The 115343-nt window shown below is 44.4% G+C and carries 106 protein-coding genes, 1 tRNA gene and 1 pseudogene (2 of these 108 cut by a window edge); 73 read left to right on the top strand and 35 right to left on the bottom strand.

All coding sequences use genetic code 11. From position 1 onward, the window contains the following. The 6 genes from ABWW58_RS15030 to ABWW58_RS15005 form a co-directional block, all read left to right on the top strand. Positions 1-552, top strand: partial view of a zinc-binding dehydrogenase gene (locus ABWW58_RS15030; protein WP_353869884.1) — the 3' portion only. 711 nt of this gene lie to the left of the window's left edge; 552 of the gene's 1263 nt are visible here — the last part of the coding sequence; the start codon falls outside the window, past its left edge; its stop codon occupies positions 550-552. Positions 553-792: 240 nt separating this feature from the next. After that, a complete protein-coding gene (rpe, locus tag ABWW58_RS15025; RefSeq protein WP_353869883.1) occupies positions 793-1446 on the top strand; it encodes a ribulose-phosphate 3-epimerase in 654 nt (217 codons plus the stop codon). A gap of 103 nt (positions 1447-1549) precedes the next feature. Continuing rightward, on the top strand, positions 1550-2476 hold the full coding sequence (locus tag ABWW58_RS15020; protein WP_353869882.1) for a DUF1861 family protein: 927 nt from the start codon (positions 1550-1552) through the stop codon (positions 2474-2476). A gap of 673 nt (positions 2477-3149) precedes the next feature. Then, complete coding sequence (locus tag ABWW58_RS15015; RefSeq protein ID WP_353869881.1) at positions 3150-4343, top strand: MalY/PatB family protein; 1194 nt, start codon at positions 3150-3152, stop codon at positions 4341-4343. Positions 4344-4400: 57 nt separating this feature from the next. After that, entirely contained in the window at positions 4401-5075 is a 675-nt protein-coding gene (locus ABWW58_RS15010) for a helix-turn-helix transcriptional regulator (RefSeq protein ID WP_353870018.1), read from the top strand. An 89-nt stretch (positions 5076-5164) separates the two neighbouring features. Then, positions 5165-5905 (top strand): gamma-glutamyl-gamma-aminobutyrate hydrolase family protein, encoded by a 741-nt coding sequence (locus ABWW58_RS15005; protein ID WP_353869880.1) that lies wholly within the window; start codon positions 5165-5167, stop codon positions 5903-5905. Positions 5906-6165: 260 nt separating this feature from the next. On the opposite strand, the gene ABWW58_RS15000 is transcribed toward ABWW58_RS15005, so the two are convergent. Next, on the bottom strand, positions 6166-7347 hold the full coding sequence (locus tag ABWW58_RS15000) for a M20 metallopeptidase family protein (RefSeq protein WP_353869879.1): 1182 nt from the start codon (positions 7345-7347) through the stop codon (positions 6166-6168). Positions 7348-7352: 5 nt separating this feature from the next. Then, entirely contained in the window at positions 7353-8489 is a 1137-nt protein-coding gene (locus ABWW58_RS14995; RefSeq protein WP_353869878.1) for a M20 peptidase aminoacylase family protein, read from the bottom strand. Positions 8490-8801: 312 nt separating this feature from the next. On the opposite strand from ABWW58_RS14995, the gene ABWW58_RS14990 reads away from it, so the two are divergent. The 4 genes from ABWW58_RS14990 (at position 8802) to ABWW58_RS14975 (ending at position 15552) form a co-directional block, all read left to right on the top strand. Further along, complete coding sequence (locus tag ABWW58_RS14990) at positions 8802-9779, top strand: phosphoglycerate dehydrogenase (RefSeq protein WP_353869877.1); 978 nt, start codon at positions 8802-8804, stop codon at positions 9777-9779. A 526-nt stretch (positions 9780-10305) separates the two neighbouring features. After that, complete coding sequence (locus ABWW58_RS14985) at positions 10306-11190, top strand: RpnC/YadD family protein (RefSeq protein WP_353869876.1); 885 nt, start codon at positions 10306-10308, stop codon at positions 11188-11190. Positions 11191-11967: 777 nt separating this feature from the next. Further along, positions 11968-13893, top strand: coding sequence for an N-acetylmuramoyl-L-alanine amidase (locus ABWW58_RS14980; protein WP_353869875.1), 1926 nt, complete (start codon positions 11968-11970; stop codon positions 13891-13893). 189 nt (positions 13894-14082) lie between these two features. Continuing rightward, positions 14083-15552, top strand: a complete 1470-nt coding sequence (locus tag ABWW58_RS14975) for an NAD-dependent succinate-semialdehyde dehydrogenase (protein ID WP_353870017.1) — start codon at positions 14083-14085, stop codon at positions 15550-15552. A gap of 750 nt (positions 15553-16302) precedes the next feature. Here ABWW58_RS14975 and ABWW58_RS14970 read toward each other — a convergent pair. Next, positions 16303-17487, bottom strand: coding sequence for a glycosyltransferase family 4 protein (locus ABWW58_RS14970; RefSeq protein WP_353869874.1), 1185 nt, complete (start codon positions 17485-17487; stop codon positions 16303-16305). Continuing rightward, complete coding sequence (locus tag ABWW58_RS14965; protein WP_353869873.1) at positions 17484-18902, bottom strand: lipopolysaccharide biosynthesis protein; 1419 nt, start codon at positions 18900-18902, stop codon at positions 17484-17486. Before ABWW58_RS14965 ends, ABWW58_RS14970 begins: the two co-directional genes overlap by 4 nt. 255 nt (positions 18903-19157) lie before the next feature. Between ABWW58_RS14965 and ABWW58_RS14960 the strand changes: the two genes are divergently transcribed. The 20 genes from ABWW58_RS14960 to nspC all read left to right on the top strand — a co-directional run bounded on the left by ABWW58_RS14960 (position 19158) and on the right by nspC (position 40212). Next, positions 19158-19379 carry a hypothetical protein gene (locus ABWW58_RS14960; protein WP_353869872.1) on the top strand — a complete coding sequence of 74 codons (222 nt, stop codon included), beginning with the start codon at positions 19158-19160 and terminating at the stop codon, positions 19377-19379. Between the two features lie 161 nt (positions 19380-19540). Then, on the top strand, positions 19541-20161 hold the full coding sequence (locus ABWW58_RS14955; RefSeq protein ID WP_353869871.1) for an MptD family putative ECF transporter S component: 621 nt from the start codon (positions 19541-19543) through the stop codon (positions 20159-20161). Then, on the top strand, positions 20154-20840 hold the full coding sequence (locus tag ABWW58_RS14950; protein WP_353869870.1) for an energy-coupling factor transporter transmembrane component T: 687 nt from the start codon (positions 20154-20156) through the stop codon (positions 20838-20840). Before ABWW58_RS14955 ends, ABWW58_RS14950 begins: the two co-directional genes overlap by 8 nt. Positions 20841-20873: 33 nt before the next feature. Then, positions 20874-22346 (top strand): ABC transporter ATP-binding protein, encoded by a 1473-nt coding sequence (locus tag ABWW58_RS14945; protein WP_353869869.1) that lies wholly within the window; start codon positions 20874-20876, stop codon positions 22344-22346. Positions 22347-22406: 60 nt separating this feature from the next. Further along, positions 22407-22679 carry a hypothetical protein gene (locus tag ABWW58_RS14940; protein WP_353869868.1) on the top strand — a complete coding sequence of 91 codons (273 nt, stop codon included), beginning with the start codon at positions 22407-22409 and terminating at the stop codon, positions 22677-22679. 261 nt (positions 22680-22940) lie between these two features. After that, positions 22941-24260, top strand: coding sequence for a UDP-glucose dehydrogenase family protein (locus tag ABWW58_RS14935; protein WP_353869867.1), 1320 nt, complete (start codon positions 22941-22943; stop codon positions 24258-24260). A 39-nt stretch (positions 24261-24299) separates the two neighbouring features. Continuing rightward, the gene (locus tag ABWW58_RS14930) at positions 24300-25535 is read left to right on the top strand and encodes a glycosyltransferase (RefSeq protein ID WP_353869866.1); all 1236 of its coding nucleotides are present in this window, start codon (positions 24300-24302) and stop codon (positions 25533-25535) included. Then, positions 25532-26959, top strand: coding sequence for a lipopolysaccharide biosynthesis protein (locus ABWW58_RS14925; protein WP_353869865.1), 1428 nt, complete (start codon positions 25532-25534; stop codon positions 26957-26959). The genes ABWW58_RS14930 and ABWW58_RS14925 overlap by 4 nt, the downstream gene beginning before the upstream one ends. A gap of 198 nt (positions 26960-27157) precedes the next feature. After that, positions 27158-27775 (top strand): sugar transferase, encoded by a 618-nt coding sequence (locus ABWW58_RS14920; protein WP_445783446.1) that lies wholly within the window; start codon positions 27158-27160, stop codon positions 27773-27775. A gap of 37 nt (positions 27776-27812) precedes the next feature. Further along, on the top strand, positions 27813-28748 hold the full coding sequence (locus ABWW58_RS14915; RefSeq protein WP_353869863.1) for an NAD-dependent epimerase/dehydratase family protein: 936 nt from the start codon (positions 27813-27815) through the stop codon (positions 28746-28748). Positions 28749-28771: 23 nt separating this feature from the next. After that, entirely contained in the window at positions 28772-30253 is a 1482-nt protein-coding gene (gene tuaE / locus ABWW58_RS14910) for a teichuronic acid biosynthesis protein TuaE (RefSeq protein WP_353869862.1), read from the top strand. 3 nt (positions 30254-30256) lie between these two features. Next, the gene (locus tag ABWW58_RS14905) at positions 30257-30934 is read left to right on the top strand and encodes a YveK family protein (protein WP_353869861.1); all 678 of its coding nucleotides are present in this window, start codon (positions 30257-30259) and stop codon (positions 30932-30934) included. 19 nt (positions 30935-30953) lie between these two features. Beyond that, positions 30954-31724, top strand: a complete 771-nt coding sequence (tuaG, locus tag ABWW58_RS14900; protein ID WP_353869860.1) for a teichuronic acid biosynthesis protein TuaG — start codon at positions 30954-30956, stop codon at positions 31722-31724. A 21-nt stretch (positions 31725-31745) separates the two neighbouring features. Next, complete coding sequence (gene tuaH / locus ABWW58_RS14895) at positions 31746-32903, top strand: teichuronic acid biosynthesis protein TuaH (protein ID WP_353869859.1); 1158 nt, start codon at positions 31746-31748, stop codon at positions 32901-32903. Between the two features lie 305 nt (positions 32904-33208). Beyond that, positions 33209-34003 (top strand): adenosylmethionine decarboxylase, encoded by a 795-nt coding sequence (gene speD / locus ABWW58_RS14890; RefSeq protein ID WP_218143241.1) that lies wholly within the window; start codon positions 33209-33211, stop codon positions 34001-34003. 13 nt (positions 34004-34016) lie between these two features. Next, complete coding sequence (locus ABWW58_RS14885) at positions 34017-35465, top strand: aminotransferase class I/II-fold pyridoxal phosphate-dependent enzyme (protein WP_353869858.1); 1449 nt, start codon at positions 34017-34019, stop codon at positions 35463-35465. A gap of 5 nt (positions 35466-35470) precedes the next feature. Next, complete coding sequence (speE, locus tag ABWW58_RS14880; RefSeq protein ID WP_353869857.1) at positions 35471-36322, top strand: polyamine aminopropyltransferase; 852 nt, start codon at positions 35471-35473, stop codon at positions 36320-36322. Positions 36323-36537: 215 nt separating this feature from the next. After that, positions 36538-37722, top strand: a complete 1185-nt coding sequence (locus tag ABWW58_RS14875; RefSeq protein WP_353869856.1) for an RNA-guided endonuclease InsQ/TnpB family protein — start codon at positions 36538-36540, stop codon at positions 37720-37722. A gap of 142 nt (positions 37723-37864) precedes the next feature. After that, positions 37865-39064 carry a saccharopine dehydrogenase family protein gene (locus ABWW58_RS14870; RefSeq protein ID WP_353869855.1) on the top strand — a complete coding sequence of 400 codons (1200 nt, stop codon included), beginning with the start codon at positions 37865-37867 and terminating at the stop codon, positions 39062-39064. 11 nt (positions 39065-39075) lie between these two features. Then, entirely contained in the window at positions 39076-40212 is a 1137-nt protein-coding gene (nspC, locus tag ABWW58_RS14865) for a carboxynorspermidine decarboxylase (protein WP_353869854.1), read from the top strand. A 120-nt stretch (positions 40213-40332) separates the two neighbouring features. Here the strand turns inward: nspC and ABWW58_RS14860 are convergent, their stop codons facing one another. Further along, entirely contained in the window at positions 40333-42564 is a 2232-nt protein-coding gene (locus tag ABWW58_RS14860) for a glycosyltransferase-like membrane protein (protein WP_353869853.1), read from the bottom strand. A 30-nt stretch (positions 42565-42594) separates the two neighbouring features. Further along, complete coding sequence (locus ABWW58_RS14855; protein WP_353869852.1) at positions 42595-43581, bottom strand: glycosyltransferase family 2 protein; 987 nt, start codon at positions 43579-43581, stop codon at positions 42595-42597. Between the two features lie 244 nt (positions 43582-43825). Here ABWW58_RS14855 and ABWW58_RS14850 point away from each other — a divergent pair, with 244 nt between their 5' ends. Further along, positions 43826-44521, top strand: a complete 696-nt coding sequence (locus ABWW58_RS14850; RefSeq protein WP_353869851.1) for a response regulator transcription factor — start codon at positions 43826-43828, stop codon at positions 44519-44521. Continuing rightward, positions 44518-45921 (top strand): sensor histidine kinase, encoded by a 1404-nt coding sequence (locus ABWW58_RS14845; RefSeq protein WP_353869850.1) that lies wholly within the window; start codon positions 44518-44520, stop codon positions 45919-45921. The genes ABWW58_RS14850 and ABWW58_RS14845 overlap by 4 nt, the downstream gene beginning before the upstream one ends. A gap of 646 nt (positions 45922-46567) precedes the next feature. Here ABWW58_RS14845 and ABWW58_RS14840 read toward each other — a convergent pair. Continuing rightward, entirely contained in the window at positions 46568-47455 is an 888-nt protein-coding gene (locus ABWW58_RS14840) for an IS3 family transposase (RefSeq protein ID WP_353869485.1), read from the bottom strand. After that, on the bottom strand, positions 47452-47733 hold the full coding sequence (locus tag ABWW58_RS14835) for a transposase (protein WP_353869484.1): 282 nt from the start codon (positions 47731-47733) through the stop codon (positions 47452-47454). Before ABWW58_RS14835 ends, ABWW58_RS14840 begins: the two co-directional genes overlap by 4 nt. 909 nt (positions 47734-48642) lie before the next feature. Here ABWW58_RS14835 and ABWW58_RS14830 point away from each other — a divergent pair. From ABWW58_RS14830 to ABWW58_RS14820, 3 genes are all read left to right on the top strand, one after another. Continuing rightward, positions 48643-49794: a M20 family metallopeptidase gene (locus tag ABWW58_RS14830; RefSeq protein ID WP_353869849.1), complete on the top strand. Its 1152-nt coding sequence runs from the start codon at positions 48643-48645 to the stop codon at positions 49792-49794. 76 nt (positions 49795-49870) lie between these two features. Further along, positions 49871-50791 carry an EamA family transporter RarD gene (gene rarD / locus ABWW58_RS14825; protein WP_353869848.1) on the top strand — a complete coding sequence of 307 codons (921 nt, stop codon included), beginning with the start codon at positions 49871-49873 and terminating at the stop codon, positions 50789-50791. Positions 50792-50925: 134 nt separating this feature from the next. Continuing rightward, positions 50926-51573, top strand: a complete 648-nt coding sequence (locus ABWW58_RS14820; RefSeq protein ID WP_353869847.1) for a helix-turn-helix transcriptional regulator — start codon at positions 50926-50928, stop codon at positions 51571-51573. Positions 51574-52085: 512 nt separating this feature from the next. On the opposite strand, the gene ABWW58_RS14815 is transcribed toward ABWW58_RS14820, so the two are convergent. Further along, entirely contained in the window at positions 52086-53243 is a 1158-nt protein-coding gene (locus ABWW58_RS14815; protein ID WP_353869846.1) for an amidohydrolase, read from the bottom strand. A 79-nt stretch (positions 53244-53322) separates the two neighbouring features. Further along, a complete protein-coding gene (locus tag ABWW58_RS14810; RefSeq protein WP_353869845.1) occupies positions 53323-54555 on the bottom strand; it encodes a M20/M25/M40 family metallo-hydrolase in 1233 nt (410 codons plus the stop codon). Positions 54556-54984: 429 nt separating this feature from the next. Here ABWW58_RS14810 and ABWW58_RS14805 point away from each other — a divergent pair, with 429 nt between their 5' ends. The 11 genes from ABWW58_RS14805 (at position 54985) to ABWW58_RS14755 (ending at position 67376) form a co-directional block, all read left to right on the top strand. Continuing rightward, positions 54985-56208, top strand: a complete 1224-nt coding sequence (locus ABWW58_RS14805; RefSeq protein WP_353869844.1) for a M20 family metallopeptidase — start codon at positions 54985-54987, stop codon at positions 56206-56208. A gap of 14 nt (positions 56209-56222) precedes the next feature. Next, entirely contained in the window at positions 56223-57245 is a 1023-nt protein-coding gene (locus ABWW58_RS14800; RefSeq protein ID WP_353869843.1) for an ABC transporter ATP-binding protein, read from the top strand. Positions 57246-57247: 2 nt separating this feature from the next. Beyond that, on the top strand, positions 57248-58237 hold the full coding sequence (locus ABWW58_RS14795; RefSeq protein WP_353870016.1) for an ABC transporter ATP-binding protein: 990 nt from the start codon (positions 57248-57250) through the stop codon (positions 58235-58237). Positions 58238-58251: 14 nt separating this feature from the next. Then, positions 58252-59202, top strand: coding sequence for an ABC transporter permease (locus ABWW58_RS14790; RefSeq protein WP_353869842.1), 951 nt, complete (start codon positions 58252-58254; stop codon positions 59200-59202). 15 nt (positions 59203-59217) lie between these two features. Next, positions 59218-60150, top strand: coding sequence for an oligopeptide ABC transporter permease (gene opp4C, locus ABWW58_RS14785; RefSeq protein ID WP_353869841.1), 933 nt, complete (start codon positions 59218-59220; stop codon positions 60148-60150). A 28-nt stretch (positions 60151-60178) separates the two neighbouring features. Beyond that, a complete protein-coding gene (locus tag ABWW58_RS14780) occupies positions 60179-61816 on the top strand; it encodes an ABC transporter substrate-binding protein (RefSeq protein WP_353869840.1) in 1638 nt (545 codons plus the stop codon). A gap of 120 nt (positions 61817-61936) precedes the next feature. After that, on the top strand, positions 61937-63313 hold the full coding sequence (locus ABWW58_RS14775; RefSeq protein ID WP_353869839.1) for a M20/M25/M40 family metallo-hydrolase: 1377 nt from the start codon (positions 61937-61939) through the stop codon (positions 63311-63313). Positions 63314-63340: 27 nt separating this feature from the next. Then, positions 63341-64762, top strand: a complete 1422-nt coding sequence (locus ABWW58_RS14770) for a M20 family metallopeptidase (RefSeq protein ID WP_353869838.1) — start codon at positions 63341-63343, stop codon at positions 64760-64762. Between the two features lie 215 nt (positions 64763-64977). Further along, positions 64978-66096, top strand: coding sequence for a metallophosphoesterase (locus ABWW58_RS14765; RefSeq protein ID WP_353869837.1), 1119 nt, complete (start codon positions 64978-64980; stop codon positions 66094-66096). A 188-nt stretch (positions 66097-66284) separates the two neighbouring features. Next, positions 66285-66425 (top strand): FbpB family small basic protein, encoded by a 141-nt coding sequence (locus ABWW58_RS14760; RefSeq protein WP_353869836.1) that lies wholly within the window; start codon positions 66285-66287, stop codon positions 66423-66425. Positions 66426-66752: 327 nt separating this feature from the next. After that, positions 66753-67376, top strand: coding sequence for a PdaC/RsiV family protein (locus tag ABWW58_RS14755; protein WP_353870015.1), 624 nt, complete (start codon positions 66753-66755; stop codon positions 67374-67376). A 24-nt stretch (positions 67377-67400) separates the two neighbouring features. Here ABWW58_RS14755 and ABWW58_RS14750 read toward each other — a convergent pair whose 3' ends face one another. Together ABWW58_RS14750 and ABWW58_RS14745 are read right to left on the bottom strand one after the other, a co-directional pair. Beyond that, positions 67401-68003 (bottom strand): pentapeptide repeat-containing protein, encoded by a 603-nt coding sequence (locus tag ABWW58_RS14750; RefSeq protein ID WP_353869835.1) that lies wholly within the window; start codon positions 68001-68003, stop codon positions 67401-67403. 105 nt (positions 68004-68108) lie between these two features. Beyond that, a tRNA-Ala gene (locus ABWW58_RS14745) sits at positions 68109-68181 on the bottom strand. A 434-nt stretch (positions 68182-68615) separates the two neighbouring features. Between ABWW58_RS14745 and ABWW58_RS14740 the strand changes: the two genes are divergently transcribed. From ABWW58_RS14740 to ABWW58_RS14710, 7 genes are all read left to right on the top strand, one after another. Beyond that, on the top strand, positions 68616-68819 hold the full coding sequence (locus ABWW58_RS14740) for a hypothetical protein (RefSeq protein WP_353869834.1): 204 nt from the start codon (positions 68616-68618) through the stop codon (positions 68817-68819). A 200-nt stretch (positions 68820-69019) separates the two neighbouring features. Then, positions 69020-71674: a sigma 54-interacting transcriptional regulator gene (locus ABWW58_RS14735; RefSeq protein ID WP_353869833.1), complete on the top strand. Its 2655-nt coding sequence runs from the start codon at positions 69020-69022 to the stop codon at positions 71672-71674. Between the two features lie 311 nt (positions 71675-71985). Beyond that, positions 71986-72408 carry a PTS sugar transporter subunit IIA gene (locus tag ABWW58_RS14730; protein ID WP_353869832.1) on the top strand — a complete coding sequence of 141 codons (423 nt, stop codon included), beginning with the start codon at positions 71986-71988 and terminating at the stop codon, positions 72406-72408. 25 nt (positions 72409-72433) lie between these two features. Further along, a complete protein-coding gene (locus ABWW58_RS14725; RefSeq protein WP_353869831.1) occupies positions 72434-72925 on the top strand; it encodes a PTS sugar transporter subunit IIB in 492 nt (163 codons plus the stop codon). 21 nt (positions 72926-72946) lie between these two features. Continuing rightward, entirely contained in the window at positions 72947-73777 is an 831-nt protein-coding gene (locus ABWW58_RS14720) for a PTS mannose/fructose/sorbose/N-acetylgalactosamine transporter subunit IIC (RefSeq protein ID WP_353869830.1), read from the top strand. After that, a complete protein-coding gene (locus ABWW58_RS14715) occupies positions 73770-74591 on the top strand; it encodes a PTS system mannose/fructose/sorbose family transporter subunit IID (protein ID WP_353869829.1) in 822 nt (273 codons plus the stop codon). The genes ABWW58_RS14720 and ABWW58_RS14715 overlap by 8 nt, the downstream gene beginning before the upstream one ends. A gap of 36 nt (positions 74592-74627) precedes the next feature. Next, the gene (locus ABWW58_RS14710) at positions 74628-76307 is read left to right on the top strand and encodes a glycoside hydrolase family 13 protein (protein ID WP_353869828.1); all 1680 of its coding nucleotides are present in this window, start codon (positions 74628-74630) and stop codon (positions 76305-76307) included. Between the two features lie 169 nt (positions 76308-76476). On the opposite strand, the gene ABWW58_RS14705 is transcribed toward ABWW58_RS14710, so the two are convergent. The 3 genes from ABWW58_RS14705 to ABWW58_RS14695 form a co-directional block, all read right to left on the bottom strand. Further along, positions 76477-76806, bottom strand: a complete 330-nt coding sequence (locus ABWW58_RS14705; protein WP_353869827.1) for a DUF3888 domain-containing protein — start codon at positions 76804-76806, stop codon at positions 76477-76479. Positions 76807-77077: 271 nt separating this feature from the next. Further along, positions 77078-77401, bottom strand: a complete 324-nt coding sequence (locus ABWW58_RS14700) for a hypothetical protein (RefSeq protein ID WP_353869826.1) — start codon at positions 77399-77401, stop codon at positions 77078-77080. Further along, positions 77402-77740, bottom strand: coding sequence for a type II toxin-antitoxin system Phd/YefM family antitoxin (locus ABWW58_RS14695; protein ID WP_353869825.1), 339 nt, complete (start codon positions 77738-77740; stop codon positions 77402-77404). 140 nt (positions 77741-77880) lie between these two features. Here ABWW58_RS14695 and ABWW58_RS14690 point away from each other — a divergent pair, with 140 nt between their 5' ends. From ABWW58_RS14690 to ABWW58_RS14675, 4 genes are read left to right on the top strand one after another with little or no spacing between them, the layout of a single operon-like run. Further along, complete coding sequence (locus ABWW58_RS14690; RefSeq protein ID WP_353869824.1) at positions 77881-78378, top strand: YcxB family protein; 498 nt, start codon at positions 77881-77883, stop codon at positions 78376-78378. A 39-nt stretch (positions 78379-78417) separates the two neighbouring features. Beyond that, a complete protein-coding gene (locus ABWW58_RS14685) occupies positions 78418-78708 on the top strand; it encodes a DUF5316 domain-containing protein (protein ID WP_353869823.1) in 291 nt (96 codons plus the stop codon). Between the two features lie 20 nt (positions 78709-78728). Next, the gene (locus ABWW58_RS14680) at positions 78729-79208 is read left to right on the top strand and encodes a GNAT family N-acetyltransferase (protein ID WP_353869822.1); all 480 of its coding nucleotides are present in this window, start codon (positions 78729-78731) and stop codon (positions 79206-79208) included. A 15-nt stretch (positions 79209-79223) separates the two neighbouring features. Next, the gene (locus ABWW58_RS14675) at positions 79224-79682 is read left to right on the top strand and encodes an NUDIX domain-containing protein (RefSeq protein ID WP_353869821.1); all 459 of its coding nucleotides are present in this window, start codon (positions 79224-79226) and stop codon (positions 79680-79682) included. Here the strand turns inward: ABWW58_RS14675 and ABWW58_RS14670 are convergent. Together ABWW58_RS14670 and ABWW58_RS14665 are read right to left on the bottom strand one after the other, a co-directional pair. Then, a complete protein-coding gene (locus tag ABWW58_RS14670) occupies positions 79655-80563 on the bottom strand; it encodes a LysR family transcriptional regulator (RefSeq protein WP_353869820.1) in 909 nt (302 codons plus the stop codon). The genes ABWW58_RS14675 and ABWW58_RS14670 overlap by 28 nt on opposite strands. Before the next feature lie 105 nt (positions 80564-80668). Further along, positions 80669-82099, bottom strand: coding sequence for a transposase (locus ABWW58_RS14665; RefSeq protein ID WP_353867738.1), 1431 nt, complete (start codon positions 82097-82099; stop codon positions 80669-80671). Between the two features lie 201 nt (positions 82100-82300). On the opposite strand from ABWW58_RS14665, the gene ABWW58_RS14660 reads away from it, so the two are divergent. Next, entirely contained in the window at positions 82301-83542 is a 1242-nt protein-coding gene (locus tag ABWW58_RS14660) for an APC family permease (protein WP_353869819.1), read from the top strand. An 87-nt stretch (positions 83543-83629) separates the two neighbouring features. Here the strand turns inward: ABWW58_RS14660 and ABWW58_RS14655 are convergent, their stop codons facing one another. Genes ABWW58_RS14655 through ABWW58_RS14640 form a run of 4 tightly spaced genes read right to left on the bottom strand, consistent with a single transcriptional unit; the run spans position 83630 to position 86277 of the window. Next, positions 83630-84433, bottom strand: coding sequence for an arsenite methyltransferase (locus ABWW58_RS14655; RefSeq protein WP_353869818.1), 804 nt, complete (start codon positions 84431-84433; stop codon positions 83630-83632). A gap of 17 nt (positions 84434-84450) precedes the next feature. Further along, on the bottom strand, positions 84451-84879 hold the full coding sequence (gene arsC, locus ABWW58_RS14650; protein WP_353869817.1) for an arsenate reductase (thioredoxin): 429 nt from the start codon (positions 84877-84879) through the stop codon (positions 84451-84453). 16 nt (positions 84880-84895) lie between these two features. Beyond that, positions 84896-85936 carry an ACR3 family arsenite efflux transporter gene (arsB, locus tag ABWW58_RS14645; protein ID WP_353869816.1) on the bottom strand — a complete coding sequence of 347 codons (1041 nt, stop codon included), beginning with the start codon at positions 85934-85936 and terminating at the stop codon, positions 84896-84898. Beyond that, a complete protein-coding gene (locus tag ABWW58_RS14640) occupies positions 85933-86277 on the bottom strand; it encodes an ArsR/SmtB family transcription factor (RefSeq protein WP_353869815.1) in 345 nt (114 codons plus the stop codon). The genes arsB and ABWW58_RS14640 overlap by 4 nt, the downstream gene beginning before the upstream one ends. Positions 86278-87382: 1105 nt before the next feature. On the opposite strand from ABWW58_RS14640, the gene tnpA reads away from it, so the two are divergent. After that, positions 87383-87814, top strand: coding sequence for an IS200/IS605 family transposase (gene tnpA, locus ABWW58_RS14635; protein ID WP_353869814.1), 432 nt, complete (start codon positions 87383-87385; stop codon positions 87812-87814). 39 nt (positions 87815-87853) lie between these two features. Here tnpA and ABWW58_RS14630 read toward each other — a convergent pair whose 3' ends face one another. The 5 genes and pseudogenes from ABWW58_RS14630 to ABWW58_RS14610 form a co-directional block, all read right to left on the bottom strand. Beyond that, positions 87854-88255 carry an HAD family hydrolase gene (locus ABWW58_RS14630; RefSeq protein WP_353869813.1) on the bottom strand — a complete coding sequence of 134 codons (402 nt, stop codon included), beginning with the start codon at positions 88253-88255 and terminating at the stop codon, positions 87854-87856. Between the two features lie 1160 nt (positions 88256-89415). Then, positions 89416-90270: an MFS transporter gene (locus ABWW58_RS14625; RefSeq protein ID WP_353869812.1), complete on the bottom strand. Its 855-nt coding sequence runs from the start codon at positions 90268-90270 to the stop codon at positions 89416-89418. A gap of 33 nt (positions 90271-90303) precedes the next feature. Then, positions 90304-90723, bottom strand: a complete 420-nt coding sequence (locus tag ABWW58_RS14620; protein ID WP_353869811.1) for an MFS transporter — start codon at positions 90721-90723, stop codon at positions 90304-90306. A gap of 308 nt (positions 90724-91031) precedes the next feature. Beyond that, complete coding sequence (locus ABWW58_RS14615) at positions 91032-92363, bottom strand: MATE family efflux transporter (protein ID WP_353869810.1); 1332 nt, start codon at positions 92361-92363, stop codon at positions 91032-91034. A 216-nt stretch (positions 92364-92579) separates the two neighbouring features. Beyond that, positions 92580-92810: pseudogene (locus ABWW58_RS14610) on the bottom strand (class I SAM-dependent methyltransferase); the annotation flags it as partial. A 299-nt stretch (positions 92811-93109) separates the two neighbouring features. Between ABWW58_RS14610 and ABWW58_RS14605 the strand changes: the two are divergent. From ABWW58_RS14605 to ABWW58_RS14595, 3 genes are read left to right on the top strand one after another with little or no spacing between them, the layout of a single operon-like run. Next, a complete protein-coding gene (locus tag ABWW58_RS14605) occupies positions 93110-93730 on the top strand; it encodes a cation efflux transmembrane domain-containing protein (RefSeq protein ID WP_445783444.1) in 621 nt (206 codons plus the stop codon). Between the two features lie 2 nt (positions 93731-93732). Next, positions 93733-94134 carry an NUDIX hydrolase gene (locus ABWW58_RS14600; RefSeq protein WP_353869808.1) on the top strand — a complete coding sequence of 134 codons (402 nt, stop codon included), beginning with the start codon at positions 93733-93735 and terminating at the stop codon, positions 94132-94134. A 6-nt stretch (positions 94135-94140) separates the two neighbouring features. Then, positions 94141-95013 carry a phosphotransferase enzyme family protein gene (locus ABWW58_RS14595; RefSeq protein ID WP_353869807.1) on the top strand — a complete coding sequence of 291 codons (873 nt, stop codon included), beginning with the start codon at positions 94141-94143 and terminating at the stop codon, positions 95011-95013. A gap of 76 nt (positions 95014-95089) precedes the next feature. Here the strand turns inward: ABWW58_RS14595 and ABWW58_RS14590 are convergent, their stop codons facing one another. Then, positions 95090-95524 (bottom strand): putative toxin-antitoxin system toxin component, PIN family, encoded by a 435-nt coding sequence (locus ABWW58_RS14590; protein ID WP_353869806.1) that lies wholly within the window; start codon positions 95522-95524, stop codon positions 95090-95092. After that, positions 95521-95682 carry a hypothetical protein gene (locus tag ABWW58_RS14585; RefSeq protein ID WP_353869805.1) on the bottom strand — a complete coding sequence of 54 codons (162 nt, stop codon included), beginning with the start codon at positions 95680-95682 and terminating at the stop codon, positions 95521-95523. The genes ABWW58_RS14590 and ABWW58_RS14585 overlap by 4 nt, the downstream gene beginning before the upstream one ends. A gap of 520 nt (positions 95683-96202) precedes the next feature. Here ABWW58_RS14585 and ABWW58_RS14580 point away from each other — a divergent pair. The 3 genes from ABWW58_RS14580 to metG all read left to right on the top strand — a co-directional run bounded on the left by ABWW58_RS14580 (position 96203) and on the right by metG (position 98827). Then, positions 96203-96484, top strand: coding sequence for an AbrB/MazE/SpoVT family DNA-binding domain-containing protein (locus ABWW58_RS14580; protein WP_353869804.1), 282 nt, complete (start codon positions 96203-96205; stop codon positions 96482-96484). Beyond that, entirely contained in the window at positions 96484-96822 is a 339-nt protein-coding gene (mazF, locus tag ABWW58_RS14575; protein ID WP_353870014.1) for an endoribonuclease MazF, read from the top strand. The genes ABWW58_RS14580 and mazF overlap by 1 nt, the downstream gene beginning before the upstream one ends. 367 nt (positions 96823-97189) lie before the next feature. Next, a complete protein-coding gene (gene metG / locus ABWW58_RS14570; protein ID WP_353869803.1) occupies positions 97190-98827 on the top strand; it encodes a methionine--tRNA ligase in 1638 nt (545 codons plus the stop codon). 605 nt (positions 98828-99432) lie between these two features. On the opposite strand, the gene ABWW58_RS14565 is transcribed toward metG, so the two are convergent. The 3 genes from ABWW58_RS14565 to ABWW58_RS14555 form a co-directional block, all read right to left on the bottom strand. Further along, a complete protein-coding gene (locus ABWW58_RS14565) occupies positions 99433-100278 on the bottom strand; it encodes a MurR/RpiR family transcriptional regulator (RefSeq protein ID WP_093671495.1) in 846 nt (281 codons plus the stop codon). Positions 100279-100292: 14 nt separating this feature from the next. Next, entirely contained in the window at positions 100293-101285 is a 993-nt protein-coding gene (locus ABWW58_RS14560) for a Gfo/Idh/MocA family protein (RefSeq protein WP_353869802.1), read from the bottom strand. An 896-nt stretch (positions 101286-102181) separates the two neighbouring features. Further along, entirely contained in the window at positions 102182-102640 is a 459-nt protein-coding gene (locus ABWW58_RS14555) for a hypothetical protein (RefSeq protein WP_353869801.1), read from the bottom strand. 110 nt (positions 102641-102750) lie between these two features. Between ABWW58_RS14555 and ABWW58_RS14550 the strand changes: the two genes are divergently transcribed. Next, positions 102751-103260 carry a GNAT family N-acetyltransferase gene (locus ABWW58_RS14550; RefSeq protein WP_353869800.1) on the top strand — a complete coding sequence of 170 codons (510 nt, stop codon included), beginning with the start codon at positions 102751-102753 and terminating at the stop codon, positions 103258-103260. Between the two features lie 14 nt (positions 103261-103274). Continuing rightward, positions 103275-103481: a hypothetical protein gene (locus ABWW58_RS14545; protein WP_353869799.1), complete on the top strand. Its 207-nt coding sequence runs from the start codon at positions 103275-103277 to the stop codon at positions 103479-103481. 271 nt (positions 103482-103752) lie between these two features. On the opposite strand, the gene ABWW58_RS14540 is transcribed toward ABWW58_RS14545, so the two are convergent. Further along, positions 103753-105096: a glycoside-pentoside-hexuronide (GPH):cation symporter gene (locus ABWW58_RS14540; protein ID WP_353869798.1), complete on the bottom strand. Its 1344-nt coding sequence runs from the start codon at positions 105094-105096 to the stop codon at positions 103753-103755. Between the two features lie 310 nt (positions 105097-105406). Between ABWW58_RS14540 and ABWW58_RS14535 the strand changes: the two genes are divergently transcribed. Both ABWW58_RS14535 and ABWW58_RS14530 read left to right on the top strand, forming a co-directional pair. Then, the gene (locus ABWW58_RS14535) at positions 105407-106420 is read left to right on the top strand and encodes a LacI family DNA-binding transcriptional regulator (protein WP_353869797.1); all 1014 of its coding nucleotides are present in this window, start codon (positions 105407-105409) and stop codon (positions 106418-106420) included. A 144-nt stretch (positions 106421-106564) separates the two neighbouring features. Then, positions 106565-108250, top strand: a complete 1686-nt coding sequence (locus ABWW58_RS14530; RefSeq protein WP_353869796.1) for a glycoside hydrolase family 13 protein — start codon at positions 106565-106567, stop codon at positions 108248-108250. A gap of 98 nt (positions 108251-108348) precedes the next feature. Here the strand turns inward: ABWW58_RS14530 and ABWW58_RS14525 are convergent, their stop codons facing one another. Further along, positions 108349-109026, bottom strand: a complete 678-nt coding sequence (locus ABWW58_RS14525) for an alpha/beta hydrolase (RefSeq protein ID WP_353869795.1) — start codon at positions 109024-109026, stop codon at positions 108349-108351. 129 nt (positions 109027-109155) lie between these two features. On the opposite strand from ABWW58_RS14525, the gene ABWW58_RS14520 reads away from it, so the two are divergent. Beyond that, a complete protein-coding gene (locus ABWW58_RS14520; RefSeq protein ID WP_353869794.1) occupies positions 109156-109932 on the top strand; it encodes an alpha/beta fold hydrolase in 777 nt (258 codons plus the stop codon). 103 nt (positions 109933-110035) lie between these two features. Here ABWW58_RS14520 and splB read toward each other — a convergent pair whose 3' ends face one another. Further along, positions 110036-111064 carry a spore photoproduct lyase gene (gene splB, locus ABWW58_RS14515; protein WP_093671466.1) on the bottom strand — a complete coding sequence of 343 codons (1029 nt, stop codon included), beginning with the start codon at positions 111062-111064 and terminating at the stop codon, positions 110036-110038. Positions 111065-111081: 17 nt separating this feature from the next. After that, a complete protein-coding gene (locus ABWW58_RS14510) occupies positions 111082-111315 on the bottom strand; it encodes a transcriptional regulator SplA domain-containing protein (RefSeq protein WP_093671464.1) in 234 nt (77 codons plus the stop codon). A gap of 459 nt (positions 111316-111774) precedes the next feature. Between ABWW58_RS14510 and ABWW58_RS14505 the strand changes: the two genes are divergently transcribed. The 3 genes in view from ABWW58_RS14505 to ABWW58_RS14495 are tightly spaced (at most 17 nt apart) and all read left to right on the top strand, a layout consistent with a single transcriptional unit that may run on beyond the window. Further along, a complete protein-coding gene (locus ABWW58_RS14505) occupies positions 111775-112524 on the top strand; it encodes a hypothetical protein (RefSeq protein WP_353869793.1) in 750 nt (249 codons plus the stop codon). After that, the gene (locus ABWW58_RS14500; protein ID WP_353869792.1) at positions 112521-114203 is read left to right on the top strand and encodes a VWA domain-containing protein; all 1683 of its coding nucleotides are present in this window, start codon (positions 112521-112523) and stop codon (positions 114201-114203) included. The genes ABWW58_RS14505 and ABWW58_RS14500 overlap by 4 nt, the downstream gene beginning before the upstream one ends. Before the next feature lie 17 nt (positions 114204-114220). Next, positions 114221-115343: the 5' portion of a toxic anion resistance protein gene (locus ABWW58_RS14495; protein ID WP_353869791.1), read on the top strand. The gene runs 26 nt beyond the window's last position; only the first 1123 of its 1149 coding nucleotides appear in the window; its start codon is at positions 114221-114223; its stop codon lies off the right edge, out of view.

The following is a 115343-nucleotide window of genomic DNA, read 5'->3' as shown; positions in this document are numbered from 1 at the left end:
GTAAATATCAGCAACTATGAGGATCAGGAAGCTTATCTCCAGTCGCTTGTGAATCATGAATCTTATGATGATATTTTCGCGCTTGTCCCAGTAAAACCAGTGATTACACAAGCATCATCTCTACTTGCCAAGGATGGCTGTCTGAACTTCTTTGCCGGACCTCGTGACAAGCACTTCTCGGCTGAAATCAATTTGTATGATGTGCACTATAATTTCACGCACTATGTAGGTACTTCTGGAGGGAATACCGATGATATGCGCGCAGCAATCAAGCTTGTGGAAGAACGAAAAGTCACTGTTGAGAAAGTAGTTTCTCATCTGCTTGGTCTGAATGACGTGGCGGATACAACATTGAATTTACCATCAATTCCAGGTGGGAAAAAGTTGATTTATACGCACAAGCATATGCCGCGCAAATCGTTGGAAGAGATTGTCGCAGAAGATCATTCAGATCCATTTTATGCAGGCCTAAAAGAAGTTCTCGTTCAGAATAATGGCCTTTGGTCAAAGGCCGCAGAGCAGTATGTTTTGGCGCATGCTGAAACTATTTAAACGAAGAACCATTTTATAATGAGGAACCGTTGCGTGCTATTATGCTCTAGCGCTCAGCGGTTTTTTAATTCTGAATGAATGGTGCCTGCTCGTTTAAATCCTTATGTACTAGTCATCCTTGAAGGAGCTTCCTTGGTGAAGGGCGAATGTTTAGGGGAGTTATCTTTGACTTTTTCAGAGATTCGTCATAACATATCCGTCAAGGAAACGTTTACATATAATGAAAGGAGAAATGGGTCAATGAAAATTTTACCATCAATCCTATCTGCTGATTTCGCGCATCTCGCAGACGAGGTTCGGGATGTGGAAAAGGATGTCGAGTTCATTCATGTCGATGTGATGGATGGACAGTTTGTTCCCAATATTACAATGGGGGCCAATGTTGTTAAGGCTTTGAAAAAGGAAACTAAAGTCGCTCAGGATGTGCATCTCATGGTGACGGAGCCGATTCATTTACTGCCATCGTTCATCGAGGCGGGAGCAGATATGATCTCGGTCCATAGTGAGGCGTGTACACACCTGCACCGCGCAATTCAGATCATCAAGGATGGAGGTGTAAAAGCCGGAGTTGTATTAAATCCGTCAACACCTGCCTCTGCATTGCAAGCGATCATACGCGATGTTGACTACGTCCTGATCATGACGGTTGACCCTGGGTTTGGCGGTCAACGCTTCCTGCCCACAATGATTGATAAAATAAAAGCTGTCCGTGTGTTGATTGATTCGTTAAATCTTCCCGTTCAAATTGAGGTAGACGGAGGGATCGATGCAGAAACGCTGCCGCTCTGCTTTAATGCCGGAGCGTCACTATTTGTTGCAGGATCAGCCATTTTTCCTTTCGATGACCGGCATGCCGCGATCGAGAAGCTGAGTCAGAGCGTCTTGAAAAAATAAATTGTGCGAATTAACGGTGCCAATACATGAATTCGCGCGTATAGAAGACTATAGTAGAAATGATGACGCATTGGTGCGGCATCATTTCGGGAGGCACGGATTCATGGAGCATGTTACGGAATGTTTGGATTTACTGGAGCAGTACATGGCTGGTCACCAAGTCGTGCATGATGTTGAAAAACTAAATTTTCAGGGGGCTGGTGCAAATGATGTCTATAATTGCACAGCTCCTTTTTACGATGATGGGAAATGGGTGATTGCCGCACGTGTCGAAGCGCGGGACAGCGAACGTTCGCATATCGGTTTCTTTGAAGAAGTGAACAATGGATGGAGACTGATGAACGATATGCCTATTTTTTCTTTACAGGATCCGTTTGTGACACGAATTGACGGTTCGCTACTGTTTGGCGGTGTTTGGGTTGAGCATAGCGCCGACGGACGTGCGACGTGGCGGACGCTATTTTATCGGGGCGAGACTATTCGATCATTGCAGCCTTTTTTTGAGGGACCAATCGGTATGAAGGATTTGAGGATCGCTCAGTTGACGAACGGATTGATTCTTGTGTTGACGCGGCCTCAAGGGCAAAAAGGCGGACGCGGGAAGATCGGTTATGTACTCTTGGCGTCACTTGATGAACTTGATCTAGCGAAGATTGAGTGTGCGCCGCTGCTTGAGGGGCACTTTGCTGATGATGAGTGGGGCGGTGCCAATGAAATTCATCCATTCAGGAACGGTGACGCGGGGGTGCTTGGGCATATCGCTTATTTTGATCATCGGGGGAATCGTCATTACTATTCGATGATTTTTACGCTTGATCCATTTACAGGACGCCATTCGCCTGTAAAGATTATTGCGACGCGGCAGGATTTTTTAGAGGGACCGGCGAAACGATCGGATCTCCGTGATGTCGTATTTACCGGTGGAGCGATCCGTAGTAATGGACGGATGACGGTGTATGTGGGAACAAGCGATGCGGAGGCTCAGCGTATTGTGATCGATGACCCGTTTGAAAAATGGGACCATCTCTGATGTGTGGGCGTATAAATAGAAATGAAGAGGGTGTCTCAGAGTCCGTTTTGGACTTTGAGATGCCCTTTTTATAGTGAAGAAGCTTAGAGAAAAATACAGAGATATAATGATGCATCAAGCACGCAGGTACGAATTTCTGCGAGTTTCTTTTGGTAAGTCAAGAAAGTATAGCGTTTTGCCTTGCCGGTACGACGATAAGGTAAGCGCCAATCGGGAAATAAACGGAAAAATTCCGCTTAATTAGAAAATGAATGAAAAAATTGCTTAAATAGACGGAGAAATTCCGCTTATCGAATCGAAAAACGTGAGAATGGAGGATTTTTCTGTGTTTAACCGGAAAAATTACCCTTATTTACCTGCAAAACAAGCTTCGGAGTGTAAATAACCGGAAAACCTCCGCTTATTTTATTCCGACCGCGTTACTGAATTAAGGGTCAAATTGATTTGTGAACTAGAAATGTCTGTTCAAGACAAGGTTGATGATTAAGACCGTTACTATGAAAAAGGTGTTGACTTATTTTTACAAAAGAAAGAAAATATAAATAATAAATAAATTATTATTATGATAACAATTTATCTCATGAACAACGGGATGGTTTTCTGTTCAAGGTAAATGGACTTTGAAAAAAATTGTTAAGAGTCGTGAACGTTTACTAGGAAGATGGTGAGTCTTATGTCTGATTGTATTTTTGATCGGATTGTTGCGAGGGAGAACACAAATTGTGTGAAGTGGGATGGGGCAGAACGTCTTTACGGGAAGCCTCACTTGCTCCCGATGTGGATTGCAGACATGGATTTTTCCGCGCCGGATTGTGTCATCAATGCATTGAAGGAATGTCTGGAACAGGAAATATTCGGCTACACCTTATGTCCGGAATCGCTGAAACAAGTTGTTCAGACATGGCTGAACGATCACTATGCATGGAAAGTTCCAAGCGAGGCGATTGTCTTCAACCATAATGTTGTGTCGAGTATCGCTTTGGCATTGCGCGTTTTAACGAAGAATGGAGACAAGGTTCTCATACATAATCCTGTTTATAATCCGTTCTTTGAGCAAATTAATCAGCTTGGACGTGTTCCGGTTGTTTCTGAACTGGAGCTTCATGATCATCGCTATTATATGAACGTGAGAGATATGGAACGGAAGATTAATGAAGAAAATGTGTCGTGTATCCTTATTTGCTCTCCGCATAATCCGGGCGGGCGCATTTGGAATGCGGAAGAACTGCGGGAAGTGGTTGCCTTGGCAGCGAACTATAACCTTCCGATTATCGCTGATGAAATTCATTCGGATCTGGTGCTTCCAGGAAAGAAGCATCAGCCGATCGCATTGCTGGCCGGCGACCAATGCGCGAACATAGTTACGCTGATGGCACCGACGAAAACATTTAATTTGGCAGGCATTGGTCCTTCGTATATTTTAACCTTTAATCCTGAGATTGCAGCGGCAATCAAGCATGAGCAGAAGCTCATGGTCTATCCGGAAATCAATCCGTTTCAAATCGCAGCGATGACGGCAGCCTATGGAAAAGGCGAACAATGGATGAAGGATTTGATTGTCTATGTGAAGGGGAATAGTGATTATGTTCGCGCAAAGCTCTCTGAGATTGACGGGCTGCACTGTATGGATAGCGACGCAACCTATCTGATGTGGATCAGCTATGCGGATCTCGGCTTTTCTGAAGAGGAGGTTAATAAAGCGCTCGTTGAATGCGGAGTGGCCCTGCAAATGGGCAGTACGTATGGTAAAGCGGGATGCGGATTTGTCCGCATGAATGTTGCGGCTCCGCGTACGCTTGTTGAACAGGGAACGGAAAAAGTAGTGCGGGCTTTTAAAAGTCTGCTCGCGATGCATACCAATAGATAAGCTATACTAATGAAATTTCTTACGTGTTTCTCTTAATCATGTAAGGGGGGGACAAACATCACAAGTAAACTGCAACGATATAAGAATTTTGTCTCCTTTCTCGGCAATGTGATGGGTGATGATGTAGAAATCATTCTTCATGATGTACAAGACTTGAAGAATTCGGTGATTGCGACCAGCAGCACCAAACGAAGCGGGAGCAAAATTGGATCGCTGTTGACTGATCTGATCCCGGAGATGCTTAAAGAAGGAAGAGAGTCACATAAATCATTTATCACGAATTACGAGGGGAAATCCAACGACGGAACCGTCCTAAGGTCGTCAACATATTTTATTCGTGACGAGAATGATGAAGTCATTGGTCTGTTGTGCATCAACGTTAATTTCGAACGTATGGAGGAGACGATTCGGTACTTAGGCGATTTTGTCGGCATCGATCGTATTGAAGGTAAAAAACGACAAGAACGTGTGGCACATTTGAGCCCCTCAATCGAAGATATTGCGATCAGCAGTGTTAAAGAAATTGTCTCGAGCATGGACGTTCCCTCAGAACGTATGTCGCAGAAAGAAAAACTGGAAGTGGTCCATATGCTGAACACTAACGGCATTTTCCTGCTCAAGGGGATTGTTAGTATCGTTGCCGAGGAGCTCAAGACATCGGAAGCAACGATCTATCGGTATTTAAGCAAAATGAAGAAAAACGAATTAACTATTGATCTTGACACGCCATAAGTTCATCGTTGACGTGAATGATACATTGGTATATAAAATCATTATATTAAGCTGTAAAAATATCAGTGGGCAAAGAGAGGAGCAAGGCGGTGTCAAAACCTATTATTGGAATCACCAGTGCGTTTGTAAAACTGAGTAATTTTTCAGAAGGTGATTATGCACATAAGGATTATATTACAGCCTTGATTAAGGCAGGCGCCATCCCTTTGATCTTGCCGATTGCTCCTGGTTCATGTGCCGATCAGTACATGGAACTATGCGATGGTCTTTTACTTAGCGGTGGATGCGATGTCAATCCTAAATTTTTTGATCAAGATCCGACGCCTGGCTGCGGCCTATTCGATACGGAACGTGATCAAATGGAATTTCAATTGGTTCGTCAGTCGATTAAGAAGGGAAAACCTGTTTTCGGTATTTGCCGGGGTCTTCAGGTGATGAATGTCGCGCTTGGCGGCACTCTGATTCAAGATATTTCAAGCGAATTAGACCATCCGATTCAGCATGTTCAGAAGGTGTCACGCAAAGAGGCAAGTCATCGTGTACGCCTTGAGAAAGATACGCATTTGTTTCAGATCCTCGGTGAACAGGAGACGGTGATGGTGAACAGCCTCCATCATCAATCCATTGATCGGCTTGGGGATGGATTGCGGGCAGCCGCCTTTTCGGCTGACGGCATTATCGAAGCCGTTGATGTGAAGGAAAACGGCTTGATCGGTATTCAGTGGCATCCGGAATCGATGACAGCCGGAGGAAGTGACATGATGCTGGGTCTGTTTAAGTATTTTGTCACACGCTGCAAAGAAATGAAGCAAGCGAACTCGGAAGTGTAATGTGTAATTCAATGGATGTGAATTTCACTTTAGAAAACTTGGCTTTGCCAAGCCTATGATGAAGGCAAAGCCGCCGTCACACGTACAGTGTAAAAAAGAGAATCTTCCAATTGAGGAGGATTCTCTTTTTGCGCTCGGTGAAATTGATGTGCTTATAATATTCCAGTTCATGAATGGTATGGGGAAGAATAGCATTTTCCGTAAACGTGCAAAAAAAAGCCAACAACTGTGGGGTAGTGTCGAAGGCGTTGACATTTCATTTAATCTTTTTCGAGATAATTCAGGGCAACCGCGGCAAGCATGGCGGATCCGTAGGGCAGTGCGCGCTCATCAATGGTGAATTTGGGATGATGGTTCGGGTATCTTGGAATCGCGTCACTGCCTGCGCCGAGTACAAAGAAAACGGACGGGAGATGTTCAGTGTAGAAAGAGAAGTCTTCTCCGCCGAGGCTAGGTTTGCTTTGCAAGCGATGACCACTACCAAGAAGATCGTCAGCGGTTTGTTGCGCGATCGCGGTCATTCGTTCATCGTTGAGGATGGACGGCGCGCTGAATGTATAGTCAAGTTTATAATCCGCGCCGAACGCCAAGGTGACACCTTTGACAATTTTCTCAATTCGTGTCGGTGCGGATTGGCGTAGTTCGGGATTCAGCGTGCGTACGGTTCCGGTCATTGTGACCTTTGGCGCGATGACGTTGTTCGCACTGCCGCCTTGGATCGTTGCTATCGTCAGAACAACGGGGTCTGCCGGATCCACTTGGCGGCTGGCAAAATGCTGAAGCGCGGTGATGACTTGTCCGGTAACCGCGACAGAATCAATCGTCAGATCGGGATGCGCCGCGTGTCCGCCTTTTCCAATGATATCCAGTGAAAAGAAGTCAGTGGATCCGCAACCGACTTTTCCTGAGAAGGCGATTCTTCCAAGGTCGACTCCGGCGTTAATGTGAAGTCCGGCCATTGCATCGATCCCTTTTAAGGCGCCGGTATTAATCATTGCGCTTGCCCCTTTGCTGACTTCTTCGGCAGGCTGAAAGAGAAACGCGATGTCGCCGCGCTCCGGGCGATGTTTTTTCAAGAGCTTTATCGCTCCCATCAGCATGGCGGTATGCGCATCATGGCCGCAGGCGTGGCTTATGCCATCATTAACGGAGCGAAACCCAAATGTATTTTGCTCTTGGATCGGCAATGCATCCATATCAGCTCTAAGGCCGATTGTTTTGCCAGGCTGGCTTCCTCTGAGCCGTGCAACGATCCCTGTCCCTGCAAAAAGTCCGGTTAGTTCAAGATCCGATTCTTGGAGAAAACGGGCAACCTTTTCGGAGGTGCGATGCTCTTCGAATGCGAGCTCGGGATGTTGGTGGAAGTCACGCCGCCATTCGGTTAATTGCGGCTGCAGGAGCTGAGCCTCTCGCAGCAATTGTCTGGATTGATCAGCGTCCAATGGGCTCACACCTCATCTGCTGCGCGTTCAAACGTTTTAAGCACAGCGGTTGTGAGAATCCGTACACCGTCGTACATGGCGTCGTGGTTAAAGGTCATATAGGGATGGTGCAGGCCGGGTTTAAGATCACAGCCAAGCCCGAGCATTGTCGATTTCAACTTAGGGGTGCGAATGGCATATTGGTGGAAATCATCGCCGCCGCTGGATAAACCGGCCGGGTCGTAGTGATCATCGCCGAGAACCTCTTTAATCGAATCCCCCATTATAGCGATCGCTTCCGGTGCGGAAACAGCGGCGGGACTGCCATGGGAATCGTCTAGACTAACGTTTACGCCATAGCTTGTCGCAACGCCTTGAACGATCTGTTTGATTTTCTGCTTGAATTCGTTCATCGCTTCGTTTGTCTGCGCGCGTACATCTAAGCTGAACTCGGCATGGCCGGGAATGATATTGGTCGCGGAACCCGCATGCAGTTTGGTCATTTTGACCGAGCTTGGAATCATGGGATTAACATGAAGATGTCCGAGTGCATTAACGATAGACGCAGCAACTTCAATGGCATTCGTGCCAAGATGCGGCCTAGCGCCATGAGCGTCTTCACCGTCGATTACGCCGCTAATGGTACCGCAGGCGCCGTGGAGAATAGCCGGCCGCGCGCGTCCGGCTTTTGTTTCTTCAATTGGCCGAAGGTGCACACCATAGAAATAGTCGGCATCGTCCAAAACACCGCGCTTACTCAATTCCAGTGCGCCTCTGCCAATTTCTTCTGCCGGCTGAAATACAAGACGAACCGTGCCGTGGAATGAATCAAGTCTCTCTTTTAAAACCATTGCAGCTCCGAGTACCATTGACATATGGGCATCGTGGCCACACGAGTGGTTCGCCTGAAGTTTGCCGTCGACCTCTTGCCAGAGTGCGTCCATGTCGGCACGTAAAGCGACAATCGGTCTCCCGTTGCCGATTTCGCCAATCACGCCGGGACAGTCGTCAAAGGTGCGCGTTCGATAGCCGAGCGCGTCTAATTTCTCTTTAATAAAAGCCGTCGTTTGCACTTCGTTCATACTGATTTCCGCATGAGTATGTAGGTAGTTAAATAGTGACATTACGTTTTCTTTGATTGTTTCTGTAAGTTCTTGTTGCATGTAATCGTTCCTACTTTCTTAATTTTCTTATTCTATGCATTGTTCTTAACTTAGCATGTTAATCACGGATTTTCAACCAATTGAAAGGTGAGTCGCCAGCCATATTGCTGTGTTATTTTCCTTGTACGGGAGAGATGAGAATCTTTACTTGGGAACCCGTGTTTATTTTTGGTATATTAATAGCTGAATGCAAAAACGGATGATGAGAAAATGTTACGAAACTTGACTTCATTAAGCCTATGGTGAAGGTAAAGATTTATACTTTCTCACTAGTGCAAAATAGAGCAACGAATAATTGGGAGGGCGTAAACGATGCAGATTCTTTTTTGTGTGGGAAAGTCGTATGTACCGATTCACCAACAGATGGTCGATCAGCTTGAAGCAATTGGTGCAAATGTCCGTTGTCTGATGTTTGAACAGACCTTGGATAAAGAATTGATTAAGAAATCTATCCATGATGTTCAGGTGTGCATCACGGCGATCGCTCCTTGTGATCGTGAAATCATTGACGCTGCCCCAAATCTTAAGTATGTTCTGAAGACGGGGACAGGCTTGGACAACGTGGCGGTGGATTATGCGACAGAAAAGGGGATTCTTGTTAGCAACGCGCCCGGGGAAAATGCGACCTCGGTTGCTGAACTGGCATTTGGGCAGATGATCAGCCTGTCACGTTTGATTCCGATGCTGGACCGCGGAACCAAAAAAGGCGAGTGGCCAAGCGGGGAAGCTTATGAGCTTGACGGAAAAACAGTTGGCATTATTGGCTTTGGTTCCATCGGTCAAAAGGTTGCACGTTATGCCGGGGGCTTTAACATGCGTGTGATCGCTTTTGGAAACCACCAGGATCATGAAGCGGCCGGACGATTGAATGCGACTTTCGTTGAACTGAGTCAGCTTCTGCGCGAAGCAGATTATGTCGTGATCAGCACAGCACTCAATGCGTCCAATTACCACCTTATTGATCAAGACGCGTTAGATCAGATGAAGTCGACTGCCTTTCTCGTAAATATTTCTAGAGGAGCGCTGATCGACGAACCGGTTTTGTTCGACGCCTTACGCCGCAAACAAATCGCGGGAGCGGCTTTGGATGTCTTTGAACAGGAGCCGCCCAAAGCATTGCCGGATTTGGATAATCTGATTGTATCACCCCATATCGCGGGAACAACGCGGGAAAGCATTGCCCGCGTCGCGCAGGTTACCGTTGAAAATATCCGTAAATTCATGAATCATGAGCAGCCGGATTTTGTAGCCAATCATGACGCGCTGTGCAAAAAGCAGGGATACAAATGAGACGTGAGTAACGAGGAATAGAAGCAAACCACGCGGGCGGTAATCGTCTGCTTTTTTATTGGGGAGGAAATTATAAGATAGCAACTTGTGGATACCTAAATCTTTGGTTAACTCGTGTAAGAACTCTTGGAGAAACCGAACCTGGCTATATGAAGCGGAATCCTCAACAACCACTTTGGTTGATTCAGGTAAACCGTATCTCAAGCAGGTGAACGATTAACTTGGCAGATGAGTGAAAACTTCATCATAAAAGGCAAACCTTCAGCAGTTAAGCGGCGGCAACTTTAACAGGTGAATTGATATCTGGTCGCCTTTATGAATGGTTCGAGTGCAGTGCCTATGCTCGATAGAAGACGAAACCGATACTGAGTCTTCCGTCACACATAAACTGTCCAAAATAATTGACGCATTTTTTTTAAATATAAGGTATACTAATAGCAAACACGATCGTTCGTTCCCTTCTCGATTCGTTCCACACATTCCTTCGCATGACCGAAACATACCTTACCTCGCAAGGAGGCTTCCTATGTCTATAGACCACGATCGACGCTTTAAAGTCCTGCTGCACGAGTTTTTTGATGAATTTCTCGAAGCCTTCTTCCCAAAAATTTACCAGGCGCTTGATCTTTCCGAGAAAAAATTTCTTTCCGAGGAACTGTTCGCAGATATGATCGAAGGCGACAAAAAACGGGCAGATATTATCGCGGAAACGAAGCTGAAATCAAAAAAAGACGTCATTCTGATTGTCCATTTTGAAGCACAGAATTATTACCAAGAAGATTTTTCTGAACGGATGTATATCTATTACAGCATGATCTATCTGAAATTTCGAAAACCTGTTTTACCAATCGCCATTTTCAGTTATGATGGAGTTAGAGATGAATCGGACGAATTTGTGGTGAAAGTGCCTCATCTAATGATTGTTAGCGAGTTCCATTTTTTGAAACTCGAACTTTCCAGAATGAACTGGCGAAAATTTATGAACAGCAATAATCCGGCCGCCGCCGCGCTGATGAGCAGGATGAACTACTCGAAAAGGGAACGTGTGCAAGTACGACTCGCCTTTATCAGGCAAATGATCAACATGCATCTTGGAGAAGCGCGTGAGAGCATGATCAATGGATTTTTCGAGACCTATCTTCAATTAGAAAAGGAAGAGGTGGATCAATTGATGGACCAAGCGAAAAAACTCCCAGACGAAATTCGAGAAGAAGTGCTCAAGTGGCCCAATTCCTTTTATGATCGCGGAAAGAGAGAGGGAATTGAACAAGGACTTGAACAGGGAGAACGAAAAGCAAAAGAACAGTTTGTCCGAAAACTGTTGCAAAAAGGAATGAGTCATGCTGAAATCAGTGAATTGACCGGATTGAACGAAGCAGCGATTAAATCGATCGCAATCGCCGGTGAATGAGCCAATTATAGAGTTTACCCAATGAATGACCACCAGTCGTATTTGCTAGTACAGGTAAGATGGCTCCTCGTGTTCCAAGAATTGTTTTGGAGCACGAGGGTCATTTTTTTACTTACAGTTGCTCAATTACTTTTTTTAGAATTCCGTTGCTCCTTGATCCCGCGTAGAACCGCGTCAAGCAGTGCCGAAAAACGGGTGTTCAGTGAGGTTCGTTTGTACTGCAATGAAAAATATTTTTGAAGATTTACATGAGAAATGAGAAACGCCTTGTTAGGACAAATGACGCATATGGATTATTTTGGTAAGGATGGATCGGTGAGAAATTTGGAAAAATGTTGTTCGTTTGGTCCGGTAATTTGGTAGGAACAAAAACAAATAGGAAGAAAAGATCAGTTGAAAAGGATCTATATAGTTCGCTCTATAATGAATATTCATAATATTGACAACTAAAGTTGCCGCTTCTATACTAAATTTAATCCTGACTAGTCCAAGTTTCAAGATTCCACAATTACCCATTGTCGGCCGCTTGAATCATCTGGAACTGAGGGAAAATGGCAACCGGGATGAGTCCCGCTTGCGCGTTATTACATGGTTAATCAACACCCTATTTACGTCTGCTTTGTCTTCATCAACCGAGACAAAAACCAGCCTGGGCATGACTTCAGGCTGGTTTTGTTTTTTTTCGGAACTTATCTCGGAGGTGGTAATCCGCGCGTCATTTGCCCACTTTTGCCCGCCTGTGATTGTTTAAGTCAAAATGAATGAGGAGTGGATACTTTGAAAGCAAACAAACAGATTTGCCCTTCTAATCGCTATAAGTTCGTTTCATGGCTGTTGATTCTCTTTTTGTTCATCTGCACGACGAATACACCGGCACATGCCGAATCACAGAATAGTAATCAGATAGGCCTTCAAAGTGCATTTCAAAAGGCGGCCGATGCTTATCACGTGCCGCTTAGCATTCTGATGTCGGTTTCCTACAACGAAACGAGATGGGAAGGTCACCACGGCCAGCCAAGCACCTCCGGCGGTTATGGTGTGATGCATTTGACCGAGAGTGCTCCATCAGGTGATCTATTTGCAAAAGGGGATAAAGTTAATAAGGATGTGGGCACAACATCTGAGAAAAGTGTGAATACATTGGATCAGGCGGCAAAACTGCTTGGCACTGCTCCAGAGTCGCTCAAAAGTGATACGGAGAAGAATATCCTTGGCGGAGCTGCTCTGCTCGCCGATTATCAGAAACAGATCACAGGACAACTTTCACATGATCCTGGAAAGTGGTACAGCGCGGTCGCAAAGTACAGCGGATTCGCTGATTACGATACTGCGGCTGATTTCGCCAATCAGGTCTATAAAACAATCAATCAAGGCGCAGTCCGACATTTTTCTTCCGCGGGGACGGTACAGCTTGCGGCGAAACAAATTAAACCCAACAAGCAAAATCTTGCACATCTTCATCTCCACAAGCGGAAACATGGACATGGAGACAGCCTAAAAGGAGTCGATATGCAAAACGTTCCGGCCTTATACAAAGTATTTTCCGATTCTGACGGTGACTACGGAAACTATGATCTTGCCAATCGTCCAAAGGACGGTCAAAAGATTCGCTACATCATCATTCATGATTCTGAAGTGAGCTATGAAGGAACGATCAATACCTTTTTACAACAAAATTATGTCAGCGCGCACTATGTGATCCGTTCTTCCGATGGACAAATCACCAAGATGGTGGATCCAAAAGATGTGGCATGGCATGCGGGGAATTGGTATATTAATAGTCATTCGATCGGCATTGAGCATGAAGGCTACGCGGTCGAAGGCTCGACCTGGTACAGTGAACCGATGTACCGAGCGTCGGCAAAGCTCGTCAACTATTTAGCAAAAAAATATGATATTCCACTAGACCGGGAACATATAATCGGTCATGAGGAAGTGCCCGGTTTGAATCCGACGCGTCAGCTCGGCATGCACTGGGATCCGGCCGCATATTGGGATTGGGCGCATTACTTCAAGCTTCTCGGCGCACCGTTTTCAAAGAGCAACCATTCGCTTGGAACGAGTAAACGCGGCAGCATTGTGACCATTAATCCTGATTATCAGACCAATAAACCTGAAACAACATACAACAATGAGCCGCTCGAGCCGAAATCTGCAAACTTTGTATATCTGTACACGGAGCCTGATTTCAGCGCACCGCTGCTTAGTGATCCGATTCTTCATCCAAACGGGAACGGCACGACTGCGCTTAATGATTGGGGCGATAAAGCAGTTGCCGGCCGCTCTTATTTCAAGGCGGACCAGACGAAGGACTGGACAGCAATTGACTTCGGTGGCCAAAAGGCATGGTTCTATAATCCGAAAGGCACAAATACGATTACGGGCAGTGGAATGCTGATCACACCGAAAAAAGGTGCGGATTCGATTCCGGTATACGGATCGGCTTATCCTGAGGCAACTGCCTATGATAAATTTTCCATTCCATCTGTCGGCATTACGCCGATTTACTCGATGCCTGCCGGACAATTCTATGTCGCAGAGAAAGCTGTAGGATCCGATTATTATTATGCGAAGCTGTTCAATGCGCCTGAAACCTACCATGTGGTGACTGGGAATGACCAATACTACCAAATCTCCTATAATCATCGTATCGCATTTGTGAAAAAGAGCGATGTAAAAGTGAAGAAGCCATTTTTTTACTAAGGTTAACTATTAGTAGGCGCCGCCTCCAAAAGGAGTGTGGCGTTTATTTGTTTACTTAATTTCACAAAATTATAATCTTCAATCTTGCAATCAAATTTTCCGGTGGAAGTTAGTGATTGGATCAGGTATGCTTGATTTATTGTTCGGACATTCATCAGAAGATTATTACACAAACGAGGTGGACCAATGATGACAGAAATAGATTCATATGTGGACAAGGCACCGAAGCAGCTCTTTATCGGTGGGAAATGGCTCGACGCAGATAGTGGAGAAGTAGATGATGTGGTTAATCCGGCTACTGGAAAAGTAATCACGCAGGTGGCGCGAGGCGGAGCGATTGACGCTGAAAAGGCGATTGATGCGGCGCAGGCTGCGTATCCTGTATGGGCATCGCTTCCTGTGGATGAACGCGCCAAAATCTTACGCAAGGTCGCGGATTTAATTACGGAAAAGGCGGACGAACTCGCCGCAATTATGACCATTGAACAAGGAAAACCGCTTGCGCAGGCCAAAGGTGAGGTGCTGGGCGGTGCAGAAAGTGTTCGCTGGCATGCGGAAGAACTACGCCGCGTCTATGGAGAAACCATTCCCGGACCAAACGGACATCTCTTTCTTGTTCAAAAGGAACCACTCGGTGTGGTCGCTGCCATTACACCATGGAACTTCCCGTCATCAATGATTACGCGGAAGATTTCACCCGCACTTGCAGGCGGCAACGCGATTGTACTCAAGCCGTCACCGGAAACACCGCTTTCAGCAACAGCACTCATGAAAATTTTCCAAGAAGCCGGAATTCCCGACGGCACGGTAAACCTTGTTATGGGTGACGCGCCAGCAATCGGCAAGGTACTGACTTCAAGCAACCTCGTGCGTAAAATCACGTTCACCGGATCAACCGCGGTTGGAAAAATGCTCTTTGGACAGTCTGCGGAAACCTTGAAGAAGGTCTCATTGGAGCTTGGCGGTCACGCGCCGTTTATTGTTTTTGACGACGCGCCGATAGATAAAGTCGTAGGCGATCTGGTATCTTCCAAATTCCGAAATAACGGACAAGTATGCACATCGCCAAACCGCATTTTCGTCCAAGAGGCAATACTGGCTGAATTTACAGAGAAGCTCATTGCAGCGGTGAAAAAGGTAAAGGTAGGCAATGGTTTGGAAGAGGGCGTGGACGCAGGTCCGCTCATCCGTGAAGACGCGATTGGAAAAATTCAACGCCAGATTAATGACGCGGTTGAAAAAGGCGCGGTACTTGAGACAGGTGGTAAGCGCCTGACGGATGGCGCCTACGCAAACGGTAATTTTTACGCGCCGACTGTTCTGACCGGCGTAACGACAAAAATGAATATTTTCTATCAAGAGACATTTGGCCCGGTACTGCCGGTCATTGTGTTCAAGGATACTGATGAAGTGATCGGTATGGCTAATGACACGAACTATGGTCTTGCCAGCTATTTCTATACCTTGGACCTGAAACGGATTGCTAAAGTCAGTCAAGGCTTGCAGTATGGTATGGTCGGTGTGAACAGCAACACGGTTGCCTTCACGCAAACCCCGTTTGGCGGTGTGAAGCATTCCGGTTTTGGCAGAGAAAACGGACATCAAGGTATCGATGATTATGTTAATGTTAAATTTATCAATCTCAATTATGGGATTTAAGAAAATTTGGCTTTGCCGAGCCTTTAAAAAGGGCGACGACTTAGTTACGGTGACCACTGACGGCCTAGTGCCAGGTGGCGCTCTATAAGGTTCCACTACTATTTGTAAAAAAGCACCGACAATCCAGGCAATTGGGTTCGGTGCTTTTTTGCTTGTAAAAGAAACAAATGCGGCATTCGCAAAAAGGTGAAACGCTCAATAAGGTTTCGAAGACGCCTAATTCTAATGAAGATGTGTCGCTTATCTATCACCAAGAGAGTTACTAACAAGAAAAGTCTTTAATTACCGATGATCAAAGAAATGGATCACTCCGCAGTAGACGGGGAAGCGCAGCAAGGGAATCAATATGAGGTTAGACCGAACGGCGCGAAAGTTAGACCGAATCAACTGGAGGTTAGACCGAATAGAGAAAAAGTTAGGCCGAGACCTTAGAAAGTTGAACCGGATCCTTGGAGTTAAACCGAACTGAGGAAAAGTTAGAGCAAATCCATAAAAAGTTAGACCGAACGCTCGAAAAGTTAGACTGATTCCCAACTCGTAACAAACCGACAAAAAGTACTAACCAATGAACTCAAAGCTGTAACAAAATCATTGAAAGTCGTAACGAATTCCCAGACCTGTAACAAAATCATCGAAAGTTGTAACCGATGATTTCAAAGTCGTAACGAATCACCAAAAGTCGCAAAGAAAGTACTGCATACTCCGTCTTTACTGCGCAATCTCAGCTCCTTAAACGTTCTGAATCAAGCCTTAGTTCAGCTTTTCCAGCAATTCTTTTAGGTAGCCGTCGGCTCGAAACCGACGCAATGCGGCTTTTCGGGCGTTTGCACCGAGCCGACTCCGTAATTCCGGATGAGTTGCGCAGCGCAGCAGGGCATCGGTCAGACGCGCGCCGATGTTCGTTCCCGTTCGGACCACAACCCCTGTCCCGGTGCCAATCAGTTCAGGAATTGCCCCGGCATTGGTTGTAATAACGGTTTTCCCGAGGAGCATCGATTCGGCGATCGTTAAACCAAATGCCTCATTGCAAAGCGAAGGGAGCGCGATCATGTCGGCGATGGAGAGATACGCCGGCAATTCGTTATGGTTGATATAATCCATAAGCGAATAGGAATCAGTTGGAAGTAAATCGAGAGCTGGTTGAATTTTCTTTTGATCCTTTTTATAGGGATAGCTGCCAAGCAGCACTAAATAAAGTGACGGCTTGACCAGTCGTGAACGCGCAAAGGCTTTTATCAGTTCCAGCACGCCTTTTCCAACGTTCAGTCGGCCATAATAGAGCACCACTTGCCGATTTTCCGGTATACCACACTGTTCACGGAGCCTGTTTGAGGAGCGGGTATCATAGGATGGACGGAACAATGCAGTGTCAATTCGGTTGTAGAGCACACGCGCTTTCCGTTTGTCGTGCTCAGGTGCGGCTGTTTGCACACGTTTATTGATATAGCTGCTGACCGAGAGCACACGGTCGCACATATGAATGACTGAACGCGCGTAAAAACAATTCCGATTAAGCGAATCATTATGCAAATGCAAAGCGATTTTTGTATAGGGACCAAGTTGCCTGCGCAACTGTTTGATAAAGCGCGGGCGATTTTCGATAATGATCCAATCATATTTTTTATTTTTCAGCTCGCGAATCGTTCGAGTTAAGAACGCGTGAGAATAAAACGATATGTGGCATTTTGAGAATAGTCGACCCATAAAATTACGTAAATACTTGAACGGGTCCTTCGTACTGATATAAATAAAATGAGTGTGTTGAAAATCCACACTGCAATATTTGGCGGATGGATTTTCTACAGAATACACGTCAAATTCAACTTGGGGACGTTGTTCGTTATCCTTGATCAGCATATCAACCAACGTTTCCACTGCGCCACCCTGTACGGCGGGCACCGGCCGTTTTTCCGTGCAAATAATTGCGATTCTCATTGATGTTCCTCCTCAGAATACCTGTGCCGTTTCCAAATCGTCCATAGCTTGCGAATGGTGCTGTGCTGAATGGTGATGATCAGCAGCAAAAGCGCGCTGTTGACTAGAGTGATTCCGGGAAACGCGAAGAGATTCAGAAATGCGCCGGCAAGCAGAAAAAAGAAAACCATGTAATGCTTGGCTACCGAGAACTTAATCCAGTACTTTTCTGAAAAAAAGGTGCGTACGCCGAAAAAGAACAAAAATGCGACTGCGGTGGAAATGGCTGCACCCGCCGCACCGAGCGGCGGAACAAGCAGAATATCGAGAATGACGGCTGGGATCAGTGCAGAGATTCCCACCCAAATGTTCAAATAACTTTTTTTGGAAAAGACAATTCCAAGACAGGTTGTCTCACTCACGGTGTAAATAAGAGGCTGCAGACAAAGAAAACCGACCAGATATTGCGCGCCGCTGTAATTCTCCGATAGAATATAAATGATGGCGCTTTTAAAGAGAAAAATACCAGCGGCAAGCAGTGACATCCCCAGCAAGATTGTCTCACTGACAATCTTGAAATAAGCGATTGGTCGATTCTCTGAGTGCCATCGGTAGGCGGTGGGTACCCAGAAGCTGGTAAAGCCTGCTTGAACAACAGAGAGAACAGCGGCGATTTTTAAAGTTGCTGAAAAAATGCCGATCTGATCAAAGTCACTCCAGAGTCGAAGCGCGAGTCGATCCAGTCCTCCAAGAAAACTGGAAAGCGACGTGGCAACGACAATCGGCAGGCCGAATCTGACTAACGTTTTTAATAGAGCATGATCAATGGCAAATCCATTCAATTTGAGCAGCTCCCGGTAGCGCCAAAAGAGCCATACATCTCCGAGTATTTGACCTAATACCGTGGCGTAAACGACGGTCAGGAAATCACGACGAATGAAAAAAATGAAAATCAAAGTCAAAATGAGGACGGCGGTTTTGACCATAATCGTCAGCATGGAGTACTCGAATGCTTTTTCCTGCATGCGTACATAGAGCATCAGGAACCGTTCTAAGACCATGAATAAAGTCATCACGCCAAAGAGAATGGTCGGAATTATAGAATTTCTATGCCCGAAAAGGAGTTGGGACAGGGGCTGGGGAAAAAGCATCGTGGCAAGCAGCACGAGCAGCGCCAAAGCTATTGGAAGAAGCATTGCGTTTTGCAGAAGGCTCGTTTTGTCCCGCGCATCATGGTATTCGCGTGTGTAGGCTTGGTCTATGCCGAGAAAGAGAAATGTGCCGATGATCGTCTGGAAGAGTAAGAACATGCTCGCTTTTCCGTATTCGGCAGGATAAATATAATAGGTGGTCACGGGAATGGTAATGAATGAGATCAGCGCACCAATGACCGGTCCCATCGAAAATCCAATAAATTTTTTAATCAAATTATTCATTGACAGGTTAACCTGTACCTTTCAGCCCAATGTTCATTATCTAGTCTTCCATTCGTTGATATTTTTCATACAGGGGGAATGAAGCGAATTTTAATCCATTATACGAATGCCAATTGAGATATATTTTCATTTATAACAATGGGTGAATCATGTATAGTAGAGGATAGATTAAGATATTTCGGACCGTGCCTATGATCCGTCAGGCTTCGGATAAGGATATGGGATTGCGGATGAACGGAAGGGTGGTTGGTCGTTTTGATCAACAAGAGACTGTTCAGTATGACAAAAGGTGCGAGAAAATGGCTGTTCGTCAGTGTGCTGAACAGTTATTTAAGCACCGTTTTTTATATCGCGAGTTTGCTGCTTGTGGCGTTTACTCTGCGCACCATTCTGATCGGGCAGGCGACACTTTTGTTTGAACTGGCTGCCTTTTTTGTGCTAATTTTACTTATTATTGCTCGAATGTGGACCGATTAAATGAACGAATTATTTTACGTGTACTGCGTGAGGAATTCGATGGGAAGACAATGATTTTGGTCTCTCATCGGCAGTCCGCGCTGAACATGACCGACACTGTTTATGATGTACAGAACAAAACATTAAAGAAAATCAGATGAATGGAATTGAGAGGGTTCATTATGAAAAAAAGATTTTTGAGCGTTCGCGATGTTGTGACCATCGCGATCTTCACTGCCGCAATCATGATGATCGGCAGCGCGCTTTCAAAAGTACTGGGTGTCTTGAGCTTTATGACTGCCGGAGCGGCAACACTCGTATCTGGTGCGATTATTTCATTTTTGACGGCACCGCTTTTTTTGCTGATGGTCTTAAAAGTGGCGAAAAGGGGTACTATTCTTTTACACAGTATTTTGTATGGATTAATCTTTTTACTTGCCGGGCTGCCGCATATGCTGCTTTTCTACGCATTGGTCGGACTGATTGGCGAAGTGATGATGATACCAAGGGGAAAAGGATATCGTAATGTGTTTCGAGCAGGGCTTGCTTGCAGCGCCTTTCTGAGTTTTAAGTCACTTCATCCTGCGGCGATTCTGTGGATTATCGGCAACTATAATCCTCAGGGTGTTCATGGGTATACGTCAGAACAAATCAGCAAAATGATGGCTATTTATTTTAATCCGATTACGCTTACACTTCTTTTCATCTTGACATTCGCCGGATCTGTTATCGGAACCTATGTCGGCGCGAAGCTGTTACGCAAGCATTTTGTCAAGTCGGGAATTCTGCGGATTAATGACTAAACGGATAGCACTTGATCCGCGAACTAAAGTCATGGTTGTGCTGGTCACCGGCTTTCTCATCTTCGGATCAAGCGTTGACCAATTGCTGCTTCTTGTTGCGGTCATGGCCGGTTACGCGATTCTTAATGGATCACGCCGGTCACTGTTCTTTTATTTATTGGTACTTCTGTTCTATTTTTTATTTGATTATCTTGCCTCTGAGACACGCAACATCGTTTTTGTGAGTATGGCATTTATTTCCTATTTTATCGTCTGTTTTCTTCCGGCGTTACTTGCCGGAGAAGTACTTGCACGGACTCCTACCGGTCAGCTTATGGCGGCGCTTGCTTATTGGAGAGTTCCAAAAACCATTAGCATTGCTTTTGCTGTCAGCCTGCGCTTTATCCCCATTGCCGGAATGGAAATCCGTGCCATTCATGAGGTTATGGCGCAAAGAGATGTTTCTTTCTTCAGCAGAACCGGGTGGATACATCCATGGCGTGCCTTTGAGTATGTCCTCGTTCCGCTCATGACGCGCTTGCTGAAAATTTCCGATGAGTTGACGGCGTCTGCGGTGACGCGAGGCGCGGAGGCACCGCAGAGGCGCACGTCGCTGCATGTGATCAAATTTCGGCTCGCCGATTATCTGATCCTTTTTCTGTTGTTTGTGCTCGCAGCGGCACTGCTGCTGGCAAGATAGCTGATTATTGTTAATGAAAGAGCAGGTTACATCATGATTGAGTTAAAAAATGTTGCTGTACGTACGTATCAAGGCGCGCCTATTCTGAGCAATTTCTCACTAACCGTTGCGCCTGGTGAACTGGTCGTGCTCTCCGGTCCAAGTGGCGGCGGCAAATCAACGGTGATTCGCCTGATTAACGGATTGATTTATATGGACGACGCATTGACGGTGGACGGAGGAGCTGAAATAGACCATGCTCCGATTGAAAAGATGCATTCGTGGGATCGCTCAGAGCTTGTGGGCAGTGTGTTCCAGGATCCGCGCAGCCAATTTTTTGCATCGGTGGTAAAGGACGAACTCGCTTTTTATTGCGAAAATTTCGGAATGGAACCGCGACAAATCGAAAAACGTATTCAACAGGCGGCAGAGGAACAAGGGTTGATCCCCCTGCTGGATCATCGGATTATGACGTTATCCAGCGGGGAAAAGCAGAAGGTAGCGATCGCTTCTGTTCGCGTCGCGCGGCAGAAAATATACGTGCTTGATGAACCCTCTGCAAATTTGAATGCGACAGCGACAGCGGAATTGACTGCACTGCTAATGAGATGGAAAGCGGAAGGGCACACAATTGTACTGGCAGAACATCGTCTGCACTATTTGATGGGCCTATTGGATCGTATGGTGTATGTGAACGACGGCCGGGCGGTGCGCAGTTATTCGAGAGACGAGCTGGCAAATCTGTCATCGGAACAGCTCGCAGGATTAGGGCTTCGCCACACCAATCTAAACTGGGCTACACGCGCGTTTCGATTGGAGGAGCAACACGGCGGGCACATTCTGACACTGGGTCATCTGACGGTTAACGGGTGGGGCGGTGCTGACCCGCTTTTACGCGATCTTGATCTTTCCATTCGCTCCGGTGAGATCGTGATGCTGACCGGAGCGAATGGAATCGGAAAGACGAGCCTGGCACGTGTCCTTTGCGGTCTCTCCAAGAATGGTGAAGGAATGATTTCTGTTGATGGCGAGCGCGCCTCGCGCAGGAAAAGAAGCCGTTTAATCTGGTACGTCATGCAGGAGGCAGATTACCAATTATTTGGCGAGAGTGTGTGGGAGGAACTGTTCGTAGGTGTTCGACGCGTCAAGGAGCTGGACCGAAAAGCGGAGCGAATTCTGCGCGATCTTGAACTGTGGGCGCTTCGGGATCGGCATCCGTCTACATTGTCCGGTGGTGAAAAGCAGCGTGTAACGCTCGCTGTCGCATTGATGAGTAACGCTTCCGTGATCATTCTTGATGAACCGACATCCGGTCTTGATTGGAAGAATCTGAAACAGGTCGCGGAGTGTCTAAAAAGAGAGGCGGAGAAAGGCAGAATCTTTTTGGTGATTACACATGACTATGAACTGATCAGTGAAGCGGGAACGCGGCTGATTCATTTGCGAAACCATGCTATTAATGCTGATTTTCCTTTGAATACATCATCCGGTGCGTATGTTTTGGATCTATTAGCGCAGGATGAGTAAAGACATAGGAAACACCTATTAGGGAACGATAGGAAAACGAACAGTCACGGGAGGATAATGATGAGCAACCGATACGCGATCTATGAAGAATATGATGGCAAGCTTACGATTCCGATCACTTTTCGGCTGCCGAAGAAAATCGTTGAGGCTGTCTCCATCCGGGATGCGGTTAATGCCTTTTCACTGAGTCATAATCTAGAAATCGTCCGTTATAACGAGCTTCCTGAAGATGACGCGCGCGTCCGTTTTCGCAGAACAAATTTATTCGGCCAAAGCAGCGACTTCGGTTATTATTTCAGGATGCTCAAATATGGAGAGTTTATTGAACAGTAAAGCCCGTTTTCTCGAACATGAGAAAGCGGCTTTTTTTTTGAAAGGAAACGAAACGATTAAAGCTCTTCGTCATTTTCTGCAAGAGGAGTCTAACAAAAACAAAAAAATTCCGAGCGCCATCCGGTGATGAAAACTTAACTGAATCTAAGTGTTTCCTTAATATTCTCTTTACGTGTGAAAGTCATAATGAGAACCAATGCATGATTTCCATAATTCAAGGATATTTTAGTAATTAAAGAGGCAGAATGTGAGGGGACACATATGAAGATCGCAGTCATAGGTACAGGGTATGTTGGATTGGTGACGGGTGTTGCACTTTCTGAAATTGGTCATACAGTCACATGTATTGATGTTGATCCACGAAAAATCGAGGAACTCAATCAAGGAATTCCAACAATATATGAACCAGGACTTGGCGAGATGATGCTGAAAAATCAGCAACGCAATCGCTTGCGCTTTACTGATCAGCATCGCGCGGGTCTGGAAGGTGCGGAAGCTGTTTATCTTGCGGTCGGAACCCCTCAGCGCGCAGATGGTTCGGCGAATTTGCAGTATGTAGAACAGGCGGCGCTGGATGTCGCGGAGCATATACAAAAATCGGTAATTGTAGTCATTAAAAGCACGGTTCCGGTTGGAACGAATCAACGAATAAAGCGGTTGATGATGCAGCGTACGCGTCCCGGTGTTTCGATTAAAATTGCTTCTAACCCGGAATTTCTTAGAGAAGGTTCGGCGATTCACGATACATTCCATGGGGACCGAATTATTATTGGGACTGAAGATTATGAAACTGCCCGTGTGTTGGAAGAAATCAATGCGCCGTTTGGCATTCCGGTAGTGAAAACGGATTTGTTCAGCAGCGAGATGATCAAATACGCCTCGAATGCGTTTCTTGCGACAAAAATAAGTTTTATTAACGAGATTGCAAATCTTTGTGAGAAATTAGGCGCGGATGTTGAGGAAGTCTCCAAGGGGATGGGACTCGACCACCGCATTGGAAACGCATTTTTAAAGGCGGGCATCGGCTACGGCGGCTCTTGTTTTCCCAAGGATACCAATGCGTTGGTGCAGCTTGCGGGCAATCATCACCACGACTTCAATTTGCTGAAGTCAGTCATTGAGGTCAACAATCATCAACAATGCCTCTTGATCGAAAAAATGGTGGCGCGATTCGGCTCTCTCCATGGCAAACGGATCGCTGTGCTTGGTCTCGCATTCAAACCGAACACTGATGATCTTCGCGAGTCACCGGCGCTTGTTATGATACCGAAACTGGTTGAACTCGGCGCGGATGTCGTCTGCTATGATCCAATCGCTGCAAATCAAGGCGCAAAATGGATCAGTGAACCGGTGGCTTATACAAAAAATGTCGCAGAAGCATTGAGTGGTGCGGACTGCGCGGTGATCATTACCGATTGGCCGGATATTAAGCGCATGAATCCGGAGACCTATGTCCGGCTCATGCGCACGCCGATCGTGTTCGACGGACGGAATTGTTACCCAATTCCTGTGGCACGCAAGGCGACTATCGAGTATTATTCCATCGGCCGACCGGATGTGGTTCCTGAAATCAGCAGGTAATGCGGCGCGCCGAATGTCATAAGTTGATGGAGAAGTCGGATGAAGATTCTGTTTCTTGTCGGAGAGTTTCCAAAGCTCTCTCAGACGTTCATAGTAAGTCAAATCACGGGGTTGATTGATGCCGGACATGAGGTGACGATTCTCGCCAAGAAAAGTGATGGAGGATCAAAAGTTCATCCGGATGTCCTGAATTATGATCTGCTCAAACATGTCGTTTATTATGGCGATGCGGCGCATTCGGAGAATCGATGTAAGAAGGGTTTGGCGTTCGGCCGAGCACTATGCGCGCACATGGTTACCCGTATCTTTAATCGACAGTACAAAGGAGCGGTATCATTCAAGGATCTGTGCAAATTGCCGAACTTGATTCTGCTCGTGCGTACGCTCAATCAAGTAGATTTGACGGATCGTGCGATTATTACGGCGCATTTCGGGCCGAACGGACTGCTTGCGCAGAAATGCATCGAGATGGGTTTGCTTAACGGAAAACTGTTCACCTTTTTTCATGGCTATGACATGTTGCGCTATGTAAAGCAAAAGGGGAGGAATGCGTATCAAGATTTATTCCGTTCGCCCTCACTCATTTTGCCAATCAGTGATTTCTGGCGCAGACGGTGTATTGAACTCGGCGCGGATTCGTCCCGAGTCATCGTGCACCACATGGGGATTGATTTGCTTCGCTTTGGCAGTCATCCTGCACAGCTGACGAAACCGGTGATCCTCGTTTCAGCGGCCCGTTTGGTTGAGAAGAAAGGATTGGAATATGGCATCGAAGCTGTCGGTCAATTAATTACGAAGGGGTACGCCATCCGTTATTATATCGCGGGTGACGGTCCCTTGAAGGACAAGCTTCAAAAGCAAATTGAAAAAAATAAGCTGACGCGGCAAATTCGTCTGCTTGGATGGAAAACGCAAAACGAATGGATTGAACTGATGACGGATGCGCAGATTGTGCTTGCTCCGAGCATCACTGCGAGTGACGGAGATATGGAAGGGATACCGGTGCAATTGATGGAAGCGATGGCGATGAGGAAAATCGTTGTCTCAACAGTACACAGCGGCATTCCCGAGCTCATCCACGACGGAGAGAACGGTTGTCTCGTTACCGAGAAAAATTCAGATGCACTTGCGGATGTATTGGAGCGGCTTATTCGTTCACCTGAGAAATGGAGCCGGATCACGCAGAACGCGCGTCAAACGATTAAGACGGAATTTAACAGTCAAAAGTTAAATGCGGAGCTGATTAAGCTCTTCAATGAAAAGAGGGCAAAATGAAAGCATTTATTAAACGACTGCTTGCTTTTTCAATTGGCCCTGCCGGTGGCGCGCTGATCGCTTTTATCACGATTCCGGTGACGACGCATTTTGTGTCGCCGGCCGAATACGGCAAGGCGAGCATGTTTGCACTCACGCTAACCATGTTGTCCACTGTTCAATATCTGGGCATCGATCAAGCCTATACCAGAGAATTTAATGAGGTGAAGGACCGGGAAGCACTTTTTTTGCACGCGCTGCTGCTGCCGCTCCTGTTCGCCTTATTTTTATTAGGCATGATTGCTTTTAATCTTGGCGCGACCTCTCATTTCCTTTTTGGAGCGCGTGATCAGTCTACGGCTTCGCTTTTACTGGGTGTTTCGCTGATCTTTATCACCTTTGAGCGTTTTATTCTGCTGTCGATTCGCATGGAAGAAAAAGCGCTCGCTTATTCTTTATTTACAATTTTTATTAAACTGACGGTTTTAGCCGCAACTTTACTTTTCGTTCTGATGATCCGAACGGATTTTCTCGCAGTTGTTTATTCGGCTGCAGCAGGTCAAATTATTGGCGACGCGTTTCTGCTCATTCGTTGCCGTGCCTATTTTAAAATTCGCGCCTTTCACTTTGACCGGGTATTGCTGCGCCGCATGCTGGTTTTTGGTCTGCCGCTTGTTGTCGCCGCATCGGCCTCCACCTTGCTCAATTCCGCGGGAAGGCTCGCGCTGAGGGTGTGGGGCAGTTTCTATGATATCGGCATGTTCACGGCGGCGCTTAAGGTTGCGGCCGTTCTCGCTGTTGTCCAATCCAGTTTTACCAGCTTTTGGGTCCCTACGGCTTATCGTTGGCATAGCGAGGGGCAGTCCATCCGCTTGTTTCGCGCGGTCAGCGAAGGCGTACTTCTTTTCATGTCGCTTCTCTATTTCGGCGTCATTCTTTTTAAAGATCAATTGATGCTGCTTTTATCTCCGCAATACGTGCCTGCGGCGGGACTGCTTGGCTTGCTTTGCCTGCAGCCGGTTTTATATACAGTCAGTGAAACCACAACGCTCGGCATCGTTTTTTCCCGTAAAAGTTATCTGAATATCTGGGTCAGTCTATGTTCACTGCTCCCGTGCCTGATCATTAACAGTCTTGTTGTTCCGCGTTTTGGCGCAATTGGTGCGGGGCTCGCAACCGGAGTTTCTTATGTCCTGTTTTTTTGGAGCAGAAGCTATTTCTCAGCGAAAAACTGGAGCGGATTTCCATTAACAACACATTATGCGGTGATGCTCGTGCTTCTAGCGGCGGGAATTCTCAATACTTCTCATTTCCCATTCATGCTTTTGGCAAATTTGGGCATGCTTTTACTAGTCATTCTCATTCAGAGTGGTTCGATCCTATCGATTTACAGAAAATGGCGCGCGGCGCGGCGGACAAATGATTCTTCTTCCATTTCTTCTTAGCGATGGAGATTGGCTCACTTTGTGATCATTTCTGAAAAGTCGAGGGACATATTTACACAACCTTTAATAAACCACCACAATTGCTACATAAACGTTCTCTATAATTGAAACAAGTTCTGAAGAGCAAGTAATCGATGAACTGGAGAGGTGTTTCATGTGAAGGCGGAAAAAGAAATAGGGGTTTATAGCGGTTATTCGATGATGACACCGCCAAGCGTCGTTCTCCCTGAGGGCGTAAAAACGTATCTTCTGATCAAGAGGGGTTTTGACCTGATCTTCGGATTTCTGGGTTTGGTGATTACCGCGCCAATTGTTTTTGTTTTTTCACTACTGATTGTCTTAGAGACACCAGGGTCGCCCTTTTATGCTCAGGAACGTGTCGGAAAAGGTGGAAAAACGTTTCGGTTGATCAAGCTCCGTTCGATGCGCAAGGATGCCGAGCGTGCAGGCGCGAAATGGGCGGAAGCACATGATCCGCGCGTAACTCGAGTCGGTCGGTTCATTCGCAAGACGCGTATTGATGAGCTGCCTCAATTCTTTTCCGTTATCAAAGGGGACATGTCGCTGATTGGTCCAAGACCTGAGCGGCCAATGTTCACAGAAAAATTTGATCACGAGATTCCCGGGTTTAAAAAAAGGCTGCTCGTGAAACCGGGATTGACGGGACTTGCGCAGGTCAGCGGCGGTTATGATTTATCACCAAAGGAAAAATTAGTTTATGACTTAGCGTATGTGCGTAACTTATCGCCCGCGCTTGAGTGGAACATTTTGCTGCGCACGGCCAAGGTATTGGTGACCGGCGACGGCGCCCGATAAAACACGTCACGAACGATGAATATCAGGAGGTATTTCCATGGAAAAAGTACTGGTTACCGGCGGAGCCGGATTTATTGGTTCTCATGTTGTTGAAGCATTGCTGAGACAAGGTTACGCGGTCGCTGTCATGGACAACTTTTCAACAGGTCATCGGGACAATATCGCCGATCTGCCTGTTGACTTATATATTTGCGATGTCGCCGATCCGGCGGTTATTAACGTGATTCAAGCGATTCATCCGAATTATATCGTTCACTTGGCGGCGCAGATCAGTGTCTCAAATTCGGTCGCCGATCCGCTTTTCGACGAACGCACGAACGTGACTGGGTCGCTGAACGTGATGAACGGTGCACGACTGGCGAATGTAAAGAAGATTGTCTTTTCATCATCGGCAGCTGTCTACGGCAATCCACTTGAGATTCCAGTGACCACACAGCATCCGACGAATCCCGAATCCCCCTATGGATTAACAAAATTGACAGTTGAGCATTACTTGCAGATGTTTGAAAAATTTTATCAGCTTTCCTACGGTATTCTGCGTTTCAGCAATGTCTACGGACCGCGTCAGGATGCAGACGGAGAAGGCGGCGTCGTGTCGATCTTTTCAGATCGAATTCAAAAAGGCACACCGCCGATGATTTATGGTGACGGAGATCAAACACGAGATTTTATTTTCGTAAAAGATGTTGCCTCGGCTGTAGTCGCTGCTCTTTCTGTAAAAGAAAGCCTGCGCGTCAACATATCGTCGCAAACGGCAATCAGCATCAAGGACCTTTTCCAAGTGATGAAGGAAGTATCAGGCTCAGATCTTGATGTGTATTATGGACCAAAACGAAACGGGGACATCAGGCACAGCGTTCTCTCCAATCAGCGCGCAAAAGAACTTCTGAATTGGGAACCCAAAGTCACTTTAGCAGACGGGCTCCGAATGACACAGCGTTCATTGAAGCGCAAAAAGCGGGCCGCTGTCTAATCTCGAGAACGTGGAGGCGGACAATGACGGCAACTTCATCAGTTTATGGAAAAAACCATTCAGGCGCGAGTCGAGCGGTCATTGTATCAATGACGATTATCACGGCGTTGCTCGCAGCCCTTATTGGTATTTATTGGATTGAAAATGTGTGGATTCAGATGCTTCTGACCATGGCATGGACCATTTTCTTAGTCATTGCTCTTCTTTATTTAAAAGAACATGCAACGCGTAAAATCCTGCTCTTAAGTATGATGTATCTGCTGATTGCGTCGACTTTTTTAAATCAAGCGCTGCTCAGTATTTCCACTGGTTTTTTCACGCTTTTTGTTTATCGGCTGCTTTTGATTGGCAGTACTGTTGTTTTTTTGGCACATGCGGGGAAGATCGGCGGCTTCTACGTGCAGTGGAAGTCAATGCAGGTAAAGGGAACACTCTTTTTCCTTCTCTTTTGGCTCGCTTACGCCGGGACTTCTCTACTTTGGTCTTGGTCGGTTGTAGAGGGGGTTAAATATCTGCTTCTACTGGGAATTGGCCTTTTATTTATCTTTTTGGCTGTCTTTACATTCACCCGTGTCCGGCAAATGATCGCGTTTCATAGCATTTGGCTGCTGATGAGCACAGCGCTGATCGTGATCGGACTGGTCAATCATTTTGCGCGCATTCAGTTGCCGACGTCGACATTATTTGGGGGACCGGAGTATAAACAGGCCTATCCGACTGCTGTGTTTACGAATCAAAATGATTTCGCGACACTGCTTGCGATCTCATTCTTTTTTTATTTAGCGGCGGGCAGAAATTATCGGAATCGATTGTTTCGCTTCTTTTGCTTTGTCCTTGCGGCATTAGCGTTTTGGCTGATTTACTTGACCGAATCACGCGCCAGCTTGCTCGGTGTTGCGGCCGGCAGCGCTCTCTACCTCTTTTTAATGATTCCGGAAAAGAGAAAGAAGGCAGTGCTGTGGATGGGTTTTATCGCAGCAGGCGGCGGGTTGCTCGTATTATTTGGAAAACTGCTTGAAAAATGGCAGAGCTTTTGGAGCTTTACGGCAGGCTATGTGGTGAATGAAAATCCGGCATCTAATTCAGTCCGAGTGCATTTACTGCAAAGCAGTTGGCATTATTTAACAGAATCGTTTGGCATGGGGGTAGGTTCCGGCAATCTTGCCGTTTACCTTGAGAACCGTCCGATTCTGAACACGGATTCTATTTTCGAAGTGCATAATTGGCTGGCAGAGATAACGGGTAATTTCGGTTTTCTTATAGGCGCGGGTTATCTCGCCATGTATCTTGCTCTTTTTAGTTCATTAATGAAGGTGTATTCAATACATGCAGGCAGAAAAACTCGGTTGCTTGTGGAGACATGTCTCACGGCTCAGATCGCGTTCTTGATTTCCAGCATCAGTCCGAGCTCGGTCAGTAACCTGTATTTTCACTGGGTTTTTCTTGGCTTTGTGATCTGCACGGTGTCCGTTCTTCATCAATCGAAACAGTCAGGAGAGTCGTAATTAATGAGTGTGTTTAACCATGTGGCAGAGCGATTAAGAAAGCATTTATGGATTGTGATTGCGTTGCCTATTCTTCTTGGAATTACCGGATGGCTGGTTCCGATAGGCAAAATGCCTTCTTCGTTCGAGGCACAAACAACGATTCAATTGGGTTCCTATATGAAGGATGAGTATAACGATCCCAATCAAGTAGCCATTATTCTTTTGAATGCTCCATTTTTTGAAAAGCATTTGCAGGAACTGTGGAATGAGCGGCAACAGGCTCTATTAAGTCAAGTGACTATCAGCGACCTGTCCAATCATTTGATTCAGATTCGTTACCGAGGAAAAGATGCGGATGACGCGATGGATGGTGTCAATGCGGTGACGCATGCGTTTCTCACTGAAGATCAGACACGATTTAATCAGAAGGATAAGATTATTGATCAGGCTATTGAACGTGTGAAAAAGGAAAATATCTCAGAAAGTGAAGCGGTCGAACGCGCACGCTTTCTTTACAAACTTCAGTTAGAAAAAGCGAACATGAAACCGGCTCAACTGCTCGAGCCAGCTCAAAAGGGAAGCGGTACACGTGTATCGGCGCTCTCCTCCAAAAAAAGAGCGGCGCTCGGCTTTATGATCGGCGTCACATTTAGTGTGATCGGCGCCGCTTTGCCGGAGTTTGTGCGTAGAAAGGAATAAGGCAGGAGGCGGCAATACCATGGCGATTGAACAAGCACTGGTTTCCATTATTACACCAACCTTTTGTTCGGAGAAGACGATTGAGAAAACAATCCGTTCTGTGCGTGAACAGACATATCCGCATTGGGAACTGATTATTATTGACGACGCGTCGACGGATCGGACGCGCGAATTGCTGCAAGAGGCTGCGAAGAAAGACAGCCGCATAAAACTATTATTTTTGCGGGAGAATCGTGGTGCGGCATTCGCAAGAAATAGAGCGCTTGAACTCGCTCAGGGCCGTTACATTGCTTTCCTTGACAGCGATGACTGCTGGAAAACGAAAAAGATTGACGAACAATTACGATTTATGGAAATGCATCACTACGCGTTTACCTTTACGGGGTACGAGTTAATGGACGCCGACGGACATTTGCTGAATAAATTGATCGCCGCTCCGTCCCGTGTGACCTATAAACGAATGTTGAAGAATACCATTGTCGGTTGTCTGACCGTGATGATTGATCGACAGCAGATCGGCGATTTTCGCATGCCTGATCTGCGCTCCCGTCAGGATCTGGCGACATGGCTGTCCTTACTGAAGAAAGGCACCGTTGCCTATGGGCTGAATGAGACATTAGCTGAATACCGAATCAGCGGTAAAGAGTCGCTCTCAGGGAACAAATGGAAGGCGGCTAAGAAAACATGGTTTGTATACCGACGCGTTGAACATTTACCGCTCCTTGCGTCATGCTGGTATTTTGTCAACTACGCGACGAATGCGTTCATTAAGCGTTTTATCAGTATTTAACTCGTGAAGGGAACGAATGCTTTGAAGACGATACATGTTGTCATCGGCGCAGGAACATGGAAACAGGACGGCTTGCGTTATCGACGTCATCGTCTTGCCGAATTTCTCGCGTCGCGTCCGGAAACGCAGCGCGTATTTTGGCTTTGTCCCGCGCCACGTCCATTATCCAATCGGAGGGTAGGCAAAGCCGGTAAAATTGAACAGTGGGCAGTGACTGATGTGCTCCCGCAAAAAGTATTTCGATTCGGACGATACTTGTCGCTTTTTCATAAACGACGACTCAGTGAATTTGTGGGCGTGCTTGAATCGTTAGCCAATCATGATCATGTCTGCTTATGGTATACATTCCCAGGTTTCCCGATTCTGAAAGATCTCTTTCCATGGGATCATGTCGTGTATGATCGCAGTGATCTGTGGGCGGCTCCAATCAGCGGACGAATGTCCTTTGTCGCCAAGCTGAGACGGCGGGTGATCGCTCAGGCGGAACGACAAATTGTGAACCGGGCGGATTTAATTTTTTGCACCTCTGACTATCTGCACAAGGAAACGGTGCGCAACCTTCCCGCAGAAAAACGTGACCGTGTCCGAACAATCGAAAATGGTGTGGACTATCAACTTTTTTCGGAAGATGCTGAACAAGTCATGGGTGATACGGGGAAGACTGTTCTTGGCTATATTGGAGGACTCAAACCGAAGCTTGATTTCACGCTGCTCAATGAAGTGGCCGGGAGAAGACCGGGATGGCAGATTCTGCTCGTCGGGCCGGATGGAACGCAAGGTGATCCGGAATTCGCTCATTTGCTTGAACGGGATAATGTGATTTGGATTGGCGCTGTGCCGCCGAATGAGGTGCCGCATTATATGAGGCGCATATCTATTGGGCTGATGCCATACAAATCGTCTCCATATAACAGTGCGGTCTTTCCACTCAAATTATTTGAGTTTCTTGCCGCGGGAAAAGCAGCGGTTGGCATCCATTTACCGTCAACGAAAAAATATGAACAAGATTCCGTATATGCGTGCCTCACAAGTTCGGAACCGCAGCAATTGATTCAGGTCTGTGAGCATTTAGAAAAGGTTAAGGATGATCCGGAAGCGATTCGCAAACGTAAGGAGCTTGCGCAATCAAAAGATTGGTCAAAGATTTTTGAAGAAATGCTTCGCTGTGCAGTTAAATAGCAAATCTTTAGTTCTCTAACAATAGACAATTATTCCCGCGGCTGATTGCCGCTTTTTTCGTTGATTTCGTGATTCTTCAGTTGTTACACTATATATAGAAGAAACACGATTCACATTTTGATTTAAGCACTTGACTTAAATGCACTTGTCTATATAATTAAAATAGAATTTTTATCGGATTTTTGCCGACACTAGCGAATGAATCGAGTTCTTTCGTTAGTACTAATCATGGACTTTTTTTCCTCTTAATTATTAAAATGCGATGTCATAATCATGAGTAACCGAGAAAGGTTGTGAGGATAGGGTTGGAAAATAAGCTGAAATTGTACGGCTTTAACAATCTCACGAAGTCGCTGAGCTTTAACATTTATGATGTGTGCTATGCGAAAAGTGAACGTGAGCAGCGAGACTATATTACTTACATTGACGAGCAGTACAATTCAGAGCGACTGACCCATATTCTCTGCCGAGTGACGGAAATGATCGGCGCCCATGTCCTCAATATCAGCAAGCAGGACTATGATCCCCAAGGCGCTAGTGTGACTATTTTAATCGCGGAGCAGGAATTTCCCAAGGATAAAATCGACCGTTCATGCAATCTTGGCCAATATGCCGATACCGTAGTCGGGCATCTGGATAAAAGCCATGTGACGGTGCATACGTATCCGGAATTCCATCCCGGCAACGCGATCGCGACGTTCCGCGTCGACATTGATGTGGCGACCTGCGGAGAAATTTCTCCTTTAAATACACTGAATTACTTAATTGGCAGTTTTGACTCCGATATTATAACGGCGGATTATCGTGTGCGCGGGTTCACTCGCGATATGGACGGCAAGAAATTGTTCATGGATCATCCGATGACTTCAATCCAAAACTATATTGATAATGAGACGCTTGATAAGTATGATGCCGTGGACATTAATGTGTACCAGGCAAACTTGTTTCATACCAAGCTGCTTATTAAAGAACCGGAATTACAGAATTATTTGTTCAATCGGGATGTGCTTGAGATACCGCCAAAGGAGAGACTAAAGATTAGCAATAACCTCCGTAAAGAAATGATTGAGATCTTTAGTGGGGCAAATATATTTGATTAGTGGAGCAGAGAATATGACACATTTATCGCAAGAACATGCGCCGGTGCTTGAGGCGCTGAATCGTTATAAATCCATGCGAGTCGTTCCTTTTGATGTGCCGGGTCACAAGCGTGGTAAAGGAAATCGAGAGCTGACTGAATTTCTGGGTGAGAAATGCCTGACGGTGGATGTCAACTCGATGAAGCCGCTCGATAATCTCTGTCATCCAGTGTCCGTGATCAAGGAGGCCGAGGAGCTCGCAGCTGAGGCGTTCGGCGCCAAACATGCTTTTTTCATGGTTAATGGAACGACATCCGCGGTTCAAAGTATGGTGATGTGCGCGTGCAAGCGCGGCGAGAAGATCATCATGCCGCGCAACGTGCACAGGAGCGCCATCAACGCATTGATTCTAAGCGGGGCTATTCCGGTTTATGTGAATCCTGGGGTGAATCATGAACTTGGAATCTCACTTGGCATGTCTGTGGCCGATGTGGAACAGGCAATACTGGAGAATCCGGATGCGAAGGCCGTGTTGGTCAATAATCCGACTTACTACGGGGTTTGCTCCAATTTGAAGGCGATTACTGAGCTTGCGCATCAACATCATATGCTTGTGCTCGCCGATGAAGCACATGGCACCCACTTCTATTTTGGTGAAGGGCTTCCGGCTTCCGCAATGTCGGTGGGCGCGGACATGGCCGCAGTCAGCATGCACAAGTCAGGCGGCTCTCTGACACAGAGCTCGCTGCTTCTTGTCAACGGATTAAGCGAAGGCTACGTGCGCCAAATCATTAATCTGACACAGACAACAAGCGGTTCGTATCTGTTGATTTCTTCTCTGGATATTTCACGGAGAAATCTCGCGCTAAGAGGCAAGGCTATTTTTGATAAAGTCGCCAAAATGGCTGAATATGCACGCACCGAGATTAATCAGATCGGAGGCTACTACGCCTATTCACGTGAACTGATTAATGGTGATTCGGTTTACGATTTCGACCGCACAAAGTTGTCGGTACTGACACTCGATGTCGGGCTTGCGGGCATTGAAGTGTATGATCTCTTACGTGATGAGTACGACATTCAAATTGAGTTCGGCGACATAGGTAACATTCTTGCCTACATCTCAATTGGCGACCGGATTCTTGACTTGGAGCGTCTTGTTTCGGCGCTGTCTGAAATCAAACGGCGCTACGCTAAGGATCGGGCAGGCATGCTTAGTCAAGAGTATATCCGGCCGCAAGTGGTGCTCGGTCCGCAGGAAGCCTTTTACGCGGAAAGCGAGCCGACCCCGCTAGACCAGAGTCTCGGCCACATTTGCGGCGAGTTTGTTATGTGCTATCCGCCGGGCATTCCGATTCTCGCGCCTGGTGAAAAAGTGACAGCTAAAGTGCTCGAGTATATTCAATATGCAAAGGAAAAAGGCTGCTTCCTGACCGGTACTCAGGACAGCCTGGTGAACCGAATACAGACCGTGAAGGAGTGATCGGATTGGAATTGTGGTTTACAGAAAAGCACACGGAAAACGTAACTTTTTCTATAAAGGTTGATCGTCAGGTCTATAGCGGACAAAGTGAGTTTCAGCGCATCGATCTATTCGACTCATTGGAGTTCGGTCGTTTTTTGACACTTGACGGTTACATGATGCTGACGGAGAAGGATGAGTTTATCTATCATGAAATGATCGTCCATGTGCCGATGGCTGTTCTGCCGAATGTTAAAAAAGTGCTTGTCATTGGCGGCGGCGATGGCGGAGCGATCCGCGAACTCGTGCGCTATCCGGAAATTGAGCAAATTGATCTAGTGGAAATCGACGCCCAGGTCATTGAAGCATGCAAAAAATACCTGCCGCAGACTGCCGGTAAGCTGGATGATCCGCGGGTGACGATTCATTATGCTGACGGTCTTAAATTTGTTCGCTCAAAGCAGGATGAATATGATCTGATCATTGTGGATTCGACCGACCCATTCGGTCCCGGTGAGGGGCTGTTCACAAAAGAGTTTTATGGAAATTGCTACAAGGCACTGACGGACACCGGGGCTATGGTTAATCAGCATGAGAGCCCATTCTATCCGGTCGACGCCGTGGCGATGCAGCGCGCTCATAAGCGGATCATTGACTCGTTTCCAATCAGCAGAGTCTATCAGGCGCATATTCCGACCTATCCGTCCGGTCACTGGCTGTTCGGATTCGCATCAAAGAAATACCATCCGGTCGATGATTTTAACGCAGCTGCTTGGAAAGCGCGCGGCATGAGGACCAAATACTATAATGATAAAATTCATGTCGGTTCCTTCGCGCTGCCGAATTATGTGAAGGAATTGCTTGAAGAAATGGAATAAGGCTTGTTTGTCGATAATGCGTGTAATGTATGGACAGGCTAAATTTAAGAAGAAACTAAACGCTGACTCATTCATTGGTAAATATTAACTAATACGGTACATTGCATACACCTTATAAAGGAAGTGCCTATACCCTTTTATCGGATATACGGACGACGCAAGTACAAGAAAAAATAGAAAATGATTAAAATCTTCACTAATGGAGCTGAAGGAAGGTGATCAAAACACATAAAATCAAACTATACCCTAACGCAACCATGAAGCGTCAACTTGACCAATTGTTCAACTACCATAGATATTGTTGGAACTTGGCTCTTGAAACATGGAACACTCTGTATGAATTACATTTATTTGACAAAGAAAATAATAAAAAGCCTAATGAGTACGCTGTGCGAAATGAATTAGTCGTACACAAAGAAGATTGGCAGTTTGGATTATCCGCCAGAGTCTTGCAACAATCCGTAGCATCATTAAGCAAGGCTTGGAAGAACTTTTTTAATCCACAAATGCCTCACCATGACCAGCCGAAATTCAAGTCAAAGAAGTTGAGCAAGAAATCATTTACTACGGATCGAGCGAAGATTAAGAACGGCAAGTTAATACTTGATAAGCCTCGCGGTATAAATGTCTTATGGTATGGCATTAAGATGGCAGAATCACCACGATTCGAAGGACAAATAAAGATGGCTACACTTGTCAAAGAAGCAGATGGTTTATACGCATGTCTCAGTATCGACACGAACGACAATGAGTTAAGCGAAGGTAAAGCTGTTGCAGGCGTTGATGTAAATATAGGGTACTTTAATTACAATGATGGCAAAATGATCAGCACTTTACCTGATCATTTAATTAAATTATATGAACGCATCACGCATTACCAAAGACTTCTCGCTCGAAAAAGAGTCTCGAATCCGAATCAGTTCAGAAGTACTAACTATCGTAAAGTGAGAACCAAACTTAAACGATCGTACCAAAGAATTGCCCGGATTCAAGAAGATCTTTTAAAGAAGTTTGTCCATCAATTAAGCGCGGATTTCCACACGATCTGTATTGAAGACTTGGATGTCAATCGGATGAGGATGAATAAGCGTCTAGCGAAGAACATTCACCGTTCCATGTTTCGTGAATTTAGAGACATGATCCACTACAAAAGTGAATGGAAAGGTAATCGCTTCGTTGTGGCAGATCGTTATTACCCGAGTACACAAAGATGCTCACATTGCGGTCATGTTAAAACAGGAGCAGATAAAATGACATTGCAAGGTGATGCCATCTATCACGATCATCATACGTACCGTTGTTATGAATGCGGAACCGTGATGAATTGTGATGAAAACGCAGTAAGCAATTTAATTCACTACGCAGTAGGGCTTACTACTGAGGGTGCACAATCCACCTAAGAGGGTTCGAGAGTTGGTCCATGTGATAAGGTGTCCCTCACCCATTCAGAATACCAATGATGACAGGACTGACTAAAATGGAAGATACACAAATAGATGATGTGTATCTGATTGAATACATTATAGAAAGCAGGCGTTTAATTTGGGTAAAGCATTAATTATCGGCGCGGGCGGTGTCGCGGGCGTTGTGGTACATAAATGTTGTCAGAACTCGGACGTGTTTGAAGAAATTTGTATTGCAAGCCGCACCGTTTCAAAATGTGACGCGCTCAAGGCAAAGCTTGATGGCGGAAAGACGAAAATAACGACGGCGCAAGTAGACGCGAACAATGTCCCCGAATTGATTGCGCTGATTGAACGAGTGAAACCGGACATTGTTATTAATGTTGCGTTGCCTTATCAAGATTTAACGATTATGGACGCTTGTCTGGCGACCAAAGTAGACTATGTAGATACAGCCAATTATGAACCGGAAGATACCGCGAAATTTGAATATAAATGGCAGTGGGCATACCGTGAACGCTTCAAAGAAGCAGGTATTACCGCCCTGCTCGGCAGCGGATTCGACCCTGGCGTGACCAGTGTATTCTCCGCATATGCGCAGAAACATTATTTCGATGAAATTCATTCGATTGACATTCTTGACGCCAACGCCGGTGATCATGGCTATCCATTTGCGACAAACTTTAATCCGGAAATCAACATTCGTGAAGTGACGGCAAACGGAAGTTACTTTGAGAACGGTAAATTTATTGAAACCGAACCGATGTCCATTAAATCCGTCTATGATTTTCCTCAAATTGGTGAAAAGGATATTTATTTACTGCATCATGAGGAAATGGAATCACTCGCGCTCACTATCAAGGGCATTAAGAAAATCCGTTTCTGGATGACTTTTGGGCAAAGCTATCTCACACATCTTAAGGTTTTGGAAAATGTCGGAATGACTTCGATCGAACCAATCGAATTCGAAGGAAAACAGATTGTTCCGTTGCAGTTCCTGAAAGCCGTATTGCCGGATCCGGCCTCACTCGGACCGCGAACAAAAGGCAAAACGAATATCGGCTGCATCTTCCAAGGCATTAAAGACGGCAAGCCGCGCACTTACTACGTCTATAATGTCTGTGATCATCAAGAATGCTACAAAGAAGTCGGCTCTCAAGCGATCTCTTACACAACCGGCGTTCCGGCGATGATCGGCGCTTCGATGGTGATGACCGGTAAATGGAAACGGCCGGGCGTGTTCAATATTGAAGAGTTCGATCCGGATCCGTTCATGGACGCATTGAATAAATTTGGCTTGCCGTGGCACGAAGATTTTGCTCCGGCGCTGATTGATTAAGGAGTCTGTGCATGAAGATTGATTTTACATCCGCACCGTCGCCAAGTTATCTCGTTGATGAACGGTTACTTGTAAAGAATCTGGAGATCCTCAAGCAGCTGCAGGATCGCACCGGCTGCAAAATTCTGCTGGCGCAAAAGGCGTTTTCAATGTTCGCGTTCTATCCGTTGATCGGAACCTATCTGAGCGGAGTCGCTTCCAGTTCTTTATACGAAGCACGGCTGGGGCGCGAGGAGATGGGTAAGGAAGTGCACATTTACTCGCCGGCTTATGATGAAAAAGATTTTGCCGATATACTTGAGGTCAGTGACCATATCGTCTTTAATTCATTCAGCCAGTGGGCGCGATTTAAGGATCAGGTGAAGCGCGCCTCGTGTTCGATTCAATGCGGGATGCGCGTCAATCCGGAGTACTCGGAAGTAGAAACCGGGCTCTATGATCCGTGCGCACCGTTCTCGCGCATGGGGGTGACCGAGGCAAACTTTGATCCGGACGCTCTGGATGGACTTGACGGGCTGCATTTTCATACTCTATGTGAACAGAATTCAGATGCTCTTGAGCACACGCTCGAAGCAGTAGAGCGCAAGTTCGGAACGTATCTCAAGAATATGAAATGGATAAACTTCGGCGGCGGTCATCATATTACACGCCAAGATTATGACCTCGACCGACTTGCCCGATGTATTACTGCGATCAAAGAAAAGTATGATGTCGAGGTCTACCTTGAACCGGGGGAAGCAGTCGCATTGAATACCGGTTATCTGGTTTCAACCGTGCTTGATGTGTTCGAGAACGGAATGCCAATCGCGATTCTCGACACATCAGCTACTTGCCACATGCCCGATGTGCTTGAGATGCCCTACCGACCGGAGATTATTGATGCCGGAAAACCGGGAGAACGGACCTATACGTACCGGCTTGGCGGACCAACCTGCCTTGCCGGCGATGTGATCGGCGACTACTCCTTTGATCATCCGCTTCATGTTGGCGACCGGCTTGTATTTTGCGATATGGCGATTTATTCGATGGTTAAAAATAACACATTTAACGGGATTGCGCTGCCCGCCATTGCATCGTATAACGACAAGGACGGCATTCACGTCATTAAGCAATTTAACTATGAAGACTTCAGAACACGATTGTCCTGATCACCCACACTAAATGAAATGAACCCGAGAGCGTTGCTGCTCGGGTTCATTTTTGTGCTATGGGCTGCATGTCCATAGGGTCGATTCAAGTGAAACGTTTTATTGATTCGGACGAATGGCTTAGAAATTATTAGTTCGAGGCAACCGCTGATCGTGAACCGCAGGCGCTGCCTTTGAACGCCGCATCTGCTCATGATCCTTGTTGCTGGCTTCCGTCTCATCCATGGTGAGCGCGACAGAGGCATAACAGAACAGCATCAGAATAGGAAGAATAAAAAGAGATATATAGGCGCATTCGCTGAGGTAAGGCTGATTCGCAGTTTGATAGACATTAAATTGGAGATCTTTTTTGTTGCCGTGAGTGCCGCGCTGTATTAAGCGGCCGCCCGGGTAGGCATCGCGCTGTCCGTAGCCCTTGCCGCTCATGGCGAGAATTAGGGAAGAACCGGATTCTCCTTTTACTTGAGAGATTCTAATTTCATCCTCTCCGGAAGCAGGAGTTACGTGGTTTAATTTAAAGGTCAGACGGCCGAGCGGCTTAGAAATACGGAATCTTTTTGAAAAAATGATCTTCCCCGTGTGCTTTCTTGTCACAACGACATGATAGGTTCCCTTTCTTCTTACACGACGTATGCCAATGGAAATGCGGTTGTACCGCCCGGTCGAATGGAATGTCTGAACGATAGAATGATGCGAGTCAACGGCTATGCCCTTGTTTCCTACCGAGTAGCGTTGGTCGACAATGTACGTCCTTTGCGGCGATTTTATTTGTGTATACGCATAAAATCCCATGTATGCACATAGGATGACTGCCGCAAGCAGGCTTCCTGTGAGTATGAGCCTAAGCGTTTTACCCTGTAATGCAAAACGTAATTTTCCTCCCTTTTTAACAGTTAAGGCCTGTGTGAGTTCTTCAAAACCGAACATACTGCCGAGCAGAATAAACGGCGTAAAGAGCAGGCTATAGCGCGGCTCCGCCTCCCAGACAAAAACGTAAAAAATAAAGTTTCCGAACAGGCAGAGCTGGATCAACAAATTCAGGTCTGCTTTTTTGGTTCGGAAATAGCGGAAAACAGAGAGCACCAGCAAAAGAATGTTCACTATGTAGAAGACCTGGATAATAAAAAGCGTGACTTGATTCTTATGATTGAAGAGATATTGATAGGCATTGGTCGGGCGGCTGGAGAGGTGGGTATACCAGTAATAGCCGTGCGCGCCTACGCCCCATGTCCGGGCGGCTTTAATTCCCCACAGGCGGATGAGTCCGGACAAACCGTATTTTTCAGTCTCCTGCTTAATGCGCATGCTTGCCACTTGTTTTTTTGCCGCCTGATTAGGCTGATGCCTGATCAACTCATAATCATAACGATTATAACCGCCGTCACGTGAGAGTCCGAGCATGATCCAGTTCATCGAAGGCATGGATAAAGATGCATTCGGAACGTAGCCGAAATGGTGTTCAATCTTTTGAGAAGCGAAACCGAATGCGCCGATAAGTATGCCGATGATTGCGAGATTGATCAGCACCTTTTTCCAATTCAACACAAAGAACATATAGATGCTCAGAGCCGGCAGAAACAGAATCAGATTTGGCCGGATCAAATAACCGATGGCAAGGGTCATTCCTAAAAGTAACATGTAGCGGATCTTCATTGTTTTCCTGTACAGATACCACAGATAAAGGAGCGATACGGGAAATAAGATTGCTGCAGTGTCGGTGTAAAAGTACATCGTGTATAAGAAAAGCGGCAGGCAGGTCATGGTAACTAATAAAAAGATGCATGCCATTCGTGGATCAACTAATTCTCTTACAAGTCTCCAGGACAGAAAGATACCAATAAACAAAATAAGGGCGCAAAAGGTGCGATCAATAACCATGTAGCTCGTTATCTGTGCAAAACCGCATACGTGGTAAAGAAAGTATCGCAGTAACGTGACCGGTATATTGTTCGGGTAAATCTGAAAATAAATACTTCCTGATGCGTGACCGTGAGCAAGCAAGTAGAGCGTTTCCGCATAGGTGTGCCCCCCATCAATGATTGGCGGCATAATCGAGTGAAAAGCGATGATCAGTGCGCCTTCGAACAGCAGCATAATAAAAAATAGACCGGCTGAAATTTTAGTAATCACCGGGTCCGTCAATCGTGCGAGCCACCGATAAACAGCGAGAAAGAAAAGAATAACAATCAGTGCAAACAGCGCAAGAGAAAGCGCTGTTTGCAAGAGTCCATGATTATGTTTGAAAATTAATGGATAAAGAAAGCTAATGATTAGAACGGAAAGAAAACATGATGCAAACGCAATGTCGAATAGCGAAAGCAAATGGTGTTTTAATCGTAAAATAGTCGCCACATCCCATCCGAGGACGGATCAAACACCGTCTCAAAGTGCTGTTGTCTTAAAACGATCCTTAGTTGGTGCTGATACTAACTGTTTTTCGATGGTATAGCGCGGACGATGTTTGGTTTCTTTGAAAATCTTACCGATATATTCGCCGATGACGCCGATTGCCGTGAGCTGCATGCCGCCAATCAGCCAAATCGAAAGGATCATTGATGTCCATCCGCTGACCGCGTGACCGAGAACATGCTGGATCAGCGCATACATGCCGATCAGAAACCCGACTCCGACAACAGTTCCCCCCAGAACGGTCACCATCCGGATCGGGACAATCGAAAAGGAGGTTATGCCGTCAATGGCGAAATTAATCATTTTTTTCAGAGGGTATTTTGTTTCTCCGGCAAAACGTTCGGCACGATTGTAGTATACTTCGGTGCTCTTAAAACCAAGCAACGGGATTATGCCGCGCAGGAAAACATTCTCCTCATGGTAGTTGACAAACTCATCAAGAACCCGTCTGCTTAGTAAACGAAAATCAGCATGGTTCGGTATCATTTTGACACCGAGGCGCTCCATAATCCTGTAAAAAAGCAGCGCTGTGTTTCGCTTGAAAAATGTGTCCGTCTCACGTTTTCTGCGAACGCCGTAAACGACATCAAACCCTTCATGGTATTTGGTCAGAAAGTTGTTAATCGCATTTACGTCATCCTGCAGATCGGCATCAATTGTTATCACGCAATCGGAGTATTGATTCGCTGTCTCCATGCCTGCGATTAGGGCATTCTGGTGGCCAAAATTGCGACTGAGTTTCAGACCGGTTACTTCTTTATAGTCCTCTATGGAGTGTTTAATGACCGTCCATGTTCGATCGCGGCTTCCGTCATCGACGAATAGAAGGGTGCTCCGCGGCGAGATTAATTGTTCCCTGCAAGCGCGCGCCAAAGCGTCACGAAGCCGCGATACTGTCTCAGTTAGGACCGCTTCCTCGTTATAGCATGGAACGACGATTGTCAGAATTGGTTTATTCATTGGCGATAGTCCTCCTACTGTTCCACTTCGTTCAGATCAGGAACAACCTTTTACAATGCCTATCTTAAACGTGAATTGTAACGTCGTAACAAATGCAGTATGAAATTATCATGAGATTTTTCTCATTCAATTCTCATGTTTTTTTCTTACAGCTCCTGCAAGGAATCGTTATAATAGAAGGTGTCTAAACGGTCTGAATAGATAGTGATCAATTTTTTAACCTTAGAAGAGATGGATAAGATCAATGAAAACTATAACGATACTGCTTGTTGAAGACGAGAAGAGTGTTGCTTCATTTGTTTCCACTGAATTAGGCTTTGAGAATTATGTGGTAGAAGAGGCTTATGATGGGGTACAGGCTCTCGATCTTTTTTTTCAGGACGAATCAAAGTGGGGACTGGTTTTGCTTGATCTGATGCTGCCGAAACTGAATGGACTGGAAGTTTGCAGGCGCATCCGGAAAAAGAGTCTGGTTCCGATCATCATCATGACTGCTCGAGATTATGTTGGTGATAAAGTTGCGGGACTTGATGGCGGGGCGGATGATTACATCACAAAGCCCTTTGAGATTGAGGAACTGCTGGCCAGAGTTCGAGTGGCTCTTCGGCGGAGGGACAGCTATGCCGCAGCGGCACGTCATATTTATCAGGTGGGAGATTTATACCTGGATATTGAAAAAAGAACGGCGACACGTCAGGGTAAAACATTCGATCTCACGCAGCGTGAATTCAACCTTCTCTCTGCTTTGATGAAAAGCGAAGGCAAGGTCATGACCCGTGATGAACTGCTTTCTGAAGTGTGGGGGTTTGATTATATGGGACAGACCAATATTGTCGACGTCTATGTCCGCTATTTGCGCAATAAGATTGACAAAAATCAGCGAGCCAGACTGATCCACACTATTCGGGGAGTCGGCTACGCACTGAGGGTTGACGAATGAGAACATGGCTGACAATTTTCAGATTAAAAAAGAAAACGACGCTCTTTCAGATGAACTTCTGGTATATCTTGATTCTTTTGGTGACCGTGCTGTCTATCGGAGTCGCCGTCCTTTCGATCGTCAGTTATCAGCTCTACAAGGGTACTGAACAGGAAGTCGAGTATGTGGAAAAACAGTTGATTGTCGAATCGCGTGAAAAAAATCCGGATTGGACAGATTCTATTGAAACGATTCTCTATGTTCAGCATCCCGACTTTTATGTCCGCATTAAGACGCCGGATCGTAAAACGATTTATTCAAAGGGCAGTGAGAGTATTACGGATAATAACGCGTATCTGTTCAAGCTCTCCCTTTTTTCATCCATTTCATTTAAAAAGAAATTTGTTCCCATCTACCATCATCAAGCGTCATACAATGGCTACACCTTTGATTTGTATGTCCGCATGATCAGTATACACAAATTTATCGTCGTGATGATTAAAGTGCTTGCCGTCTGCATTTTATTAGGCATTTTGATTGGGGCGCTGGCGATTTACCAGCTGTCGCGGAAACTAAGCCGGCCGCTCATGGATGTGACTCGGTTTATCAATCAAGTGACTGAAACAAATAATTTAAAACAGCGCGTACCGGTTCCGGATCAACCGAAAGAAGTACGCGAGCTCGCTTTATCCTTTAATCAGCTTATGGGCCAGCTTGATGAGCAGATCGAGCGTGAGTTGCGATTCGTATCAGATGCTTCCCATGAATTGCGAACGCCGCTTTCGGCAATACGTGGCCATGTTGAGCTTATACATCGGCACGGAACGAACCACCCTGAACTGATTCAGAAGTCATTTCATTTTATCGATCAGGAATCAAGACGTATGCAGCGATTGATCGACCAACTTTTGATGATCGCACGTCTTGACCGTAAGTCAAAGGCACTCGAGGCAGTCAATTTGTCGATGATTGCAAATAATGTGATCGCGGACTATGCGCCAGGTCTTAAGCAGAAGTTTACTACCGATGTTGTTGATGGAATTTATGCCTGGGCGAATGAGGATTATGTACATCAGGTGATCGTCTCCTTGCTCGGCAACGCGCGCAAATATACGCCGAATGGCGGGTGGATTAAACTCACGGTCACTGGCGATCATGAATTTTCATATATACGCGTACAAAATTCGGGCACTACAATTCCCGATGAAGAAAAAGAAAATATTTTTGCGCGTTTCTACCGGCTAGATAAAGCGAGATCCAGTGAACACGGAGGCTCAGGACTGGGACTTGCGATTGTTAAAGAATTGATTGAACTGGATGGCGGCACAATTCGGGTCAAGGATATTGAGCCCTCGGGCAGCGAATTTATTGTCCAATTAAAGGCCATGACCCCTGAACATTCGGCAAATGGCATTGAGTGACTGACCATGATTGTTAACTCTTTTGCAGGTAGAGAAGTGGAATGGTTTCGGCGATGATTTCTGGCAAGTATATGATTCTGCCCTGTATCAAACCAATAAGCCAGTGTCTTGGCCGGGAATCAAAGCGGAGGTACGAGATACCTGCGGGATTAGGTGCCGACGAGACCCTGCAGATTCCTGCCTGTTTGAGGAGGCTCGCGATGCGCCCGCGGCAAGCGAGCAGCTGAAGTGTCGTTCAAGTCACAAGGTGATGGATCAAAGTTTTATACAGAATGACAACCAAGGACCGGGCTTTCCGGGACGACGATAAGGTTATAAGATTTGATTGGGCGATCAGGTAAGTACCCAATCTGAGAAATAAACGGAAAAATTCCGCTTAATTCGAAAATAAACGAGAAAATAGCTTAAATAGACGGAGAAATTCCGCTTATCGAATCGAAAAACGTGAAAATGGAGGGTTTTTCTGTGAATAAGCGGAAAAATTACCCTTATTTACCTATGAACCAAGCGCCATGGAGTTCTGTCAATAAAGTGGACACAAAAATTTGAAACTGAGTTTAACTAAATGCCTACCGCGCTTCGCTTGGTGTGGCTTTTCTCATGGAAAGTTGAAAGGACCAACTGTCCATGAGAAAACCCGTTTGGGTCATTTATGAGATCTCCCTGCTTGCTCATGCATCTTCTCAAATTGGTTTGGTGACCAGTAACCCAGACTTGAATGCATCCGATATGTGTTATAGCGGTAAATATAGTGATTAATCGCCTGTATGGCCTCTTCACGTGATTTGAAGCGCCTCCGATAGATGAGATCTTTCTTCAGTGTCGCATGGAATGACTCCATGCAAGCATTGTCGTACGGATCGCCTTTGCGGCTCATACTAATCTGCATCTGGTGCTTTTTCATCAGAGCGATATACTCGTTGGCGCAGTACTGGGAGCCTTGGTCTGAGTGATGAATGAGACCTTTACCCGGCTGGCGTTTCTCAATCGCTAACTTGAGTGCCTGCAAAGGGAGCTCCTTTTTCATCGTCGTGTCCATGTACCAGCCGACCACTTTCCGTGAAAACAGGTCGATGACTGAGGCCAGATACACCCATCCTGCCAGTGTCCGAATATAGGTCATGTCTGTGACCCAGGCTTGATTCGGTGCCTCTTGTTGGAACTGACGATTCAACAGGTTAGGATAGACTTTTAGATCATGCTTGGAGTCGGTTGTTGCGACATAGCGTTTCTTTGGCGTTGCCCTCAGTCCGATTGCTTTCATCTCGCGTGCAATCGTTTTTTGCGACACAATAAACCCTTGACGCACCAGGGCAATATGGATGCGTGGACTGCCATAGTGTCCGTGGTTATGATAAAAGATTTGCTTGATCCGACGCTGTAATTCTTTTCGTTTACGCCTTCGCTTGGTATCCGTTTCCTGTCGCTCGCCGCGACTCCATTTATAATAACCGCTCTTCGATACGTTCAAGACTTTGCACATCAACACTACAGAATGTTCATCTCGATGAGCTTCAATGAATCTGTACCTCACTGACGGCCTTGAGTGAAGATGTGCATGGCTTTTTTTAAGATTTCGTTTTCCTCTTTAAGTCGTGCAATTTCTTTTAACTGTTCTTTTTGAAGTTGTTCGATTTCTTTTTGCGTCCGATACGGTTGATGTTTCTGCTTTAACGACTCTCGGTAGTCTCCCACCCAGCGGCTTACCGTACTCTTGGACAGTTCTAATTCATAGGCAACTTCGCGGGCAACCCTCCCGTCATCCACAATCAATTTTGCGACATATTCCCGATACTCACGATCGTATGCCATAGTTGAACACGCCCTTTTTTAGGATAGTTTAATCATACGAAATCCCATTTTGACATGTCCACTATTAAGACTAACTCTACCAGGGATGCATATAACCGGAAAATCTCCGCTTATTTCACTCCGGCCGCATTACTTAATTAAGGAACCAAATGATTTATTAGAAAACTTGGCTTCGCCAAGCCCCTGGCGAAGGCGAAGCCTTAGTTGCGACGGCCATGGACGGCCTAGTGTCCGGTGAGCCGCAGGACGCGGCGTTTTTTCGGACCGCTTACACTCGTTTCTTTTAAATGTTTTCTTATACTTTCCTACCAGTGTGAACTAGAAATGTCTGTTCAAGACAAGGTTGATGCTTCAAAACGGTCTTAGAGCAAAGGAACGTTCGTATGTAAGGAACTTTCGCTAAGTGTAATGGAAATGGATCTTTCGCTAAGTACGCATACGTCTTGCAAGCAACGCGAAAGTCACCACATCCTGTGGAAGTACGTCCTGCAAGCAACGCGAAAGTCACTGCTTCCTGCGGAAGTAAGGATCGGGCTTTGCTCGTTTTTCCTTAATAAATCTCTTAGACTATAAAATTTTTATTGGGACTGCAGAAATCGACAGAATTTTGCTATACTTGTTGTTAAGGTTATGCCTCTACATAATTGCGGGTTCAAAAAGAGACGACGTGATGATTCAGCCGATCAGAAAATTTTTGGAGCTCAAAGGAGGAGTCATAATCCAGAGAAAGAAGGTAATTATTATTCTGAACATTGGAAAGATTAAGCGATGACGAAACTCACCTTTTCGTTTAAAATAATCCTAAGTGGTACTGTTCGCTGAATGATTGGCCTGATTGTGATGAAATGAGCGGTTTTATCACATGCAAAAATAATGATCTTAAAATTCATCAGAAGTGGGGCAGAATAAGTGAACGACGAGAAAGCGATTGAGTTGCTCAAAAATCTATTGAAAATTAACACGACAAATCCTCCTGGTAATGAAGCGGAAGCGGTTGCTCTGATCCGGCCGTTGTTTGAGGCGGCAGGGATCGATACGGAGGTTGTCACTTATGGCGAAAATCGGCACCAGCTGATCGCAACGCTAAACGGCACGGAACCTGGGAAAGTGCTTGCATTCACGGGGCATATGGATGTGGTTCCGGTCGGCGAGATTCCTTGGGACCACGATCCGTTTGGTGCCGAGGAAGCGGATGGAAAGATTTATGGACGCGGCGCCTCGGATATGAAGAGCGGTCTTGCGGCGATGATTGCAGCAATGATTGAGTTGAAGGAAGAGGCGGCCCCGCTTAACGGCACGCTCAAATTCATTGCGACTGTGGGGGAGGAAACCTCATCAATCGGTGCCGAGCAATTGGTCAACGGAGGGTATGCGGATAATCTTGACGCAGTAGTGATTGGTGAACCGACTGATAATGAACTGTCCATTGCCGAAAAAGGTGCGCTTTGGGTTCGGTTGACAACCTATGGGAAAACAGGCCACGGATCAACACCAAGCCATGGAATTAACGCCAATGAACATATGATTGCGATTCTCTCAAAATTTCAATCTGAGTTTCAGTTTGACTATGAACCGGATGATTTGCTCAGTGAACCAACGTCCAGCATTGACGTGATGAGGGGCGGAAACGGAACAAATGTCATTCCGGATAAATGCGTGGTAGAAATAGATATGCGTACCTTACCATCGCAAAACCACGAGACGATCATCGCATCCATTCAAGCAATCATTGATGGAGTGCAAGAGGATGTTCCCGAACTGAATACAACGGTTGAGATTATCAATGATATGAATCCGGTAAAAACACCAAAGGACGATGAATTCGTTCAGAGTCTTGTTAAAGTCATTGAAGGAGTGCGCGGCAAGAAAATTGAACCTTACGGGTTTTCGGGTTATACGGATGGCGCCTTTTTTTCAAAAGTAGAAAAAACATTTCCGATTACCGTTGTCGGACCGGGCTATCCGCCGGTCGCTCATCAACCGGATGAATATGTTGCCCGTGCACCGTTTTTCGACTCTATTCAAATATACAAGAAGATCGCTATTGATTTTTTGAGCTGACAAGGTGGGTTCATATGAACAGAGAGCTCGACTCAAGAGATCCATGCATGGCTGATCATTTTCCGGTGCTTCAGTTATGAATAAACATAATGAAATGCGCTCCGGCGTCCTTTATACTTTTTTCGCTTTTTTTATATGGGGTTTTCTGACAATCTATTGGAAATGGCTGGGTTCAGTCGACTCCGGCGAGGTACTTACGCATCGAATTGTTTGGGCGTTCGTATTCATGCTTGTAGTGATTCTCATGCGCAGGGAGTTTGGGACGTTGCGAAATCAAACGGAATGGCTTATCCAACAACCGGTACAATTGCTGCTTGTACTGGCGAGCTCAATCTCCATTAGTGCTAACTGGATTATTTATGTCTGGGCGGTCGCACATGCACATGTGATTGAGGCAAGTCTGGGTCTATATATCATTCCACTTGTTAGTATGCTGATGGGAATCCTTTTTTTAAAAGAGCATGCAGGAGCATGGGAACTTATTTCTATTGCGCTTGCAATCATAGGTGTCCTCGTAATGACCTTCCATTTTGGACATATTCCATGGCTTGCTTTAGCTCTTGCCGCGACTTCCGGTGTTTATAGCCTGTGCAAAAAGTTTGTCGTGTTTGAGGCTTACGTCGGTATGACCATTGAGACGATGTTGATGGTCCCGTTTGCAGTGATCGTTCTCGTCGTCAATGGAATTCGAACGCCGGAATCCATAACTCTCTTCTCGGGGAGCACAGGATTACTTTTGGTTGGCGCAGGAGTGCTCACAGCGCTTCCACTCATCTGGTTTGCGGAAGGAGCGAAACGTATCCCGCTGACCATGATCGGTTTTTTCCAATATATGACTCCTTCTGCTGCCTTCCTCATCGGACTTTTTGTTTTCCATGAGCCGATTGATCGGATTCAGCTGTTATCGTTTCTCTTTATTTGGCTGTCTATAGTCGTTTATGCATGGAGCGAATGGGCGAAAGCTTCTGTGAAGATGCGAACAGCGGACTCAAGCTGAAAAGGTTGATGAAACGGGTAGATTGACAAGTGCAGATGGATGTTGGAAAATAAATATAACTGATTTATTATTGTGATAATTATTTTTTCTTGTGATTCGATGAACAGTAGGGCGGTGGTTTTATTAACGCGGAGTTGGAAAGATTCAAAGATTTAGTCGATTTTCTAGGTGAAGTACTTGGAGATGATATAGAAATCATTCTCCATGATGTAACGGATCTCGAAAATTCGGTGGTTGCGATTAGCGAAACAAATTTAAGTGGACGAGAAATTGGATCTCCAGTCACAAATTTGATTCTTAAGATGTTGAAGGAAGGAAGATCGCAACATAAATCGTTTATCACCAATTATGAGGGTGTTGCCAAAGACGGAACGGTTTTACGTTCGTCAACTTTCTTCATACGCAACTCAAAAGACGAGATAATCGGTATGCTTTGTATCAACATTGACTACAGAAAAATGGAACAGGTGATTGACTATTTGAATAAATTTGTTGGCGTTTGTAAACCAGCAAAGAAAAAGAGTCCGCCGGCAGTTGAACATTTGAGCCCCTCAATTGAGGATCTTGCTAAATCGAGTATTAAAGAGATCGTTGGCGGCGTGAATATTCCTCCGGAACGAATGTCTCAAGAAGAGAGGCTGGAAATCATTGAGAAATTAAATGAAAACGGCATTTTTCTCTTAAAGGGGATTGTCAGTATTGTTGCTGAGGAACTATGCACCTCGGAGGCATCCATATATCGCTATCTTAGCAAAGTAAAAAAAGTGCATGGAAGTGTGTGAAAAGAGTAACGTAAGGACCGGGCTGAGACAACGGTCCTTTTTTTGTTGGTAGTGGGTCGTCTAGGTGACTTTCTGAATAGTAGACAAAAGAAACGCAGCAATCTGCTCCAAAAAGAGGTTAGACCGAAAACATATAAAATGACCGAACGATCAAAAAGTTAAACCCAATCCCTGGGAAGTTCAACCTAAGAGAGGGAAAGTTGAACCGAACCTATGGAAAGTTGAACCGAAGAGAGAAAAATTCGTAACGAACTCCTCGAAAGTAGTAACCAATTTCCAAACTAGTAACTAATCGCGAAAAAGTTGTAACGAATGAGCTCAGACCGTAACGAATATCAATCGTAGAACAGATCTTCAATCGAACAATACGAAATTTTTTACTGCGCCGTCCGTCTTTTTTGCGCACTGCATCACTTCAGAACAGTGCGGTACCTATTTTTTCTCATTTAAAAAGCACTGAACGACCGTTTAACGGTTGTTCAGTGCCTTTCATTTTGAGCTGTATTTTGCGATTACAGATCGGTGACTTTTTTCAACATGTCGACGGCCAGGTTTGCAAAGAATTTGGCACTTGGCAGAATCGCTTTCTCATCAATGATCAAGTCCGGATGATGCAGCCCTGAGTTTCCGGAAACACCCATGAAGAAGAAAGCGCCGGGAATCTTCTTCATATATTCGGCGAAATCTTCGCCGGCAGTTGAAGGTGTTGGTGTGATCACATTTAATCCTGACGCTTTCGCAGTCTCAACAGCCCAATTTGCAAGCTTCTCGTTATTGATCGTGGCGGGTCCGAGTTTTGTAAAATGCAAGGTTCCTTTTGCGCCGAGTCCTGCGGCTACGCCTTCAACGACGCGCTGCATTTTTGCTGGAATCTGATCGCGCACATGTTCCTGGAACGTGCGCACAGTTCCCTCCATCTGGGCTGTTTGTGGAAGCACGTTCCAGGTGTTTCCAGCTTCCAAACGTGTGACGCTGATAACTGCATTATTCAGCGGCGAGATATTTCGAGCAACAATGGATTGAAGCGCGGTCATGATGTGCGCCGCGACGAGAATAGAGTCTATACCCTTGTCCGGAGCTGCGGCATGAGTTCCCGTTCCTTCCACATCAATCGTGAATTTATCAACGGCGGCCATTAGAGGGCCAGGTTTGATACCGATCGTTCCTGTTGGAAGATGCGGCATATCATGCATACCGAAGATCGCTTGTACATCATCCAGGACCCCGGTTTCCAGCACTTTCACTGCACCGCCGCCATTTTCTTCAGCCGGTTGGAAAATTACTTTAACCGTTCCTTCGAGTTCGGCTTTGCGCGCATTCAGCAGCAATGTCGCGCCAAGAATTGAAACGGTGTGAAAGTCATGACCGCAAGCATGCATTTTGCCGGGTACCTTGGATGCGAATGGAAGACCTGTCGCTTCTTGGATCGGCAAGGCGTCGATGTCTGTGCGCAGGCAGATGACCGGGCCTGGTTTTTCTCCTCGAATGACTGCGAGAACCCCGGTTTCTAGAGGCAAGTCAAGCATCTCGACACCGGCTTCAGACAGCCAACCTTTCAATGCTTTGGTTGTTTCATATTCTTCAAAGGACAATTCGGGATTTTCGTGCAACTGATGACGGTGTTCAATCAATTTTTGTTCTAATTCAATGTCTTTGATTGTTGTTGTCAAAGGGAAGTCTCCTTTATGTAGTTTAGCTAATTAATCTATTAAAGCCGCGAGATGCGGTTCTAAGCAAAATTAAGTAAAGTTAGTGTAAAACTGATGGCGTTGCATCGGCAATACCGGAGAAGGCAAGTGCAGTTAAGAGAACCGTTTGGGCGCCAACGTACGCTTTTTCCGGATTATAGAATTCTTCCAGCGTATGCATGCCGCCGCAATCACCGCCGCCGCCTAAAGTGAGCGCGGGAATGCCCAAGTGGATCGCCACATTGGAGTCCGTACTCATGGGCAGGAGTTCCGGTTCAAGATCAAAAGCGCGGAGGACGGCGATTGCTGCTTGAACAGCAGGCGCCTCTTCTGCCTGTGAACCGGCCGGACGATCACCAACGCGCTCAATCACAGCCTGTATCAATTCGCCTTTGTTCCAACGCGCGTTTTCTTCTGCAACGGATTGATGGATGCAAGCAATAGCTTTAGTCTCTAGTTCAATCAATGCCTCCTGCGATACCGAGCGCATATCAAGTCCCATCTCCGCATTTTGTGCAATTGAATTGATTGAAGTACCCCCGCTTATTGTACCAACAGTGAAAGTAGTGACCGGATCGGCAGGAACCTCGATGTCGCTGATTCGAGCAATTGCTCGTCCAAGCGCGTGAATCGCACTTGGAATGCCGAAATTGCCGAAGCTGTGACCGCCAGGACCTTTGAAAGCAACTTTATAACGGTGACTGCCGACAGCGGTGGCTGTGATACGGTTAGGACTTCCGGGTTCAATCGAAATAAAACCGCTGATATCGGCGCGGGTCTTGAAAAGTGCTTTTACTCCACGTAAATCCCCTAAGCCTTCTTCTCCGACCGTGGCGACAAAAAGCAGGGTGCGAACCGGCTTAATACCGGAATTTTTGATCGCACGAATCAGTGTGAGCAGAACGGCAAGACCTCTGCCGTCATCTGAAATGCCCGGCGCAAAGACGATTCCATCCTTAATCACAGGTTCAACAACTGTGCCTTCTGAGAAGACCGTGTCAAGATGAGCGGAAACCACAACTTTCCTCTCATCATCAATTCCCTGAATGCACCCCAATACATTTCCTTCAGCATCTGTATGAATTTCCTGCAAACCAAGATCTCTGAATCGTTTGGCCATCCAGAATGCTTTTTCTGATTCTTTGAACGGGGGAGCAGGAATTGACGTTAACTCAATTTGCTCTGAAGTCGTCCGTTCATTGTCCGCAATGAGAAAATCACATGCGTCTTTAACTTGGGGAAGCGCACGTAAATCGCGAATGACCGTGTCACCACTTAGATTTTGATCGCCCATAATGATCACTCCTAGATTAGTAGACTCTATTGATAGAAAAACAGGACCTTTGTTGAACGAATTGTAACTAAGTGCTGTTACTAGAATACTACAACTGTGATAAAATTTTGAACAATTTTTTTAATGTGTATTGTCAAATTCTCAAAAATTTATTATCATTGTAATAAATTCTATCATATCTCGAAATATATTGGTCCTTTATTCAAAAAAAGATACAAAAAGAATTTATTATGAAAGAATAGCTCACTTCATGTAAGGAAAAGTCACATTTTTTGTGAAAATCATTTATTATTTTAATAATTTTTTTGACTAATAGTTTCAAGTCATTTATAATTGCTTTATAGTTTTTGCGAATTCTGAAAATAGTCTATAATTTCATTGTTCTCATTGTTACTACTAGTAATTAATTTCTTAGCAGGAGGTCAGAAAATGAACGATTCATGGTCTGACGATTTAGAAAAATCTTTCGATACGATGGTAGAGTGGCGACGCTACCTCCATCAGCATCCTGAACTCTCTTATCATGAAACAGAAACCGCGGCTTTTATTCTGGAGAAACTCAAGAGTTTTGGAATCACCGACATTAAGACGCATGTCGGCGGGTATGGGATTGTTGCTCGAATTCATGGTGCAAAACCAGGGTTGACTGTTGCATTGCGCGCGGACTTTGACGCACTTCCGATTGATGAAGAAACAGATGTTCCATATAAATCGAAGGTACCGAATGTAATGCATGCTTGTGGACATGACGGCCATACATCAACCTTGCTTGGCGTGGCTAAAGTGATCCAAGAACATCGGAGTGAACTCGCGGGCGATGTCGTACTGCTTCACCAGCCTGCTGAGGAATATCCTCCGGGCGGTGCTCAGGCGATGATTAAGGATGGCTGCTTAGATGATGTCGACTTGGTCTTTGGAACACATCTTTGGAGTACGGTTCCTTTTGGAACGATCGGCTATCGCAAAGGTTATTTCATGGCTGCAGCAGACTACATAAAAATCAGCATTCAAGGAAAGGGCGGACATGGATCCGCGCCTCATCTGTCCATTGATTCTGTAGCTGTCGCTTCTCAGGTTGTCAATCAGCTTCAAATGATCGTTGCAAGAGAAGTTGATCCGCAGAAAGCGGCTGTTGTGACCATAGGCAAATTTAATGCCGGTGTCGCTCCGAACGTGATTGCCGATACGGCGGTTCTTGAAGGAACAGTGAGAACTTTTGATCCGGCTGTTCGCGAATCAATAAAAAAAGAATTGGCGTCCATTGTTGAAAATGTATGTGCCGCGTACCATGCGCAGGGACATGTGGCTTATCATGACGGTTATCCTGCAGTCTTCAACCATGAAAAGGAAACCGACGTTTTCAAGAAGGCCATGGATGAAACATTTGGCGAAGGAACGGCTGTTGAAATTGCTCCGCAAATGGGCGGAGAAGATTTTTCAAGCTTTTTGCTGGAAAAGCCCGGCATGTTCTGGTTTTCCGGAGCGGGGAATCCTGAGGTCGGCGCAAGCTATCCGCACCATCATCCAAAGTTTAATTTTGATGAACGTGTAATGCTTGTCGCAGGCAAGGCGTTCCTATCGATGGTTGATAAATATCTTTGCGCCAAAGAAATACCAGAATTAACCGGGAATGTGGCTGTCGGGAAAAAATGAGGAGGGTCAACGTTTTGAGTGAACTCTTAAAGGTAGACAAAATCAAAACCGAATTTCAAACAGATAAGGGACCTGTTACTTCAGTTGACGAAGTGAGCTTCGATTTGAAAGAAGGGGAAACAATCTGCCTTGTCGGCGAATCAGGCTGCGGGAAATCAGTAACATCGCTTTCAATTATGCATCTTTTGGATCGTAATGGTTCGGTTACAGAAGGATCCATTCTTTTTGAAGACAAGGATCTTGCGAAGGCCACAGAAGCACAGATGCGAAAGATTCGTGGAAACGATATCTCAATGATTTTTCAGGAACCGATGACTTCACTCAATCCAGTGCTTACCATTGGTGATCAGTTGACTGAAGGAATTAGGCTTCACATGAAGTATTCGAAAAGTGAGGCAAAGAAATACGCTATTGAGATGCTGAAAAAAGTAGGTATTCCAAGAGCTGAAGGCATTATCGATGAATACCCGCACAAACTGTCCGGAGGGATGAGACAGCGGGTGATGATCGCAATGGCGCTTAGCTGTAAGCCAAAGCTTCTGATTGCCGATGAACCGACAACGGCCTTGGATGTAACGATCCAAGCGCAAATTCTTAAATTAATGAAGAAACTGCGTGAAGAATCCAATACAGCCATCATTCTGATTACGCATGATCTCGGGGTTGTAGCGGAAATGGCCGATAAGGTGGCTGTTATGTATGCGGGACAGGTTGTCGAGGAAACCGATGTGTATACGCTCTTTGATAATCCGAAGCACCCATACACACTCGGCTTGATGAAATCAATTCCGCATATAACCAATCCGGACGACATGCGCCTTAATTCCATTCCAGGTTCGGTACCAAGTGCTCGAAACATGCCGAAAGGCTGCCGTTTCTACGATCGTTGTCCTCATGCAATGGAGCGCTGCTTGGCGGAAAAGCCTGAGCTCAAATCAATAGAGGACAAACAGGCGCACAGCATTCGTTGTTTCCTCTACGAAAATGAGGAGAAAAATTATGAAAAGAAGCACGCTGAAAAGGAAGTGAGCTCGTGAATATGCCGCTGGATCAGGAACCATTGCTTCAAGTCAAGCACTTGAAAAAGTACTATCCAATAAAAAAAGGCGTTATATCTAAAACGGTAGGCTATGTCAAAGCCGTTGACGATGTCAGCTTCGATATCTACCCGGGCGAGACGATGGGTATCGTCGGCGAGTCAGGCTGCGGGAAATCGACAACGGGCCGTTCATTGGTGCGGCTGGAAGACCCGACAGCCGGACAAGTTCTTTTTCAAGGAAAAGATTTGGCAAATGTATCTCATAAAGAAATGAGAAAGCTGCGTACCGATCTGCAGATCATTTTTCAGGATCCTTACTCTTCATTGAATCCAAGAAAACGGATTGGCGACTTGCTTGCTGAACCGCTGCTCGCACACAAGCTGGCAACGAAGCAAGAGGCAGATAAAAAAGTTAATGAAATTATGGAGATTGTCGGACTTCCAAAGCAATACAAAAACCGTTATCCGCATCAATTTTCCGGAGGCCAGCGTCAACGTATCGGTATCGCCCGCGCACTAATGCTGAGGCCGAAATTGATTATCTGCGACGAGCCGGTTTCAGCACTTGATGTGTCGATTCAGGCACAGGTACTTAACCTGCTCAAGGATCTTCAAAAAAGTCTGAATCTGACTTATGTCTTTATTGCGCATGGGCTGGGTGCCGTCAAGTATATCAGCGACCGGATAACCGTTATGTACTTGGGAAAGGTCATGGAGCTTGCGACGACACGGGAAATATTTGAACACCCCAAGCATCCATATACAGATATCTTGCTGAATGCCTATCCCATTCCGAACCCGCATGAACGGAATCGGAATCAGATGGTCATTGAAGGCGACGTTCCGAGTCCGGCAAATCCTCCAACCGGCTGCGTGTTCCATACTCGCTGTCCTTTCGCAAAGGATATTTGCCGTGAAAAAGTTCCGGAGTTGACCGGTAAAGCACATCGCGTTGCCTGTCATTTTCCCATTGATGAAAGAAATGCTTGAAAGGAGGAATTTAGGTGCTTCAATACATTATTCGGCGACTATTGATTGCCATTCCCGTACTTTTCGGGGTAACCGTACTGAACTTTTTCATTATTAATCTTGCTCCGGGAAATCCGGTCGATATGATGGTCAATCCGTCTGCAACACCGGCACAGCTTGCCGCGACAAAGCATGCGCTTGGTCTTGATCAACCGGTTTGGGTGCAATACTGGAACTGGCTCGTTCAATTGCTGCACGGAAATCTTGGATTTTCTTATTCAACACGTGAGCCAGTGACACAGATTCTGATGGCTCATGTTGGACCAACCGTTCTTCTGATGGGTGTTTCGCTTATTGTTGGCTACTTGATTGCTATTCCGCTCGGCATCATCTGTGCGAGAAAGCAGAATTCTTGGATTGATTATCTGGTTACCGGATTTTCTTTCTTTGGTATTTCGGTACCTCACTTTTTCCTAGGACTTGGTGTCATTTATGTTTTTGCCAGCAAACTGCTCTGGTTCCCGACCGGAAGTATGAATACGCTTGGTGGAGACGGCAGTTTTATTGATACGTTCAATCATCTTGTGCTTCCTGTTCTTGTGCTTGCTACAGGTATCGGCGGCAACATGGTGCGGTATGTCCGCTCCAGTATGTTGGATGTATTAGGCAAAGACTATCTGCGGACAGCTAAGGCAAAAGGATTGTCACAATTCTTGATCACAAATAAACATGCATTAAGAAATTCATTAATACCGATCATAACCGTAATCGGGATCGACATTCCGCTCTTGATTGGCGGCGCGATTGTCACCGAACAGGTTTTCCAATGGCCGGGACTTGGGTTGCTCACCATCCAATCCATTACATCCCGAGATTATTCGACACTGATGGCGATTAATCTGCTTGCAGCATGCACCGTACTCTTTGCGAACTTGCTGACAGATATTCTCTATGCTGTCGCCGACCCAAGAATACGGTATGACTAAGGAGGAGCAGGTGACATGGCGATGAAATTAAATCCGAACAAAAATGTGCCGGAAATGGCCGGTGCTGAAACGTCAGGCCAGATGGTCGTCCCGATTGAAAAAGAAGAAACGTATCTACATATGATTACGCGGCGCTTTTTGAAGCATCGTCTTGCATGCGTAGGCGTTATCGTCTTTCTCTTAATTCTTTTGATTGCCCTGTTGGCGCCGGTGATCTCGCCTCAGGATCCGGCAAAAATTTTCAACGAATTTGAGGCAGCGCCGTCTGCAGCGCATTGGCTCGGTACCGATCCGGTAGGGCGTGATGTAATGAGTCGTCTTATCTATGGGGCTCAAGTATCGATCACGGTTGGAATCGGTGCGGTTGCGATCTACGTTGCAATTGGTATTGTCTTAGGGTTAGTCGCCGGGTATTTCGGCGGCTGGATCGATATGCTCATCATGCGTTTGACCGATGTGTTTATGTCCTTTCCGTATTTTATGGTCATTCTTGTGCTGGTAAGTATTATCGGACCAAGCCTGTTTAACATTACACTAGTCATTGGTCTTCTCGGTTGGCCGGCCATTGCCCGTTTAGTCAGGGGCAGTGTGCTTTCAATAAAAGAAATGGATTATGTAAAGGCAGGTGTTGCCCTCGGCTACTCGACGCCGAAGATTCTTTTTCAGCACATACTTCCGAATGCACTCGCACCAATTCTTGTTAACGCAACATTCGGTGTCGCTTCGGCCATTATTATGGAAGCGTCGTTAAGCTTCCTAGGGATGGGGGTTCGGCCTCCGGCAGCTAGTTGGGGGAACATGCTTACACAAGCGGAATCGATTACGGTATTATCCTCGCAGCCATGGCTGTGGATTCCGCCGGGCTTAATGATCTTGCTGGCCGTTCTTTCGGTAAACTTTATCGGTGACGGACTTCGCGATGCTATTGAGTCGCAAAATGCGAAATAAAACATATAAAAAGGGGATGCACAACACAATGAACCGACACAAATCGATGCCAAAACGTATTTTGAACTATGCGATTACTTCACTGATGGTTATGTCGCTTCTGCTTCTTGCCGCTTGTGGCGGCGGTTCCGGATCGTCAGGCAGCAGCAAGAAAAAAGATACGATGTATATTGGAACGGTCAATCCTCCAGGCGGATTTAATCCGATTAACACAGGCGACATCGGCGGTCAGTTCGCAATTCGCGTGATGTTGGATGCTTTTCTTGATATGACTGCACCACTGAAGTTTCAGTCGAAATTGGCAAACTCAATCGACACATCGGACAATCAGACCTATACCATTAAATTGAACCCTAAGGCTAAATGGACCGATGGCAAGCCGGTAACTGCTGATGACGTTGTGTTCACATTTAACTTAATTGCCAATCCGAAAACTGAAGTTGCTGTTGGCTCGAACTTGTCCACACTGACCGGTCTTGATGGTAACGGTAAATTGACCGGCGGCGCAAAAACGATCCCGAATCTGAAAAAAATTGACGAACATACGGTTTCCTTTAAAACAAAGAAACCGGTTGACCCTAATTACATTAAAGAAATGATTGGTACGAAGATTATTACGATGCCACAGCATGTACTTAAGGACATTGCTCCTGAAGACTTCTCAAAGAGCAAATATGTTCAGGCACCAAATGTAACGAACGGACCTTATAAATTTGTCACATACAGCAAGAATACGTACATTCAATACAAAGCAAACAATGACTACTATCTTGGCAAACCAAAAACACCTAAGTTCTTTATTAAGATCATGCAAGCACCGAACCTTTTAAGTGAACTCCAATCCGGATCCATCCAAGCGAATACGTCCGGAGGTATCGGCAACCTGCCGTTCCAAGATGTTGAAACAGCTAAGAAACTTAAGAATGTAACAACGGAAATTCATCCGCAGATCGGATTCCAAACGATGCAGTATAATACCAAGACTTTGCCGAATGCCAAAATTCGCCAAGCACTTGCCTACGCGATTGACCGTCAGCAAATTGTCGACAAGCTGCTCAAAGGAAACGGAGAAATTGTCGATGGACCTTACACATCACAGAGCCCTTACCTCGACAAGAGCACAAATGTGATCAAATATGATCCTAAGAAAGCAAAACAAATGCTGAAAGACGCTGGTTGGGACTTTAATAAAACATTGAACTTCGTTGTGCCGATTGGTAATAAAGTCCGTGAACAATCTGCCGACATCATTGTCCAGAACTTCAAAGCAATCGGTGTTAAAGTGAAAGAAACAACCTATGATTTCCCTACCATCATGCAAAAAGGTAAAGCTGGGGACTTCGATCTGCTTCTGATCGGATTTACATTCAACCTTGATCCGGATGTTTCTGCTCTGTACGGACCGAATGGTGCTTACAACTTTATGAAATACAAAAATCCAGAAGCAATTAAACTGATTGAACAAGGTAAATCAGAACCGGATAGTGCGAAACGTAAAGAAATCTACAGCAAACTGCAAAAGATTTGGGAAGAAGATATGCCTGTCGTTACGCTTTATTCAGATCATGAAGTCGTTGTGAAGAGTAAAGACCTTGCTTACGGCGGTGCTTCATCTTACTGGCCAGGCACAGTTGCTAATTTCCAGAAATGGGCATTCAAGAAATAAGCAATCTTGAGCGTTAAATTCGGCTCAATTTAATGGTACACATTTAAACAGCTGCTCTATATTGAGTCAGCTGTTTAAATTTTTTACTCATCAAATTAATGAAGTTAAGGAAGCGATATCATGGATGACAACAAGAGAAAAGTACTGGAGGAGGAAGTACGCGCACAAGCGGATCGATCAATTGAAACGCTTTACAGCTATTTACGACTCAAAACAGTTTCCGCTCAGAATTTGGCCATTCCCGAAACGGTCAACTTTGTATCTGAATTATTGAACAGCCTTGGCGCAGAAGTTAAGGTACTTGACGACTTAGGCGGCAACCCGATAATTTACGGCTTTTTACCTGCCGATGAAAAAGGCAATGCAAGCAAGACCTTGCTTTTCTATGATCACTATGACGTACAGCCACCGGATCCGCTTGATGAATGGAATTCAGATCCGTTCGAGCCTTATTTGAAAGATGGTATCCTTTATGCGCGCGGTACCGCTGATAATAAGGGAACATTAATGCAGCGTTTGGCTGCAATTAGAGCATTGGAGAACACCGATGGCCTGCCTTGCAATATCAAGTTTCTTATTGAGGGTGAAGAAGAAGTCGGTAGCCCGAGCATAGCCGCCTATTTAGAGAAATATGCAGAGCTATTTAAGTCGGACGCTTGCATCTGGGAGTTCGGCAATAAGGATGCAGCGGAACGCGTATCGCTTTTTGCCGGAATAAAAGGGTCTGCTTATTATGAATTCTCAACGAAGAGCGCGATCATTGATATTCACTCGTCGCTCGCCGCCGTCATTGATAATCCTGCATGGCGATTGGTTCAGGCACTTGCTAGCATGAAAAATCAAAACAACGATATAACCGTCGACGGTTTTTTTGATGAGATTGAGGAACCAGATGAAGCATTAATTAAAACGGTTCGCGCGGTTCCTTTTAATGATGCAGCATTGAAAAAATCGTTTGGTCTTACGCGTCCGTTTATTACCGAAGCACGCGGTGAGGTACCCCAGGACGCGCTAATGCTATACCCGACGTTGACGATCTGCGGTATGGTCAGCGGTTATATCGGTGAAGGTGCTAAAACCGTTCTTCCTAAAGAGGCAAAAGTAAAAATTGATTGCCGAATGGTTCCCGGACAAACCGGCGAACATCTGCTTGCTTGTTTTGAACGGCATCTTGTTCGTCACGGTTTTTCAGATGTTAAGGTGGAAATGATCGAGTCACAGCGTGCTTTCCGCTCGGATATAAATGATCCGTTCTTGAAATTAGTCAAGAAGACTGCTGAAGAAGCGTACCAGTCTGAAGCCGTTCTGTATCCAAATTCGGCAGGGACAGGTCCAATGTATGTTTTCGATAAATACCTCCATCTTCCGATTGTCAGTACTGGGGTTGGCTGGGCAGAATCCAAGGCGCATGCACCAAATGAATCGATCCGTATGAAGGATTATGTTGACGGAAGTCTGCACATGGCTTACTTACTGACCGAATTTGCTGAACACTAAAAACATAAGACGGAAGGTGAATCTGATTTGGGACTAATTGATGAAATTAAGCGTATGATTTATGACAAAAGAAACACCTATCAATTGCTTAGCGAAAAGGTTTGGGATTTTGCGGAACTTCACTTTGGTGAAATCCAATCTGCTGAATGCTTGAGCAAAGCACTTGAGGAAGAAGGATTTGCCGTTGAGCGCGGTGTCGCCGGTTTGAAGACCGGTTTTATCGGAAGCTACGGCTCTGGCAAACCGGTTATTGCTTTTCTTGGCGAATTCGATGCACTTGCCGGATTAAGTCAGAAGAGAGACAAAGCTGTTCATGATCCGATTGTACCCAATGGGAATGGTCATGGATGTGGACACAATCTGCTAGGAGTCGGCTCACTTGCAGCAGCTTTTGCCGCAAAAGAATACATGACGAAGCATCAGCTTACAGGAACCGTCCGTTATTACGGCTGCCCGGCTGAGGAGAGTGGAAACGGCAAGGCTTATATGGCTAGAGAAGGCTGTTTCAAAGATGTGGATGCTGCCTTTTCTTGGCATCCGGATTCAAAGAACGCGGTGCAGCATCTTTCTTCCAATGCGGTCATTGAAGCACGATTTACTTTTAAAGGTGTCAGCGCACATGCGGCTGCCTTGCCGGAACTCGGACGCAGCGCTTTGGATGCAATGGAGTTGATGAATGTCGGTGTCAACTATTTGCGTGAGCATATGGCGGACAAAGCGCGTGTCCACTACGCGGTGACTAATACCGGCGGGGTATCGCCGAATGTCGTTCAAGCGATTGCTGAAGAACGATTTCTTGTGCGCTCGCCGAAACCAAATGAAGTAAAGGAATTGTTCAAACGTGTTGTTAATGTCGCTAAGGGTGCGGCGCTCATGACCGACACGGAAATGAGCTATCGAATTGAAGGCGGCTGCTGCAATCTGATTCCGAACACGGCACTGCATCAAGTGATGGCCGGTTATATGGAGGAAATTGGTTTTCCTGAACCGAGTAAAAAAGATGAGGCTTTTATAAAGGATATTTATGATTCATTGGGCGACAATGAGAAGAATTTTGCAATGAAATTCTTAACAAATGACGAGCGGGAAAAGATCGCCCAAAAACCGATCGCCGACTGGATTATTCCATGCCCTGACCAAGAAACCTTTATGGAAGGTTCTACTGATGTTTCCGATGTCAGTTGGAATGTGCCAACTGCCCAGTGCTTTACCTCAACTTGGGCATTCGCTACGGTGCCTCATACATGGCAAGTAGTCGCTCAGGGTACACAAGATTTTGCGTTAAATGCGGCTTTGTTTGCCGGAGAAGCGATGGCGTGTACCGCGCTCAAAGCTGTGGAAGATCCGGAACTGCTAGCAGCGGCAACGCGTGAATTTAAGGAGCGGCTCGATGGTGAAACCTATGAGTGTCTGATTCCACCGAGTGTAACGCCATCTAGTTTATTATAAAAAATGGGTAGTTTAAAGAGAACTTTTTTCAGAATTTCTGGAGAAAGTTCTTTTTTTTTTGCATGAAAATGGCAAGAAGGTGCAGGTTAAAGAAGGGATGCGCGTGTGGAATCGTGGAGAAAGTACATCAGCTTGGGAAGGTGTGAGGGCGACCTGAAACCATGCGAGCAGGTCCATCACGAAAATGGTCTGACCGCAGAAGGGAGAAGAGGGTTATGAGACGTAATAATTGGCGAGGCTTTCTTGCTTTAAAAATTCTAATTGTCTTTTTTTTCGTTATTTGTGTCATTTCTGGGATTCTTAGTCTTTTCCCGGGGAATCATGCAGAACGAAATGCTCAAATGGTAACGGCTGAGCGACATATGAGCGATTCCAAACGAATCCATCATGTCTTTTTCAAAAAACCGAAATTGACTCCGAATGCGAATCAGGAGCCGAAGGTTGCACACAAACTTTTTAAAGGAATACATACGATTGATTTTACATTTGGCGTCCTTCCGGATACGCAGTATTACAGTCGATCTCACCCGGATATCTTCAAACGAATGAATCATTGGTTTGTCAGCAACCGTGATTCACTGAAACTAAACTATATTTTTCACTTAGGAGATATTGTTAATAATTATGATCAACCGTATCAATGGAAGGCCGCCGACAAGGCGATGAATATCTTGGACGAGGCAAAAGTGCCGTATGGTATCATCACCGGAAACCATGATGTCGGATTTCAAAAGAATTACCGCTCTTTTGATCGCTATTTTGGCGAAGAACGGTATATGTGGAATCCGTGGTACGGGGGATCCTATGATAACAATAAAGGGCATTTTGATTTAATTAACGCGAATGGTCAGAACTACATTATGCTTGGCATGGGATGGGGCATTGGCGGGCAAGAAATCGCCTGGATGAATCATGTTTTGCATGTATATCGCAACCGGATCGCCATTTTGTTCGTCCATGACTACCTCGGGAGCTACGGGAAGCGGACGACACAAGGACAAATGTTATTCGAAAAGGTCGTTCTGCCGAACCGTAATGTCCGAATGGTGATGAACGGGCACAGCTATGGCGCAGCGCGACGTGTGGACACGGTTGATGATAATCGTGATGGTAAACCAGATCGGAAAGTCATGCAAATCTTATCGGATTACCAATCGGTTAAAGGCGGGCAAGGGTATATCCGCATCATGGGCTTCGACCTTAGCCATGATAAAGTCTATGTGCGTACCTTTTCACCTCAGGTCAATCGAACGCACGCATTCAAGAAAAACAAAGATAATTTCACTTTCAAATTTGATTTGGATCAGAAACCGAAGAAAACAGTTCATCAATAGAAAGAAAAAGGCATTGTTCTTTATTTGACCAAGAACGATGCTCTTCGTGTTTATACTAAAGAAACACAGCTCACAAACATGGCCCCGACTTAGAATATCATTGAGTCAAAAAAATCACACAATTCATTAATCTTATCTTCAAAAAACTTCGTTATAATGAACTCAACAAGCAGAGAGGGATGATTGACATGAGAAAAAAAGCGACCTATATACAATTAGTTAAACGAAACAAAGAAGAAATTATGAAGAATCATCATGAACTGAACCGAATTGAACAGATCTTGGATGACCGGCGTGTTGCCAATGTGAACGTTAAGGCTCAAGGATAATCAGGATACTGGGAAAAAGAATAGTGACCGTATATAGAACAGCAGGGTTCGATGAATCATGGAGCCTTGCTGTTTTTATGTGTGCTTTTTTTGATATGATGATCGTATTAAGAAAATCATTGAAGGGGTGAACTCATGAGAAAATGTTTAAAGTTTGAAATCGCGATAATCGCCTGCCTGATTCTTGTACTATAAGAAAGTTCAAAAATTCAGCGGAGTATAGTATAAGCGCAACTAAGTCTTCGCCTTCGTCAGAGACTAGCGAAGCCAAGTTTTCTAATACTAACTGTTGCTTGCAGCGCAACGGAAGCAACAGCCTTGCCTAAAGTGCATCGATACACACTTTATAAAGCAAAGCCGTCTCGAATGAGCACCCCAGAATTAATGTACATTCGCTACCCGCAAATTAGGCAATTGTCAAACAAGAAAACGGAAATGAAAATAAATAAGACATTAAAGAACTATGCGGAAAAGGTATACGAGAACCGAAAAAAATTCATTAAAGAAAATCCGCCGTTTAAAGGCGGCGGCGAAATCATGAAAAGCCAGTACGGATTGTCATACAAAGTACGCTATTTTAAGCATGGAAAATTGAGTATTGAATTCAGCGAAAATGAGTATTCAGCTGGTGCGGCACATGGCGTCTCCAGTTATACGACCTATAACTTTTTAACAAAAAACGAAAAAAATGTCTCTCTAAAAACGAATTTCAAGTCGAATTCCGCTTACCAAAAGGCAAATCATTATGTTCAGACCTACATGAAAAAGCATAAAGACCGTTACTACCTTGCATTTAGTAATGGCAATAAACCGACTATTTACGGACACAGCTATTTTTGGACGAATCACGGATTAAAGGTTCAATTCGCACAATATGAAGTTGCACCGTTTGCCCTCGGAGCACCGACCTTATCGATTCCTGAGAAATTTTTGGGAGAGACATTACCTTAAGGTGAACATGTTCTGAAAATGAAATTACTCAACGACTTTGATCCCAAACGATGAGATAAGGCCAGCTGCCTGAAATTGATTGATTTTTAGTCCTCTCACCAAGTTAACGTCAATTCGGATCATCGAAAATTCACAACTGGACAGGTTAATGTCTTTAAGCGAGGTCTCGCTGAAATCAGCTCCGTCGATGAAGGAACGATCAAACGTCATTTTTTTCATTTGCACATGTTGGAAAGAGGCGTCATTGATTTTATCTGTTTCAAAGGTGATCTGTGTAAATTTTGCTTCTGAGAAATTCACATAGGTCATGAGACAGTCGGTGAATTGTGTATCCTTGAAGGTCGCTTGGATAAAGTTGGTTCCTAATAATTTACAGGCAGTAAACGTATCTCGATACAAGAGCGCCTTCTCAAAATCAAAATTGGAAAATTCACAATGTGAAAACGAGCAGTCTAAAATCTCTGTTTTCGTGAAGTCGTCAAAGAGAAACACGCAATGGATAAACTGAACGCCGCTCAAAAGCTTTCGTTCCTGATTGCTGTCAATTTCGCAATTCTTTAAAATAGTTCCTTCTTCGATTTCTTCGAGAAAGAGTGTCTGTTCTTCAACGAGCCTCTCATGCTCCATAAAGGATTCACCATACTTTCATTAATGGTTAAACAAACATATTAAGTGATGCGTTTACTAAAAAAGCTTCGCAGGGCTGATCCCTGTGAAGCTTTTTCTTAATTATGGAGCATAGCGGGCTCGAACCGCTGACCTCTTCGCTGCCAGCGAAGCGCTCTCCCAGCTGAGCTAATGCCCCTCAGTAATACTATGTAGTAAAAGCCTTTAGATCAACGTTTTTGAGGCATTCTGTCAAGTTAATCTATCAAGCAAACCGCTGCGCAGATAATAGTCAGTAGATTTACTGTACTGCGCTCTAATTTATTTGTCAAGTCTGCCACGATGCGGTCCAGTGGTCAACGTAAATCTAAAAAGCAGGTCAACCCTGCGTAGCGCTCTAAAGAAGTGGAAAAAATAGAGGTTTCATGCTCTTGTTGACCTATCGCAAAGAGTGCTAAAATTCATATAAATGGGAATGCCTTCAACACATACGATCAACGTGGAATTCATATATTTTTAATTTCATAAAATCGTAGTTCAGAAAATGAACGGTTAAACATATGGAAATATTGATAATACAGGGTATTTGTTAGATATAAAATATAAAGGCTGATTTCTTGAGGGAGTGTTTTTGTGAGCCAAGACCAAGACAAAAAACAATCAAACGAATACAAAAAACATCCAGTGATCAATCTCTCAGACTCTATTAATCGTTCAATGGTCGGTGATTTAAAATCATTAACCAATGGCGGTTGTCTTACAAACATTATTACTCTGGTTGTGGTTATAGTTATTATTGGTGGAGGACTTCTTATCCTTTCACAATGTTCTCGTTAATTTCCTGATGATTAAAAAAGTACACTATTCTTCCACCATTATTTGATACTAAATAGATATTACCGCTACTCTGCGATCTGGAAGCTGAACGGAGGAGGGCACGTTCAGTGTGGCGGTAGGCCACTTGCGCGAATCGCCTCTTAGTCTTGACTTTGATATAATAAGTAGTAGAGCAAAAGGCGGGAGGAAGAACAACCTTCATGAAAGCACAGGACAGAGTATATGAAGCCTTATCGCAGTTAGCGAATCAAACGGATAAAGGGGTTACGGCTTCAGAATTAGCCGAACAACTGAATTTGAGTCGGCCGGTCGTCAGCCACTATTTAAGCGGTTTGTTAAAAGAAGGCCGCGCACAGAAAAGTGGGACCAAACCAGTTTATTGGGTTGCTGTCCATCATGAAGTAAATGAGCCCGTACGAGAAACCGATGCCTTTCATGCGTTTGTTGGTTATGACGGAAGTCAAAAATCAATTATTGAGCAGTGTAAAGCGGCGGTCAACTATCCTCCGAATGGTCTGCCGCTGATCATTAATGGAAAGAGCGGTGTGGGCAAAAGTTTTCTTGCAAGCTTGATTTATCGCTACGCACAGGACAAAGGCGTGATTGAGGCGAATGCACCGTTCATCATTTTGAACTGCGCGGATTATGCCAATAACCCGGAGCTGCTTTCAAGCACATTATTCGGTCATAAGAAAGGTGCCTTTACCGGAGCGGATCAGGATAAAGAAGGACTGCTCAAACAGGCGGATGGTGGTTATCTGTTTTTTGATGAAATTCACCGTCTGTCCTTTGAAAATCAGGAGAAATTATTTGTTTTTATGGATAAAGGGCAATTTCGGCCAATCGGTGAGAATAAAAATTGGCAGTCGTCTAAGGTTCGTTTGATTTTCGCGACAACCGAACAAAATGATGAAGTACTTCTAGCAACGTTTCGAAGAAGAATTGCGTTAAAAATTCATATTAGCGATTTAAGTGAACGGCCATTTTCCGAACGGCTTCAACTGGTCTATAACTGCTATTTTCAGGAAGCCAAAAAAATTCATAAAGATATTGAAGTCAGCAGTGAAGTACTTAATCAATTATGTTTTCAACAGCTTGAAGGCAATGTCGGTATGATGCGTAATATGATTCAATTGAGCTGCGCGCATGCATTTACCGCGCAGCCGAATCAAAACGTCTTAATGATCAATTTAACGTATCTTCCGTTAAATAACGAACAAAAAACAGATCATGTGGTTTTGCATCGCCATTTATCACCGCTGCGCGTTCACTTTGAAAATGAGGCACTTGAATTGAAACCGGCAACTCGCCAATGGGCGCGGCAAATCGCCGACTTTTTATCCTATCTAGCCAATTATCCTGAAGAGGATACGGCAAACGACCGCTCCACACTGATTCTGGAATTTAAAAGACTCTCGCAGCAGATCAGTCAGAACAAGCGTGAGGAGCGTTCCTTTATCGGTCAATTTTCCTCAATACGTGAGTTGGTGGATGAACATGCGCTATGGATGAAAGAACGCTATGGGGTCGAGTGCTCAAAGGAAACGATTGACGGAATGTACGACGCCTTCGTTCTGTTGAAACGTGTCGATGAGTTGCCTGAATTTGATATGGAGCTGCTAAACAAACGAGTGGCGCGCTTGTTTCCAAAGGCGCATTATGTCGCCGAGAAGCTGATGGAGCGCATTGCAGCATTCACGGATCGATGGCCGCAGGTGCTGACGCAAATCTATACCTTTTATTTACAACCTCATCTGGAAGAAAATATCCGTCTGCACGGTCTGATTGTCGCCCATGGCCGCCACACGGCGAGCAGTATTCAGGCGGTGGCCAATCAATTGTGTCATACCTTTGTATTCGAATCGATTGATATGCCGATTGCCACTGATCTTAGTAAGATTATTGATAAAGTAAAGGACTATCTGAAAAGACAGGATACAAGTGACGGATTAATTCTGCTTGTGGATATGGGGTCCTTAACCCGTCTCTATTCATCGATCAAGAATCAGCTGATTGGTGATCTTCTCATTATCAATAACTTAACTACGGCAGTTGCGCTTGATATTGGTATGAAGATGGTGCAGAATGTTCCGTTTAAGAAAATCGCGGAACAGGCGAAAACGAATTATGCCATTGAGGCCCGCTACTTTGAAGGGTTGACGCAGGGAAAAAATATTATTATTTCGTGTATGTCCGGGGTCGGTATTTCCAATCGTGTGCGCGAGATAATGACGCACTATATTCCCCAGGAGTATCTCTCAGTACTGACGATGGAATACAAAGAGCTGCGGGACGCGATCGCGCGCAATGATGAGTCTTATTTTAAACAGACCATGTTTATTATTACTACATCAGACTTGCCATCCACGCTTGACGTGCCTAATGTCAATATTTATGAAATTCTCGAAGACAAGGGTAAGAACTACTTGTGGAAAGGGCTGAACGGTTTCCTCAGTCGTCCGCATTTTGAACTCATGATTCAAGAGTTCTTGAAGAACTTCACGATCGAAGGCGTGTCTAATCGTCTAAGCTTCCTAAATCCGAACGTTATTATTAATGAAGTTGAGCACGTGATTTCCATGTATGAAAAATATTATGAGATCTTGCTCGACGGCAAGGTCAAATTGAATTTGTATATGCACATCGCGTTTATGGTCGAGCGCTTAATCACGACAAAAGACAGCAGTGCACGAGACAATGTCAGTGTGCAACACTCGGAAAAAGAGCAAGAATTTATCGCGATAACGAAAGAGATTTTCCACGATATAGAAGCTAAGTACAATATTCATGTCAATGGTTATGAACTTTCATTACTTTATGAACTACTGAAACCGTTTATCGTTCCTAAACCTTAATTTGCAACAGTTGCGCAACACATAACGGAAATTGACATTGATTTTTCTCAGTGATAAATGGGTGCGTTTTTTCATCGGATTGCCTTTAAAGAGTAAACGGATACATAATGTGTTTAAAAAGGACACTGGATTCATGCATAAGTGTTTAAAAATGAATAAAACGCGTGATTTATAAACGGTTAAAGAATAGCAATTTGACGCTTAATGTCGTTTTTTGCAGATTCTTGACCGTTTTTTTATGCGCTTACAAAGCGTTTAAAAAAGTTGGCATGAAAGTTGCTTAGTAAAAAGAGAAGGCGAGGTGGAGAAAGATGAAAAAAATATTAATTGCTTCACATGGCAACTTTGCAGATGGCATAAAAAGCAGCTTATCCATTTTGGTTGGCAATACGGATTCAATCACTTTTTTAAATGCTTACGTTAATAAAGAAGATGTAGATGAAACGCTGACTCAATTTTTTGCGGATGCCTCGGATCAAGATCAACTCATCATTTTTACTGATTTGCTTGGCGGCAGTGTGAATCAAAAAGTGACACTTTACGCGCAGAAGCACCATGCATTTATTATCGCAGGATTTAACCTGCCAATTGTGTTGGAGACATTGTTCCTGCCCGAACCAATAACAAAGGAAGCTATGAATAAAAAAATAGAAGAATGCAGAAAAGCCATGGTTCTGGTAGAACCTGAGAAGCTTGCTGATACTGATGATTCTGAAGAAGATTTTTTGAGTTAACCACTAAAAAAATGGAGTGATAATTATGATCGTAGCATTAAGAGTTGATGAACGACTAATTCACGGACAAATTGCGATGACTTGGTCTAAGGAATTGAAAGTGAAAGGCATTGTTGTACCGAATGATGAAGCAGCAGGCAATGAAATGCAAAAAATGGCACTGAAAATGGCCGTTCCAAGTGAAATTAAAGTATTGATCAAACCGGTGAATGAAGCGATTAAAGTGCTTAATAATCCAAAAGCGGCAAGCATGCGCATGTTGGTTATTGTAAAAACGATTAAGGATGCACTTACCGTTGTGCAGAACGTCCAGGATATTCAATACGTCAATATTGGGAATGTCGGTAAATCTGTAAGCGGTGACAAGACGGAGCTCAGCAGCTTTGTTCTCTTGACAGATGAAGAACTTGAAAATCTCAAAAAACTCGTGGAACTCGAACCAAAAACGGCATTGCAGGTCGTTCCTTCTGCGGAGAAAAAACTGGCGGCTAATCTAATCGCTCAGTTAAAAAAATAAAAAGAAACAAGGTGAAAACTCATGTTGTATGAAGCGATTATTGTCTCTTTGATCGTTATTGCTACAGTCGGCGGTGCTGAATTACTCGGTATGACTATGTTAAACCGTCCAATCGTTATCGGTCCTTTAGTCGGCCTTGCGCTGGGTGATATTCAATCCGGTGTGCTCATTGGCGCATCACTTGAAGCTGTATTCATGGGCGTTGTGAATATCGGCGGTGCGAGTGCTGCTGAACCTGGTCTTGCGACCGCAGTTGGTACCGCATTTGCCATTACATTGGGCGGAGGCGCAGGCGTTGCCCTGCCACTCGCGATTCCAATTGGTATTCTGGGTCTACAAGTGAAAACGCTTTTATATGTAGGTGTCATTGGGTTCTTTGCTCCTGTGTTCGACCGCCTGGCGGCAGAAGGAAAAGAGCGGAAAATTGTCGCCTTGCACTATGGCGCCTGGTGCCTGCAATGGGGACTTTACGGACTGCTTCCGTTTATCGGAATCCTTGCGGGGTCTGATGCAATCAATGCTTTTGTGAAAGCAATTCCTCACGTAATTATGAACGGCTTGAACATATGCGGTGGATTGCTTCCGGCAGTCGGCATGGCGATGCTGCTGAAACTGCTTTGGGATAAGAAAATCTATGCATTCTTTTTCCTTGGTTTTGTCCTGGTTGCCTATTTGAAGTTGCCGCTCGTTGCTCTAGCAGTTCTTGGCGCTATCATTGCGGTAACCATCGCACAGCGTGATTATCAAGTAAGCCAATTGACGAAAAAAATGAATGCCGCTCCTGCCGCGGCTGCTCCTGCAGGAAATGCGGGCCAAATGGATACAGAAGAGGAGGACTTCTTCGATGAGTAAAATTACGAACGTCTCCAAAGATGAGAAAAAAATGCTGCGTAAAATGTTCTGGCGTGCGTTCACTCTGTTTACAGCGGTAACGCCGGCAAAACAAGGTGCCTCCGGTTTTTGCTATTCAATGATGCCGTTTATCGATCATTTTTACAAAGATGGGAAACAAAAGAAAGATGCACTTGTTCGTCACATGGCTTACTTCAATACAACGATTCCGTTGTCCACATTTATTATGGGCATTGCGGCATCAATGGAAAAAGAGAACAGCAAGAATAAAGATTTCGACGCAAGTTCAATCAATGCGATCAAGTCAAGCCTGATGGGTCCTTTAGCAGGCATTGGTGATTCGTTCTTCTGGGGTGTACTGCGTGTCATTGCCGCCGGAATCGCGGTCAGCATGGGCCAATCAGGGAATGTACTCGCACCAATCGTGTTCTTGCTGATTTTCAATATCCCAACGATTTTGGTACGCTATTATGGAACGTTCCTTGGCTATACCTTAGGTTCAACCTATATCGAAAAGATTTATCAGAGTGGTTTGATTCACATTTTGACGAAGGCGGCAAGTATTGTCGGACTGATCATGGTCGGCGGTATGACCAGCCAGATGGTCAAGTTTACAACAACGATTTCCATGAGCATGAAGGGCGAGTCGGTGCTTAAATTACAAGGGATGCTCGATCAGATTTTTGTCGGCATTGTTCCGCTCGGAATTACACTGCTCTGCTTCTACCTGCTGAATAAAAAAGTCAGCATCAACTATCTGATTTTCGGTGTAATCGGATTAAGCATCCTGCTGTCGGTATTCCATATTGCTTGACGGCAATAGAAACGGCTGCATGAAAGGGGCAAAACGATGAGTGAATGGTGGAAAGACGCGGTCATCTATCAAATCTATCCGCGAAGCTTCAAGGACAGCAACGGCGATGGCTGGGGCGATTTAAATGGAATTATTGAGAAACTCGATTATCTGAGAGAACTTGGAATTGACGCGCTTTGGATCAGTCCGGTTTACGATTCGCCGCAGGATGACAACGGCTATGATATTCGCGACTATCGCAAAATCTATGATCGGTTCGGAACAAATGCGGACATGGAGCGGCTGATTGCCGAGGCGCATCAACGCGGGATTAGGATCATCATGGATCTGGTCGCCAATCATACTTCCGACGAACATTACTGGTTCCAAGAAAGCAAGAAATCCAAGAATAATCCGTACAGTGACTATTATATATGGAAGGATCCGAAGCCGGACGGCAGCGCGCCGAATAATTGGGGTTCGCATTTCGGCGGATCCGCCTGGGAGTTTGAGCCGGAACGCGGTCAATATTATCTGCACTTTTACACGAAGAAGCAGCCCGATTTGAACTGGGAAAATGAAAAGGTACGTCAGGAAGTCTATGATCTGATGCAGTTCTGGGTCGATAAAGGTGTCGATGGATGGCGCATGGACGTGATCGCGGAAATCTCAAAATATACCGATTTCCCCGATTATGCGCCGCAACCGGGAAAAGAATTTATCGTTGGATCGATGCATCAAAACGGACCGCGCCTGCATGAATTTATTCAGGAGATGAATCGCGAGGTGCTCGCGCCGAACAACAGTATGACGGTCGGCGAAGCCCCGGGGTCAAACGCTGAGCTTGCTAAGCTGTTTACCGATCCTGAGCGCAAAGAACTGAATATGATTTTCACATTTGAACATGTCGAGCTCGACCGTGTGCCGAATTCGCCAAACCGTAAATGGGCGCTTCGTCCGTTTGATTTCACTGAATTGAAGAAGGTGCTATCCGACTGGCAGGCGACCTTGCGCGGCTGCGGCTGGAATGCGCTGTACTTTGAAAATCATGATCGTCCGCGTATTATTTCGCGGTGGGGCAATGATACGAATTACCGCAAAGAATGTGCCCAAGCATTTGCAACGGTTCTGCACGGCATGCAGGGAACACCTTATGTCTATCAAGGTGAAGAAATCGGCATGGTGAATGCCCATTATGACCTTGACGAATACGATGATGTGGAAATCAAGAACGCATATAAAGAATACGTTCTGAAGAATAAATCCATTTCGGAAGAAGCGTTCATGAAGGCAGTATGGCAGGTGGGACGAGACAATGCCCGCACGCCGATGCAATGGGACGCAAGTTCTGAAGCCGGATTCACAAACGGTAAGTCGTGGCTTAAAGTCAATCCACGCTATCCGGAAATTAATGTGGAGGAAGCGCTTAGTGATCCGGACTCCATTTTCTACTATTATAAGAAACTGATTGACCTGCGGCACAAGGAACCGATTCTGAGAGAGGGAACCTATCAGCTCTATCTCGCCGATGATCCGAACGTGTTTGTTTACGAGCGCACTTATGGTGAGCAAAAGTGGCTGGTTGTTGCGAACTTCTCAGAGGAGAATACGGATACTGCTCCGCTTTCTCAATTCCTTTACGATCAATGGAAACCGGTGATTGGCAACTATTCAACGGTTGATCCGCACCAACCGCTGCGACCGTACGAAGCTTTTATTATCCGCAAAGCAAACTAAAAAACGCTATTCCCCCATACTCGATTCGTTCATGAATCAGGTATGGTTTTTTTTACGCTTAGTTCTAGAGGACTGCGGTTTTCCTATAGTTCGTGCTTGGTTCACATTCAGAACAGTGGACGGATAAAGTGGAACAATAAAATGCACTCAGGCTGAGTGCATCGATCATCTACTTATTCTTATGAAGATTATGAGTGTAACTTAATAATTCTACTTTGGGTTCCGATTTTTTCGTTCCGTTTCTAGGTGTGACACCAAATTTGATTGTATCAATCCCTAAAAGCTTTGAATTTTTGTAAGCCAGAATCGTAAAGTTTATCACGAATGGCTTCGGAAGAACATTCCCTTTTTCGGCTTGACTAACTTCAACAACATCATATTTTTTATCCCACCAATTATAGTGGACCTGTATTGAGTCATCCTTGTAATAATTGGTTAATGCACTTGTGATTTGTTCATCAAAGAGAGTTACCATGAGGTGATCAGAGACTTGTTCCATTCCTTTTGTATCGTGCTTATGTTTCGGGTAACTTGCAGCATGAGCCGGTATGGCTAGGTTACTTAGAGCAAAACAAGCGATGATCAGAAAGAGTAGTGTTTTTTTTATTGGAATTACCTCCTTAGGAGATAACATTTAACAGAGATGCACAATTTATTCATGAGGTTTCTAAAAATTAACGTAGCTTATATCATTGTGCACGAAATTTAAGAATCCCAACAATTAAATAAAATCAGGAATTTTGTCCCAACCTTTTCTAATAGGAATACTATTATTCAGAGCGCTTGTTCAAACGTTCTGAAGCGATGCGAAAGACGTGTTCATTCTCTCGCTTATTAATGCTGATAATCTGTACAATTTGGGCTTGTCCGTTTATAATTCGGACAATAATTCGGATGCCAAGACGTTTTAATTTGATTTCTTTACATCCATGAAGTAAGGCAAATGGTGTATTGCTTAGCGGTTTTCCAATTTCATCGGCACGAAATTCTAATTTACGAAAGGCTTTTTCAACAAACAGATGTGATGAACCATCCAGTTTGCTGAATTCAATGGCAGCGACTCGATTAATAAATTCGATCTTGAATTTGGCCATTTACTCAAATAAATCCTCGTCTGCGATGTCATCTGGGTTAGAAAGCTGATAACGCGCATCGTCTTCAGCGGACATTAAATGCTTCAGTGAAATCGCTTGTTTTGAATCATATTCTTTTATGCGTGCAGCGGCTTCGCTATAGATCAAACGATCCTCTAGATCGTGTAAGCGTTCGTACATTTTTTCATACTGTTTATAATCAAGGATCACAGAATCGAATTTCTGATTATCGGTAATGACCTGTGGTTTGTCTTTTGCTCGCTTTCGAACGGCACTGAACGTCTTCACGACTACGGACGAAGGTATAATCTGATCTTCAGAAAACGTAGGCTTTGTCATAACATGGTCACCGTCCATACATATAATTCTTAATTCTTACGATACTTGCAGGTTTTCAAACTGGTCTGTTTTTTCTTTGTACCAAGCCTCTTTCTGCTATAATAGTTAAGTAAAGTTTCAGATAATTAACGAATGAGAAGGTGACTGATACGGAAGATCAAGACATTCAATTCGGCGGCGTACTTAGCTTTCGGGAATACAGAAAAGGAAAGGCACCCGTCGCAAGAAAAATCCTTGGTGGTGCTGTTTTTCTTGCTCTGTTCTTAATTTTTCTCATTAATTTGAGAAGTACCTCTTGGTTTCCTGCACTGTTCTATGCCCTTCCCTTTGCACTCTTTGTTCTTGTTAGTTGCTGCGTACTTTTTTATGTGGAATTTTTTGTGATCTATATAACAGATCAAGTCATAAGAAAAGAGCGGCATTTTTTGATCCGAAATGACGGAGTACATGTAACGACAGCGAATTCCGAAGCCTTCTATCAATGGAGCAATTTCCGTTCCATTCGCAACGATAAGAAGCTGTATATTCTGTATCGTTCGTCACTAAAAGGAATTATGATTCCCAAACGCTTTTTTCAAAATGAAGAGCAGCAAGAGACATTCGAAAAATTAATCGCCGGCAAAATCACACATTCTTGAGCAAGTTATACAAAGTTTTTCTCGAAAGAGGGGATTACAGTGAAGTTATTGATGGCTGGTTTCATTGTGGGCGCTTTACTCTTTTTACTTGGCTATTTTACGCCATTTCATTATTTGTTTATTGTTGTTTCGGGTATCTTGGGAGCAGGGAGCCTAGTGATTTCTGGAATGGCATCGGGTGCCTTTGTCAGCGGTGACCGTAATCGAGCCAATCTTGCGGCTGAAGACAAGGAAGGCAGATCGGAAAGAACGAATATGGTAACAAAGCTTTTTCTCTTTGGTGCACCGATTTTTGCGGCGTGTATCTTGTTAATCGCACTGACCTATTAGAAAATAGAGAGGTTATAAGAGTGAAAACAGGGATTCAACTAAATTTCTATCAGAAAAAAGATCAATCATCATTGGAAGACTATCACTTAACGGAGCAACAACTGAAGTTCAGTGGCGATCCGCTTGAGTGTTTACAGGATTGCATTCATGATAATGAACGGCATCCTATTGTGATTCGCATAGGTGAAAAAGTTGCGGGATTTTTTATCTTGCATGGCTGGGGCGGCGTGAAAGCATATAGCGACAATCAAAATGCTCTTTTGTTGCGCGCATTCTCTGTAAACAGCATATTCCAAGGACAAGGGATTGCCACAAGAGCTTTAGCCACACTGAATTCGTTTGTGAACGTACATTTTCCCAGAGTTAACGAGATTATTTTAGCGGTTAATCACAAGAACGCGATTGCCCAACATGTCTATATAAAAGCAGGATTCAAAGATACTGGCAGGCGCGCGATGGGGAGACAAGGAGAACTGTTTCTATTTCAAAAGCGGATATGATTGGTGGGGATGAAAATGAATTATGTACAAAAAATTCGTGCAGCTGTTGGCCATCAGCCGATTATTTTGGTTGTCAGCGGCGTGCTGATCATCGATGGCGAGAACCGGGTGCTTCTGCAAAAACGCATATTTCCTAAGAATACATGGGGAATTCCAGGCGGCATGATGGAACTTGGTGAGACGACTGAAGAAACCGCGACACGTGAAATTCAAGAAGAAACCAGTCTGAAACTTTCAAATCTAAAGCTGTTCAACGTCTATTCGGGTTCACCTTTGTATGAAGCAGAAAACGGTGATCAGTACGTTACAGTCACGACGATCTACACAACAAACGACTATAGCGGGCACTTGAACATTGATGCAGATGAGTCAGTCACTTTTGAATTTAGAGATCAGTACCATCTTCCCGAGTTCATGTTTCCGGAACATCGAAAAATTCTAAACGATTATTTCGATGGATGCAACGAAACGTGATTTCTTCCATACATAGCAAGGGCCGAATCAATAAAAAAGCGCATGTTCTCGGTGATCACTTTGTCTTTATGCCAGGCGATATACGTTGAAATCGATTCTGGGGCTGCCTGCCAATTCAGCTTGGTGAGCAGACCGGTTTCAATTTCTTTGCATACGGTAACCATCGGAAGAAATGCCAAACCAACCCCGGCGAGGGCACACTGCTTGATCGCCTCCACGGTGACGAATTCCATAACAGTTTCCGGAACAATCTTGTGTTTTTCAAATGCATCTTCCAACAAGTTGCGATAGGAACAGCCCTTGGCTGTTAATAAAAAGGTTTCACCATTGAGGTCATCATCTGAAATTAACGAATGTCTGCAAATCGGATTTTCTGACGCAGCAACTAGTGCCATTTTTTCGTCAATCAAATCCTCTCCGACCAGTAAAGGCGCCGGATGCTGCGTGCCCATCATCCAGCCTAGATCGATACTGCCTTCCATAATCCCCTCTCTAATTTCCGAGTCGAAATTGACGGGCTTTACAATAAGTTGTGCTTTTGGATCGTGCTGTTTATATTTTTTCAACAGTTCCGGAAGCCGATAAATGCACTGACTTTCAGTTACGCCAATTGTTAATGTTGGCGGCTTATTCATGAGCTTGTCTTCTGCGTCGCGCGTGAGCTGCATCATTTGATCTGCATACTTTTTGAACTGCCGGCCGGCTTCTGTTAGCCGAATTTTTTTGCCCAGTCGTTCAAATAATACTTGCCCAAGTTCGCGCTCCAGCGCTTGAATCTGAGCAGTGACACTGGACTGAGCAAAGTGCAGCTGACGCGCGGTTAATGTAAAGTTAAGATTTTCTGCGGCAATTTTGAAGGTCAGAAGCTGCTTTGTGTCCATGTTTTCATCTCCTTATCGGAAATATCGATTGATTCATACGGAATAATCAGCTTTTGCGATTACTTATTTCATTTTATGATCTGGGCAGTCAAAAGTTCTAGGCTCTTAAGAAATCATTAATTCGTCCTGTAACTCAGGTGTTTCCTGCTTTTCTCGAATTATTTGCGTTATGGCTAAATGCTGATTTCGGGCAAACCGTTGAAAAATCGTCTGACGTAAATGAGCCATAATGGTTGCTTCTGAAGCTGCTCCCTTGGATGGGGTTCGTAAAAAGCGAAAAAGATTCTTTTGTCTCTTCGTGTCATGACGCAACGCAATCATCTGAAGCAAGCCCATCGCGATGCAGTGGCACATCATGGATCCTTCAATCGCTTTGACCGTTTGAACAATCCGTTTTTGTGCGCGGTCTTCGGTTATGTGATCCAGCGGATCGGGTTCATCCGATTTGCGATAACGGTTCAGTTTGGGCATCGAACGGCTCCAAAAATGATAGGCAAAAGCACCGAGTGACTGTTTCATCGCTCGAAAAGTAGTTTCGGTGGTAAAACGCCAGGCATAAAGCCGGATGATGGCCTCCGGTTCTAAGGATTGATCCGTGCTGGCAAGAATCGAACGGCGTCCACCCATCACAACGAGCACAAAACGCAGTTCTTGATACAGTCCTTGCCCCCAAAGCAGATCAAGGCAGAGATAAGAGACCGTCTCTTTTTTCCCATAAAGAGACAGACGGGTCGTTTGAAACTGGTTCTCCTGCGTTTCAAACAGTGTGCTTACATGCACTTTGGTTCCTTTTTTCCGTGGACGTCCCCGTCCGCCCGTTTGAACGGGGTGTTCATAAGCCACGCAGGAGGTTTTTGCTTTCGTCACCAGATCCAGTTGCGTGCTTCCTTCCTGATTCCGTTGATTCAACCGACGAAGTGCAGGTACAGACAAGAAATAACGGTCAAGTAGAAACAACGCACGTCCCAGCACCCGAGCGGCTGAAAATCCTTGATCAATCATTTGCACCACGTGGGAGTCTTGATTTTCATCGCACGTTTCCCATTGACGAATCGTCTGGACACCATCATGAAGGCGAAGAAAAAGAGGTAGGCAGAACAACTTTCCAGCGTTTCCGATCAGGATGCCCACAGAACCCCAGAGATGTCCAAAGATGAAGGCGGACTTGGATACATCCTCGGACTCTTGAAACAATTTCTTCACAGCGGGCATGTAGCGGGCTTCTTTCGCCTGTTTGACGCCATCGCCAACGAGAACCACGGCGCCCGCTTCATGCTTGAGCGGCGCAAACTTGAGCACCACGCGCAGCCACTGTTGCCGTAGTTCGCTCAAAGACCATGCGGAAGAACGAAAGAAATGAATCATGGACTCATAACCCTTCGGGTTTAGGGACAAGTCACGAATCACCGAAGTGATTCCGAGACAGTCAGAACGTATCATCAAACCGATAATGATCACAACAAACCATTGAAACGTAGCGAATCTATGGAAACAAGAACGGAAGAACAGAAGTACAGAATCAATAAATTTTAACATGGCACTAGTCAATCGCGAAGGAACACGATAGAATAAGAACTACGATAACCCTTGGCGATTTTATCCTCTCTTTTGTCGTAGAAATAGAGGATACCATAAAATCCCATTTAAGGGTTATCCTTTTGTTTATTCACACAGAACTTTTCACTCTCCAGTTATGATGAAGGGGCGATAAAAACAAGTGTTGAAAGAAGGATGAACATGAAAACAATTCGTTTGCCGCAAGCCATTGCATTATATATTGGTGCTGTGCTCGGTGCGGGCATTCTGCTTGTTCCCGGACTCGCTGCGCAGGTTGCCGGTCCGGCCTCTCTCATTGATTGGGCTTTGCTCATGATCCTGGCTCTGCCGCTGGCACTTTGTATGGCGTATTTGTCTCAGAAGTTTCCACATTCCGGCGGCGTCTCTTATTTTGTGACGGAGGCATTTGGTCATCACGCGGGGCAGATGATCGGCTGGTTTTTCCTTATGTCGGTTCCAATCGGGGCACCGGTGGCTTCATTAACAGGCGCTGCTTATTTAAGTACGGCGTTAAGGCTTCCTAACTCGGTAACTGTTGCTCTGGCTGGCGCGGTTTTACTTTTGGCTGTATTAATTAGTTATCGGGGAATGCAAATGGCTGGAAAGGTGCAGGTCGCGGTCATTGCTATGATCCTAGTCATTTTGTCAGCTATCTTGGCAGGATCATTGCCGCATATACGCGTGAGCCATTTTCAGCCGTTCATGCCAAACGGTCCATGGAGCATTGGGCACGCATCAACGCTGCTCTTTTGGTGTTTTATCGGCTGGGAAGCAATCACCAATTATTCAACGGAATTCGTTAACCCGGAAAAAGATGTGCATCGCGCAACAATCATTTCCGCACTCTTATTAGGCAGTTTGTATTTCATGACCGCATTCGTTGTTGTCGGAACCGGAAGCGCTCAGCAGGGACAAGCCGCCTTGGTTCATGTTTCGGAGCACGTGTTTGGACGAGGCGGTGCGATTATTATTGGCCTCGCGGCTTTATTGATTTGCCTGGCGACAGTCATCGCCTATATCGGCTCAGCGGCGCGAATGGCGCGCGCGATGGCAAATGAAGGGGCGGCGCCGAGATGGATGATGAAACAATCGCAAAAATATCAAACACCGGTTGGCGGTCTTCTCTTTTTAGCGGTCTGTTTTCTCATCGTCATGACGGCTTATGCCAACGGCCTAATCTCACTGACAAAGTTGATTCAACTGCCCAATGCGACCTTTTTGCTAAACTATATGGGTGGATGCGCGGCAGGTATGGTTCTTTTCAGAAAAGAGAAGAAAAAATTTTTTATCAGCCTTGTTGCATTTCTAGCCACATTAGCGATGTTCTGTTTTGTCGGCTCGGCAATTCTTTATCCGCTGATCATTTGCTTTCTCATCCTGGCGGCACAAAAAGTGCGATTACGCAGTGAAAGGGATTTTTAAGAACGATGAGCATCACCGGTATCAGCATAAAAAAAGAATCCTTTGAGATCATTTGGTCTTAGGATTCCCATTGTTGTGCATATGCGGTTATTTTACTGCTTGAATGGTTGATGAGACGATATATTTTTCGATACTGACTCCTGGCAGCCATTCTTTTATGAATGATTTCGATTGGTCCTTTGGTGTAATTTCGATTTGCACAAAACCACTTTGCTCGAGCATGTGATGCAGGTCGCTAATGGAAGAAGCGCCGGAAACACAGCCGGAGTACGATACATCCAAATCATTTTTTATTTTCTCGGGCAGCTCTGCGGTCAGAACAACGTCGGAAATAGCCAACCGACCGCCTTTCTTCAAGACGCGGTACGCTTCTTTGAATACTTGAGGCTTGTCGGGTGAAAGATTGATCACACAGTTGGACAGAATCACGTCAATGGATTGGTCGGCGACCGGCAAATGCTCGATCTCGCCTAAGCGAAAATCAACAGTTGAAAAGGATCCTTTTTTCGCATTCGCTCTTGCTCTGCTGATCATTTCCGGCGTCATATCTACACCGATGACGGTTCCGTTGTCGCCGACTTGCCGGGCGGCAAGGAAGCAGTCGAATCCGCCGCCGCTGCCAAGATCTAATACGTTTTCGCCGGGTTTCAGTGATGCAATGGCTTGTGGATTGCCGCAGCCTAACCCAAGATTCGCGCCATCAGGCACAGCGTTTAATTCATCAATTGAATAGCCGAGCTGCCCGGAAACATCATTCTTGTTTTCTTGTGTCGCGCAGCAGCCGACATCAGAGGAAGAGCATCCGCAAGATGATGCCGACACGTCCTGCAGAGCAATTTGTTTGTAACGGTTGCGTACATTTTGTCTGATTTGATCTTTCGATAGTGCCATAGGAACACACTCCTTGGTTAGTGAACTATTTTTTCTTCTTCAGCGAATGCTTTAATTTTATCTGCAATGCCGTCTCGAACATTTTGGAAAATGCTCCAGATTTCTTCAGGTGTTCCCTGCGCTTTTGCCGGGTCGCCAAATCCCCAATGCTCTCTTCTTACTTGAGGCGGAGTCATCGGGCACCGATCTTCCGCATCGCCGCATAGCGTGACGACAAGGTATGCGCGGTTGAGCAGACTGGGATCAATAAGTTTGGACTCGTGGTTGGAAATATCGATGCCGGCTTCGTTCATGACGGCGACCGCTTTAGGGTTCAAGCCATGTGCTTCGATTCCTGCCGATCGAACCTCGTAATCATCACTTAAATACCTTTTTCCGAACCCTTCGGCCATTTGGCTGCGGCAGGAGTTGCCGGTGCAGAGAAAATAAATCAACTTTTTTTCCATTTCACGAACCACCTTTTTACGCCTTTTCATGGCGATTGAATTGATTTCTAAGTCGCAGAGCAACATTGACGAGGGCAATCATGACCGGAACTTCTACGAGCGGGCCAATAACAGCAGCAAATGCCTCGCCTGATTGAATACCGAAGATCCCGACGCTTGTAGCAATAGCAAGTTCAAAATTATTGCTCGCCGCGGTAAAACTGAGCGCAGATGTCTTGCCGTAATCAGCCCCCGCTTTTCTCGCCAAATAGAATGAAATGAAGAACATGATCACAAAGTAGATCAGCAGCGGCACAGCGATTCGAATGACGTCAAGAGGCAGTTGGATGATCATGTCCCCTTTGATCGAGAACATGATAATGATTGTAAAAAGCAAGGCAATCAGGGCAAGCGGACTAATCCGCGGACAAAAAACAGCTTCATACCATACCTTTCCTTTTATCTTGACGAAAATCAGCCGAGTCAGCATGCCAGCGGAGAAAGGAATGCCTAGATAAATCAGAACACTCTGCGCAATATCAAGCATAGTGATCGGGATGCGAAGACTACCTAATCCTATCCATCCCGGCAGTATAGTAACAAAAAAGTAGGCGAATACGGAGTAGAACAGGATTTGAAAAATAGAATTAAATGCAACCAATCCGGCAGTGTATTCACGATTTCCTTGAGCAAGATCATTCCAGACGATGACCATGGCGATGCATCTGGCCAGCCCGATCATGATGAGTCCGGTCATATAGGCCGGATAGTCATGGAGAAAGATGAGCGCCAAAAGAAACATGAGACCAGGGCCGATCAGCCAATTCTGCACCAAGGACAGTAGCAGGATTTTTATATCTTTAAACACCATTCCCAGTTCCTCATAGCGAACTTTTGCCAAAGGCGGGTAAAGCATCACGATTAAACCGATAGCGATCGGAATGGATGTTGTTCCGGCTTGCAAGCTATTTAACGTGCTTACAAAAGATGGAATCCAGTGAGCGAGCACGATTCCCAAGATCATTGCTAAAAAGATCCATACGGTTAAGTAGCGGTCGAGAAAGGACAGCTTTCTCATTTTAACGTCTCCAACGGAATGTTCAGGCCGGTTGCTTGACAGTCGCATGTTTTTGTCTCCAAGAGCGGCAGTGCCTGGATAATTTCTGTTACATAGCTTGGAAGCTGATCATTAAGACGGTAATAGACCCAAGTTCCTTGCTTGCGTTCGTTGATTAAACCGGCCGCACGCATTTTCTTCAAATGCTGACTGATTGCCGGTTGCGAAAAATCGAATAAATCCACAAATTCACAGACACATCGTTCACCTTGCTTTAAGAAGGCGAGCATTTTCAACCGAGTCTTGTCACCGACAATCTTCAGCAAATCGGACATGGATTCAATCTTTTTTTCGTCATTCATATATTTTCCCCCACTTATATAATAATATAATTATATTAGTGTACACTTATATTAAAGTCAAATCAAAACACTCCACGTACGTAATCAGAGCCTTCATGGAGTGACAATAAAGTTGTTTGCTCATGCTGGCATAGCAGTATTCAACCACATAGTTCATGACAAAAATGTTCGTTGCTGCTCTAAAAATTAGAGAAATGCTCTGTTGCGTAGTAGACGCGAGATGCGCAGCATAAGCGTAAAAGTCGAGGTAGAACGAACCCTTGGGAGAAGTTCAACCTAACGAGTGGAAAGTTGAACCGAACCCCTGTGAAGTTCAACCCAAGAGAGGAAAAGTTGAACGCTGATTCTTTAGCCTGAACGCTGATTCTTTAGCCTGAACGCTGATTCTTTAGCCTGAGCGCTGATTCTTTAGCCTGAGCGCTGATACTTTTGTCTGAACGCTGATTTTTTTGTCTGAACGCTGATTTTTTTGTCTGAACGCTGATTTTTTTGTCTGAACGCTGATTCTTTTGCCTGAGCGCTGATTTTTTTCTCTGAGCGCTGATTCTTTTGCCTGAACGCTGATAATTTTGCCCGAGCGCTGATTCTTTTGCTTGAACGCTGATTTTTTTCTCTGAACGCTGATTTTTTTGTCTGAACGCTGATTCTTTTGCCTGAACGCTGATTATTTAGCTTGAGCGCTGATTTTTTTCTCTGAACGCTGAATCTTTAGCCTGAACGCTGATTTTTTTGTCTGAACGCTGATATTTTTGCTCGAACAATGCAACATTGGTCTTGTTTACTCATGCATTTTTACTGCGCGCTTCGTCTTTACTGCATAACAGCATTATTCTCAGTAAAGAACTTTTTTTCAATGCGTCAGCAGGATGTCAAATTATTATGAATGGTACATTCACGCAGCAAAAAAATGTCATGGATGAGGATGGGCTTGGTTGTGCACGATTTTCAATAATTCATCAAGCCCTCTAGTGGTGAAGTCGGGTAAGCAAATGCTATCGGGTAATGCTTTAGTTTCCAAAAGCGGGGTCTAAACCCACCGTCTTTAGGCGGTATCCGCTTTTAGCCTTATCTTTTCGTGTCCATACTTTTTACAGAGGTGAAAAGTATGGACGGCTATCAAAAAAGTGGTCACGCGGTCTATGATATCAAGTATCATGTGATCTGGGTAACAAAATACCGATACAAAGTGTTGCAGGGTCAGGTGGCTGTACGGTTGCGAGAACTGATCCGGCAGGGGTGTGAGGCAAGAGGCATCACGATTCTGCAGGGGAGCGTAGGCAAAGAACATGTTCACCTACTGATCTCATGTCCGCCAAGTCTGGCTCCGAGTAAAGTTATGCAGTATCTGAAAGGACGTTCATCCAGATTGTTACAGGATGAATTTTCAGAGCTGAAAAAAAGGTACTGGGGTCAGCACTTATGGTCGAGAGGCTATTTCTGTGCAACGGTTGGAACCGTTACAGACGAAATCATCCGTAATTATATTGCGAACCAGTCAAATAAGGTCAAGGACGACATTTTCAAGATTGAAGATTGAGTTCAGTCAGAATTCAGTATGCTTTGAGCATAAGGACTTTTAGAAGACTTCAGTCTTGAAGGCGACTTTAAGTCGCAGACATTTATGTCTGAACCCACCTGCTTTAGGTGGTCGTTTAGTGTTCCTATTGATCCATGCGCATTTAATACCCGCCTTTTTTGCACCGGCTATATCACTTGATAGTGAATCGCCAACATGGAGTACATCATCCGCATCCAATTGATAACGGTTGAGTGCTTGTTGAAAAAGTTTCGGGCGCGGCTTGTACGAGTGAACATCTTCACTTGTGATAGAGCCGTCAATTTTCAACTGGTGGTGATGGATAACTGCTTGGAGGTCTGATGTATCTATATTCGAGAGCACATAGACAGGCAGATCAATGTGGTCAAAGAAAACTTTTGCATCGTCAAAGAGTGGGGATGTCCGCCAATGCTGAAACATTAAGTCACTTAATTCGGTTTCGTTTAGGGATGAACCAAAGTGATCAAGGGTGCTTTTTAATGAAAGAGTTTCGAGTGTGCTCTGAGAATTTATGCCACCAGTAAGCGCCGATTTCGGCGGGGCTTGCGTTCGTTCCGCAACTCTTTTTAATCTTATTGCAAATATATGAAATGACTTGTCCGTCTTCATGAACAACCGTGCCGTAAAAATCTAAGAAAAACGCTTTTATCGGCAATTTGATTACTCCAGAATTTTTTATTGAGAAAACCTATTGGGACGATCAATGGGAATAATTTTAGTTTACTCTTCTTCAGCAGCGAACTAAATTATTTTAAAAAAGTTGATGAAAAACATTTTAAATAGCTATATCCTTTGTTTGAGAGGAGAGGAAGCAATGGATATCATTGTCGAACGATTTGAAGCAACACCAATTTTGTACATGCGCAAGAAACTAATCGTGGAAAGGGGCGAACGAGGTGAGATTTTCAACTTTAATGTTTCGATTTAAACAAACTTTTAATGAACTTCGTAATTAGTTGAATAAAATCTAGATCTTTACTTAGAACTCTCAGTAATTGAAAAAGGACTACACCACAGAATATAAATATAAAAATAAATATAACCAAATTTATAATATCATTCATAAAAACCCTTCTTTTTAAATATGCTAATATTTTCGGGAAATGGAAAGGTATGTGTTGAAAAACTAGTTTCCTATTTATTGTCGCTCTTGCCTCTACGTACTTTAGTATACCAAGTAACTCTGCCTTCGCGAAGGATCAAACGTCTTCAAATGGTGAATAACTGTCTTCAAACGTTGTGATCACCAAAGATAATATTTATCAGTTTTTAGTTTATTTTGGGATTGATTTTAATAACCTTGCTATTTATAAAATAAAAGAACAAGATCGAAGAATGACAGTCCAGAATTTATCCAAACACCCAAATCAGATTAAAAAAACTAAAGAAGGCATACTCGGAAAATCTATTAGTGGTCGTACGCATTATGAAAGATAAAATATCGTTCCCATGAATGTTGATCTGTTGTCTAGCAGTAACTAATAACAGACCATTTTTTGCGAGGAAGTATAAGCTTTGCGCTTTAGCTTGGAATTTCTATATAAGAGAGCGGTGGTCCTGCGGCCGCCGCTCTCTTATAATCATGCTGATTTTTTATTTTCTAACTTCCAGATATTTTTGTCTGTAAGAAATGGTAAACAAGATAATGTCCCTACAATGCCGATTACCATAAATAAGAAAGCGGCTCCGGAACCTTTCCCCACCCCAAATAGAAAACTCCACAGACTATGAGGTTGCTGTACGGCCATAAATGGTTCAAATACCTTATCGATTAAAATGCCTCCGCAAAAATAGCCGACAGGGATCGAAAAAAATTGCAGCGTGTTCCTCACAGAATAAACGCATCCCTGCATTTGAACGGGAACTATTGAACGAAGTAGTACGTCCATCTGCGCAGTCATAACTGGAATGAATAGCCATCCTAGCACTGCGCCGAAACACCAGATCGGGGTACTCCTTCCGAAAGCGAGAATGAAGTTCTCTGTACTCATTGAAAAAAGTAAAGAACTGAAAATAACACGAACGCGGCTCTTTGGAGTCGGAGCGACTGTGACCAAAATGCTTCCGAGCACCATTGCCAGTCCTGAAAATGTGTTCACCATCCCAAGTGCCGTTTTTCCCCCGACTGTTCGTGAAAGAATCATCGCCGGCAGGGCGGCATTGAAAATTGAAACGGTAAAATTGATTATGGAAAGAAATAAAATCAAGTCAAGAATACCGCGATTATTTTTAAGAAAGTTCAGCCCTTTTTTTGCGGATTGCAAGACCGTCTCTTTTTTGTCAGGTCTCTGCTTTGCGACGTTTGGAATCTTAATAAATCCTAAAAGAACAATAAAAGCGACGGAAAAGGTCATCAGGTCAAAGAAAATAACGACTTGAATCGTTGTAAAAGCCAGCATGGTAGCAGCAAGTGCCGGAGTCAGCACCGTAATCAATGAGTTGGAAAGAGAACGTACGCCGCTGACTTTTTAGTAATGTTTCGGTGAAGTGAGCAAGCTTATGGCTACTTCCGACGCGGGTTGCTGCACCGTGTTCATTAGGCCGTTTAAAGCATTGATCAAATAGAGATGCCACAGTTCAAGAGTTCCTGTTGTAAGTAAAACGAGAACAGTTGCGCTACATAGTGCGGCAAAGCTGTCACAAACCAGCATGGTCAATTTTTTGTTCCACTTGTCGCTCAATGCTCCCGCAAAAATACTGAGCAGAATGTAAGGAACATAGGAACAGATGGTCAGCAATGCCGTCATAAGTGCTGATCCATGCTGTTGGTAGACCCAGATCACCAGTGCGAAATTAGTCATTTCACTGCCCAGCACCGAAAACGATTGTGTGATCCAAAGAATAAAAAAAGTGTGCAGTTCACTTATTGTCTTTTTTAAATTTTTCATCTTGACTTTGCTCCTTTTAATTTAATGGTTCTAAATTAAAGTGCAAAGCCTAACGGACGATGCTAAACGTGCTCCATGCAGGTTCGTCCTGAGTTAGACCTTGCACGGAGCATTGTCAATGCAGAGCTTCATTTTTGCCCAGCCTTTCTTCAAAATTTATTTCAATTTCACTATACCATAGACGAATCCCCTTGACAGTGGTATTTTTCTGCCTTAACGCAGGATAAAAAAGGTTCGCTTGCTCAGAAAAACTAAGTGTGTGATGTTAAAAAAGCACCTACCATGATCTTCATGGAGGTGCTTATAAGTTAATGAGCAACGATTTGCTCTAAATGCTGTACATCTCGTGAATAGGCGATTCTCATACCTAGATACATCGCGAAATAGTCGATGAAAAGGCCTATTACAATTCCATAGATTCCGAGATGAAGCGGGAATGTCGTTAAGATCATAATCACGAGTGCGGTCGTGTGGACAACCAGAGTCGCGATTAATACAAATGTGCTTTTTCCGACGGATTGCAGGGCAGCCTTATAAACTTCAAACAAAGGATTGAACAGGTTGGCCAGCCATAGGAGCAAAAAGATCCCCGAAGAAAATCCGATCAAATGGGAATCATTCGTGATCGCCCCGGCAACAGATGCCCGAAACAGATAAAAGATGATTCCTATCACGGAAAAAAGAATCATCGTCAGCAAAGAGGCGATTTTCGGATAAGCCTGCAAGTCATTTATTCGATGCGCGCCGATGCTTTCACTGACGAGCGTGAGCAGCGCGCTGCTGTACATAAATGCCGGAATCAAGCCAATCTGGAGCAGTTGTCCGACAAGCAGATAACTCGAAAGAACAAGTGCCCCCAAATGGGCAAGGAGCGCGTTAAGCACAATAACAAACAGGCTTCCTTGCAGTAGCTCTTGCCCCATTAAAGGCAGGCTTTGACGAATGATCAGTCGCACTCTATTTGGACGAGACTGAAGTGCCAAGCGAATATCTTTTCTCAGCAGCCAGCAATACGCGAGTACATCCATGCTCATCGTGATCATACTGGAAAACGCGGCACCGCCGACACCTAATCGAGGAAAGCCAAATGTCCCAAAAATAAGCAGATAATTCAGGCCGGTGTGCAGCAAGGTTGTCGTCGTAGAAATGATTAAGATCCATTGCGTCCGTTTTTTGATTTTTAGGCAGTTCGTCAAAGTAAAAATCAATAACTGAAGCAGCATGTACCCGCTCATCAGCGAGAGATATGAGGTTCCGTCATGAAGTGCGGTTCCGGAAAAACCATAGACAGCATGGAGCAGCATTCGACCGCATGAAAAGCAGAGCACTCCGAAAATGATGCCGAGCAGCAGACTGAGCAGGAGCGAAGACGAGAGTGTGCTCAGATACTTGTCCTTACGCCGTTCGCCCATTGCTTTCGATCCGAGAATGTTTAACACGATCGCGATCGTACCAAAAATTCCAGCCAGTGTATACAGAAAATTCCCGACCGCGCCGACTGACGCATAGGCGGAAACAGAAAGATGCCCGACCATTGCCTGATCGATTAATTCTATAGATAAGCCGAAAACCGAGTTGGCGATTAATGGAACCGCCAATTGATTAAGCGGCTTGATATACAGTTTTAAGTTTTCCTTCATCCAGAGGACTCCGTTCTATTATGAATTCCCATCAGCTTGCGTAACCGATGGGAATTCATACTCTGCGACGTCCATGCGAATCACCTCCTCATTATTCGAAATTAAATACATGTTTAGTGTACGCCTCTTTTGGATACGACTCTAGCTCTTTTCTCATGCAGAGAATTAAAAAAGCCAATCCATTTTTGAACGGATTGGCAAGAAGATTTCAAACAATTATCGCTTTACAGCGTGAATATAATGGATGGTTTCAAATGCGGACAGATAGTCCTGTCGGTGATTATAGTAACGTTCGTTAATCTCATTAGGGGATAGATGCTCGTAAACAAGCAAGTCGGCGTTTTCTAGTAAGCGTTCCAATTCGGTAAAAGAAAAACAACTTTTCATCGGTTCTCCGCTTCCGGCAGCCATTTTGACCATATTCTCCACCCGGTTGCTTCGCCCTTGACCAAATTCCTCAGCTGTGATTAATTTAGCGGCGACTGAATCATCAAATACCTTCGGATAATCATAGTGACTGTGATAGGCACGACTGAATGCAGAAACGAGTGCGGTTATACTGGATTGATCCTTCATAAGATAAAACACTCCCACAAAAAAATAAGATTCCCCCGGCCAGGAGAATCTTATTATATCCGAACGTTTAATTAGTATAATTATAGCATAAAATCACTTTTTTTGCAAAAATAATGACTCGGCCAAGGTTATAATAGACTTAAAAAAGTATGGTCAGAACGAGGGGAGGAATGACTGTGAATAACCACAATATGATCTTAATAAATAAAGGAATCCAAATCGAACGTTTTTCTATTGCGTGGATGGCTATTGAGTTCATGATTGCTTTATGGTCGGGAATAGCGGCACACTCATTGCTGCTGGTTGCTTTGGGATTAGACAGTTTGATTGAATTGATCTCCGGAGGATTTTTACTCTGGCGTTTGCAAACGGAAAAGAATCAATCCGGTGAGGAAAAAGTTGCGCGCGCGGAACGTATTTCTTCTTATGTGGTTGGCGCCGCCCTGATGCTGCTCGCACTCTACGTAATCTTGTCGTCCATCTATCGTTTGATCACGCGGCAGAGTGCGGAAGCGAGTTTTCTAGGGATTGCTCTTGTTGTCGGCTCCTGCGTGCTGATGCCAATTCTGATGATTGCCAAGAAGCGGATCGGTCAAGCGATTGGTAGTGATGCTCTGATTGAAGACGGCATGTGCAATCTGGTCTGCGCCTATATGGCATTCACGGTTCTAATTGGTGCGGGATTAACCGCAATTTTCAATTGGTGGTGGGCTGATTCCGTCGCGGCATTGATTCTTGTTTATTTCATCGTCAGCGAAGGATGGGAAGCTCTGCATCCCGACGAGGGGTGATGATGATGAGGAACCGCGGATCAGTTGTCATTATTGAAGACGGTAAAGTTGCATTAATCGAGCGAATGAAAAATGGCGACCATTATTACGTATTTCCCGGCGGCGGAATTGAGAAGGGCGAGACTCCGGAGCAGGCGGTGCTTCGAGAGGCTTTCGAAGAACTTGGTGTAACCGTAAAAATTGATCGATTTATTGATGACTTTTTCTTCAATGGCAGGCAATACTTCTTCCAAGCTACTATTCTAAGTGGTAAATTCGGCAGAGGTGAGGGCGAAGAAATGACACAGCCCGATCCTGAAAAAGGCAGCTATCATCCGGTATGGATCAATCTGTCCGAGTTGCTACACTTGGATGTTCGGCCAAGGAAAATTGCGAAACAGATTTATTCTTTTAGCAGAGGATGAGTGTTTGTGAAAAAAGAAGAAATGATTCGTTTTGTCAAGCGCACGATGCCGGAACTGGCTATTGATACGAGTGAAGTAAAGACAAATGGCTGGGACAACGACATCTTGATCATAAACAAACAGCAAGTTTTTCGCTTTCCGAAAACAGATCAGATCATGAAACAAACGAAGGACGAATGTGACCTTTTGAAGCGACTCTCACTAAAGAAACCTCTGTTGCAGGTTCCGAGGTACAAACCAATTTATGAAGGCGAAACACTTTGTGCAGTGACTTATCCTTTTTTGGCAGGAGCATCGCTGAATGAACACCCATTTGATTTAAGGAAGAATCCGGAAAATGCTCAATTACTTGGCGATTTTCTCATGAAACTGCATCAAATTCAAGGCTGTACTCTGCCTACTCGACATACGTTTCACTATTGGCAATCGTTATTTGAATCCCTGAGAAAAAAAGTATTTAGAGCATTGCGTGATGCAGAACGCCGGGCGATCGAAGAGATATTCAGTCATTTTTTGAACAGATACTCGGCATTCAACTATAAAAAGGTGCCCATTCATGGCGATCTTTCAGCGTCTAACATGCTTTTTGACAGAGCTGAAAATCGACTCAGCGGGATCATCGATTTTACCGATGCGCAAATGGGTGATGCGGCCTTTGATTTTGCGGGCGCTTATTGGAACTATGGACCTGAATATACGAGAAAAGTTCTTTCCTTTTATCAATCCGATGAATCCTCAGAGGAAATGTTCGAGCGTATCCGTACATTTTACGGACTGCAACCGGTATTCCATGAACTACTCCATTCCGTCGAGAATAATGAGCCGATTGATCACGTGCAGCTTAAGAGATTTATGGAATTAAAACAATTGAATTTATAATTTAACGTGAGGATTAATTAATAGGGTTAGCAGTACCGATTGGGAACATCTATTTTTCTTTTAGGAAGGTTGCCGATCACTGTTTTTCTTTAAAAAATTCTTTTGGTGTATAGCAGGAAAAGGGGGCATTTTCTAAGTCAAACAATCCACTTCTTTTATCGTAACTTATAATATAATCAGCATTACCAGCGTAGGCCAGTTCAATAAACATTTGATCATCATGGTCTCTAATAACCGGAAGTTCATCCACGTTAATCAATTTTGTGCTAACAGACTTTCCATATAAAAACATGTCTACTGCTGAATGTAAAATAGCCTCAATATCTTCATTCGTAAAGTGATAGTCATGGCTTATTTTCTTCAAAATATATAATAGTTCTCCTATCGTATTGTGGGAAAATAAGAATCTTCCAAAATCATCAATATGATCAATTAAGTACGAACTTGCTTCGTCACCGTCAAAAAAATAGTGGATAAAGACATTTGTATCGACTATAATTTTATATTTCATTTTTCTTCTTTATTTTTCTTCTCTGGGAATAGATCAGCAAATGTCAATCCTTTTTCTTCCATGTTTTTTCTAATAATTCTTCGAATGTTTTGAGCAGCTTTTGCTTGAGGTTTGTCCTTTACAACTGGCATATCTTTGTCCTCCTTTTTATCAAGCACATCGAACACCACCTCTATATAGTGGTATCAGTATATGCAAGTCCTTGATTAAATTATACTCTATGTAGTAAATGGATGTATATTATTTTTCCTGATATTCTCTTAATAGATGGGCATCAAAGTTAATGCCACATTCCTTAATGTCCGCAATTTTTTGCTTTACTTCATCTTTCAATTTTTCTGCCAGTTGGTCATTACTGTGGGATTTGTTAATCAGTGGAGAGGCGAGGCAATACTTCATTTCACGAAAAGGGTTGCCTATTTTGAGTGACGGTTATTTTTACACCGCTTGTCTTCTACAAAATGTGCAACAGCCCATAGAAAATGGCCATTTCTTAAAGTGGGTCGATGCGCGCACATACAAATCGTTGCTGTTCCATAAACATCAGACATGGGCGGTGGGCAAAGCATTTCAAAATTAAAGATCATGAACCCGGCCACTTTTTTCAAAAGTTGATGTATCAATTTTCAGTTCTTCGTATACACTTTGTATATACGAAGAAAGAGAAGAGATGATATAATGGATACAAGAAAGCATCAAACAGCAAAGAAAAGAGGGATTCATGTGACAACAAAAGTTCAAATGTGGGGAAACAGTCTTGCCGTCCGTTTGCCTCGGTCAGTTGCAGAATCTGCGGGTATTGAAAAAGGGACCGAACTTGAATTTTCAATCAAGGATAAAGACATTATTCTAAAACCATTAAAATCCGCTCCGTCTCTTGATGAACTGCTTTCCAAAATCACATCTGAGAATCGTCATGAAGAACTAGATCTTGGCGAAGAGGGGAATGAATGGTTGTAATGACCTATGTTCCTGAACGTGGTGATCTTGTTTTCTTTAACTTCAATCCCCAGTCCGGCCATGAACAGGCGGGACATCGCCCGGCTATTGTTTTGTCTCCAGAAACGTTTAATAGAGCCACTCATTTTGCACTTGTATGTCCTATTACTTCACAAAAGAAAGGCTATCCGTTTGAAGTGGATCTTCCTCAGAGTCTTTCCATCGAGGGTGTGATCCTAACGGACCAATTAAAAAGCTTAAATTGGCATGCACGCCACTTTCATTATAAAGATAGAGCTCCTGCGCACGTTATTGATGATTGTCTCAAATTGATTCAAACGATCTTATTTCAATCTTAAGTTCCTTGCATCTTAAACACGAACTCTCTATACTATTCCTAAATACATTATGCGATGACGAGAAGAAGTAAGCAGCAGGATTCTCCGCAGAGAGCTTCGTAACTGGTGAGAGAAGCAGAATCCCAAGCTGAAAAATGGCCTCTGAGCATTCATACCGATCCGCAGCATTTGCGGTTAGGCTATGGCCGGGCGGAATCCGGTTACTAAAACCCGAGTATCGAGCAGACGCTCCGTACTCGCTGAGATCAGCGACGTGAATTGCTGATAAATTAAGGTGGTACCGCGTGGACATAAGTCCCCGTCCTTATACATGACGAATGTATGAGGACGGGGGCTTTTTTGTTTTCTAAAAAAGGAGTGAAGAACTATGGCAGTATTGATTGCGGGCGCATGGCCCTACGCGAATGGAGATCTTCATCTTGGGCATTTATCGAGCCTGATTCCGGGGGATTGTTTGGCACGCTATTTCAGGCAGAAAGGTGAAAAAGTACTCTATGTTTCCGGAAGCGACTGCAACGGAACGCCGATCACGATTCGCGCGAAGCAGGAAGGCGTATCGCCTAAAACGATTGCGGATCGCTATCATGATTCTTTTCAGCGATGTTTTGAGAAACTTGGATTTACCTTTGACTGTTACACGCGCACGGACACACCGATTCATCACAAGGTTGTTCAGGATATTTTCAAACAACTTTATGACAACGGCTATATCTATCACAAAAAAACAAAGCAAATGTATTGCACGTATTGCGCGCAGTTTCTGCCGGACCGCTATGTTGAAGGCAGTTGTCCGCATTGCGGCGCGCATGCGAGAGGTGATCAATGTGATGCGTGTTCGACCATTCTTGATCCGGTTGATCTGCTAGAGCCGACATGCAAACTTTGCGGACATACCCCCGAACTTCGTGAGGTGGAGCATCTTTATTTTGCACTTAGTAAATTTCAACCGGACTTGAAGCAGCTGTATCAACGGGCAAAAAAGAATAACGATTGGCGGGAAAATGCCCTAAATCTCACGCAGCGCTATTTAGATGAAGGTTTGCAGGATCGCGCGGTCACCCGTGATTTGCCGATCGGTTTCACTGTGCCGATCGAAGGGTTTGAGGATAAAAAAGTGTATGTTTGGATTGAGGCGGTCTCCGGCTATTATTCGGCAAGCGTCCGCTGGGGAGAGGAACACCACAAGGATATATCCGAATTTTGGAATGAAGAAACGGTTTCTTACTATGTTCAGGGGAAGGACAACGTTCCGTTTCACACAATTATTTGGCCGGCGATTCTGCTTGGTATCGGTAAAAAAGCACTGCCGACACACTTAGTTTCTAATGAATACGTGACACTTGAACGGAAAAAATTGTCCACAAGCCGTAATTGGGCAGTATGGGCACCGGATATTCTTGAACGCTATGATCCGGACAGCATTCGTTACTTTTTGTTGATTAACGCTCCCGAAACGCATGATGCTGACTTTTCTTGGAAGGCATTTATCGAGAGCCACAACGGCGAATTGCTCGGGGCGTATGGGAATTTTGTCAATCGCACGCTCAAGTTTATTGAGAAGCTGCCTGATTTTAGCGTGGATGAAAAACAGGTTGATCCGCAGATTTTCCAAACGACGGATGCGCTTTATGAAAAGGTTGGCGGACTTATTGAATCCGCACATTTAAAATCGGCGCTTAGTGAAATTTTCTCGTGGATTCGCAGCTTGAATAAATATTTTGATGAACGAAAGCCGTGGCAGACGGTTAACTCTGATCAAGCTGCAGCCTATGCAACCTTGAATACATGCGTGTTCAGTATTGCCAATCTCGCTCAGTTGCTTTCGCCATTCTTACCTTTTTCCAGTCAGAAACTCAGTGAGGCACTTCATCTTGGCGAATTCAAATGGACGGTCATTCATTGCCCGGGAAAACTGCCGGAGCATCTTGATCCGCTATTTATACGCATCGACCCGGATCAGATTCAAGTGGAACGGGACAAACTGAAACATCAGGAAAAGGGATGAAAGAGAGCGAGTAAAAATTAAGAAATAACCACTAATATCAGCAGTGTCTCGTTTTTAAAAATAATGAGCTTTCCGCGATTCCTTTGCTTCAGCAAATTCAGATTGAGACGAATAGTAACACATAATAAAGTAATCCATTTTGGCAATTGAACAGCCAACTTTGGATTGCTTTATCTTTGTTTGATTAACAGGAATAATCGTTGACAAATAATTAAATTGAATTTTCCCCTGATTAATCAAGAGTATGGCAGGAGAAAAGTGGAACACGTGCCCGATTTCCGGATATGGAGCCTTTTTTCCCGGATTGTCTCGATTTTTCCCGGATTAAATTAATTTTTCCCCTGATTAATCAAGAGTATGGCAGGATAAAGGTGGGGTTCGGGCTCGATTCACGGATATGGATTAATATCTCCTGGATAGTTGTGGATTTTTCCCGGATTAAACTGAATTTTTTCCCGATTAATCAAGAGTTTGGCAGGATATAAGGGGAGCACGGGCTCGATTCAGGTTGAGCGTGCCCGCTTGGCAAACAATGCGCATGTGGAATGAGCATGTTCCTAACCAAAACAAAGCCCACACCTGTAAAAGTGCGGGCTTTGTTTTAGTTAAATCTTTTTTGACGCGATTAATAGTTCATGCTCTTGAATCTTGCTCTTAAGCTGAGGATCATCTGCGATAAGCAGCATGAAAATCGCTTCGATTGCTGTGACGGCAGATACTCTCGAAAAGAAATACTCGGACATAAAGATCGTACCTCTGCTGGCTGTAACCACATTATGATCGGACAGCGCGGCGATGGGAGAACTTTCATTATTCGTGAGCGTGATAATCGTTACTTGGTTTTTCTTAGCAACCTCGATTAATTGGAGCAGCTGCCTGGATTCTCCTGAATTGGAAATGACAATAAGCACATCTGAGTCATTTAAGTTTAACGTCTGCCCCATAGCCACTTCCCATGAACTCGATGTAAATGCTAACCGACCAATTTGATTGAACTTAAAGCAAGCATCGAGTGCGACCGGAAATGTATTGCCTTCTGCCATGATTTGAATTAGCCGAGCATCTTTAATGACGTTCATTGTATTTTTGATGAGTGTTTTGTCAAAACCTTCTAAGGTTGCTTGAATTTCCTCTTCCTTGTCACTCATTAATTTATCTAAAACTTTATCGTGACTGGTTAATGAGGTACTGTTTGGCGATTCAGCATTAATTAATGAACTCTGTGCCAATAATACTTTTAAATGATGAAATCCATTCAGATTAATTCGTTTACAGAAACGCGAGACTGATGCTTCGCTAATACCGGATCGGTTTGCCAGCTGTGAAATGGTCGCATTGATCACAAACTGGGGGTCGCTGATAATTAAATCAACGATCTTTTTTTCCGATTTAGAATAATTGCCTAAATTTGCGTAGATTCTGTTTACGAATTCTTTATTAGTCGCTTCCATGCTACAGTCCTTGTTTAATAGTCTGTACGATCAAACGGGTATTTCATCCCCCATTGATTTCGTACGTTGGTTAATACGTCCATAATGTCGTAGGAGAGTGCAAATTCACCGTCGTCATGGCCTTGTTCAATATATCTTTGCATGTCTTGAACTTCGTATTGCAAGGCAAGGGATGCATCTCCGGCCGTAATTACTTCATGTGTTTCCGTGTGCGCATCATCTGTAAAGGTTATAGCGGCTTCTGTGGCACGCGGATAATTCGATATTTCAATATAGCCTTTGGTGCCTGAAATGACTCCGCGTTTCGGTTGTTTTGCGCGCATCGACAATGACAGTACCGCAATTTGATCATCTAAATTTTTCAGAAGAATACCTGATTGTTCATCGACGCCGGTCTCAAAATATTTAACGGTTGTCAAAACATTAACAGGTTGTGTCTTTAAGAATGAACGGGCAAAGGCAGTCGCATAACCACCAATGTCAAGCAGTGCACCGCCGGCTAAGTTTTTATTAAAGAAGCGGTTTTTGACATCATAATCTTTTAAACTGCCAAAATTAACTTGAACTAAGTTAACATCACCGATTTTTCCGTCGCTGATCAGCTGTTTTACCTTTTTATAAAGCGGCATGTGAAATAAGGTTAAACCTTCAGTCACAATCAAACCTTTTTCAGCAGCTAATTGTCTCACATTAGTTAACTGTCGGGAATTAACCGTTATTGCTTTCTCAGCAAATACGTTTTTACCGGCTTCTAATGCTTTCATAATATATTCATAGTGAAAATTATGGGGAGTTGCAATGTATACGATATCAACATTTGGATCTTTTAGCAAATCATCAGGATTCGTAAATGTCCGATGAATCTTTTTTTCCTCACTGAAAGCCTGTAAAGCGGCTTCGTTAACGTCAGCCACTGCATAAATTTCTCCATTGACACTATTTAACGCATCAGCCATTTCATGTGCGATCCATCCGGTACCAATCATACCCCAATTATACGTTTTCATCTAACTCATCCTTCCAAATAATTTTTTTTGAAACGATCGAAACCACTACAAGAGGGTGTTCAAAAAGTCCGGGAAAAAGGCAATGAGGATCTTCTGCTAACAGCATGCACGTCCTGTGCAAAACGCAGAAGTCACCGCATCCTGCGGAAGTTCTGTGTCAGCTTGTTTCTCCGCTCCTCACGTATTAGCAGGGGAACTTCAACTAACAACGTGCACGTCCTGTGCACAACGTTGAAGTCATCACATCCTGTGAAAGTACGTGCGGGTAGCTCGAAACTGCGCTTCCTTGATCTTCGACGCTCAGGACGAGCTAGTGTCAGGCATGCCACAGGACGTGGCGATTTGCCTAACCTCGGCTCTTTTTGTCCTCCTTTTTGAACAGACTCTACAAGCGATTGTCTTGCCATACAAAATGAAATTCATTTCAATTTGAATTTTTATTTTGTAACTAATTTTAATATAATTATTTGAGGCGTATTTGTCAATGAAATAGCATTCATGAAAATAACTTTCATTTTGAGCAAGGTAATGTATGACTTTACTTGCAACAGCGTTCACACACAATGCATAAACAGAATGTCACGCCGGGTTCATGCACGAAAGCGGTGCTCCAATGCATGAAAACCCGAATTCTATGCACGAAAATCAGCGATCAATGCACGATCAGGGGTCATGCCGGATTCTATGTCAATAAAAAAGCACCCTCTGCTTTTTAAATCAACCAAGAGGATACTGTGTCTATTTCGAACCATTTTACTCGGCTTTCAATTTGATAGTCACAAAAAATTTGTCCTTGATATTATTAGTATTGAGAAACGCAAGAATGTGATCGCTTCACTAGGGATCATGCAAGAATTAGCAGCCGCGGCACTAAGGATTGCGGCATCTACTAAGAGCTACTCCTTTTCAATCTTTCGGATCCATTTATAGTAAGCCGCGACAATCCACAGTAAAAATGGGTAGACGATGAACGAATAGCTTATTCGCCACCAACCGTAGTTGAAGTAGCCCCAAGGCTCAGGCAAAAGTGCAATCAGTTCATAACTGGTAATCGCTACATCCCAGAAAAGGATATAAATCAGCTGCTTAACAAAAGATTTTCCATAGGGATAACCGTTTAGAAAAATGATGTTTACCGGTGGGATCAATACGGTTAATACAAAGAGTGTCGGCCACTCAAGAGAACCTGAGAAATACCAATAGGCATGATATTTTTTGCACAAATAACCATCAGTAAGCACCTGCACGGCAACGGTAAACGTCCAAATATGTACGATTTGATTTTTGGTGAGTCGTTTATTGATGAGAAAAGCAGTGCTATTAAAGAGAGCGACAGCAAGCAGCAGACCGATCATTGTGTCATTCCTTTTTTTATTATATGTTTTCCTTGTACGGCTTTATTTACACATCTCTTTATATTTGGGAAAGGTAGTAAAAGTTAAAATAGGTATGAGGAGGAATCGAAGTGAACGCGACAAATTTGCAGTCGAGGGTTTTGGTTTTAACACCTTTGTCGATTGATGACCTTATGCGGATCAAAAACAAGGAATCAGATCGAATGGAGATCCAACTTGACTCTGAAACCATTTCAGAATCATTTCGGGCGGCAATTATAAAAAAAATTAACAAAATGAATGAAATTAGTGAAGAACTGCACCCATGGTATACGTATTGGATCATTGTTGACCGTGCGACTATGAAAGGAATCGGCCTAGTCGGATTCAAGGGCTCCCCTGATGAAAATGGGTACACAGAGATTGGTTATGGCATGTCGCCAAATTTTAGGAGAAAAGGGCTAATGACCGAAGCGGTGAACACGTTAATGGAATGGGCGCGCTTAAATTCAAACTGTAAAGGTATCATTGCTCACGCGCTCAAGACAAATAGTGGGTCGATTAAGGTATTAAAGAACTGCGGATTTCAATTCGTTAACTCAGAAGAACTGGAAAGTGTTTATGTACATAACTTTAGTTGAAAGGATGATGTGTCTTGGAAACAAAAGAGTGGATCTTATTCGATTTGGGCTGCACCTTAATTGATGAAAGTGAAATCATCCAAAGGGATTTAACCAATACTTTTTGCAGAAGAGATATGAAAAATAAGAGATGCGATCCTGTCGAAACGGTTATCAGAAAGTATGATCCAAGAAGGGGCAGGGAAACAAATGATGAGAACGATCAAATACAAAACGCTTGATCACGATTATTATCGACAGGCTTTAGCGCTAAGAAATAAGGTTTTAAGAAAACCAATCGGGAAAGATATAAAAAATTTGAAAAGCAAGGAATCAGAGTAATGGCTATGAAGAAGTTGTTGCATTTCCAGAAAAAATCAGATCCGAACCGAATGGAAATGAAGATATTTGCCCCTGGATTTAGCTTTTATCAAAAGAAAAACTGTCCAAATCCGATAAATATCAATGGGTTTGGACAGTTTATGGCTGCAAAACATTGGCACCTTTCTAACGTCAAGCATCGACGGTATGGTGATGTTTGTTGAGCTCGCAAATGATCTGGGTCTCGTGTTTGTCAACATGGTGAAAACACAAGGCAAGGGCAGCAATGGCAAAGCCGAAGGCCGGCAGCCAGACAAAATTGAATTCGATTGCAGTCAGAGCCGCTGAAGATTGAACGGTCCCAGGTGTATAGCCTGCATGGGACATGATCAATGCGGATACGGCACCGCCGATGCCCATGCCGAATTTCGCTGCAAAACTTGAAGCGGATGTAAGCAGTCCTTGCGCACGTACGCCGCTCCTCCATTCACCGTAATCAACAGTGTCGGCAAGCATCACCGACATCAGTCCGAAAATGAACCCAAACCCTAATTGAACGACGATGGTTCCGGTAATAACGGCGGTAATGTTACTTGCATGAGCACCAATGCCGGTGATCATTTGGCCGAAAATTCCGAGTCCAAGCCCTAAAGCCATCGTGTTGCGTTTTCCGATATATTTCGCTATCGTCGGGATAAAAAAGATCGAAATCATCGAAACAAAACTAAGCGACATCACAATTGGAACCAGGTCGGAACGGTTTAGATTATAATTAAAATAATAAACGGTGGTTTGCTGCCGAATTGTAAAAGCAAGAAAATAAATCAAGTTGATGATGATCATCACAAACCATGGAACGTTTCCTTTTATCGCTTTAATCCCATCTTTAAAACGGACAATACCTTTGCTGGATTGTACCCGTTCTCTCGTGTTTTTAAACGTGATTAGGAACATGACCAGAGCGATACCAGCAAAGATCATCATCGTTAAGAAAAATCCTTTTTTGTCGTTTCCACCTCCTAAAACGCTTACAATTGGAAGCGCAGCAACAGATACAACGAGACTGCCCACGTTACCGCAGATGGAGCGTACAGATCCAAGCACGGTTCGTTCTTGGCTGTTACTGGTCAGACTCGGTAAGATCGAGGTGATGGGAATATTGATCCCTGAATAGAGAATACCAATAAGGATATAAGTGACATAAGCATAAATGACTTTTCCTGTCGGACTTAGATCCGGAGTCGTGAATGTAAGAACAGCCAAAACGGAGAATGGGACGGCCAGCCATAGAAAATAAGGACGGCTTTTGCCCCATTTGGTGTTGGTACGATCGATAAGAATACCGAAGAATGGTCCATCGAAGGCATCAATCACTCTGGCTACAAGAAACAATGTACCAACGGTCGCAACGCTTAATCCATAGACATCTGTGTAAAAGTACATTAAATAAGTGGTAATTAAACCAAATACGAGATTACTCGCTGTATCACTTAAACCATAGCTTATGCGTTCTTTCCATGGAACAACATTATTCATGATTCACCCTCCTAGGTTTTATGAATGATATGAAAAAGCAGCTAAGAAAATCTCAAATTAATAGTAAACGTTTACGTAAAACGTTTACATTGTTAATGTATTCTGATTTTTTGAGAATGTCAAGCTGAAAATCTGGAACCATCTCTCCTTTTTTAAAGCAAAAATTCATAAAGGAAGCCCGGTAGATAGCTAGAAGATTTATCAAAAGGATGTTTTGCGGTTCAAAAATTTGCGGTTCAAAAAAACTTGACAAAGTGAAAAAAAGTATGTATTTTTACCTTTGAGTAAACGTTTACAAAAAGGTGATCTAATGAATGCGACGATTAAAGACGTTGCACGTGCAGCAAATGTTTCCATCGCGACCGTCTCACGAATCTTGAATGATCAGCCCGGTTATAGTTTGAAAACAAAACAACGCGTGCTCAAAGCGATCAAGAGCTTGAACTATCAGCCCAATGCTGTTGCGAGAGGCTTAATCAATAAAAAAACGAGAACGCTGGGGATTCTTGTTCCCAATGTATCGAGCATGTTTTCATCGTTGCTTCTAAAAGGTGTTGAGGATGCAGCCTATACGAGAGGGTATAGTGTGATCATGTGTCATACAGCAAACAGTGGTGTGCGAACGATGGATTACCTGCATCTTTTGAAAGAAAAACGGGTGGATGGGCTGCTTTTTACCAGTGAAGTACTTAAGGACGCTTATTATGATGAGATTCGCAGAATGGGTGTTCCGCTTGTGTTGCTTGCGACGCAGTCTTTGAACGATTCGATTCCCTACGTGAAAGTAGATGACCGGATGGCTGCTTATCATGCAGTCAGTTATCTTATCGCTAAGGGACACACGAAAATTGGTATGATCAGTGGGAATAAAGAGGATCGGATCGCCGGGCAGCCAAGAATCGATGGATTTATCCAAGCATTGCAGGACCACAACCTTTCTTTTAATCAAAAGCAGATTGTCTACGGACCCAGTTTTTATTTTGATGATGGAAAACGATTATTACCGGATCTGCTCAGTAAAAACAGTGGATTAACCGCCATCTTTGCAGCCAGCGATTTTCTAGCAGTTGGGGCACTGTCAGCAGCATATTCCTCCGGGCTGCGTGTTCCTGAGGATTTATCAATTATCGGTTATGACAATCTGGAAATTGCAAAGATGTCGTTTCCACCGTTAACGACAGTGGGGCAGCCGCTTTTTCAAATCGGAAGTGTCGGCGGTATGATGCTGATCGACATTATTGAAGGTAAAGGAAATATTGAAGGACGGATTCTGCCGCATCAAATTATTGAGCGGCAAACGGTCAGAGAGCGATCAAAGGCGTGACCGAGAAAAATTGTGATAAGCAATGACAATAGACCCAGTTTTTTTTTAGGGTGCGTATGAACAGGGGTTCGCTTCTCTTTTTTTTGATGGATTAACGTAAACGTTTACGAATGATCACTTTAGCTCAGAGAAAGGGTGGTTTTTATGGAAAAGAACTGGTGGAAAGAAAGTGTTGTCTATCAAATCTACCCGCGCAGTTTCAAAGACAGCAATGGCGATGGTATCGGTGATCTGCAGGGAATTCTGTCTAAACTAGATTATCTGAAAGCATTAGGTATCGATGTCGTCTGGCTTTCTCCCGTCTATCAATCGCCAAATGACGATAATGGTTATGACATCAGCAATTATCGGGAGATCATGGATGATTTCGGTACTTTAGAAGACTGGGAAGAGCTGCTTCAGGGCATGCATGAACGCGGCATTCGTCTGGTTATGGATCTGGTCGTCAATCATACGTCCGACGAGCATGCGTACTTTGTTGAATCGCGCAAATCAAAGGATACCCCTTATCGCGATTACTATATCTGGCGGCCACCGTTAAATGGCGGGCAGCCAACGGATTGGACGTCTGTATTCAGCGGTTCGGCATGGGCCTATGATGAACGCACAGGTGAGTATTACCTTCATCTATTCTCGAAAAAGCAGCCGGATCTGAATTGGGAAAATCCGAAAGTCCGGAATTCTGTATTTGAGATGATGAAATTCTGGCTGGATAAGGGTGTTGACGGATTCCGGATGGATGTGATCAATATGATTTCCAAAAAGGAGTTCCTTGCGCCTTACGACGATTTTGTTAAAGGAACGGCGGAAAATAAAACGTATCATCCGAATGGTCCCCGCGTTCATGATTTTCTGCAGGAAATGAACCGTAAAGTCCTGTCTCAGTACGACATCATGACCGTTGGCGAATGCCCGGGTGTCACTCCGGAAAAAGCGCAACTATATACCGACACGGACCGTAAAGAGCTCAACATGGTTTTTCAGTTTGAACACATGGGGCTTGATCAGCAAGAAGGAAAAGAAAAATGGGATTTGAAGCCGCTTAATCTATTGGATTTAAAAGAAAACCTGAGCAAATGGCAGAAGGCACTCCACGAAAAGGGCTGGAACAGTCTGTACTGGAACAATCATGATCAGCCGCGAGTTGTTTCCCGGTTCGGCAATGACGGAGAATATCGCGTGAAATCGGCCAAAATGCTAGGCACTTTGCTGCATATGATGCAGGGGACGCCCTATATTTATCAGGGAGAGGAAATCGGAATGACCAACGTCCGTTTTCCAGCCATTGACGATTATCAGGATATTGAGACATTGAATATGTATCAGGAACGTGTCCATGAACAAGGAGCCAATCCTGAAGACGTCATGCAGTCAATTTATGCCAAGGGTAGAGATAATGCACGGACGCCGATGCAATGGGATGACTCGGAACAAGCCGGCTTTACATCCGGAACGCCATGGATTGCTGTTAATCCCAATTATCCATCGATCAATGTGAAGCAAGCGCTCGAAGACAAACAATCAATTTTCTATTATTATCAGAAATTGATTGCACTGCGCAAAAAATACGAGATCATCGTTTACGGTGACTACGCGTTGCTCTTGCCGGAGCATCCGCATATTTTTGCTTATCAACGTACTCTGAATGGTCAGACGCTGCTCGTACTCTGCAATTTTTATGATAATAAAGAAACGGTTACTCTACCTGAGTTTTCAATGTACAGCATGGAGCAACTTCTAATCAGCAACTATCCCGACGATGGAGCAAGCAGGCTCACCGAAACGCTTGAGCTAAAACCCTATGAAGCCAAGGTCTATCTGTTTTCTTAACTATTGGAAAATAAATTGAATAAAGCGAACAAAAATCCAGGATGCTGAGAACCCAGGTCCTGTTTTTTTATAAGCCAAATGCCTGTGGCTTATAAAGTTCAATGTTTGTTTAGAAATGCTGTCACAAAACGGATGACCTTGTCACGCTCGTCTCCTTGACAAATGTGATGTCGTGCATGAGGCAGATAGTGCAGTTCTTTTTCTTCCGAAGCAGCCGCGTGAAAAATCAGTTCAGCGCTCTTTGGATCAATCGTTTCATCTCGTTCACCGTGAATGATACACATCGGGACATGAATGGTGTGAAAAATTCGTTTTGCCTGCCTGACAACCTTGTGAAACTGAAAGACATTGGCAATCGGGACCTTTTGAGTGAATTGCGAATCGTAGTTTTCCGTTCTCCTTTTCTTCCGGTGACGAAATCTATCCAGTCTCATTTTGAAGACATGAGGGGTCAGCACATAAACAGCTGGAGAAAGCAAGACCAGAGACGAGATCGGATAACGGGAAGCCGTAATCGAGGCGATCATCGCACCCATTGAAAAACCAATCAGATGAATCTCTTTCTTGGCGTCTTTTGCTTGTATAACCATTTTTTCAATCGCTTGCAGCCAGTCCAGAGCAGTGGTTTTTTCCATATGCTTTTTAGCTCGATCGTGACCGGGTAAAAGCGGGATGATGACTTCAAACCCGGAATGTTCGAGCGCGTGCGCCAGCGGTTCCACTTCCCAAGGATTTCCGGCGAATCCATGAATAATAATGCATAATGGTTGCTTCATTTAATCACTTCCTTACCTCCTAGTCTGCCGTGTCCACGGTGCATCATTCCAGATTGCCCCAAAAAAATTGAATAAAAACAAACAGTTTGGGGGAAATTAGGTGCAATTCATTTCTCTGAGGTGACCGCGATGTCCTATTTCAAGGTAGATGATTGCCAACTCTACTACAACGTTCAAGGTCAAGGAATTCCGATTCTTTTCGTTCATCCTCCTTTACTGACCCATTTCAATTTTTTAAATCAAATGAAGGAACTATCTAAGCGTTATCAGATCATTACTTTTGACATACGCGGTCATGGAAGAAGTTCAGCAACAGATGAGGTCTTGACTTACCCACTTATCGCGGATGATATGCTGCATTTGCTTGATCATCTGAACATTCCTCAGGCCTATATCTGCGGTTATTCAACCGGCGGATCAATCGCGCTCGAGTTTTTCTTGAAGTATCAGAACCGGGCATTGGGCGGAATCCTTGTCAGCGGACTGTCTGAAGTCAGCAACGCGGCATTAAAAAGTAAACTGGTTCTGGCAGCGACACTCGCACGTTTCAAGGCGCTTTCTCTATTAGGTTTCTATATTGCCGGAACGAATATGGCTACACTTTCTTCGTTTTGGAAAATGCTGCGGGAAGAACGACGAGGATCGGGGAAAAATGTGGCCGAGTACTATCAATACAGTCTGTCCTACACCTGCACCCGTCAATTGAATCAGATTCAACTGCCGATATTACTGGTTTTTGGGCGTCAAGATCACGGATTTTTTCGTTACGCAAAAATACTGCATGAACACCTGCCGAATAACGAACTGAAATGGATTCAAAACGTCAAACACCAAATTCCCACAAAGGCAGCGTCAGAACTAAACAGCTTTATTAAAGAGTTTGTAAAAAAGAAAGCGGCTAAGTGATGATGTGCGCTTCTCGATAAAAGCTTTGATTGCATCACTTAAAAAACGCGCAAAGAATAAAAAGCACAGGGCACCGTGAAAAGAGTACGGGTCATGTGCTTTTTCACGTAAAATAAGCAACCTCTGCATCTGGAAAATAGTGATGGATGTAGCCTTCAATTGTTTCTTGCAGAAGTGCTTCATCTTCTTTTTGATAGATGTATTTTCCGATCCCGTAGCGTCCCCATTTATAGCGGCGTTCGTCTTTATTCATGACCAGTTTTGAATTCGGGTAATTCTTTTCAATCACGCGTTTGGCCGGACCGGTGAAGCGATGCTGGATGAGTTCAAATGTGATCGGAACGGCCGTTTTTTCCGGAAACTGGTCATGCAGTGTCTCAAAAAGCTGACGGTAGCCTTCCTGCCAGCCATCGTGAATGTAAATAGGTGCAATAATAAAGCCGAGCGGATAGCCGGCATCAGACACCTTTTTTGCCGCTTCGATCCGTTCAACTAGGCGGGATGTTCCTGCTTCGAAAAATTTAATCACGTATGCATCATTGAGGCTGAAACGAAACCGGGTTCGTCCGTTGTGTCGCGCGTCTAGTAAATGATCCACATGAGCGAACTTTGTCACAAAGCGCAGCTCGCCGAAATCGCGCGCGCCAAAAAATTCGATTGCCTTTTTCAGAGAATGGGTTAAGTGGTCAATGCCGACGATGTCCGAGGTGCAGGCCGCTTCAAATCGTGTGATCTCAGGCGCACGTTCGGCCATGTACTGATCGGAGCGTTCGAGAATCTCATCGACGTTGACGTAGGTTCTGATATACGGCTTCGAGCCCATGGTGGTTTGTAGGTAGCAGTAATGACAGTGCCCCATGCAGCCCGTTGCAAGCGGCAAAGCATATTCTGCAGAAGGTTTGGAACTTTGAAAATCCAAGGTTTTTCTCACGCCAACGACCAAAGTTGATTTGGCGTTGCGGTATTTTTGAAAGTCATTAGTCCCTGGGAGATTGCGTACTTGATTATGCGAGGTCGTTTCACGAATCTCGATCCCCATATTTTCAAATTTATCCTTTAGCGTTTGACCAAGTGGGTAGTCCAACGCACGAGGCTCAATGTAGACAAGCTGGGGAACAAAGGGCTTTACCATGAGTACTGCGCATCTCCTTAATCTTCATCATATATTTGCTTATATACGCGTTTCGCGTCGTCGATCGTTGGGAACACCGCATCATCCTCGGCAAATTCATAGTACATATCATTTAGGGAGAGCACCTTGTCCTCTTTTTTATTCGGATTTTCAACTACTTCTGCTTCCTGAATCAATGTGGCGGTTGCTGTGTGCGGATTTCGGCAAATGACATAGACAAGATCGCCAACCTGTGTCTCCTCTTTTTTCATTGCTATCCCTCCTGACTTCTCATTCTTTTCCTTTGTGATTATGTCCGAAATGGGTTCGGTTATGCGTTGGGAGGGGCAAGAGTGCCTGTGAATAAAGAGATTTTTTTAATAAACAGATAAATTATTGCGAACAGATCATGATTGTCTGGTAAAATAAAGGAAGACCATTCATTTCTTTCTAATCGAGTGCATCAAGCAGTTAAAAGATCTACACGACTCGTGATCGCACACGAAAGCAATTGCGCAACAACATGTAATTTTTGATTGAATTCCTGATTTTCTTCTAATAAGTAAAAGTCAGTACTGATGTCATTTCCTCGAACATTGTCATCGACGCATTTAAGCTGCGTTCTGTTTGGCAAGCATTTCTCTAGTACATTTTTTCCCATTGCAAAGAAAAATACATCAATCAAGTGCTATTGAATATCATCAATAAGCAGTGAGGATGGGGGACTCGCAGTGAATCGATTTTGGAAATTTTCTGGGCTATTAGCAGGGGTTGTCATTATCAATATTATCATCTTATCCCCTGGATTTTTGGGTGTTGCCATTGGCGGTGAGAGCGCATTTCAAACGGCCTTGGGAATCACTCTATTAGTTGCGAGTGCGATGGTTGTTCTCGCTGCCTTGTATTTAATCTATTTCAAACCGCGTGGTGCGGGAAATATACCTCAATTGGAAACAAAAGAAGATTATTTGGAATCGTTAAGGGAATTTAAAGACAGTAGGGTATTTGGTAATGACATTGACACCGTCTTAACTCAAACAGAGCGCTTAGAGAAGAAAAAAGAAACGGTAAAAAGAACGTTAGCACATCGCTTTGGTGAAGGAGAGTTGAGTTATCAGAAGTTTATGGCTCCTGTCTCCGATGTTGAGAAACTCTTCTACGTCAATATTAGAAATATTATTGTCAAGGTAAGCGTCTTTGACGAAGGAGACTATTTGAAGATCAAGCGGGCTGCGAACGATTTTTCAGCAGATGTGATGGAAGATAAAATGCAATTATTTAATCACTACATTGATTCAGTCAAGTCATCTAAGAACATCAATGAAGAAGTGCTGACAAGCTTAGACAAATTGATTTTGGAAATTTCCAACTTGAACACGGTAGATGTGTCAGAAGTTGACAATCTGCCTTGTATGCAGGAAATGAATCAATTGATTAACCAGACGAAGTATTACAAGAATTCTGAGGGGGCTTATGAATGAATAATACGGGCAAGTTTATTGGACTCGGGGCAGTTGTTCTTCTCGTTGTGTTCGCAATTGTTTTTATCGGGGTATCGCTGACCTCAAATTCTAAACCCGTAAAAGTTACGGATAAAAACAAAGCAAAGATATTGAATAAAATGTATTCTGATATTGACATAACCAAGGAAAAAGCGATTAAAGGAAGCATTGATCTTAATCCGGCCAACGTTGCGTCTGAGCTCCCATCAATTAATAAATTTGATGTGTCTGTGAAAAACACGACTAATGATTATGTTGAAATTTTTTCTTCAACAGAAAAATCGGGTACGGGTGCGGATGGTTGGATTAATAAAGTAGCCGATGATTTTAATAAATCGAACGTAACGGTCGATGGGAAGCGTGTATCGGTAAAGATCAGAAATATCGCATCAGGAACGGCGACCGATTACATCAAATCAAAGAAATATATACCGGATGGATTCACACCCTCGAATGAACTTTGGGGTGAGATGACAAAGGCAAGCGGTGTAAAAACAGAAATGATTTCAAAAAGTATGGTCGGAAATGTTCCTGGGATTTTGTTGAAGAATTCAAAGTATAATGAGATTAAGAAAAAATACGGGAAAATTGACGCTAAAACGGTAATCAAGGCCATGGCAAATAACGAATTAACAATGGGTTATACAGATCCCTATGCAAGCTCTACCGGATTAAATTTATTGATTAGTATCCTGCATACATTCGATGCCGGCAACTTACTTGGCAATAAAGCAGTCAGCGGCTTTGAAAAATTTCAAAATAACGTTCCGTTTACGGCACTGACCACCTTGCAGATGCGCGATGCGGCAAAATCAGGCACATTGGACGGTTTTGTGATGGAATATCAGACGTTCAGCCAAGCGCCCGATCTCAAAGCAAATTATACGTTCACGCCGTTCGGGGTTCGGCATGACAGCCCGCTGTATGCTTTAGGCAATAGCTCATCTGAAAAGAAACAGATTTTGCAAAAATTCGCTGATTTTTCGAAGCAAACGAAGTATCAGGAATTGGGAAGTAAATATGGGTTTAATCATGAATCAAATTACAAATCAGAGTACAGCGGGGTAGACGGCGCGACGCTTACATCTGCTCAAGCGCTATGGAAAGAAAAGAAGGATCTTCAAAAACCAATTTCAGCCGTCTTTGTCGCGGATACTTCAGGCAGCATGGGCGGGGCACCACTCAATCAATTGAAGAAATCATTACTGCAATCTCAAAAATATCTCGGAAGACAGAACAGCATTGGGTTAGTGTCCTATGCAAATGATGTATCAATTAATTTGCCAATCGGCAAGTATACGATTGAACAACAGTCTAAATTCGTTGGTGCGGTGGAGCGCTTAGAGGCTAGTGGAGGGACAGCAACCTATGACGGAATCATTGTCGCAATTAGGATGCTTCAGGACCAAATGAAGAAAAATCCAAATACAAGACCAATTATTTTTGTCCTAACTGATGGGGAAACCAACGGCGGCCATTCGCTCGATGAAGTAAAAGGCTTAATAAAAGCATATAAAATGCCCATTTATACCATTGGATACAATGCCAATCTAAAGGATCTCGAAAAAGTCTCAAACATCAATGAAGCAGCTTCAATCAACGCCGACACGGATGATGTCATTTATAAAATTAAAAACCTATTCAACGTACAGTTGTAAGGAGAGGGGATCGGTCGATGGGATTTTCAATGGAAGTGGTGAATGAAAACGAGGTTAAGGCTCAAGTAGAGGAACAAGTAAAGCCGGTATCTGAAGAAATGCAGAAAATCAAAGAAACAGCAGATAAAAATGTTGCTGAGATCGTGAAGATTGATCCGACAGCGACAACCTCATTCGGCGAACGCACAGAAATGTTGCAATCCGTTGAAAGCTTTGGCCTGGATACATTGAGAAGTTCAGCAAGCAAAAATTCTCTGTTGAAGGTTTCTGTAGGCAAGCTTTCAAAATCGGGTGACGAAGGCGGTGCGGTCGCTAAGGGGTTAACGGAACTGCAAACGCAGCTGCAAGATCTCGATCCAAGCGTTGTCGACTTCACAAAAACTGGTTTTCTTGGCAAGCTTTTTAATCCGCTGCGCGCTTACTTTAAAAAGTACCAAAAAGCCGATGCAGTCATCGGTGACATTGTTGAATCGCTCGACAAAGGCAAAAGAGTACTAACCGACGATAATAAAACGCTGCTGCTCGAACAGCAGACGTTGCGTGAAATCACAAAGAAGCTGCAGACGAATATCGAATTAGGTTCATTAATGGATCAATCCATTGAAGCAAGCATAGAGAAAGCCAAGATTGAAGATGAAAACTCGGAAAAGGTGCGCTTTGTCACTGAAGAAATCCTTTTTCCGTTGCGGCAACGCGTGATGGATATGCAGCAGATGCTCGTCGTCAATCAACAAGGCATTATCGCTTACGAAGTGGTCATGCGCAACAATAAGGAACTCATTCGGGGAGTAGAGCGAGCAAAGACGGTTACTCTATCTGCTTTGCGTAATGCGGTTACGGTTGCGAGTGCGTTGTATAATCAAAAAATCGTGCTCAGTAAAATTGAATCGTTGAACAAGACAACGAACATGTTCATTGCAGGAACATCCAAGATGCTCAAAGAACAGGGTGCAGATATTCAGAAACAAGCGATGGAAACCGGAGTCTCAGTGGAGACACTGAAGACGGCATTTGTTGATGTGCTCGCCGCGCTCGACTCAATCAGCGCCTACAAGCAAGTAGCGCTGCCGAAAATGCGCGAAACAATCAACCATTTCAGAGAATTGGCGGACAGCGGAGAGAAACAGATCAAACGTTTTG

The sequence above is a fragment of the Sporolactobacillus caesalpiniae genome, assembly GCF_040513385.1.
Taxonomy (GTDB): Bacteria; Bacillota; Bacilli; order Bacillales; family Sporolactobacillaceae; genus Sporolactobacillus.
Note: the sequence above shows the minus strand (reverse complement) of the source record. Positions and strands in the feature narration are given on the sequence as shown.

Excerpts from the sequence above, each read along its gene's own strand:
- rpe (WP_353869883.1), top strand. The coding sequence starts at position 793 with ATGAAAATTTTACCATCAATCCTATCTGCTGATTTCGCGCATCTCGCA.
- ABWW58_RS15020 (WP_353869882.1), top strand. The coding sequence starts at position 1,550 with ATGGAGCATGTTACGGAATGTTTGGATTTACTGGAGCAGTACATGGCT.
- ABWW58_RS15015 (WP_353869881.1), top strand. The coding sequence starts at position 3,150 with ATGTCTGATTGTATTTTTGATCGGATTGTTGCGAGGGAGAACACAAAT.
- ABWW58_RS14995 (WP_353869878.1), bottom strand. The coding sequence starts at position 8,489 with ATGCAACAAGAACTTACAGAAACAATCAAAGAAAACGTAATGTCACTA.
- ABWW58_RS14990 (WP_353869877.1), top strand. The coding sequence starts at position 8,802 with ATGCAGATTCTTTTTTGTGTGGGAAAGTCGTATGTACCGATTCACCAA.
- ABWW58_RS14985 (WP_353869876.1), top strand. The coding sequence starts at position 10,306 with ATGTCTATAGACCACGATCGACGCTTTAAAGTCCTGCTGCACGAGTTT.
- ABWW58_RS14975 (WP_353870017.1), top strand. The coding sequence starts at position 14,083 with ATGACAGAAATAGATTCATATGTGGACAAGGCACCGAAGCAGCTCTTT.
- ABWW58_RS14970 (WP_353869874.1), bottom strand. The coding sequence starts at position 17,487 with ATGAGAATCGCAATTATTTGCACGGAAAAACGGCCGGTGCCCGCCGTA.
- ABWW58_RS14965 (WP_353869873.1), bottom strand. The coding sequence starts at position 18,902 with ATGAATAATTTGATTAAAAAATTTATTGGATTTTCGATGGGACCGGTC.
- ABWW58_RS14955 (WP_353869871.1), top strand. The coding sequence starts at position 19,541 with ATGAAAAAAAGATTTTTGAGCGTTCGCGATGTTGTGACCATCGCGATC.
- ABWW58_RS14950 (WP_353869870.1), top strand. The coding sequence starts at position 20,154 with ATGACTAAACGGATAGCACTTGATCCGCGAACTAAAGTCATGGTTGTG.
- ABWW58_RS14945 (WP_353869869.1), top strand. The coding sequence starts at position 20,874 with ATGATTGAGTTAAAAAATGTTGCTGTACGTACGTATCAAGGCGCGCCT.
- ABWW58_RS14940 (WP_353869868.1), top strand. The coding sequence starts at position 22,407 with ATGAGCAACCGATACGCGATCTATGAAGAATATGATGGCAAGCTTACG.
- ABWW58_RS14935 (WP_353869867.1), top strand. The coding sequence starts at position 22,941 with ATGAAGATCGCAGTCATAGGTACAGGGTATGTTGGATTGGTGACGGGT.
- ABWW58_RS14930 (WP_353869866.1), top strand. The coding sequence starts at position 24,300 with ATGAAGATTCTGTTTCTTGTCGGAGAGTTTCCAAAGCTCTCTCAGACG.
- ABWW58_RS14925 (WP_353869865.1), top strand. The coding sequence starts at position 25,532 with ATGAAAGCATTTATTAAACGACTGCTTGCTTTTTCAATTGGCCCTGCC.
- ABWW58_RS14920 (WP_445783446.1), top strand. The coding sequence starts at position 27,158 with ATGATGACACCGCCAAGCGTCGTTCTCCCTGAGGGCGTAAAAACGTAT.
- ABWW58_RS14915 (WP_353869863.1), top strand. The coding sequence starts at position 27,813 with ATGGAAAAAGTACTGGTTACCGGCGGAGCCGGATTTATTGGTTCTCAT.
- tuaE (WP_353869862.1), top strand. The coding sequence starts at position 28,772 with ATGACGGCAACTTCATCAGTTTATGGAAAAAACCATTCAGGCGCGAGT.
- ABWW58_RS14905 (WP_353869861.1), top strand. The coding sequence starts at position 30,257 with ATGAGTGTGTTTAACCATGTGGCAGAGCGATTAAGAAAGCATTTATGG.
- tuaG (WP_353869860.1), top strand. The coding sequence starts at position 30,954 with ATGGCGATTGAACAAGCACTGGTTTCCATTATTACACCAACCTTTTGT.
- ABWW58_RS14885 (WP_353869858.1), top strand. The coding sequence starts at position 34,017 with ATGACACATTTATCGCAAGAACATGCGCCGGTGCTTGAGGCGCTGAAT.
- nspC (WP_353869854.1), top strand. The coding sequence starts at position 39,076 with ATGAAGATTGATTTTACATCCGCACCGTCGCCAAGTTATCTCGTTGAT.
- ABWW58_RS14855 (WP_353869852.1), bottom strand. The coding sequence starts at position 43,581 with ATGAATAAACCAATTCTGACAATCGTCGTTCCATGCTATAACGAGGAA.
- ABWW58_RS14850 (WP_353869851.1), top strand. The coding sequence starts at position 43,826 with ATGAAAACTATAACGATACTGCTTGTTGAAGACGAGAAGAGTGTTGCT.
- ABWW58_RS14845 (WP_353869850.1), top strand. The coding sequence starts at position 44,518 with ATGAGAACATGGCTGACAATTTTCAGATTAAAAAAGAAAACGACGCTC.
- ABWW58_RS14835 (WP_353869484.1), bottom strand. The coding sequence starts at position 47,733 with ATGGCATACGATCGTGAGTATCGGGAATATGTCGCAAAATTGATTGTG.
- rarD (WP_353869848.1), top strand. The coding sequence starts at position 49,871 with ATGAATAAACATAATGAAATGCGCTCCGGCGTCCTTTATACTTTTTTC.
- ABWW58_RS14810 (WP_353869845.1), bottom strand. The coding sequence starts at position 54,555 with ATGGGCGATCAAAATCTAAGTGGTGACACGGTCATTCGCGATTTACGT.
- ABWW58_RS14805 (WP_353869844.1), top strand. The coding sequence starts at position 54,985 with ATGAACGATTCATGGTCTGACGATTTAGAAAAATCTTTCGATACGATG.
- ABWW58_RS14795 (WP_353870016.1), top strand. The coding sequence starts at position 57,248 with ATGCCGCTGGATCAGGAACCATTGCTTCAAGTCAAGCACTTGAAAAAG.
- opp4C (WP_353869841.1), top strand. The coding sequence starts at position 59,218 with ATGGCGATGAAATTAAATCCGAACAAAAATGTGCCGGAAATGGCCGGT.
- ABWW58_RS14780 (WP_353869840.1), top strand. The coding sequence starts at position 60,179 with ATGAACCGACACAAATCGATGCCAAAACGTATTTTGAACTATGCGATT.
- ABWW58_RS14775 (WP_353869839.1), top strand. The coding sequence starts at position 61,937 with ATGGATGACAACAAGAGAAAAGTACTGGAGGAGGAAGTACGCGCACAA.
- ABWW58_RS14765 (WP_353869837.1), top strand. The coding sequence starts at position 64,978 with ATGAGACGTAATAATTGGCGAGGCTTTCTTGCTTTAAAAATTCTAATT.
- ABWW58_RS14760 (WP_353869836.1), top strand. The coding sequence starts at position 66,285 with ATGAGAAAAAAAGCGACCTATATACAATTAGTTAAACGAAACAAAGAA.
- ABWW58_RS14750 (WP_353869835.1), bottom strand. The coding sequence starts at position 68,003 with ATGGAGCATGAGAGGCTCGTTGAAGAACAGACACTCTTTCTCGAAGAA.
- ABWW58_RS14735 (WP_353869833.1), top strand. The coding sequence starts at position 69,020 with ATGAAAGCACAGGACAGAGTATATGAAGCCTTATCGCAGTTAGCGAAT.
- ABWW58_RS14730 (WP_353869832.1), top strand. The coding sequence starts at position 71,986 with ATGAAAAAAATATTAATTGCTTCACATGGCAACTTTGCAGATGGCATA.
- ABWW58_RS14725 (WP_353869831.1), top strand. The coding sequence starts at position 72,434 with ATGATCGTAGCATTAAGAGTTGATGAACGACTAATTCACGGACAAATT.
- ABWW58_RS14720 (WP_353869830.1), top strand. The coding sequence starts at position 72,947 with ATGTTGTATGAAGCGATTATTGTCTCTTTGATCGTTATTGCTACAGTC.
- ABWW58_RS14715 (WP_353869829.1), top strand. The coding sequence starts at position 73,770 with ATGAGTAAAATTACGAACGTCTCCAAAGATGAGAAAAAAATGCTGCGT.
- ABWW58_RS14710 (WP_353869828.1), top strand. The coding sequence starts at position 74,628 with ATGAGTGAATGGTGGAAAGACGCGGTCATCTATCAAATCTATCCGCGA.
- ABWW58_RS14705 (WP_353869827.1), bottom strand. The coding sequence starts at position 76,806 with ATGGAACAAGTCTCTGATCACCTCATGGTAACTCTCTTTGATGAACAA.
- ABWW58_RS14700 (WP_353869826.1), bottom strand. The coding sequence starts at position 77,401 with ATGGCCAAATTCAAGATCGAATTTATTAATCGAGTCGCTGCCATTGAA.
- ABWW58_RS14695 (WP_353869825.1), bottom strand. The coding sequence starts at position 77,740 with ATGACAAAGCCTACGTTTTCTGAAGATCAGATTATACCTTCGTCCGTA.
- ABWW58_RS14675 (WP_353869821.1), top strand. The coding sequence starts at position 79,224 with ATGAATTATGTACAAAAAATTCGTGCAGCTGTTGGCCATCAGCCGATT.
- ABWW58_RS14670 (WP_353869820.1), bottom strand. The coding sequence starts at position 80,563 with ATGGACACAAAGCAGCTTCTGACCTTCAAAATTGCCGCAGAAAATCTT.
- ABWW58_RS14665 (WP_353867738.1), bottom strand. The coding sequence starts at position 82,099 with ATGTTAAAATTTATTGATTCTGTACTTCTGTTCTTCCGTTCTTGTTTC.
- ABWW58_RS14660 (WP_353869819.1), top strand. The coding sequence starts at position 82,301 with ATGAAAACAATTCGTTTGCCGCAAGCCATTGCATTATATATTGGTGCT.
- ABWW58_RS14655 (WP_353869818.1), bottom strand. The coding sequence starts at position 84,433 with ATGGCACTATCGAAAGATCAAATCAGACAAAATGTACGCAACCGTTAC.
- arsC (WP_353869817.1), bottom strand. The coding sequence starts at position 84,879 with ATGGAAAAAAAGTTGATTTATTTTCTCTGCACCGGCAACTCCTGCCGC.
- arsB (WP_353869816.1), bottom strand. The coding sequence starts at position 85,936 with ATGAGAAAGCTGTCCTTTCTCGACCGCTACTTAACCGTATGGATCTTT.
- ABWW58_RS14640 (WP_353869815.1), bottom strand. The coding sequence starts at position 86,277 with ATGAATGACGAAAAAAAGATTGAATCCATGTCCGATTTGCTGAAGATT.
- tnpA (WP_353869814.1), top strand. The coding sequence starts at position 87,383 with ATGGACGGCTATCAAAAAAGTGGTCACGCGGTCTATGATATCAAGTAT.
- ABWW58_RS14630 (WP_353869813.1), bottom strand. The coding sequence starts at position 88,255 with ATGTTTCAGCATTGGCGGACATCCCCACTCTTTGACGATGCAAAAGTT.
- ABWW58_RS14620 (WP_353869811.1), bottom strand. The coding sequence starts at position 90,723 with ATGAAAAATTTAAAAAAGACAATAAGTGAACTGCACACTTTTTTTATT.
- ABWW58_RS14615 (WP_353869810.1), bottom strand. The coding sequence starts at position 92,363 with ATGAAGGAAAACTTAAAACTGTATATCAAGCCGCTTAATCAATTGGCG.
- ABWW58_RS14605 (WP_445783444.1), top strand. The coding sequence starts at position 93,110 with ATGACTGTGAATAACCACAATATGATCTTAATAAATAAAGGAATCCAA.
- ABWW58_RS14600 (WP_353869808.1), top strand. The coding sequence starts at position 93,733 with ATGATGAGGAACCGCGGATCAGTTGTCATTATTGAAGACGGTAAAGTT.
- ABWW58_RS14590 (WP_353869806.1), bottom strand. The coding sequence starts at position 95,524 with ATGAAATATAAAATTATAGTCGATACAAATGTCTTTATCCACTATTTT.
- ABWW58_RS14580 (WP_353869804.1), top strand. The coding sequence starts at position 96,203 with ATGGATACAAGAAAGCATCAAACAGCAAAGAAAAGAGGGATTCATGTG.
- mazF (WP_353870014.1), top strand. The coding sequence starts at position 96,484 with ATGACCTATGTTCCTGAACGTGGTGATCTTGTTTTCTTTAACTTCAAT.
- metG (WP_353869803.1), top strand. The coding sequence starts at position 97,190 with ATGGCAGTATTGATTGCGGGCGCATGGCCCTACGCGAATGGAGATCTT.
- ABWW58_RS14565 (WP_093671495.1), bottom strand. The coding sequence starts at position 100,278 with ATGGAAGCGACTAATAAAGAATTCGTAAACAGAATCTACGCAAATTTA.
- ABWW58_RS14560 (WP_353869802.1), bottom strand. The coding sequence starts at position 101,285 with ATGAAAACGTATAATTGGGGTATGATTGGTACCGGATGGATCGCACAT.
- ABWW58_RS14555 (WP_353869801.1), bottom strand. The coding sequence starts at position 102,640 with ATGATCGGTCTGCTGCTTGCTGTCGCTCTCTTTAATAGCACTGCTTTT.
- ABWW58_RS14540 (WP_353869798.1), bottom strand. The coding sequence starts at position 105,096 with ATGAATAATGTTGTTCCATGGAAAGAACGCATAAGCTATGGTTTAAGT.
- ABWW58_RS14535 (WP_353869797.1), top strand. The coding sequence starts at position 105,407 with ATGAATGCGACGATTAAAGACGTTGCACGTGCAGCAAATGTTTCCATC.
- ABWW58_RS14530 (WP_353869796.1), top strand. The coding sequence starts at position 106,565 with ATGGAAAAGAACTGGTGGAAAGAAAGTGTTGTCTATCAAATCTACCCG.
- ABWW58_RS14525 (WP_353869795.1), bottom strand. The coding sequence starts at position 109,026 with ATGAAGCAACCATTATGCATTATTATTCATGGATTCGCCGGAAATCCT.
- ABWW58_RS14520 (WP_353869794.1), top strand. The coding sequence starts at position 109,156 with ATGTCCTATTTCAAGGTAGATGATTGCCAACTCTACTACAACGTTCAA.
- splB (WP_093671466.1), bottom strand. The coding sequence starts at position 111,064 with ATGGTAAAGCCCTTTGTTCCCCAGCTTGTCTACATTGAGCCTCGTGCG.
- ABWW58_RS14510 (WP_093671464.1), bottom strand. The coding sequence starts at position 111,315 with ATGAAAAAAGAGGAGACACAGGTTGGCGATCTTGTCTATGTCATTTGC.
- ABWW58_RS14500 (WP_353869792.1), top strand. The coding sequence starts at position 112,521 with ATGAATAATACGGGCAAGTTTATTGGACTCGGGGCAGTTGTTCTTCTC.